Source organism: Oscillatoria sp. CS-180 (assembly GCF_028330965.1).
Taxonomy (GTDB): domain Bacteria; phylum Cyanobacteriota; class Cyanobacteriia; order Phormidesmidales; family Phormidesmidaceae; genus Halomicronema.
Genome location: NZ_JAQMUB010000081.1, coordinates 1 through 115,343, shown reverse-complemented (window position 1 = coordinate 115,343; position 115,343 = coordinate 1). Strand labels below are relative to the sequence as shown.

The window sequence follows — 115,343 nt, the reverse complement described above, 5'->3', positions numbered from 1 at the left end:
TTGAAGGGAACTGAGCAATCATGACAAAGCGAACTTTAGGCGGTACGAATCGCAAGCAAAAAAGAACTTCTGGATTCCGCGCTCGTATGAGAACTGCGACAGGTCGTCGCGTTATTCGTGCGCGCCGCAAAAGAGGGCGTACTCGCTTGGCCGTGTAGTCTGAGGTGCTTTTGCAGCTTGCTCACACCTGTACGGCCTGTCTTTGAAGGGCGTGTATTACGCGCCGCCATCGTTCGACAGCTTAGCCGTAGCTGCGTATGCCAGCGATAAATGGATAGAAAGTAAGTGGCATTACCTAAGCGCTACCGTCTGACACGCTCTAGAGAGTTTTCTAAGGTGTATCAGAAGGGTCGGCAAGCTTCAGGATGTTGCTTAGTCGTTAAAGCATTGAGAGTCTCGGAGCAGTCAGCTGACGGCTGCTCCCGTTTTGGCATCACGATTAGCCAGAAGGTTAGCAAGCGTGCAGTTGTGCGTAATCGGCTGAAGCGGCAGGTTAGAGCTGCTTTACAAGAACTCCTTCCGAATTTCAGGGCCGGGTTATGGATAGTGGTTGTACTGAGAACCTCCTCTGTTCAGTGCGACTACTGGCAATTTCTGCAAGAATTAGAAAAGTTATTTTTAGAGCTTGAGGTATTCGATGGGCATTAAAGAGGAGGTTTATTACGAAGGTGGACCCCACGTTGGTGATCTCATCATCAACGTGCTGTTAGCCTTTACGTTGGTTTGTATTCCCCTCACCGTAGGGGCGATCGTCCGTGCCCTGTGGTTGCGCTACCGAATCACGAGTCGCCGCATTTCCATCACAGGAGGCTGGATGGGACGCACTCGTTCGGATATTATCTACTCGGAAATTAGTAAGGTTGTGACCGTACCTCGTGGCTTGGGGCTTTGGGGAGATATGGTCGTAACGCTAAAGGATGGCAGCAAGCTGGAGTTACGAGCCGTCCCTAACTTTAGGGATGTCTATGATTACATCAGTGAAAAGCTATCTTCTAAGGCAAAAGCTGTTAGTGGTGCCGTAGGGAGTTAACCTCACCTCGACTCGGTAGGTATCCGTAAGTCAGCCCGTCTAAGCGGGCGTTGGCTGGGTGCTAAGGTGCGTATGGGGTTTCGAAGATGCTCCGTAGAGCGCTACGCTTATTAAAGATGGATTCGAATCCTGAACAGATAGTTACTGCAAGCCCATCGAGGTAAAGCGCGAATGGATTTTGGTATCGGTTTTCTTTCAAACAACATAATGTTGCCAATCCTGGATTTTTTCTACGGGGTTGTGCCCAGTTACGGTCTGGCGATCGTGGCATTAACGTTGGTCATTCGATTCGCGCTCTATCCTCTAAATGCTGGCTCGATCCGTAACATGCGTCGCATGAAAGTGGCTCAGCCTGCGATGCAGAAGCGTGTTAAAGAGATCCAGGAGCGCTATAAAGACGAGCCGTCTAAGCTTCAGGAGGAAATGAGCAAGGTCTACAAAGAGTTTGGTAATCCTTTGGCCGGCTGTTTCCCAGTGCTCTTGCAGATGCCTATTCTGTTTGCCTTGTTTGCGACCTTACGGGGATCGCCATTTGCAGATGTGGCTTATCCGGTCAATTTGCAGGTTCTTCCTACTGAAAAGATCGAACAAATTCAGCCTCAGGCGTTCTCGACATCTCCCAAGAGCATTTATGTGACAGACGGTGTGCACTTTCCTATGTCTGTTGTGGTTCCTGGGGGGAATCGGTTAGCTGTTGGGGAAAAGACCGACTTCCGCTTGCAGACGGAGAATGGTGAGACGCTGAACCAAATTGTTAATGAATATGACGAAGCTCTTCCATTGGAGCCTTATGTTGAGGTCACTAAGGGTAAAGAGCTTGTCAACATTGACGAAAATGGCAACATTGAAGCGATCGCACCAGGCGATGTCACTCTGCAAGTTAAGGTCCCAGGCTTAGCCTCTAATAAAGGATTTCTCTTCATCGAAGCGCTCGGTAGGGTTGGCGTGATGGGAGATAATGGCGAGATCCACTGGGATATCTTGCTGATGGTGCTGACTTTTGGGGTGAGTCTTTACGTAAACCAGTTGCTTTCTGGTCAAGGTGGGTCGGCGAATAGCGACAATCCGCAGCAGGCAGCCATTAATAAGTTCACACCCATTATCTTCTCTGGTATGTTTCTGTTTTTCCCGTTGCCTGCCGGAGTGCTAATGTATATGGTGATTGCCAACATCTTTCAGACTCTGCAGAGTTTTATCCTGTCCAAGGAGCCTCTGCCTGAGAATCTACAGAAGATTGTGGATGCTGAGGCGGCAGCAGCAGGCAGTGATGATAATCGCCAGACTCTACCCTTTGAACCTAGTCGTTCAAAGAAGAAAAAGAAGGCAACGTAAGCGGCTATGGAAAATTCTGAACAGACCGGTATCGAGTGGCTATTATCTCTGCTGAAGTGTCAAGGTGTTGAAACCTCTGTTAGCGCCTCCATGGTGGAGGATGAGTTTGGTGCAAGCTGCTGGCTTACCATCGACGACTCCGAGATACCTCCTGAGCAAGTGGAGTCACTGATTGGCGAAAAGGGGCATTCTCTAGATGCCGTTCAGTACTTAGCTAACACAGTCTTGAACCTGGGGCGATCGCCGGAAGAGCAGCAGCCCTACACCATTGAATTGGCAGGCCATCGGGCTAAGCGTAAGGCTGAGCTGATTGCTTTAGCCGCCGAAGCGGCTGAGACAGCGAAGGAAACGGGTGAAGAATTTGAAATGGTCGCCCTATCCTCGGCAGAGCGGCGGCAGGTGCATCATTACCTTAAGTCTCACGATGGCTTAGAGACCTTCAGCCGAGGACGAGAGCCTGATCGTAGACTGGTGGTTCGACAGCTACAGTAGGCTATTCAGGGTTCGAGCTGCAATCAGCAATAACACGCGACAGGGGAGTGATCATATGCAGGCCATTTATATTCCACACCTGCTGAACGCTGTTGACCGGACCCGATCCCTCATCTTTGAGACTACTTTTCGAAATCTAGCAACGCTAACACCCGTCCGAGCCGAAGTTTCTGTACGGCATGGTACGACCTTTTTGGATGTTCAGGGATCTGCACAGACAATCGTGACGCTGACCTGCGATCGCTGTCTGTGTCAGTACAATCACCGGGTCGCTTTTGATGCCAAGGAAATTATTTGGTTAGATGAGTCTGTGGCTTCCCAACAGGATATTCCTCTAGAGCAAGAGGTCAATCCTGAAGAGCTGGTTGAGAGCTTATCGCCCTATGGCTATTTTGATCCCGAAACCTGGATCTATGAGCAAGTCTGTCTGGAGCTGCCGCAGCGACAAATTTGTAATGCCAGTTGTCCAGGACTCATCGTTGAGAGCAAAGCCGCTAATAGCAGTCCACCTAAAGTGGACGATCGCTGGTCGGCTTTAGAGGTTCTGAAGCAACAGCTCGCCAAAGATGAATCCCACCGAAATTAACGACCTTCTACGTGAGGTGGTAGCTTAGTTCTAAACTCGTTTCAACAAAAAGATAATGAGCTTTAAGGACGAACTGCTACTGCTACTACGAGCCAGGTATCCCGTTATCTACGTTTCAACTTTAGAAGAGGAACGGGTTGAGCAGGTTATTGCAGCGACTGTTCAAGAGCTGGGGAATCGCAGTCTCTACATTTGGGATTTTGTCGATGGATACCAAGGAAATCCTAACGACCAGGGGATTGCCCGGCGAAATCCTTTGCAGGCCCTGGAACATATCGAAAAGTTGCCGCAGTCTGTTGCGGCGCTATTCATCCTGAGAGACTATCACCGTTTCTTAGACGATGTGGCGATCTCTCGCAAATTGAGAAACTTGGCCCGTCGGCTTAAATCTCAACCAAAAAATATTCTATTAGTAGCGCCCCAGATAGACGTTCCTGACGATTTAGCCGAAACCGTCACGATTGTTGAGTTTGCCTTACCTGGCGTTGATGAAATCAAAGCAGAAGTGTCTCGTCTGTTGAGCAGCTTGAATGTGTACTTGTCTCCCAAAGACTTGGATACTTTGGTCCAGTCCTGTCAGGGGTTATCCATAGAGCGAATTCGTCGAGTGTTAGCGCGGGGAATCGCTGCCAAAGGCACGTTTCAGCCTGACGACATCGACTTGGTTTTGGAAGAGAAACGGCAAACCATTCGACAAACTCAAATTCTAGATTTCTACCCGGCCAAAGAGCAAATCTCGGATATCGGTGGGCTGGATAATCTCAAAGATTGGCTCTTGCGCCGAGGTAATGCGTTTTCAGAAAAGGCTCGATCATATGGGTTGCCTCATCCTCGCGGACTTTTATTAGTCGGCATCCAAGGCACTGGAAAGTCTCTTACAGCCAAGGCGATCGCCCATCATTGGCATCTGCCTTTGTTGCGGTTAGACGTAGGACGATTATTTGCCGGATTGATCGGCGAATCCGAATCGCGGACTCGACAGATGATCCAAATTGCAGAAGCACTAGCTCCCTGTATCCTCTGGATTGATGAAATTGATAAAGCTTTTGCTGGAGTTGATGGACGAGGTGACTCGGGAACCAGCAGTCGTGTTTTCGGGACTTTTATCACCTGGATGGCAGAGAAGACTTCTCCTGTCTTCGTTGTGGCAACTGCGAACAACATTCAATCGTTACCGCCGGAACTTTTGCGACGCGGGCGCTTTGATGAGCTTTTCTTTGTTGGTTTACCGTCCCAAGATGAACGTAAGTCAATTTACGAAGTTCACCTCAATCGACTTCGCGCTCACAATCTTCAGAGCTACGATATTGAGCGTTTAGCTTACGAAACGCCTAGCTTTTCAGGCGCTGAAATTGAGCAAGCCATCGTTGAGGCCATGCATATTGGCTTTAGTCAGGATCGTGATTTTACGACAGACGATATTCTTGAAGCGGCTAGTCAAATCGTCCCCCTTGCCCGTACTGCCCAAGAACAGGTAGAGGCTTTGCAAACTTGGGCCGCCTCCGGCAAAGCGCGGCTAGCCTCCCGCACTTCCCTTGGCGATCGCCTCCGATAAAGCAGCTGTTTATATTTCCAGTCCCATGGCGTTGTCTCCAGTCGGGAACTTGAACCTTGACACACCCTGCAAGGGTGGACGTGTCAAGGTCGAACTTATGTCTGTCGCCAGACGAATTATCTCTGGTGAAGTTCTAGACTGACAGTGTAATTTGCTGTAGCAAAATTTAATTTCATTGATTCATGACTGCCAAACCGCCCTCATCCAATGATTCAAGCTCCACTGTGAACGACGCGGCTCGTATGATGCAGGCGATCGCTGAGACTTTGCAAAGCAGCGCAAATGTTGCCGGAGATGCATTCATCAATTTGGTTTATCCGATGATTGAGCAAGCTACTCGGTTGATCGGACACACCGTGGCTCCCATTGCAGACATCCCCTTCATCAAGTTCGCGACTGCAATTCCGGGAGTCAGTTGGCTGCTGGCGGCTCTAGGTCAAGTGAATGCGGAGAAAGTTGAGAAGTCTGTTGTTGAACTCCGCGAGAAATATCCTTTAGAGACTGACACCCAACTCATACAGCGAGTTATGGCAGAAACAGCGTTTCAAGCTGCCCAAGTCGGTTTGCTAACAAACTTGGTCCCCCCAATGGCCGTTTTTCTATTTGCGCTGGACATCGGTGCGATCGCCGCTTTGCAAGCAGAAATGATTTATAAAATCGCCGCCATCCATGGTTTTTCAATTAGCACTCCTGAACGCCGAGGAGAGGTTTTGGCGATCTGGGCTGTTTTCACAGGCAGTTCTGGAACGCTGAAATCAGGTCTCAGCTTCTTAGAAGTGCTTCCTGGTATAGGGACTGCGATCGGTATTACTTCTGATGCAGCCATCGTCTACAGTGTTGGCTTCTTAGCTAGCCGATATTACGAGGTCAAGCGTTCTCGGGAGGTCGTGCTTTAGGTCTCTAGCTCTGTTGTGACTTTTGAGACGATAGATCGAGTTGGCGAGGGTGCGATCGGTCAAAATTGGTTGGTTTTGACTCGCAATGAATTTAGTCAAGCTTGCTCACCATAGGGTTTCAGAATCAGTGAAATTCCAGAAAAATCGCTCTGTTTTGAAAAACTGCCCTAAAATTACGGTCAGGTAGGTAAGTTTTCTGAGTAGCGGTAGTCACTGTCCGTGTTTAGCTGTTCAGAATTTTCGCTAGTTCAGTAGGCAGTTGAAGATGAAGAGCAAAAAAACGCAGTTCTTGGCGACTTTGGTGTGGAGGGTTGCTTCTAGACTCACCCTGTCATCTGTCTTTTTAACCAGTTCTGTCATCGGAGCTGGTGCTTTTGCCGCCAGTGAGCAGCCTGAACTGAGGGAAATTGGTATCTCAAACAGTTCAAACCATTCAGAGCTAATTGCTCAAGCTGCTGCTGATGGGACGATCCTCAGCTATAGAACAAGCGGTTATTCTGTCCGTGTATTTCTGCAGAACGGACGCACGGTCATGAATGTATATGACCAGGTTGAGGATCTTTTGCGCCTAAATGCTCAACCTGCTGAATTCACAGTGCAGGGGGGACAAGGCGCCTATGTCAGCACAGGTGATTACAGTGGTCGTCAAGCCCGCTACTCATCATTTGTGACGCCTGATGGAACGGCCAGATTGCTGATTCAGGATGGCTCCGATGTTGTTATCGTCAATCAACCGTCCACAAGCGTTTCAGTTTTTGCAGTTCCTGAAAATACGTTGCAACGGGTCCGGCAGGACACAATCTTAAGCTTCAACACGGCCAGCTATGCTGTTCGAGTATTTGAAAGAGATGGCTTTAAATTCATGAACGTGTATAACAAGTTCACGGCTGAAAGTGAAGTCAACGGCAAACCCGCGAGTCTGGTTCCGGCGGTCACTCCTTACGAAAACACTGTCAGCTATGTCGCTTCCGGGACTCGTAATGGACAATCTGTTGAATACATTTCTCGAATTGATGGTACTGGTGGTACTACGCTGGAGATCTTTAACATCAATGGTCAGCGTCTCTTTGAAGAACCCGGCATTGGCGAAGTGGTGATCAACATTCCGAGTTCAGATTTGCCCGAAGGCGTTGGTGAAATTGGACGAGTGGATGACGCTTTTGTAGCGGCAGTCTTTGGTGATGAGAACACGCTGGCTCAAGTGCAACAGCTCTACCCTGAGGCTTTTCTGGAAGATGCTCGTCAAGGAAGATTTATCAATGCCGGAGCTTTCCAAAATCAGAATTCGGCTGAGGTTCGAGTGCTTGAACTGAGGAGCCGGGGCTTTGATGCTCGACTTGTTTTTCGGGACGTTCGATATCGCTAAGGGGATCTCCAGAAAAGAATTGACCGCTGGTAGGGTGTCATCAGCGCAGCGTAATGCACCACGGCCAGGTATTTCTATTTTCAGGAATCTCTAATCAGAATTGCGGCAATAGTCAGGCAGTCGTTGACGCCAAATAGCATCAGCCACTTTGCAGACTTCAATGATTTCTTTGCTATCGTGCACCCGTAAAATGTCGGCTCCACCTGCGATCGCCGCACAACAAGCCGCTGCCGTTCCCCACGCCCGTTCTTGAGGATCGGGTTGCTGTAACAGCCAGCCCAAAAAGCTCTTGCGAGAGGGGCCAATTAAGATGGGATAGTTCAGCTGACGAAAGGTCGAGACTTGCCGCAAAATCTCTAAATTTTGTGTATAGCTTTTGCCAAATCCAATCCCTGGATCAATAGCGATTTGACTGGACCTAAGTCCGGCAGCCTGTGCGGTCTTGGTCTGACGTTCCAGAAAATCATAAATTTCGCCGATTAAATCGCTGTAATTCGTGTCCTTTTGCATCATGTCAGGAGTGCCCCGAATGTGCATCAAGATGATGGGCACACCCAAATCAGCCACGGTTGCAAACATGGCCGCGTCATAAGTGCCTCCTGAAATGTCATTGATCAAATCTGCTCCTGCTTTGACTGCCAGTCGAGCTACTTCAGATTGGGTTGTATCCACCGAAATGACTGCCTGCGCAAGACCTATGTCCTGACTATGGCGAATGGCTTCCACGACGGGCACAACCCGCCGCAGTTCTTCCTCTATGGGAATCTGTCTAGCTCCAGGTCGGGTGGATTGTCCTCCAATGTCGAGCATATCGACACCTGCGGTAATCAGGTGCTGCGCTTGAACGATCGCCGTTTCTAGTGTGTTGAATTGCCCCCCATCACTGAAACTGTCGGGAGTCACGTTTAGAACTCCCATGACATAGGTGCGATCGCCCCAATTGAACGTGCGATCGCGCAAATTCCAGTCCGATGGTGATGCAATTACCATGGCAAGTTTGAAAGGGAAACACTAAAGGCTAGCTTGCCATAGGTTGTGGCTCAAGGCAGAGAAATATAGCTTTAGCCATCCAGGCTTGTGCACCGGATAGCATCTAGCTGCTTAGCAAATAGCCAGATGGCTCGCCGTCTTGCCCTAACAAAACGGGCGACGGCGATCCTTCACTCAGCTAATGTGGCGACGTGATAGGTCACGTCGCCACTGCATCTGCTAGCCACTATTGTCAGCATCCACAAAACTGTGCTGCTTCCAAACTTAGTGAATGTAATAGCGCTGGTCTAACCAAACCCTGAGTTCTTGTTCAGAGTCAAAGACATAGCGGCTTCGACTCACGGGGTCGTACACCTCGTAGTTCAAGAAATAGCCATTGCGATCGCGTTTAGCAATAATTCTTGGCTCTTGAGATCCTACGAAAAAATTCAGGAGTGCCTGACCCAGTTGACCTAGAAGATGTCTGACATCAACCCGTTTCCTCAATGGTCGAAAACGGCGGTTTTTCAGGGTTTGCTCTAGCTCGGGAGTGAGTAGCTCCAGTCGAGCATATAGATTTTTCTGCTGCACGAGACTGTCCTCCAAAATAAGGTCAGCTCGAATCGATTCGGCATAGATAAATTCTCTTCAATAAATCACTATCCGAACAGAGACAATCACGATAAATTGTTTTGGTAACAGTTCACAAAATCTGAACTGTTCTGCTGGAAATGCCAATCAACTGTATTGCTTAATTTGCTTCATTAAAACAAAAGGCGCTTTGACCGCACAGTCTGTCGCCGACTACACCCAAGGCTGACCTATGAATATTTCTCCAATTGAGCTTGAGAAAGATCAGGTTTTGTATGAGCAGGTTGCAGAACGACTGCAAGCCCTCATTACGGAAGGTACTTTGCAGCCAGGTCATCGTCTGCCATCCGTTCGCAAACTACGAGAACAGCTTTCTGTCAGTACGTCCACTGTTTTGGAAGCCTATCGCGTCTTGGAAGATCGGGGCTTGATTACGGTTCGTCCTCAATCGGGATACTACGTGCGGCAGACAGTATCTACCCTTCTCAAGGAACCGTCTCCTACCGCCCCGCCCCTGCATGTTCATGACGTTGATATCATTTTCGACTTTCAAGTGACGAGTACGCTGCAAGACGAAGACAGAATCCCTTTAGGAGCTGCCTTCCCCGTTATGGAACTGTTGCCCTTAGCTCAGCTCAACCGACTGATGGGCAAAGTATTGCGCGAAAATCCTGAGAAAGCTCATGCCTACGGCGGTCCTATAGGCTGTGAAGAATTGCGGGTTGAGTTGGCTAAGCGCATGTTGAATTGTGGATGTTCCATCACGCCGGATCAGCTCATGATTACCAACGGCGCTAACGAAGCCATGTATCTTGCTTTGCAGGCACTGACGAAACCGGGAGACGTAGTTGCTGTTGAATCGCCTACCTATTTCACGTTTCTAGAGGCGATGAAAACGTTGCAACTCAAAGCTTTGACATTGCCAACTCATCCCCGAGAGGGGGTTAGCTTGCCTCACCTAGAGGAGGCACTCAAAACAGGTCGGGTTAAAGCCGTTCTACTTGTTTCTAATTTCAGCAATCCCGTTGGCTGCTGTATGGACGATGTGAAGAAGAAAAAGTTGGTGGAACTGCTGAACCAATACGATGCAGTCTTGATTGAGGATGACGTTTACGGCGAGCTTTATTTTGAAGGTACGCGCCCAAAAGCTATCAAGGCCTTTGATACTGGCGATCGCGTCATCTACTATTCCTCTCTCAGCAAAACCCTATCGCCAGGACTCCGCATCGGTTGGTGTGCAGGTGGTCCCTATCAACCTGCAATTTCCAAATTGAAATCCGTCATCAACTTGGGAACTGCGATCGCGCCCCAGCTCACAGTATCCACATTTCTGTCTAATGGTGGCTTTGATCGTCACCTCAGGCAGCTCAGACGGGCCTATCAGTCTCAAATGGCACGTATGCAGCAAGCGATCAGCGATTATTTTCCGGCAGAGACTCGGATAACTCGACCCAGTGGCGGGCATGTTCTTTGGATCGAAATGCCTGACGGCTTCGATGTGCTGAAGCTCTATCGCGATGCTTCTCAATACCGCATCAGCATTGCTCCGGGGGTGATGTTTTCAGCTTCAGGCAAATGCTATGGCAATTGCTTTCGCATTAATACTGCTGTGCCTTGGTCAGAAACGATTGACAAGGCTGTGGAAACGCTTGGATATCTAGCAAAAAAGCAGCTAGCTGAGCAATTACTCGACGCTGCAGATAGGCATTTGTAATGGTTTTCTCTGGTCGACCTATCAGTAGACAACTGGGAATAAACCGAAGATAGGGGATCGCTAAAAAATACCTATAGCTACCTACGTATTAATCTCGTAGGTTTTGAACAATGGCATTTCGCTTGGGCAAAGATTTCTAAAACCTGCCAAGCAAGATTTCCAGACCTGTTTATGAGTTTTCCATCAAGATATTAGGTTTCTATCAAGAGACCTCACAAAACTTGCTTAAGCATTTCTTCTGAGTTCATCTTTGGGAAAAATAGGTTGGGCGAAATCCCTGAACTCGCGGATGTTAGTTATAAAGAAAGTATTCCAGTGGAGAGGTGTCTGAGTGAATGAAAACATTGGAATTGTCACGATTGGGCGCAATGAAGGCGATCGCCTCATTCGCTGCTTCGAGTCATTAAAGCAGCAGCTTGCCCCTGATATGCCTATTGTCTATGTGGATTCCGGATCGACTGACGGCAGCGTGGAAAAAGCTCAGGAGATGGGTATAGAGGTCGTTAATTTAGATATGACGCAACCCTTCACTATGGCACGTGGACGGAATGCTGGGTTTCAGTACATGCTTACTCACCATCCTGACCTGGAGTTCGTTCAATTCATTGATGGGGATTGTGAATTGTTACCGGGCTGGTTGGATACGGCACTGGAATTCATTCAAAAAGACCCCCAGATAGCGATCGTGTGTGGACGTCGCAAAGAACGATTTCCTGAGGCCTCCCCCTACAACCGCATGGCTGAGTTGGAATGGAATACGCTCGTGGGTGAAACCACTGCCTGTGGTGGAGATGCCCTCATGCGGGTAGCTGCCATTCAAGACGTTGGTGGCTATGATCCATCGCTAATTTGTGGCGAAGAGCCTGAAATGTGTATTCGTCTGCGTCGACAAGGATGGCGCATTTGGCGATTAGATGCAGATATGACCCTTCACGATGCCGCCATGTTGCGGTTTGGGCAATGGTGGAAGCGCTCCATTCGAGGTGGATGGGCTGTGGCAGAAGGCTTTGATAGATACGGCCAAGCAGACGAACAATACATGCAAAGAGAGCACAAAAGCGGTTGGCTTTGGGGTTTAGGAATTCCATTGCTTACGCTAGGGTGCATCTGGCCTACGCACGGAATTAGCTTATTGCTACTTTTCTTTTATGGGCTACTCGGATTTAAAATCTATCGCTACCGTACGAATACATACGACGACACCCCTTCAGACGCTCGTCTTTACGCTTTCTACTGTAATTTGTCTAAATTCCCTCAAATGATTGGGCAAGCTAAATACTGGCTGAATCGGCTCCGTAATAAGCCCGCCACCCTGATTGAATATAAGGAATCGCCAGCATCTCCCTCGGGCACTTAACGCATTTTTTCCAACAATCACTTAAAGCAATAAGGGTAACTGTTTATGAAGACTAGGCTAAAAGCCGCTGTTATTGGTACAGGTGCTATCTCAAAAGAACATCTGTCGTTTCTTTCAGAAACCTCTTTGGCAGATTTAGTCGGCGTCTGTGACTTGTCTGCTGCTGCAGCTAAGTACGCTAAAGAGCGCTACGACGCAAAAGGTGCTTATACAGACTATAAGGAGATGTTGGAAAAGGCTTCCCCTGACGTGGTCCACGTTCTGACGCCACCCAACACTCACAAAATGATTGCAACTGACTGTTTGCAAGCAGGCGCACACGTCCTCTGTGAAAAACCCATCACGCCGACTCTAGAGGAATTTCAGGAGTTGTGGAAGGTCGCAAAATCCTGCAATCGCCACCTCATGGAGGACCAAAACTACCTCTATAACAGTCCCATTCTCGCGATTCAAAAGATGGTGAATGAGGGGGAACTTGGAGCGATTCAAGATGTCGAGATTCGCGTGGCTCTGGATATCCGAGAAGAAGGGCGGTTCGCTGACGAGAACCTACCTAATCCCATTCACAAGATGCCGGCGGGCGTGATCCACGACATCATCACCCACATGGTCTATCTGGCTTTGCCCTATTTGCCCAGCATTGATCGAGTCAGTGCAGCCTGGAGTAATCACGGGGGCGGCGATCTCTTTAAGTATGATGACTTAGATGCAACTGTGATTGGTGGGCAGACACACGTTCGCTTCCGCTTCAGCGTTTATACCCAACCCCAGTGCTTCATGGTGTATGTGCGGGGCGATCGCGGCTATGCCGAAACAGATTTGTTCCAACCCTACTTGAGAACAGTGGTCCCTCGGTCTGGCGGACAACAGCTATCGCCTCTGGTGAACCATTTTGCAAATGGTAAAACGTTGATGGGCGCTAGCTTCCGCAACTTTTACCGCAAGATTATGCAAATCACTCCCTACGAGGGTTTGTACAAGCTGATGGACAAAACCTACTATGCTCTGGCCAATGGTCAGGATCTCCCAATCGGCTATCACCAAATGGAACGCACCCTGAGTTTGATTGAAGCCCTCCTAGCAGAAGAGAATCGAGTATGAAAGTTTTAATCACTGGCGCCTCTGGCTTTGTTGGTCAATACGTGGTGGCAGCTGCTCTGCAGGCAGGCCATCAGGTACGAGCTGTCATTCGTCCAAAATCAAACGAGACTCGACTTCCCTGGCATACTCACCCGAATGTTGAGTTTGCCCGATTTGACCTGCGCCAGCGTCGCGGGCTAGCAGACATTTTGCCTGGGGTGGATGCGGTCATTCACCTGGCGGCGACGAAAGGCGGCGATTTCTATGATCGCTTCGCAGGCACGGTCATTGGTACCGAAAACCTGTTGCTTGCTATGGAGGAAGCCTCTATCAACCATCTAGTCGTGACGAGTACATTCTCGCTCTATGACTACAAGCGTATTCCCCGTAGAACAGTGCTTGATGAGGATTCTCCTCTCATTGAGGATCCCCTTGAACGTGATGCCTATGCCCAAACGAAGCTCATCCAAGAGGAGATGATTCGCGAGTGGCAGCAGAAAACTGACGCCACGGTGACCTTCATCCGTCCGGGCATGATCTATGGTCGGGAAGCACTCTGGCATGCTCTCATTGGCGGTAGTTTGGGAGAAAGTCGCTGGCTCAAGATTGGCAGCAAAAGCACGTTGCCAATGACGTATGTGGAGAATTGCTCTGAGGCGATCGTCAAAGCACTGACCGCAGAGAAAGCTTTTGGAAAAACGATCAATATTGTGGACGACAACCTGCCAACTCAGCAGACGTATGTAGACGGTCTATTGAAACATGAGACCGAGCCGCCCAAAATGATTCCTGTGAACTGGAGTCTGATGCAGGCGATCGGCAATTTAGCCTGGTTCGTCAACAAGGGACTTTTAGGAGGACAGGCGCGTTTGCCGGGAATCTTAGTGCCTGCCCAACTGCAAGCTCGGTTCCGACCGCTACAGTATTCCAATCGTTTGGCGAAGGAACTTTTGGACTGGTCGCCACGCTATTCCTTTGAGGAAGCCCTTAGACGCTCTTATGGATCTGAGGATTTGCTTACGGTTGAACCTGAAGCAGTGCCTGCCACTTCAGCGTAATGCTGGCAGCCCCCGGTCAGTTGGCTGCTATTAAGGTTGAGGGGGCGTACAGCCCGTACGCCTTCAAAGGATTTGAGCATCAGCTTGTTCCTATACCTTGATGGTGTTTTCGAACTTCGACCGTAGGGTATGTAGTGTGCACGCCTGTGACCATCTCCCATTTCCAAACTCCCTCTAAACATATTCGCTATGAAAATTGCTTATCTGACTGGTGAGTATCCTCGTGCGACCGATACGTTTATTCAACGAGAGGTTTCCAATCTTCGAAAACACGGAATGGCGGTAGAGACCTTTTCTATTCGCAAGCCTAGTGAGGAGCATTTGGTCGGTGCGGAGCAAAAAGCAGAACGGGCTAGAACTCATTACCTGCTGCCCCTAAATCCGTTGTTTTTGATCTGGTGTCATCTAATTTGTGCACTGCGAAGCCCCCGGAATTACTGGCAGGGAATCAAGTTAGCCTGGCAAACCTCTCAGCCAGGCTTTAAAGGCGGGCTATTCCAGCTTTTCTATTTCCTGGAAGCCGTTGTTCTAGCACACAAACTCCGGCAGCAGGACATCTCTCATCTCCATAACCACATCGCGAACTCTAGCTGCACGGTTGCGATGTTGGCGGCGAAAATCGGTGGTGGCACCTTCAGCTTCACGATGCATGGACCTCATATTTTCTTTGAGCCTCATCGCTGGCGGCTAGATGAAAAAATTCGGCAGGCGTCTTTTGTTTCCTGTATTAGCCACTTTTGTCGCAGTCAGGGAATGCTGTTTGTTTCTCCAGACCACTGGTCGAAGCTGCGCATTATCCACTGTGGTGTTGAACCCGATCTGTTCCAACCCAAACAGCATGAAGGTCAAGGAAACCATCTTCTATATGTCGGTCGCTTGGCCGCAATGAAAGGCTTACCCGTTCTGTTTGAAGCGATGGACAAACTCAAAGATCAGCTGCCTGATCTCAAGTTAACCGTTGTCGGTGACGGTGGAGAGCGTTCTGACATTGAGGCGATCGCTCAAGAACTTGACCTCAGCGATCGCATCGATTTCGTTGGCTACAAGTCCCAGACGGAAGTGCGAGAGTATCTGCAAACCGCTGATATCTTCGTCCTACCCAGTTTTGCGGAGGGTGTTCCTGTCGTCCTCATGGAGGCAATGGCAGCGGGTGTCCCCGTGCTCACCACCCGCATAGCCGGAGTCCCTGAACTGGTCACTCACAATGAAAGTGGCTGGCTCGTTCCTCCTGGCGATACCGTCGCCCTAGCGGATGGCCTGAAAATGCTAGTGAATGATGCAGCACTGCGAAATCAGTTTGGCAAAGCAGGACACGACAAGGTGGTCGCCGAGTTCAACGTTGTCCAAGAATCCAAGAAGCTATCAGAGATTTTTTAGCGAACCATAATTTTTATAGCTGCCACAACGGATATTGACGTAACAACTGCAAGGATTTTCTCTCTTTGTGAATTGTGAATTGTACGTCTCCACCTAGTACCGCTACGCGAAATTCAAAATTCAAAACCAAGGCAGATAAGCTTTATCGTCTTGTGCCAATGACACAAGAGGACTGATTCCAAAACCTGTCATGATGCGAGTGCGCAGCTTTCGACATGGCTAGGAGACTTCAATGTTCGCTCTGACAAACGGCAAGCTTTACACCGGAACACAAGTGTTGCAGGACCATGCGCTGGTCATTCAGGGAGACCATATTCACGACATTTTGCCCTCTGCGGCTGTAACCCAGGATTGTCCATGCATTGACTTGCAAGGATTGAATGTTGCTCCAGGCTTTGTTGATCTGCAATTGAACGGGTGCGGTGGCGTGATGTTCAACGACGCGATCGCACCCAGTACATTGGACAGACTGCATCAAACCAACTTGAGAAGTGGGACGACGAGCTTTCTCCCGACCCTAATTACGGCACCTGACGCAGACATGCAGGCTGCGATGTCGGTCGTTCAAGCCTATCGGCAGCAATATCCCAATCGGGTTCTAGGGCTGCATCTAGAAGGCCCCTATCTCAATCCCAAGCGCAAGGGGATTCATAACGGTGACTACGTGCGATCGCCTGATGTCGCCATGATTGAGGCGATCGCTCACGCTGGCTCAGATACCGTCAAACTGATCACTCTGGCTCCCGAAAGAGTCTCTGATGAAGCGATTCAGACTCTAACGGCAGCGGGAATTGTTGTTTCGGCGGGTCATACCAACGCTAATTATGAGCAAGCGTTATCTGGGTTTGACGCGGGCGTTGGCATGGTGACGCATTTGTTTAACGCCATGTCGCCTTGGCAGAGCCGGAGTCCCGGCATGGTCGGCGCAGCTCTCCAACAGCCTAATGTCTATGCGGGCATTATCGCTGACGGCCACCATGTTCATTTTGCGTCCATTGCCCTTGCTCAACAGTTGAAAGGCGATCGCCTATTTTTGGTAACTGATGCCACCCCTCCTGCCGGAACCCAAATGGAATCCTTTGAGATTGGCGGCCAAACCGTCTACTATCAGGACGGCAAGTGTCTATCCGCCGAAGGCACACTGGGCGGATCGGCTTTGACGATGATTGAGGCGATCGCCAACTGCGTGCGTTTTGTGGGCATTGCTTTGGAAGAAGCCTTGCGGATGGCAACCCTCTACCCAGCTAAAGCCATTAGAGTAGACCACTATTTGGGACAGTTGGCTGCTCACCATATCGCTAATCTAGCTATCTTCAGCGACGATTTTGAGATTATTGGGGTCGTGGACCAAGGACAGCTCTTCACTTTCAACCCTTCATCTGATACCGAAATCCTTCTAACCCCCGGCTTCAGTTTTGTCAGGTCAGCGCTAAGGTAAAGGCAGAACGTAATCCTGTTAATCTGTTATGCGCTTATCCCACCTGACTTTTTCTGCTGGAATTGTGGGCCTTGTGGGCCTGTTATCTCCGACAACAGCCCTGGCTCAAGTTACTGAGGGAGTTACCGCGCCGCCAACCTCTGAAGCAGACTCTCCCTCAGAGGCGTTACCCATTCAGGTTGAAGAGGAAGAGTTTGAACCTTCTGCGGATAACACTCAAACTCTGAACTGCCCACCAGGACAATTTCCATCCGCTTTTTCAGATGTTCTGCCGTTTCATTGGGCCTATGAAGCGGTCAACAATCTAGCCAGTGTGCCCATGCAGTGCTTCGATTTGCCCGATAATTACCGATAAGCGAATTCTGAGGTCTCTGTGGCGGTTGCTCAATGGATTGCCCTACTCCTGTCAGGCGTTTTTGCTGGAGCACTGGCAGGGCTTTTAGGCATTGGCGGCGGGACCGTCATGGTGCCCATTTTATTAGCACTCGGTTATGAACCGATTCAGGCCGTTGCGACCAGCAGTCTGGCAATCATCATCAATTCACTATCAGGAAGTTGGCAAAACTGGCGGATGGGGTACCTCGATCCGGAGCGAGTTCTCTGGCTTGGTCTGCCCGCAGTCGTCATGGTTCAGTTGGGGGTTCTACTCGCTAGCAGCTTGTCTCCTCAGCTGTTGCTGATTGCTTTCGCGATCCTCTTGGCAGTGAATATTTTCCTGGTTGGTTTACGCAAACAATTAGCTAGCCAAGAAACCCCGACAGCCGAGAGTCAAAAGGTCAACCCCAAACTCGCAAGGGTTTTGACGGGGGCGATCGCCGGCTTCATGGCAGGACTGCTGGGGGTTGGCGGCGGCGTCATCATGGTGCCTTTGCAGATGCTACTGCTAGGAGACCCCATCAAACGCGCCATTCAAACCAGTCTGGGAGTGGTGGTGATGACGGCCATCGCCTCTACCATTGGTCACGCTACACAAGGAAACGTGATCTGGATAGCCGGTCTCATTTTGGGTGCAGGAGGGGCTTTGAGCGCCCGTCTCAGCAGTCGAACGTTACCGAAGCTGCCGGATCAGCTCGTGAGTCTATTATTTCGAGGGCTGCTTGTTGTCTTAATTCTCTACACGCTCTGGAAAGCCTTTCAGTATCAGGCAACTTGATATTGCGGATTGTGGTGATCCTACGGCCTGACTCATGTTGCTTATGGCCGTCAAGTTCTTAAGGGAACAAGGAGTCGGTGACGGGGAACAGAGTGTACTTGCTTCACGTGCACACCGCTGTATTTGGATCACGCCTGCTTATCCCTAGAAATCATCTGGGATGGCTATAGGACTAAACATCAGCACTGGATTCTTTGAAGTAGCTAGGCTTCATACGATAGAGCAGCAAAGCGATACAGGGAAGGGCCAAAACCCCGCCAATGAGGGGAGATAAACCATAGAGAATTAGGGTGGGAATGGTAGTGATGAAAAAGCTGAGTATAGCAATGAGGACAATGTTAAGGCTGGCTCGGCTATAGCCAGTCTGAGCTAAAATTCTCAGGCCAAATGTTGCCATAATGCATTCGCTGAGTAGCGTTGCGATCGCAGCCCCAACGGATGCAAATCGAGGAATTAAAACAGCATTTACAACAACATTAGAAAGTGCGGCAGCCATCAAAATCCTCGGTACTTTGCGCTCCTTACCCGTAGCCTGTAAAAACTGCTCCGAAATCGTTCCGAATACCTTGACGGCTAAGCTAGGCAGCAAGATTGAAAGCGACTGAATGGATCGCGTGAACTCGTCACTATAAAGAGCTTGTATCAGGTTGGTTTGAAAAGTGCCTGCCAAGAAAACCAGGGGGATAACTGTAAGTAATAATAGCCGAGTGGCTTTATACAGCTGCTCTGAAAGTCGTTCAGGCGCGCTGACTTGATATTTAGCTAAGCGCGTAAAAATAACGTAGAAAATAACCCTTGGCAAAGCTGAAAATATTTCTAAAACTCGATAAGAAGCACTATAAAACCCTGTTTCTGCCTTGGTTGATAATGCCTCCAACATCACAATATCAACCTGATAGTACAGAATCCACAATACACCTGAGATAGCGAAGGGATAGGCTGCCTTGATCGTTGTAATGATTTTTGCCCAACGAATTGGTGAGAAAACTCTCACTTTTCGGCTGAGATAAAACAGGAGACTAAGGCTAAAGGCGACTCTAGCGATCGCCATCGCGCTAATCACTAGAACTAAGTTTTGAGTTCTAAACAGAACCAGAGCAGCGAGTAAAAAAACAACCGTTCGTTCAATAAAAACGACGATGCTCTCGGAACGAAACCAGCCTAGCCCTTTGATCGCATTGCGCAATGTCAGAATGACGGCTCGTCCGACTTCGGCTATCAATGCCAAATAGTAGACTGCTAAAACCTTTTCTCGATAACCAAATACCAGCGCAAAGGGAAGAAATACAATCAGTACCGCTAGCGATGTCAAGCATTCGACTAACAGAAATAGAGCAATTGATCGAGTTGCGGTTTCAGGCTGAGCAGCAATCTCACGGTTCGTAAAGCGGGGTAGTCCAAACTGGATGAAGAGTGAAAGGATGCCCGCAAGAGCGATCGCGGCGGCAAAGATCCCAAACTGTTCTGGCCCTAGGATGCGAGCAATGAAGATGTAGAGAACGAAATTGAGGGCGAGAGTCGCTTCACCTAGAAATGCGTAAACATAAGATAAATCAAAGCGTGATAATAATCTCATGACAACAATTTTTCAGGCTTTATTGATAGCAAAAGGTAAAAAGACAAACACAGAAGGATGACTCAATGTCATACACAGTAGTCGCTTTAGTCTTCTTATCACCCTGTGCAGCTTGGTTAAGTCCATCTCAGTGTCTTAGGGGAGTAGGGAATAAGAATAGGAATGGCGTGTGCTTGACTCAAATGTAGGCCGCTACAACTGTTCTAAGCATAGGTCTACAGCGATGGCAACAAGTATTGTCGTGAGTAACTGCCATCAATAGCGAAAGGATCTTAGAAATTTTCGAATCTGTAGCTGGATAGCTAGGCGAAGCTGTTCGAGCAGCAGCAAAAAGGATTTCACCCCTAAGAACTTACGAGCATAGCGGACAACATAATCTTGCCAAAAGAATTTAATCCGTTCGAAGGGACCGACTTCAACTGTCTTAGATGACACGAGAGGATAACCATAGGCTTCCAGAGAATCACCTGCGATCGTTTCAAAAATGGCTATTTGCCGCTCAGAAAAAGTAGTCTTAAAAACACCGACCTTTTTTCTGGAAACAGGCTCCGTCACTGCCTGATGGTGAATTGCCATACCGTGATACTGTTCTTTCCTGTCTGTATTCTTGGCTTGCTGAAAATTGATTTCTGTTGCGTCAATGTTTAGAAAGCTAAAAATACGTTGAACTTGAGTATTAGGGTCGATGGTCAAATCCTCATATTGAATTTCTATAAAATCTTTTTCACAATGGTTCTTTTTGAACTCTCGAAATGCTGAAATATAAGCATTCCAGTATTTGGCAATTTTATAGATACTTTTAGGACCTAAGTAAACTCTGTTCAGGGATTCAGCAACGTCTCTACCGTCGCGCACCAAATGGATGATTTTTGCTTCAGGAAAAACTTTTTTGATTTCGTCCAAATTAAATGTATGCTGTGGAGTCTTATCACCCCAAAAGGACTTTTTCTCCTGTCGAGCATAGGTCTCGAATAGTGCCGTAATGGCACCTTGGACTGACGATTCAGGAACCGAATTCAGGACCTCACTAGGAGATGCTTGAATTTTCCATTCTTTGATACGTTCGTCTGTCAACAAGTCCTCAATGAGCATCTTGAGATTTTTGCTGTCTTGAAGATCGCCATAGGTTTGAAAAATATCTGAAAAGCGGGTGAAGATAAAACTCTCTGGTGGGATACAGACATGGGGATGAGAGTCTAGGAGAACCTGTAATAAGGTTGTTCCAGAACGAGGGCAACCAACGATGAAGAAAGGATTATAAGCTGAGTTCATAATGTGGCGTTTGCAGAAAACCTATCAATAAAAGTTTTTCCAAGACGCAAAATCGGCATTTATGTTTTCTGCCTTTTGCTACACACCTGTATTTAGTACTAAGTAGACTCCTATGAATTAACCAAGCATGTTTGGGACGTTTAGAGAGTTAGGCACTCCCACTTAAGGGCACCGCCTCAGACCCCTTCCTAAAAATACTCACAGCAGCCTACTTATCAATAAGTTTCCCAAAAAAATATAGGAATCGATAGTGAATGCACACAAGCATTACATTGGAGTTGCTGCTAGTTAGGGACCTGTGAAATCTGTTTTCGACTGCGGGCTTGATGCTGAAACTGTGCTTGTGCGGATAACATGGGTTCGTCTAAAGGGGGATGCTGTTTGATGTACTGACCCGTGGGGCTCAATCGCCAACTGTTTTGATTGTCTGCCAGGAGGCATTCCAGCTGTTGGTAGACGCTGACAATCAGTTCACTCTCTTTGAGAGGGACCATTACTTCGATGCGTTCATCTAATCCACGAGGGGTCCAGTCAGCCGTGCCAATCCACGCTTCAGGTTTGTTCCCATTGCAGCAATAGAGGGTGCGACTGTGCTCAACATACTGACCTAAAACGCTGACCACTTGAATGCGATCGCTCATTCCCTCCACGCCAGGACGGAGACGGCAAATACCGCGCACAATCAAGTCAATTTCTACGCCAGCCTGCGAAGCAGCGTACAGAGCTTCGATCAAATCAGGGTCAGCCAGCAAATTCAGTTTCACAATCAATCGTGCGGCTCGGCCTGCCTGAGCGTGTTGAGCTTCCCGTGCAATTAAATCCTTGAGTTGTGCTCTTAGCTTTTCAGGTGCCACCATCAGCGTTGTGTAATCAACATGGCGAGAGCATCCGGTAAGGAAATTAAAAAGATGGTTGAGATCGATGCCCACCTCAGAACGGCTGGTCAAGAGTCCTAGGTCTGCATAAGGCTCAGGCCGATCCGGTAAATAATCTCCCGTGCCGATGTAAGCGTACTGACGAATATGCTCAGCTTCTTGGCGGACAATTAGCGCGAGGTTTGTATGCGTTCTAAAACCCACAACCCCATAGACCACATGGGCACCTGCTTTTTCTAAGCTTTTGGCCCAATGAATATTAATCGCTTCATCCAAGGGCGCTGTGAGTTCAACTAAGACGACAACCTGCTTTTCTGCTTTCGCTGCCGTAATGAGTGATCGCACAATGGGGGCATCAATCGCTGTGCGATACAGCGTCATCTTGATCGCTAGGACCGAGGGGTCAACAGCTGCTTGGGCAATAAATTGTTCGACCGTCGCAGCAAAGGAGTGATATGGGAAATGCAGCAGTAGATCGCGCTTAGCAATCTGCGCAAATAGGTTTTCGGAAACGTTTGGTAGCCCTGACGTGAAGGACCGTAGTGAGGGTCTGGCAGAGGACGTCAACACCATAGGTACGACAGGTTTCCAGTTGGGAGAACGCAAGTCTGGTCGCGGCAAACGAGTCAATTCCTTCAAATCGCTGAGGCCAAGACAGCCACTGAGACTGTAGGTATCCTCCGGTATGAGATTGAGATGTGCCATGAGATGCGATCGCACCCAAGCCGGCATAGACTGTAAAACCTCTAGCCTCACGGCCTGCTGTTGTTGCTGCCGCTGTTGTAAACTCTCCTGAATCATTTCCATCAGGTTGGCTGTTTCAGAGTCGAGGGTTCCTAGGTCAGCGCTGCGAGTGACTCGAAACGGAAAGCAACCCAGAAAGGTGTAAGTCGGGAAGATTTTTGGCAAGTAAGCAGCAACAACCTGTTCTAAAGGAACGGCTACCCAACCCTCCTCTGTTGATACCTTGGGAAAGATCATGAAGCGCGATAGCACGCGGGGTAGCTTGACCCAACTCAGCTGCTTTTGTCCATGCAACTCTAGGCACACCGCCAAATTCAAGCTGAGGTTCGAAAAATCAGGTGTTACCTCTTCTGGCGATGTTGTCAAAGCCGTCAAAATAGGCGCAACTTCATCTTCAAACCGATGTTGACAATGCTTAATTTGAAAATCGCTTAACTCGCCGTAGTCCAGCAGGTGGATATCTTGCTGAGCTAGATGAGGTTTGAGGTTGGAAACAAAATGAGCTTGTTGCCGCGCCACTAATACTTTGAGATAGGCGTGAATATGCCGAAAAGGGGCGGCATCTGGAGCACCTGTCAAGGGTCCATGCAACCCCTTGAGAAACGGCACCTTGACCATGAAGTATTCATCTAAAGCTGCAGAAGCCTGAGAGAGCTTGAGCAGGCGATCCAAGATGGGCTGTGCGCTATCTGCAACCTCATAAAGCAAACGGCGATTAAATGCAATCCAGCTCAACTCTCGATCAAACAGTCGTGGTGTGTGCCCACTCGCCAAATGGCCTGATGGTGGCAACATATAGCCCCCTCAAAATACCTCATCCTCTCTACCCACCCACCACTCTCCCAAATTCATGAGGGATTGATGCAGACGTGCTAGCTCTTGCACATATACCTCAGGATCCATTTCAGATTTCTGTTCCTTCAGCTTCTGCAATCGCCATTGAATCAAAATCCAGGGTTTGGACAGACTATCGGTTTGTTCAACATAACGAGCAATATCGTCACTGTTCATGTCATTTGCCACGATCAGAATGCCTGTGAAATGAGGTGTTGTTTACTATAGCTGCCTATCCCCTGAATCACAAAATCACCTCCGCTGTCGCAACAGTGAAGGTGATTGAGATGACCCAATATCGCCAAAGGCCAATAAATGGGAGATGCAGCCTTGGCAGTTCCGTCAGGACAAGACGGCAAGCCATCGGCTATGCCCTCAGCACCCAGATGCTATTGGTGCACGAGCCTGAATGACTTAGCCACAACTTGCCTCATTGACATCAGCAACCTGGTGAACCCAGATTCAATACAACGAGTGGTAGACTCTCTCGTCAGTTTTATCGCCTTAGCGAGAAAGGGAACTGCCTTTAGGGAAACCGCCATAAAAGGTCTACTGCTTCCGTTTGAAGGCATTTAGCCATTCGCGAACTTGCTCAGAAGCAATATCGCGTCCACCGAGACCGAAGGCGATCGCGATCGCAACGGCAAAGGCACCCAGCAATAGACCAAACGCCAGATTCACAATGTCCGTCGCGACACCCATCTGTTGCAGCCCCATAGCTCCCACCAGAGTAATGATGGCAATGCGAGCCGCTTGAGCTAAGAAATTGGCCTGACCGCCCCCCATATTGCTAATCAGGCGGAAAGCCAAGTTAGCAAAGTACAAACCAATAGCGAATACAACCAAGCCACTCAAGACACGAGCAAAAATCCTGAGAATGGCTTGAACCGTTGCTGTTAGCGTTTCAAACCCGAGAATTTCAGTTGCCGTGATGGCACCAAACAGGACAATACCAACCAAAGCCACCAAACCTGCGATCTCTGATGGAGAACGGCCTGCTGGTGCAACCCGTGTGGTCGGACGCCCCTCAGCATCAATCACTGTCTGAGACGTTTGTGCAGAAAGTTCTGGTAATCCCAGAGCATTAAAGATGTTGTCGAATCCAGCGGCTCTAAGCAGGCTGGTGACTAAATCAGACACAAATTGACCAACAACATAGGCCACGGCCAACACGACACCCGCCATTATAATCTGCGGGATGGTTGCCAGAATCTGCTCCAGCATTGAAATGGCCGGACCAGAAATTGCGTCAATATCTAACTCATTAAGAGCGGCTATAACCGCAGAAATGAGAATTGAGACAAAGACGATGGTGCCGACTAGCTTGGATAGCGACAATCCACTATCGGTGTCCGTGCTAGGCGTTGTTGAGACATCAGCTGCACCAATAGTTGTGCTAGTTGTGCCCGTCGGAGCCGTTGGCCGAGTACTTGTCGAGGACAGCCCGAAGCGTTCCCCAAGCTGGTCAATCTGAGTAGCCTGCAAGAGATTGGTCACAATGTCACGGACAATCCGAGCGATGAACCAGCCAACCACTAGAATGATCGCCGCCATCAGAATCCGAGGAATAGCAGTGAGGAACTGATCGATTAAAGACTCAATTGGAGCGAGTAGACCAGGGAGGTCCAACGCGCTCAGAATAAGAGGAACAAACAGCAGGAAAATGAACCAATAGAGGATATTTCCAACTGTTTCGTTAAGCATGACAGGGCTACGCTCACCCCCCATCTGCTGTGATAGACGATCATCCAAGTTGAATCGCGCTAATCCCTGAGTAACCAAGACTTTGACGATTGTCGCGATCGCCCAGGCAACTCCCAACAAAACGAGCGCTCCGCCAATGCGAGGCAAATACTGGAAAATCTCTCGCAGAAAATCATTGAGTGGCTCAGAAACGACCTCTAAATTGAGGGCATTCAAAAAAGCTACCAGCGTGAAAACTAAGATAATCCAGTAGACAGCGGTGGCAACCCACTGTTCAACAGGCGTATCGCGATTGGTATCTCGCCCCATGATCATATTGGCGAGACGGTCATCTAAATTCGTTCTTTTAAGCAGGTTCTTGATGAGAGACGCTGCAACTGTCGCCACAACCCATCCCACGATCAAAATAATGATCGCCCATATGAGGCTAGGCAAAAACGAACCCAAGGTGCGGCTCATCTCGTCAACAAAATTCTCTAAAGGAGCCGTGTTGACTTGAGCCATCATAGAAGGTGCCTCCAAAGAGGTAGACACCCATGTAGTCACAGGTGAGTTAGGAAGACTGACCATCGTGGTTGCTAAGGTACGATTTCCCGATAATTTCTGGCAGATTCGACCGTGATTTACAGTCTGTTTGACCCACACTATCGGGTTTGCTTACGCAGCTATAGTTACGTGAAATTACCCTTAACACAACCCCAGAAGGCTTTCATTGGATAGAAAATTTTGATGGAGCGCACATTGCGATGTCGAAGTAGAGGTATCTGAAAAGGCTGAAAGTGCCTCAACGTATGGCTTTTAAGATCTACCGAAAGTTTTTTATTGTTCTTATAATGAATTCTCTAGATCACTCCACCTTAGCGAAACGAAACGATGTCCAGTCCCAAAGTGTTTGAGCAATCTATCCAAATCAGGGCCAGCGCGACGACAGTCGAAAAATGCATCGTTGATCGCACCCTCATGCACCGTTGGCTCAACCCAGCTCTCAAATGTGAACCCGTAGATGACACTTGGAATACAGACCTGGGAGGCAAAAGTCGGTTTATGGTCCAAATTCCCGTTCTGACACCCGCGTTGATGAGCACTGTGGTGGAAAGAGCGCCCGGCTTGATCGTATGGGAGTTCAAAGGATTTTTTTCAGGGCGCGATCGCTGGGAATGTCAGCCCAACCCATCCGGCACACTGCTGCTAAACCGCTTTGAATTCACGATCCCCAACCCGCTGATCTCATTCGGGTTTAATACCTTTGCAGCAGCGTGGACAAAACAAGATATGGAAGCCCAGCTCAAGCGCCTGAAACAGGTCGCCGAACGGCAATAGACATGGCACCTTGGAATCATGTCGCACCAAGGGTTGCAAATTCCGACAAGAGTGCACCGTCTTCACTGAAGCAACCATGCTCCGCTCAGCATCAGCACGAGAAGGGCGATCGCAACCCAGAGAAAGCCATTCTCACGGGTATTCATCTGACTTAGATTCTCAGGTTGAGCTTCTGGTTTGGGGGCGGGACGCGGTTTGGTAACAGAGGTCGAATATTGACCTAAAGCGCTTTCGTTCTCAGCGAGTTCGCTGAAATCAGGAATTGGGGTAAGCCAATCAGCACGACGGTTGAGCCGAGGAGCCTGTAGGATTTCCAGGACACGCCGACTCTGCTTACGAACATCTCGATCAGGATGTTTAGCCAATTTCTCACCAAGGACAACGGCATCCTGATGTCTGCCTGCTGCAGAATAGGCGTTCATTAGCCAGAGCTGGATGCTTCCCCCCAACAGCGTCGCTCCACCGGCCAGTCGATTTCCTTCTTCAAAGGCGATGACAGCATCTCGATAGTTCCCTCGTTCAAAGGCAAGCTGTCCGGCGGCAAAAAAAGCTTCTGCTTGGGCAGTTCGCTCTGAAGGCTTCGACGTCATGACTTTCAACAACTCAACTGCTAAGGCCTTTGCCAAAAAGCTTTCCACCGCTGTTGATGATGTGGGATAGGCTATATGCACCCTGATGGCAGACAGTCTGCACAACACCCAAACTTTTTGACTGAGAGACACAGAGGGGACATTACCAACGTCACGTATCGAGGGATCGTGGTCAAGACTAATGAACCTCTGAAGCTCTGACTTATTACCTTAGCGAATCTCTACAGCTCTGTTACAAAGGATGTCTTATGTATGGGTTTCCCACAAGTGATGCAATCGGGTGTATTTGCAAATGCAATATTAAGGTTCACCAGTTTGCGGAAGTGCCTTGGTAGGATCTTTGCGATAGGTTGTAGTTAGTTGAACTGAAAACGTGGTGATAGGCGTTTTCAAAGTTAGATCGCTTGATCAAATGGTTTCTAAGGATAAGGCATTCGTCTAATGGATATCAAAGCAGTTTTACTCGTATTAACAGCTGTTTTTGTCGTGGCAACTCTGTTTTTTGGCACTCGCAACGGTTTCTACGACACGGATAATTATCACGGCAATGGTTCGGCTCACTAACGAACCCGCAAGTCGACACTCAAAGGCGTGGAATTGTATAACGCGATCGCCCACCTGGGATCAGGGGCCTATTTCAGCGTCCACACTAATATCATTCTTCATTAATCCCTTCAATTGAATGAATGGGCTTTATGAACAGCCCATAGCGTACTTTTGTGTCGGACTTTTTTGATTTAAAATCATCTACCCGGCAAGTTTGAAATGGCTTGCTGCTTTGAATTATCTGGGCATCAGATAGGAGACCGGTGAGCGAACTATCTTGTTTACCCTACGGGGTCGGGCATTCTGACGAAGGAATTTGCCTTCAGACACAGATTGGCCCTTATCGAGTGATGTTGGATTGTGGTCTGGCGTCTTTGGATACATTACAGGAAGAGAATGCTGCGGATGCTCCCGTCGATTTTGTCTTTTGTACCCATGCCCATTCTGACCATGCGCGATCGCTCCTAGCGCTTCATCAGAACTGGCCCGATCTTCCGATCTATTGCAGCGAAGCAACGGCTGATTTACTGCCGCTTAACTGGCCCCAGATAGCTTTACCCAATGGTGCAGACTTTTGTCAGCGACTACCCTGGCGACATTCCATCGAGCTTGCCCAGGGGCTAACGGCAAAGCTTTGGCCGGCTGGTCATCTGCCGGGCGCCGCCTGTATTTTGTTGACCTATGACCAGCCGGAACAAAAAAGCAGTCTTTTCTACACCGGCGACTTTTTCCTATCCAACTCGCGGCTAGTGGAGGGACTCCCTCTGGATGAACTGCGCGGCTTAAAACCCGATGTTCTAGTCGTGGAAGGCAGTAATGGCACAGCACGCTATCCCCACCGCCGTCAACAAGAAAATCGACTGGCCGACCAAATCAAGCAGGCGATCGCAGCCGGACACAACATTTTGCTGCCTGTTCCCCGGATGGGATTAGGGCAAGAACTGTTGATGCTGTTGCGTAGTCACCATCATTTCACAGGTCAGGATTTAACGGTTTGGGTTGATCCTTGGGTTGCCGAGGCTTGTGACATCTATCTGGAACTCCTGCCCCATTTGCCGAGTAACGTTCAGAATTTTGCTCGTCATCAGCCTCTATTCTGGGACGATCGCATTTTGCCTCGCATCAAGCGGCTCCCGGAACAACTGCCCTCAACACCGGGCCATCCCACAATCGTTTTGGGTTACCAAGATGCTGACCTCAGCGAATTGGTGCAATGGGGGGATGTTCCCTGGCGGATTTTCTTGCCCGACGACCTGGCTAACAGAGTTGTCAACGCGGGACTGGATCAGAGCGTTCAATATTCCTCACCGACTTTGGAATGGCTACAAAGGCTAGGCCAGGAGTTTGAAGACGGGCAGGCTCACCTGGACACTTATCTCCTGAGTGCTCATAGCGACGGTGCAGGAACCACGCAATTAATTCACAATTTGCGACCTCACCATGTAGCCTTCGTCCACGGCTCACCAGGCTTTTTAGCAGACCTTGCTAGCTTAGAAGATTTGCAAAGCCGCTATAAGCTCCACCTGCCGTCTGCTCGTCAAGTGCTTGAGTTTCCGATTGGTAAAACTTTCCTACAACCCGCTGCCCCCGATACTATTTTCGAAGGTGAGGTTGTCGACACCGATGAGGGTATGGCGGTCATGCTTCCCCCAGAAATCCAAGAAGATCCCCGCTGGAATCGTCTGGCGGATACAGGTGTTGTTCAAATCCGCTGGCAGGGGAACGATTTGATTATTCGAGGGATTACTCAACAATCACTGCTGCGGCAAACAACCTCCCCAGCCATTATGAACACTGATGTTCAGTGTTGCTTCAATTGCTCTTATTGGCGTCAGCCTCGCTGCAACAATCCCATTTCGCCCATGTATGGCTTTCCGGTTGCAGCGGAGGGTTACTGCCCCGAATTTTTGTCAAAACAAGACGCCCAAGCTAGCTCTAGCTAGTCGGGAAGGGAACTAAACAGTCTATAAACTAAGCTCCAGAGTCCTGAATTAACGCTTGATCCCACCTATCGCTGTTACCAGCTCAGTTAGGACAAGGCGTCAATCTATCTGGCTATGCGCTCAGCACCTAGATGTTATTGGGTGCATAAGGCTAGACGGCTAAAGCTATAACAGTGGTCAAAAGAATGACTTGAAGCTGAGTCTGTGGTGAATCGCGACAAGGTGAGTCCTCAAAGCGTTCGATGACGAATTGAGGACTCACCTTGGAAAACGTTGCCTATACTAATCGGGATTGGATTCGTGGCTATGCGGATCGGAAACTTGTTCAGTATCGGGACAATCTTCGGCAAGGGGAAAATCAAATTCTCCCCGTGGCACCGCAGCCAAGCGCTGCATCACTGAACCGATACTCTCCAGACGAATCATTTCTTCCCAGGAGCATATTTCATCCTCTTCGTCGGTCTCATAGCGGACTGTCACCAGATCGCCCTCAATGTCTAAAATTGTGGCTCGCTCCAGCCAGCGCTGTTGATCCCGTAAGAAAATCCAGACTTCTTTACCCTCACAGCAAAGTTGATAAATCTTGCGGTGAAGCATGAAACGCTACTCCTCAATAGTGATATTAAACGAGCTAATTCTGAATCATGTCAGAATTGGCTTGAGCAAGAATGGCTTCTCAATGAATGCCACCTTCTGAGGCTACCCATTCATCTTGCAAGCGACTTCTATATAGTTGAGCTTCATCACACGGTATACGACTCCCTCCAGTCTATAAGCGGAAGCGACAATGTGGCGTAAAAACCTTATAAATATGTAGCGTCTGATATCTGGTAATCAAGACGGTTTTGGCTGGAGCCTCGTGAACTGAGTTGATCGCAAGGCCAGTGAGACGATCGCGAAATAGTCCATCACAATAGAGAAGAGCGATCGCCCGACCGGTATGACCTATCCGCATTTTCAATGGTGTTCTCCACCCCATGATATTCCGCCTGCTGCATGGCTACACAGGTTTGGGCAGTGGGCCAATGAGATTGGCATGGGAAATACATTTGCGGCTCTTGTTGGCCGTTTACTTTGGCAGCGTGGATGGCGTCACCTTGAAGCGATTCAAGGGTTTCTGGATAGCACACACTATGTGCCTGCTTCACCACTAGCGTTGGGTGATGACATGAAATGGGCGATCGCTCGCCTTGCTCAAGCCTACAAAAACGCCGAGAAAGTTGCGATTTGGGGAGACTTTGACGCCGATGGTCTCACTGCGACCGCTGTCCTTTGGGAGGGGTTAGGGCAGTTCTTTGCGCCCAACACACATCTCCGCTACTACGTCCCCAATCGATTCACGGAATCTCATGGCCTTTCTATGAGTGGACTCAAGGAACTCGCGGACTGGGGCTGCACGCTGATCGTCACCTGTGATACCGGCAGTACGGCCCATGAGGAACTGGTCTATGCTGAGACCCTTGGTATGGACGTCATCGTCACCGATCACCATACGCTGCCAGAAACACGCCCACCCCTAATTGCGCTGATTAATCCCCGTCAGCTGCCATCCGATCATCCCCTGGCTCACCTTTCGGGCGTTGCGGTTGCCTACAAGCTCTTGGAAGCCCTGTATGACCAACTGCCGGAGGTGCCTCAGCAGCCCTTAGAAACCGTACTAGACCTAGTGGCGATTGGCCTGATTGCTGATCTGGTGGCGCTACGAGGAGACTGTCGATATCTGACTCAAGTTGGCCTGAAACGGTTAGAGACTCAGGCCAAGCTCGGCGTGCGCCCCGGTATTGCTAAGCTACTGGAATTTTGTAAGCGAACGGGCGATCGCCCCTCCGATATCGCCTTTGGCATTGGTCCCCGGATTAACGCAGTCAGTCGTATTCACGGCAATGCCAGTTTTGGGGTGGAATTGCTGACGAGCCGCGATCGCCCCCAGGCCGAAAAGCTAGCTTTGGAGGCTGAACTCGCCAACACCCGTCGTAAGGACCTTCAGGCCAGTGTGATGCGACAGGCCACTGCTCAGCTAGCTGCTTTGGACCTCAGTACGACACAGGTCATTATTCTTAGCGATCCCCAGTGGTCGCCGGGTGTTTTGGGGCTTGTTGCCAGTCAAATCGCTCAGCAGCACGGACGGCCTACTATTTTATTTCAAACCGAGACGACGGCTAAGGATGGACAACCTCTCATGGCTAGAGGGTCAGCTCGTTCCGTCAATCAGATCGATCTGTACGAATTGGTCAAAACGCAGGCTCATTTACTGACCAGCTTTGGCGGACATCCCTTGGCCGCAGGAATGAGCTTACCGGTAACAAACCTGCCACTGTTTGCAGAGGGCTTGAATCGAGCTGTGCGATCGCAGTTCCCTATGGCAGATCTAACAACAGCTCCACCACTAAACATTGACTTAGAGGTCTCTGTTGCTGATCTGGGCAAAGAGCTGTTTAGAGCGCTGAAGTTTCTCGAACCATACGGTATGGGAAATCCGGTTCCTCGACTGTTGCTGAGCGACATTCAAGTCACCAACCTTTGGGAAACGACCTTGAAAGATCGGCGAGGTGGCAAACAGCGCTATTACAAGCTGGCCTTCGACATTGTTGATCCCAGGACTGAAGTTACTTTTCCAGGGCATTGGTGGGGACATCGTCGTTCTGACTTGCCGGAGGGCCGCTACAACCTGGTTATTGAACTAGATGTCAACACCTACAAGAAGCGGTACGAAGCCCGCCTCATCGACCTGCAACCCATTAAGGTTGAGGCTGGATCCTCAATGGCTTTACCCATAGCTGAGCGCGTAGAACGGCGACTCATCGATCAGCGTGATGCCGAACCTGGTGCGATCACTCCGCCTGCCATGCTGACATGTCCCACGGACTGGTCTGACTTCGCCCCTTACCGTCAACCTGCAAACACATTGACGTTAGCCTATGCCTCTCCTCAACCACTGGCACCAGAAACCCAATGGCAACAGCTGTTAGGGATTGCCAAATATTTGGCGCGAACAGGTGAAAGCCGTCCCACAGGGGTGATAGCGGAAAAAGTGGAGATCAGCGATCGTACGCTACAAATCGGCCTCAGAGTCCTTGAACAGCTAGGTTACGATGTTGACCAACAGAACGACCAGGTTAGGTTTACCCTTAGGTCAACAACCATCGCGCCGGAAAATTATGAACTCGCTGCACGGCCATTCCTCTCGGCTATCCAAGAGGAATCTTTTCGCCGTCAGTATTTTGCTGAGGTTTCCACTGACACCCTGAAGCAGGTGTTGGGGACGTTGCCCATCGCAGGAGAGCCGCATTAAGGCAGCCCCAATAGATGGATATCGCTAAAGTGACCTGAGTTCGCGATAAGGATGTAAAGGGAGTAACAGAAGAGTTTGAGAGCTAAATCTCTGTGTGAGAGGTAGAGGGCAGGGAGCCAAAGTAGTTAACCTCGGCTCAGCTGCCAGATCTAGAGTGACTCACAACCTTGAGATGGACACCGTGCAAGATGGCTAAAGCGGTAACGACTTACTCGCGATAGCGACGTTCCAGCCACTCACGAACTTCCGTTTCAGACACGCAGAGGAAACGTTGTTGAGTAAGCGGGTCAAATATGTGCCAGAAGACATGGCCTTCCAAATCGTAGAACTTGGAAATTCGGGGTTCGTTGCGATCGCGGGTCAACTCAGAAACAATAGCCGCACCAATTTGCTTAAAGAAACCGATGAACTGCTTGTGGATGGGAACAGCAGGCGACTTTTGATAAAGCGCTTCTAGATTCTGACGGACTTGAGTATCGTTTGGGCAAACCATCGAATCCTCCTTGTGGCCGCTTTAGACGGCTCTTAAGTGGTGGTTGTTCATACCTTAGCGACGACATCTCAAGCGTTCAAAGCACGCGACTGATTGTATCTATGAAAGAAATCGATATTGGGAAAAGGACGAAATCGCTCATCAAATGACCCAAGACTCTCTAAAATTGGATTGCCCTGTTTGTGAATGCTGTTACGGATAGGGGCGATCGCAACCCGGAATCTGCAATACTATGGACTGCCAAATCACTGTCTGTAGTCATGACCCAGGAGGAGCCTTGTGAATATCACAGAACTGTTTGCCCGTGGCGGTATTGCTATGTGGCCGCTGCTATTTTTGTCAGTTCTGGCATTGGGCACCATCATTGACCGTATCTGGTTTTGGTCTCGCATTTTGACTAAAGAGCGAGAAGTTTCAGGCCGCGTCTTAGAGGCTGCCCGTCGAGAATGGTCAGCTGCTAGCGAGATTGCTCAGCGCTCTAACAAGTTGCCAATGGGCCGTTTTTTATATTCCGCACTGTCCCTAGACAGACCTGATCCCGAGGTATTTCGCCTAGCCCTGGAGACCTCTGCTGACGAAGAACTCACTGTGATGCGGAAAGGAGAGAAAGTCCTTGAAGCAGTGATTGCCTTGTCTCCCATGTTAGGGCTGTTAGGAACCGTTTGGGGTCTGATCAATTCACTGGGGTCTATCAGGCTGTCTGATTTAGCAAGTGACAGCACGTCAGGCACGGTGCTGGGAATTGGTGAGGCGCTGATTAGCACTGCTGCTGGGCTGGTGCTGGCAATTGTGAGCTTAGCCTTTTATCGTCTGTTTCAAGGATTTATCTTTGGGCAAGCCAAAGTTTTTCGGCAGTCTGGCAGTGAGCTAGAGTTGTTGTATCGTCAGGCTTGGTCCGCCAGTCGGCGCAGAGCTAAAGTTCCTCCTAAGCCTCCAGTAGAGGTCCCTACAAGCAATGAAAGTTGATATTCTGGATGCTCCAGCAGAAGACGTCAGAATTGAGATTATCCCGCTCATCGACGTTATTTTCTGTATTCTGACGTTTTTTATTCTGGCGGCAGTGGGTTTAACCCGTCAGCAAGCGATCGATCTTGATTTGCCGAATGCCGACACGGGCAGTCCATTACCCCCTCAAGGCCTAGGCGCAGAAGCTATTCAACGAGAACGGTTGTATGTCAGCGTCGATGCCATCGGCCAGATTTATCTCGATCAGCAGCCCGTTAGCACCGATTTGCTCTACGACGTGCTGCTTCAGCATCGCCAAATTTCTCCTCAGGGACTAATTGTGCTTTATGCTTCGCGCGATGCCCGCTACGAAGACGTGATTCGAGTGTTGGATTTGCTGAGGTCAGTGGGAGGCGATCGCGTTGCCCTTGCCACCCTTCCTGGAGAATCCTTAGATTCTCAAATTCCAGGGCTTGAAGGTCTCCAACAGCCAGGGGCTGACGATAGCCTGCTTGACCTCACTCCCTTGCCATCAGACAACGATCCGCTGCTGGAGGGTCTCGATCAAACAGCTCCCTCCGAACCCTTACCTGCTCTACCCTCGGAAGGTGAGGAGTTGGGCGAGTAGGGCTTGAGATTACGGGCGAAGAAGGTCTCAATGCCGTCTGACTCACATAAAAGGCATTGAGCCTTCTTCTGGCGTGTTGTGCGAGGCTATCGGCGGATTAATACAACCTCGATTTCCAAATCGTTGTAGTCGTCGAGCGTGTTGAGATCTTCAAAACTGATCTCATACAAATCGCCGTTGTTGTAGGCTGTCTTTCTGACTCGCACCGCTTTAGAATGATCCCAAATTTGTGCTCCATCGGGTCGGTTGTCACCATCGAAGTAGTAGGTAAAAAACTCGTTCTCAGTGCCTAAGTAGAACCAGTCGGAAGTGCGATTGTTCTCCATTTCATAGACAATTTCTGAGACCGGAGGCAAGGTATCAGGCGAGCGGGGAGGCGCTTGTTCCTTGAAGACTCTGAGGCGCTGCTGATAGTCGGCATCTCCACCTAAAACCCGGAACCAAACTTCGTGCTGTTGGACACGACCCTCATTCCAAACCGCATAAGCAGTGGCTTCGGGGCGCTCGATATTAAAGGAATGAATGACCTGGGAGAGTGGGGGAGGGGAATTTCGATTTTGGGCATGGAGCGATCGCGGTGATATTGCAACGGTAATAATTGCGGTTGCGAACACCAATCTCCAAGCTTTGCCCATCTGCCAACGACCCATCTCCCTCACCTCAAGCGACGTATTTCCGTACTAAACAAAATAGCTTGCTTAGACTCTTTTGACGCACGAAGTCCTGCAAAAACGACTGAAGTTGACCAAAAATTGATAGAACATCCATCAAAGCTGTTCACCAATGAGGGGACAAGTCTATGGCTCACCCGCTCAAACCTCGTAACGTTACCCAAGCACAGTCGCCCAACCTTCCTCTCTGGCTATTGATTGGTTTACCCGGCAGTGGAAAATCCACGTGGGCCAAACACTTCAACGAATTTGAGCGCCCCTTTCAGATCATCTCAACTGACCAAATCCGCGCCAAGTTATTTGGCGGTGAAGCTGTACAAGGTCCCTGGATGGAGGTTTGGCACTGTGTTGTCCAGCAGTTTCACCACTCGGTGTTGCAGGTTCAGCAGGGGGTTTGGGCTGGGGCCATCTACGACGCTACAAATTCGCAACGGCGGGGACGACGGAAGGTGATAGAGACAGCTCGCACCGCTGGATTTACTCGGGTCGTCGCCGTTTGGTTTGATGTGCCTATGGCGCTCTGTTTGGTGAGAAACCAGCAGCGATCGCGGCAGGTGCCCCCCGATATTATTCATGGTATGAATCGCCATCTTGTTGGTGCTCCACCTCACTGTGACGAGGGGTTTGATGCGGTTTACAGGCTTTGCTTTTAAGCGATAGGGCTGTTGTGTATGTATGGGGTGGGTGAAGCGGGCGTAGGGGAGTAAGGGGCTAGGGAGTAAGGAGTGAGGGAGTGGGGTGGACTTGTTCCGGTTGTGCCTATGGACATCCTGTGGAAAATGGGTGAGCGATTTCCTCTGACTTGCGGTTCTGGAAAACTCAAGGCAAGCTGGTAGCCATTGAGGTGGTGGAAAGGTGTGTCGTGGCTTCGGATGCATTTCGTCGTGAGCTACAGCAAGAAGCCCAGCGTTGGCGCTCTGAAGGATTGATTACCGACAAGCAGTTTCAGCAGTTGGCAGAGGACTACGACTTCGCCGATATTGAAACGGCTGCCCGCGATCGCTTCATCATGATTTTGTTAGGTCTCGGCAGCATTCTGGTTGGCATTGGTGCCATCACTTTTGTGGCGGCGAATTGGCAGGCTCTCTCACAAACTGCCAAAGCTGGAATGATGTTTTTCGCTATGGTGATTTGTAATCTGAGCGGCTTTATCCTCACGAATCGCATTTCACCCAGCGATCGCTGGCGGCGGTTAGGACAGGCCCTGCTACTGTTGGGAGCCATTCTGCTTGGGGCCAACCTGGCTCTGATGGGACAAATCGTCCATACGAGCGATACCCGCTACGAGTTGTGTGCGGCTTGGGCTATGGGTGTGCTGGTGATGGCTTACGGTGTGCGTTTGCCATTTTTGGGAATGTTTGCGCTACTGATTTTGGGCATTGGCTATTGGAGTGCCCTGTGGGACATGCTGTGGCTGCAAGATTCCCTCTTCGGCGTGTGGACATTACAGACCATGCCGTTGTTGCTAACAGCGCTCTTTTTGCCCCTGGCCTATCGCTGTCAATCGCCACTGCTGTTTGCGCTCAGCGCGATCGCCATTACCTCCTCTCTATCGGTTTTGATTTTAGACATTGGGCGATCGCTCCCCGCTTTATTTGAAGCCATCCTGATGGTCTTGCCCTTTGCTTTACTTTGGGCTTACGACGATAGCCTGTGGCTATTTCTCAAAAATGTCCTACAGCGACAGGGTGATCCCCAACCTGTCATGGCTGATGATGAAATGACTCAACCCTTTCAACCGATTGCCCGGGGCCTGATGCTATTTAGTCTTAGCTTGCTGTACTGGCTGCTTTCGTTTCTGGACATGTGGTCAGCCCCGGCTAGTCGAGGACTGTTGAATACACAACTCCTGTGGCGCAGCTCTGCCCTTGTTGTTCTGACACTGGTTGTGTTCACCATTTGGACAGTGGGTTCCTGGCTATATCTTGGCTGGCGTCAGGAACCGAAACCGTGGCGGCTCGACTCTCTTAGCGGCACTATGCTGCTGTTCCTATCCATTACAGCGGCACTCCTGTTCTGGACGTTTGTAGCTGGGCCGATCGCGACACTAGCGACGACCGTGATCAACATTTTGCTAGCGCTCCTTTCCCTTGGCATGATGAGAGAAGGGTTAGGATCAGGAGCGCGGACCCCCTTTTGGTGGGGACTCGTTTTGTTGACGGTGCAGATTCTCAGCCGAGTGCTGGAATATGAACAGGACCTACTCATCAAATCCGTTGTATTTGTTGTCTGCGGCATTGGGGTAATTTTTGTGGGCCTTTGGTTTGAACGCTATGTACGAACGTTACGGACCGATTCAGCATGACCCAGCGTGACTCTCAATCTCAATGGCAGCAGCGCGGTTTGTGGGCGATCTCGATTCCCTTGCTCATTCAGACCGCCATCATCATTGCCCTACCTTTACAGGCGGCGATCGCCACCGTCTTGGGAACCACCGTCATCCTACGCACCGTCCCCGTCAATCCTTACGATCCCCTACGCGGCTACTACACCACCCTGCAATACGATATTTCCCAGCGTGGTGTCCTCAGCACACTAGAGGGTTGGGATGAGGTTCAACCCAATTTGGAACCCGTCTCTGCTATGGAGCTACTGCGGCCTGGCAAGTCCTTCTTTGTCGTCTTGGCTCAAAGCGAGCCTGATCCACCGGTTGCCGAAGCTCTTGTCACTCCCTGGCAGCCCATCGCCATCTCCAGACAGCGACCCACAAACCTGCCCGACAATCAAATTGCTATTAAAGGGACCTATCGCAGCGATCGCGTTATTTATGGCCTTGAGCGCTATTACCTGCCCGAAGCTGAACGCATTGATTTGGAACGCCGCATCCGCGAAGCCCAGACTGGCGAAGAGCAACCCCGTTTGATGGTCGAAATCCGCATTGGTCCCTTGGGCAAAGCCGTTCCCATTGCTCTCTGGCTACAAGAGCAGCGGATTGAATTCTGATCCTGATCCCAAACCCTGCGTCCTACTTCTCAACCGCCGATGACCTCCACTCCAACCACTCAACCGCTCCGCGAAACGGAAGACTCCGTCCTTCTGCGCACCCTCATTCAGGTTCTTGTTAGCGTCGGGATCGCCTCCTTGTCGGTTGCTGCTATTGGCGTGACCCAGGCGTCTTACTTCAATTTGTTGGCCATTCCCCTGAGTGCTTTCGGCGGGTACTGGAGTTGGAAATCTCGGCATCGTCGTAACATTGCGGTCAAATTCTTCATCGCCTTTGGAATGTTGACGGCATTGGGAGTTTTCCTTGGTGGCATTATCGGGGGTGGCGATACGCGGGTGCGTTTGGCCGAGTTGCTGATTCACCTGCAAGTTCTTCACAGCTTTGACATGCCTCGACGAAAAGACTTGGGCTATTCCATTGTGATTGGCCTGATTCTGCTCGGCGTTGCGGCAACAGTCAGCCAATCCCTCACCTTCGCTCCTCTGCTCGTCTTATTTCTAGTGATCGCCCTGCCTGTCCTCACATTGGACTATCAGTCTCGGCTGGGAATTAAGGTGGCGTCCTTTCAAAAAGGCACAACAACGGCATTCAGGCCAAAGCGTTTGGCCGTGCTCGTTCTGGTCGTTTTAGGATTGGGGTTGGCTATCTTTGCGGCCCTACCTCGCCTACCCGGTTACCAAATTCGCAATTTTCCAGTCAGCGACACGATCAACTTTCAAGGGGAGTTTTCTGGCGATCGCATCGTCAACTCTGGCTATTCTGCAAACACCCAAGATGGCACGAGCTTAGGTGGTCAAGACGGTGACAGTACCCAAATTCAAGGCAATAGTCCCACCGACGGTCCAGGAGAACTGGACAGCCTGGTTTACTACGGCTTTAACCAACGCATGAACCAAAACTTGCGGGGAGTGATGGAATCGCAGGTGGTGATGCGGGTGCGATCGCAAGCACCTGGCTTCTGGCGAGTTTTAGCATTTGATCACTACACAGGGCAGGGCTGGGAGATTGGTCGGCGGGATGACATTGAGGTGATTCAGCGCTCCTCTCTAAGCTATCGCAACTATGTGCCTCCAGCTGCCTACAAAACTGGGTACCACAACACCCTGGGCCGAGAACGAGAAGTGGTGCAAACCTACACTATCGTCAATGACCTACCCAACCTGATCCCCGCGCTTTATCAGGTTGAACAGATCTATTTTCCGACTCAAGAAGTGGCGATTGATACGGAAGGCTCGCTGCGATCGCCCGTGTCTCTGGCCAAAGGGCTCACCTATTCTATTGTTTCGGATGTGCCCTATCGCGATCGCATGCAGTTACGAGCAGCTAGCACCGAGTACGATGACGAAACTCAGGAGGTGTATCTGCAAGTGCCCGAGGCCATCCGCGATCGGGTGCAACAACTCACCGAAGAACTGCTAGCAGACGCTCCCCAATCAATCACAGATCCCTACGAGCAGAGCCTCTATCTTGCTCAAACCCTCAAGCAAAACTACACATTGCAGGCAGATCTCCCCTTCTTCACCGAGGGCGAAGATTTAGTCGATGCATTTCTCTTCAAATACGAAGGGGGCTATCCCGATCACTTTTCCACTGCCCTCACCATCATGTTGCGGAGCATCGGCATTCCGGCCCGTCTCGTCACTGGGTTTGACACAGGGCGATTCAATCCCTTCACGGGGTATTACGTCGTCAACAACACCGATGCCTATGCCATCACCGAAGTATTCTTCCCGGGATATGGTTGGTTCACCTTTGACCCGATCCCTGGCCACGAACTGATCCCCCAGTCCATTAAAGATAGCCAAACTTTTACCGTGCTGCGGCAGTTCTGGAATTGGGTCGCTGGCTGGCTGCCATCCCCTGTGTCCAGCTGGCTTACTGGAGTGCTAGCATGGCTGGTCAACATTGCGGGTCGCTTACTCAACTTCTTCAGCAACGGCATCGTCGGTTTTCTCGCCGCCTTACTCACCCTCACTGGATTGGCCTTTCTACTTTGGTTAGCTTGGCAAGGATGGCGGCGATGGCGACGACACGCACGATTGCAAAAGCTCCCCGCCATAGAACGCCTCTATCAGCAAATGCTGGCTTGGCTAGCCGAGCAGGGCTATCCCAAACAGCCTACTCAAACGCCCCTGGAATACGCGATCGCCCTCCACCATCAGACTCGCTTCACCAAAGCTGAGCAGGTCATGAACATCATCCAGACCTACTTACGCTGGCGCTATGGCAACAAAAAAGAAGACGCCGAAAGTCTGAAGCAGCAAGTCCATGCCCTGAAACAGCAACCATAGCACTGACGCATAAACCCCCTTGCATTCTCTAAATTCAGCAACATCCAAAGATCAGTTCATTCTGCGGCGTTGCCTGTCTGTTTTTCTACACGGTTGCCCTAGGGGATCAAATGAATTATCATCGGCAACCATAGCTGCATCCGTGCAGCTTGCTCCCCGAACATTTGGTCGGCGGCACTGGCAAGTGATCGCAACACAAACCAGCGCCTAACCCATAGACAGATCCAGGCTGTCGTACGGGCTTTGCCTATTTTAGGTCGCCCCACCGAAGCGCTTCGTCTAAGGGCGACTGAATCTTCGGGGATTCCAACCCAATCCGATTCTTTGGAGGAATCCCCAGTGATTACCATTCAATACTTTCTGCCGTCTCATCACACTGAGGCGGCACCACCGTCGCTGCCCAGCAATCCTGCTCATCCCCAGCGACGACACAAGCGGCTGCGCCTGTATCTCGTTGGCACCGAAGCCGATACCCAAAGCGCCATTGATCTGTTCCACCTGCGGAACTGCATCGAGCGCATCGAGTGGAGTCCGAAGATCGACGTGCCGGAAAACGGCGTGCTGATCCGCCAAGACCCCGGCGATGTGTTGCGGTACTTGCAGCGCGATAGGTTGTTCGAGTAGGGAGAATTAGCCCCTCGGTTTCATTAGGAAATGCATCATTAAGTTTGAGCCTTGATGAAAAACCGAGGGGTTGAAGAGGATAGAGAAGGGTTAGGGCGATCCCTGGTACGGTCAGTTTGTCTCATCAGGCCACAGCATTCAAAAACTTCTCATATCATACCTATCTTGATACATCTGATAGATGTAGTCATCTCTGTCAATAGTCGGACACTTTCTTAGACAAGCACTAAATTCCTTCTTTTGTTGGTTAGATATTGTGAAAGAGGGCTGAAGCCCGCATTTCACTTTTGCCTATTAAAAACTGTCCGGAGTGTTGTTGTAGGATTGGGTTGATAAGGAACGGGAACTTATTTAAGTATCAACTTTGAGCTTTGGATTCGCTGAGAACTCAATCATTCAAAACTCAAAACTGAGAACTTAAAATTCATTCATTCCTAAGGTGGTGAAAATGAGTTTATCTATCATTGATCAAGTCATTAAGCAGCTGAGCAATATGCCACAATCCTTGCAGCAGCAAGTCCTCCAGTTTGCTTACACGTTGAATCAAGCTAAAAGTCAAGGCACACCTGGCTCTAAGTTGGTTAAGTTTGCGGGTTCAATCCAATCAGATGATCTAGCTCTGATGCAGGATGCTATTGATGAAGGTTGCGGACAGGTCAACTTGAGTGAGTGGTAGCTATTTACTTGATACCAATATCATTATCGGTCTATTTGCTGGACAGACATCAGTTATTAACCCTCTTCAGCGCTCTGATGAAATTTTTATTTCCAGCATTGCCCTTGGAGAGCTGTACTATGGTGCGCGAAAGTCTGGACGAGTTCAGCAAAATCTAGAACGGATTGAAGCGCTTGTTGCAGATGTCACTATTGTTGGCTGTGATGCTGCCACGGCCCGACAATATGGTGACATTAAGAATCTGTTGAGAGCACAAGGACGTCCACTACCCGAAAATGACATTTGGATTGCAGCACTGGCTCTACAGTATGACTTAATCTTAGTTACACGTGATGCACATTTTCAGCATGTGGAAGGTTTGCAAACCGTGCGGTGGTAACAACCTACATTCACTCGATTAATACTGGGTTGCGACACCAGAGCTGAGCAGAATGCAAAGCTACTGCTGCCGTCAGGCTTCATCATTAGGCCGTACATTACATCGATCGCGCTATTCCACCATCGACCCAGATGTTCTACCCGTTAATGTAGCTAGCCCCTTCAGATGCTGGAAACTTAGACATCTAAGCTTGTGCACCCAACAGCATCTAGGTGTTTAGCCCATAACCAGATGGCTCGCTGTTTTGTCCTAACGGGACCGGTGACGGCTGTGGCAACCTTGTGCCGCAAATTGATCAAAGCTGCTGGTCAATTCCTACATTTTTCAGCAACCACTGACCAGAAACATTAAGTAGATTGAATATTTCGAGCGATCGCACCGTCATGAAAGCTTTAACCTACCTAATCCCTCTGGTTCTGGTTGCCTCAATGAGGTCTGATTGGAGTTTTAATTCTCCTAGCTCCAATGATTTTGAATTTTCTGATTCTGTAAATCTTCCACTTCCTGCAGCAGCAGAACCTGTTCCAAAACTTGAGCTGCAATCCTGCATTGCGGATTTAGAGAAACCTCAAGTTTTCGTGCTGTCTTCTGAGGCCAATCGACAAAGCTATTACATGGCGTTTCCGGCAATTAATAGGACTACGCCGATTGACATGAGACAAGTCGATAGCCTACGCACGATTTTTGTTACCGATATTAGCTGCCAAGTTCTAACTCAAGCCCAAGCTCAAGCGCTTGCTGATCAGCTTTTGAATAGTCGCTATAGGGATCTCATGGTCTTATGGGAAGGAGATATCGATGCTGCGTGGGGCGACATTGTTAATCAATGGGAACGTGATCACGCTGTCTCCGGTCCAGGTGAACATCCCTTGTATTTGGATAGCGCAGATATTTGGATCGCTAAAACACTAAACTTGCATCTGCCAGACTATATTCCTGTCCACATCAATTCTCCGATAAGGCGGTAGAGAAGGTTGGAACATAGACATCGCAAGCATCGTAGCCAGCTCTTGTTTTCTGAGCAGGAACAGAATTTCACTGGTGTTTTAGGGTAGTTATTCATCAAAGGAAGCGTTCTGAACCCTCCAACTTCTTCTGAGTTTCAGACAACCGTTGACCTATAGTAGTAATTTTCTTCGTGCTCGTAGATGCAGAATGAATTATGAGTCGAATTGTTCTGACCACCTGGGGATCGTTGGGCGATCTGCATCCCATCCTGGCTTTGGGGTTAGGCTTGCGCGATCCCCGCCACACCGTCGCGATCGCCACCACCACAGACTATCAAACGACGGTTGAGTCTTTGGGGCTAGCGTTTCATCCCATTCGCCCTGACTTGCCAGACGATCCTCAGATTGTGGAACAGTCTATGGATCCGAAAACGGGACCCGAGGTGGTTTTGAAAGACTTCGTTTTAGGAAATATCCGGGACACCTATGAGGATTTGAGGGCGATCGCCCAAGACGCTGACCTGATGATCGCTCATGAGATTGTTTACGCAGCCCCTATCGTGGCTGAAACGCTCAAGCTGCCTTGGGTGAGTTGTGCGTTGGCCCCCGCTGCCTTCTTCTCGGCCTATGAACCGATTGTGACTTCAAGCTATCCAGCCCTTGCCAAATTACATGATTTTGGACCGGGTATCAATCGCTGGGCCGTTAGATTAGCAAAACTAGCAACTCGATCCTGGGGAAAGCCCCTATATGCGCTTCGTCAGGAATTAGGGTTGCCTCCTATTCAGAATCCAATTGTCGGACACGATAAATATTCTCCACGCCTCGTCTTAGCGTTGTTTTCATCTGTTTTAGGAACGCCTAAACCCGACTGGCCGCCTAACGTTGTGACGACAGGGTTCGCGTTCTACGACGGGCATCGAGAACAACCCATGACGCCAGAACTGGAAGATTTTCTAAGTTCTGGTGAACCGCCTTTAGTCTTCACGTTGGGGTCAGCGGCGGTCAAAGTGGCTGCGGATTTTTATACTGAAAGTGCACAGGCAGCGATTCAGCTGAAACGCCGCGCTGTATTACTGATGGGCAAGAATGCTCTACCCCAGCATTTGCCATCTAATATCTTTGCTTGCGAATATGCACCCTATTCAAAAATTTTTCCTCGTGCTAGTGCGATTGTTCATCAAGGTGGAGTTGGCACTACTGCTCAGGCGTTAAGGGCAGGGCGACCTACTCTGATCGTGCCGTACAGTTTCGATCAGCCCGATAATGCGGCACGGATGCAGCGTCTGGGAACCTCTCGCACCCTTCCGCGTGACTCATATTCGGCATCACGAGTTGCCCGAGAACTGAGTAACCTCATTGAGACCCCCAGCTATGCGGTCAAGGCCGCAGAAATCGGACAGGTTATTCAATCAGAAGATGGTGTCCGTGTAGCCTGTGAGGCTCTAATCGAGAACTTTCAGATCTAAGTCAGACGACTTCTCAATTGAGTATCAGTGATCCCTGTTTAACCACCATTTCTATCACTTTGAAGCAGACTGTTGCAGAATCAAAGGTCACGATTCCGTGTTTAAGCATCATTTTCTTGTTTTAAGAGAGACTGTTGCCGTTTGAACCCAAAAGCGCCCGCTTAAAGAACATGGGGCGGCATACATTTGAGTCAAGCACACCCTATTCCCTGTTTCCTATTCCCTTAAGATACTGAGGTGGATTGACTGAGGTGTACTTGACCAAGCTGCACAGGGTTACATCAAAAAGTTCAACCACATTCCCAATAGCGAAATTCCTCTACAGACCCCTTGACCTCATATAATTGGGCCAACTTCCACCCAAACGATTGTGGATTTATAACGATGAGGCCGGAACTATTAATCGCTATCGTATCAGGGTTGCTTACGCTATTGGCGTCTTCTCTCGTAGCTATCTATCAAGCACGCACCGAATTTCAAAAAATGCTTAAGCAGCTAGAGCAAAAATACACCACATCACTCTTTGAAAAACGGCTTGAAGCCTATCCTTTGCTTTATCAGTTATTGCATACCTTAAATCACGAAATTGAATACAACGTTCATAATCAAGGAGAGATTGATAGGCAAAACCTGATCGAATTTCAGCATCATTACGATCATTGGATTGCCACCTCTGCCTTTCTTCTGACGCCTACTACGGCTGAGTTAGTCTGGGGTTATCACAACTATTTGATTGATATCTTAGGGCAAACATCTGAACAGTCTTTATCAGAAAAGCAGTGGATAGAAGTGCGAAACATACAGGCCACAATTGGCAAATGTCTGAGAGCAGAATTGGGTGTCTATGATACTAGAGCAGCAGGTATATTCAAGTCTGAACCGTATGTCCACGCAATGATTGAAAGACTGAATCAAAGTTCAAGGCGTATCCGCAATAGGTTTGATTATTAAACACCCATAGCTTGCTTCAAAGCGTTTTTTTAAATCGATCGCGATACAAAAGTAATCAATCGGGACAGTGTTGCCGTCATTTGAACTCATGCCAATGTGATCTGGGCAGAACAGCTATTGATTGCAAACAATGCAATACTTTCTAGCCAGCATCCAACTCCACATCAAATGCACTTCTGCTCTGCGTCGCTAGACTTCTTCTCAATACCAATGCTTTAAGCCCTACAGTCCAGTAGTTTTCCTTTGAGCCTCGCGGAGTTTCAAGAGATCCCAAAAATCGCTTTCACTATCATCCTGATCATCCTCTTCTGGCAGATAGAAGAGCATAGCTCGACGGATAATAACAGCGGCAATTCCGATACCAATAAACTCAGGTATTGCGAGGGCAACGCGAGTAATGGTATTCACCTGTGCGACCTGCTGATTGAACAGAGGTGTACCAAAGTTAGCGAGTACAATTCGGAGATTTAGGGAAAAGTTGGCAATGCCTGTCCAAAGATGAACCATCAACACGATTATCGTTCCATTAACCAGTGAACGATAGACTTTTGTCTCTGCAAGTAATGATTTTAAGGATTTTTCTTGTTCTAGTGAAGTTGGATTTAGACCCTGCACTAGAAAGTAGTACATAATCGGTTTGCGAATGATAATTGAGATGCCAAATACAATCGCTGTAAAAATAGATCCCATACTATCTTTGAAGGCAAACTGAATACCATCGACAAACCAAAATGCCAACAGACCACGAATAATTGCAAAGGCTCCAACATAGCTGGCGATGAAATTAAATCGTTTAGTAATCAAAAACAAATCTATTAAAACCCAAGCGACTGGCACAAGGGCAGCGACAATGTAGGTTGTAACGGCCCCGAATTCCTCACTCAGATTATTCAAAATGAGGATGGGAATGACGGCTCCTATCACAATGTCGAGGACTAACTTGATTCGGCGATTCATGACTCAATAACTCTTCTACGTCTGTTGATTCTGTGTGTAAAGGGCAGATTACTGCCTGAACGATAGCAAGCCACCCTCTTCTGGACCCTTGCCTTTCGTTGGGGTTCGCGTGAAATGAAACATCTGCCAAGACACTTTAAAATCTGAACAGTGTTCATATTCATCAAAAATACGAACACTGTTCACGTTTTGTCAACCTCAATCTCATATTGATGACCCCACCGAAATCGTCTAGCTCGTCAAACCTCAGTAATATACGGCGGCAGCCTAAACAGGCTCGCAGTCGGGAACGAGTCAAGCAGATTCTGGACGTTGCCGAACAGCTCTTTTTGGACGTCGGCTATGAATCAACTACGACCCGAGCGATCGCAGCCCAGGCAAACGTTTCGGTCGGATCGCTCTATCAGTTCTTTCCTGATAAAGAAGCGATTCTTAAAGCGCTGGCAATTCGTTATCTGCACATGCAATATCACCAGTTTCTTGATCTGCATACGCCAGAGGCCATACATTTGCCGTTAGATAGCTATGTTGATCAGATGATTGACGTGTTTGATCAGTTCTACACAGACTATCCGGGTTCACGTGCCATTTTTGAACAGCTATTAGACACCATTACTTGGTCTGCGATCGAAAAAATTGACGACTTTGAATATCGGGTCACTGATGAGCTCGCTCGATTCTTCCATGCCCGCAAACCCAGTTTGTCGCTAGCCCATTGTGAGCGAATAGCAATGGTGATTACGAAGATAACCGCTGAACTTTTATGGCTGTCGCTTCGTGGCGATCACACCTTTCGCCAAGAGTTGATCGCAGAAACCAAGCTGCTCATTCGAAGTTATCTTCAACACTATTTGCCCGAGGACAATTAGGTTTGAGCGATCGCGAAGCTGTCACAACACTGAATGCCCATACTCCAGAAGAAGACGCCAAGTGGATTAGGTCATTCTCCTTCACGGGTTACAGTCGTATACCCAAGTCGGTCTTCTGCATGTAGCCAACTGGGTGATGTTGCGCGATATAGCCCCAAGCCAGACTGAACTCATACATTTCAAGAGGTTTGACTGAATGTCTGCGCTTCAATCCGGTTTAAAATTGGGTTTCAGGCTAGCCGCGAGTTTGGGAATAGCAATGGGTAGCGTACTTGCTGCCACTGTTGCTCTAGCCGCTCCGGCGCCCATTTTTGAGCCAATTCTGGATGAAATTCCAACCGATAACCCACTTATTCCACCGCTTCGCATCCCGACTGCCATCTCATCTGACATTGAGTTGTATCCATCAATCATGCCTGAAGCAGGCGTCGTTTTCCTGAATACAGAACCCGACTGTGAGGAGATCGCCTGTACTGCGCTTGTGGTTGCCGCACAGTCAGAACCGCCCCCGCTCTGGCCATTCATCGGTGCCAATCCAATGAAATCAGTTGACTTAGCGGATGGCATTAAAGCTCATTTTTGGGAACGAGGCGGAATGGCTTCGTTTCAATGGATTCAGGACGATTCGCTTTACATTTTGAGCTATAGTCAAGCAATTTTCTCTGAGGAAGCGGCGATCGCCATGGCAACCTCTATGGCTAACGAGCCACCGTTCACACCCTAGAGCAATCGCTGCCAAGAAGTCCAAACAGATTTCTACGACTCACGCAAATAGGCTGTTTGACTGCTACACCTAGCGTAGTCGGGTGGACATCCCACCCGACTTCAGTCGCCTTCAAGGTAATAGACAGTTTGCGTCAGTCCAAAACGTTAGGCCGTTGCTGGCTCTACTTCCTGCTTTGTTTTCGGGTGATCTGGAGAAGGCGTGACATCAAGACCTGAAATTGTTTGAGTAGCTCTGGCGCGTTGAGTTTTCAGCAATCCAATATTGCTGGTGAGGAGGAAGCTGGTAAAGCTCGCGATCGCAATCACTGGCAAGATTGTCGTATCTGACAACACTGTCAGAATAATGGTTGTACTGATGGGTGTTTTTGTAATAGCGACGTTAATCGCCGCCATGCAGCATAGGACCGCGATAGTGGGGTGAATTGCAGGAATGCCAAAGGCGATCGCCAATCCCAAGCTCGCACCTGTGAAAAATAGCGGAAAAATAAAGCCACCTCTGAAGCCTCCATGGATCGTCAGACAAATGGCCAGCATTTTGGCAAGGCAAATACCCAGCAGCATAATGACAGTGAATGAAGCAGATTCAGCCAATAAGCGAGTCTCAATCTGCTGCTCACTAAAGAACAGCGTTTGCGGATAGAGCACTGCGATCCAGCCGATGCCTAATCCTCCCAACAGCGCCAGTAAAATGTGGCGATGTTCAATCTTCTGAATCATCCACTTCATGACGCGGAAGATGCCAATAAAGAGAATTCCGGCTAAGGCACCGGCAACCCCCAAAGCAATCCCCTCCAACAGGTTCAGCCACGTCAGACTGGGCAAATCGCCAAAGCGTCCGAAGTTGTAAATTCCGCCTACGGCCAATCCTGTGCCCATACGGAAAATGCCGAAACTGCAAATGCCTGCCACCATCGCCGGAATAACGGCCTCGTAATATTCCAAGCCGCGTCGATGAGGAATCTCTAAGGCGAACAAAGGTCCCCCAATGGGATCCCCGAAAAAGGCTGCTAGAGCTGCTCCCATGCCACAGAAAGTCATCGTTCGCATACTTTTGATCGACAGGTTAAGCTTTTCGGCCAACCAGCTCCCCAAGCTGCCATTAATTTGAACCAGGGGTGCCTCTGGACCCAAACTACCGCCAGCTGTAATGGAAACTAGGGAGGTGGCAATCATGCCAGGTGTCTGCTTGGGGTCTAAACGGCCTGCATCATGGACGCGATCAATCACGATTGCCATTTCTCCCGGCAATCCCAAAAAGTACAGGCACAGCCCTACCCCCAGACCGCCAATCGTGGCAACCATCCAGGTGTAATGCCAATGGGGTAACCAAGCCGGGAACCAGCCTAACGCCGTTTCTCGCCCAGTTTCCCAAACAAACTCCAGCAAATTTTCTAATACAAAATAGTAAAGGGTGGCAACAATTCCTCCAGCCACGCCTACCGTTCCTGCATACAGTAATGTCCGAAGATAACTGAGTTCCTGAGAGGTCTCAGAGGTACTTTCCTCTGAGTGGGCAATACTCTCAAATTCTTCTGCAGCAATTGTCATAGAACCTTTTTCACGACTCAAAGTTTCCGCATGGTAGCGATGTAACTTTTAGAGAAAAAGTAATGGTGATTACGGAAAGCGTTTTGTGATGCCATAGGTTCATGATCACGATGCTATTTCCGCATCGCTGCGCTTCTGGACACATCTAATGAGACACAACCCTCCAATAACTCGACTCTTCTTTCCTTGGGGAGCAGGGAACGGGGAGTGGGGTGTGCTTGATTCAAATGCATGCCGCTATAGATGGCTCAAGCTGTAATTGAAATCTTCTGTGAGCTTTGAAATCAGAGCTAATCCGGTAAGTTTTAACACTTTTAAGATTGCTAACGATTCGAGTCTATTTTTTTGTCTAGAGAGGAGCTTACGGACAGCGCCTTAGGGCAAAATCCCTACTTGCCGCAGCGGAATAGCCCGACATTGACTTACTGCCGATTGACTAAGATAGACGAGTTAGGTTGATTGAGGAAATTACCGATGCCGTCGTCTGGAAGCAGCGATCGCCTCGCTCTGTCGTATTTGCTATGGGCCGGATGTTTCTTTGGGGTTTCGGGTCTTCATCGACTCTACAACGGCAAAATCGCGACGGGCATCATTTGGCTCTTTACGTTTGGCCTGTTCGGAATAGGCCAGTTCGTAGACGTTTTCTTCGTTCCCGGCATGGCTAGAGACCATCAGCTGCGGCGACTTAAAGCACACTATGGCGATGGCATCTATGATGTGGTGGGACAACCCGCTGTAGCCACTCAGACGGTACAGAAACCGACTCGTCAAGAGAAACGGATGAAGCTGCTGCAAGCGGCGAAAAATAATTCAGGTTACCTATCCGTCACTCAAGCCGTTTTGGATACTGGGCTTGATTTTGATGAGGTTGAAGTTTTACTGAGTGACATGGCGAAGTCAGGGTATGTCGGCGTTGATAATCATCCCGAGACGGGCGTTGTGATCTACCGCTTTGATGAATTGAGAAGCTAGTACAGGTAGAAATAGGCTCACCCTTCAAAACATGGGGAAAGCTTATCCAGCTTAGTTTTGTAGAGCTTTACTCTTCTCGCAGAGTATTCTGAAATTTTGCATTTTGAATTCCGCATACGGCACTAGTTCTCTCACGCCGATCAACGTTTACAGTGGCTTGAATGCTCACGTATGATTCTCTCATGAGAATTTTGCTGGTTGATGATGAAGCTGAACTCGCGGAACCCTTAAGCCGTGTGCTATCGCGGGAAGGGTATCAGGTGGATGTGGCTTTTGATGGGCAAGCCGGAAGACAGTTAGCTGCCCAAGGGGGATATGACCTCTTGATCCTAGACTGGATGCTGCCGCACTTCAGTGGGTTAGAGGTTTGCCAGCAAGTGCGATCGCGAGGCGACGCTACCCCCGTTCTATTTCTGACGGCCAAAGATACTCTAGACGACCGGGTTGAAGGGCTTGATGCCGGGGCCGATGACTACATTGTCAAACCTTTTGAATTAAGAGAGTTGCTAGCACGAGTGCGGGCTTTGTTACGGCGACCGCCTACGCTAGAGGCCCCTCAGCGGCCCGTCCGACTCCAGTACGAAGACTTGGAACTCGACGAAGCCAATCAATTAGCCTATCGACAGGAACAGATGATTGAACTGTCAGAAAAAGAGACTCGACTGCTGGGCTACCTGCTGCGTCATCCCAACCAAGTGTTGACACATACTCAGATTCATCAGGCCGTTTGGAAAGATACCGATGAACCCGCCAGTAACGTGCTTGCAGCTCAGATGCGACTACTGCGGCGAAAAATTGAGCCGAAAGGAACATTGCCCCTCATTCACACTGTGTATGGCAAAGGATATCGTCTCGGACGGTGAACCGCTTCTCGTTATACTGAAGACCTGAGTTTGTCAGTTTTCCTATGGCTTCTGAGGTCCCTACAGTTGAGTTTTTCGATGGCATTTCCGAAGAAATTAGCAATGTCAGTCTCAGACAAGATAAGGCAACAGGCGATCGCATCGTATTGCTGCTGTTTGAGCGTTTGCAAGCGATCGAAGAATTTAAAAGCTTCCGCAGTCGTTTCTCTAGAGCACTCAGGCTGACTGATAGCGAAGGGATTATTACGATTGAGCCATCCGGCGTTAAGTTTATCTTCACAGGGCCTGAGGGCGATGATCTAAAGCATGTTGAGTGCACCCTCGAGATCGACCGAGAAGACCATTGGGACAGGTTTATGCGGTTTATGCATCGCTATGCTGAAGCGAACGGCATGGCTTACGGTGAACCAGGTCAGTAAAAAACCGTTGTGAAGATATCAGTGCAAAGGAGTCAGGGTTAGTGAAAGTTGCGATTACCGGGGGCACCGGGTTTGTTGGCAGTAAGCTGGTGAAGGCGCTGCAAGCGCAGGGTCACGAACTGGTGGTATTGACCCGCGACACCGCTCGCGCTCGCCGTGTGTTTCCAGAATCCGCGTTTCCTAAAGTGACACTTGTCGCCTACACACCGCAATCCTCTGGACCTTGGCAGGCAGCGATTTCGGGTTGCGACGGAGTCGTGAATTTGGCGGGTGCACCCATTTCAGAGCGGTGGACTCCGGCCCATAAGAAAGCGATTATGGACAGTCGCAAAGTTGGGACTGAGAAAATTGTCGAAGCGATCGCCCAGGCGGAATCAAAGCCTAGTGTGCTGGTCAGTGCGTCTGCGATCGGTTACTACGGCACCAGTCCCACTAGGACTTTCGATGAGTCCGGCAGACCCGACGACAGCGATTTTTTGTCTCGGGTTTGTCAGGCCTGGGAAGCCGAAGCCTCTAAAGTTAAAGAGATTGAGGGAGTCCGTCTAGTCATTCCTCGTATCGGCATTGTTTTGGGTGAAGGAGGGGCACTGGGTCGAATGTTGACTCCCTTCCGACTGTTTGCAGGCGGTCCCATCGGCAGCGGCCAGCAATGGTTCTCTTGGATTCATATTGATGACCTGGTGGCTCTCCTGGTCAAGGCTTTAACTGATTCCCATATGTCAGGGGTCTACAACGCAACAGCGCCGAATCCGGTCCGCATGGGCGAGGCCTGTGAAGCTTTGGGACAAGCACTCAACAGACCGTCTTGGCTACCCGTACCCGATTTTGTGATTGAGGCGTTGTTAGGCGATGGGGCAGTGGTTGTTTTAGAAGGACAGCAAGTTGTGCCCAGACATCTGACGGAAGCGGGTTTCACCTATCAGTATCCCACCGTTGATCAGGCGATGAAGGCCGTCGTTGAGGCGCTTTGAGCCCCTATGTCGGCGGGACAGCGGGGTGGACTGCTATGCCCGTTGCCGGTAGGACAATAGTCCACCGCTGTGGATAGGTTGGGAGAGTCTCTACCTCGATACACTGTCAGGGTGCAGTTAATCGCTGGGACAGCGTATTGTGGGAAATCCGATTCGGGGCTGGCTGCCAAATCTTGATCGCTGCGTTTGGATACTGGCGGCTGGCCGTCTGCTGTCCCAAGTCGGCATCGGCTTTGTCTTGTTCTATGCCCCCATCTTCTTTGTTAATCAGGTAGGACTTTCGGCTACCCAAGTCGGTTTGGGGGTGGGTAGCCAATCTCTGTCGGGATTAGTAGGTCGCTTCTTGGGCGGCTCCATGACGGATTCTCCTCGCTGGGGACGTCGGAAAACGCTGCTGCTGTCGGCGCTAATTTCAGCGATCGCAGACGGCGTGTTTTTGCTCTCGAACAACTTCCCGGTGTTTGTCGCTGGCAATCTGCTAATGGGCTTTGGGGTAGGGCTGTATTGGCCTGCTACCGAAACCATTGTTGCTGATGTCACCAATGACAAGGACCACAATGAAGCGTTTGCCCTGGTGCGATTGGCCGATAGCTTGGGACTAGGCGTTGGCGTTTCGCTAGGTGGCGTTCTGATTTCGACCACGCAACAGTATCGTTTACTGTTCGCGATTGATGGTGTTTCTTTTCTGCTGTTCTTTGCCATTATCTACAGTGCGATCGCCGAAACCAGACCTGAACAGGAGGGCGATCGTGCCTTTCTGCAAGGCTGGAACGTCGCCCTTAGAGACACATTGCTGCTGATTTATGTCAGCGTCAATATTGTGTTCACAGGCTATATTGCTCAAATCCAAAGTACGCTGCCGGTCTACCTCAATACGTTTATTGCTGGGCAGGATGGCGATGGGCTATCGGAGGCAACGCTCAGTGCTTTGTTCACTGGGCATGTTGTGCTAACAGCACTGTGTCAGCTTCCCGTAGCGCGTCTGCTCAAACCGTTGGCGCAACCCAGGGCACTGATGATTTCAGCCTGTCTGTGGGGAATTGGATTTACGCTCGTATGGACAACTGGCATCAAAATTCTTAGCCAATCTGTGGTGGGAGCCGGATTAGCCTTGGCCATCATGGCGATCGCCGTTACCGCCTACACACCGATTGCCTCCTCTTTTGTCGTGATGCTGGCACCCGAAGCGCTGCGCGGCGTCTATTTATCTGTGAATTCCATGTGCTGGGCGATTGGCTATTTTATTGGCCCGCCAATTGGGGGATGGGCACTGGATCAGTCGCAGCAGGTTGCCCATAGCTTTTGGCTGATGGCGGCGATGAGTATTGTGCCCGTGCTGGCAATTCTGTACGTGTTGGAGCAGCGGATGGAATGTCGAGATTAGGTTTTGGAACAGAGTATGGATTGTTCGATAGCCTGTGTGTAGGGCGTAGCTATGCGTCTTTGGGTTGGGAGAAAGGGGATTGGTCATGGAATTGCGACAGTACAGAGCGATGTTGGGTGTTGTTGCTAGCGTGGGGCTTGGGTTCGCGATCGCGAGCTGTGATGAGGTCGTCACCAGTGACTATGAGGCAATGGCCGTCACGACTTACACGTGGCGGGCGGAATATCGTCCTCAGGGGGTGACACCAGATCGTCCCCGTGAGGGGCGTATTGAAACCTTTGAGACCAATTCGCTGGTGAACATGAATGGCGAACCGACAGTCGATCCAACGGGAGAACGCGATGAAAACGGTATCTGGTGGCCTGCAATTCCACCAAAGCCAACGGTTGATGACCTAGAAGCCAGGCTAAAAGACGGTGAGGCATTCTCAGAACCGCTGATTGATAAGTCGATAGAATACTCGCTGACATTTGATAAGGCGGGAGAAACCGTAACGCTGCCAACGGACTATTCCGTCTATCGGCAGGCGGTGAAAGCCCATGAATCGGATCAATCGCTGAAGCTTCTGCTGGGTGCTCAGGACGGCTATGTACAAAAGGCCGAAATTCAATAGACCGCTATTGCTGACAGCCAGTTTTCGGTATGGTGACAGTAGCGATAGTTATAGCTTTAGTTATCTAGGCTTGTGCACTAACAGCATTTGGGTGCTGAGCCTATAGCTGGGTGGTTTGCCGTCTTGTTCTAATGGAACTGGCGACAGCTATAACGCTACTGTTACGAGGACTGTTAGGGCTATGGACGGACGCGATCGCATTCCTAAAGGCATGACGCCGGAGAAATATCAGCGACTTTTAGCGGAGGCCAAAGCTCCCTACAAAGGTCTTCGAAAATTTGTGTATGGAACCTTTGCTGCTTCTGGCGCGATCGGAGGGTTCATCTTTCTGACACAGATTCTGGCCGGACGGGACGTGGGTTCAGCCATCCCTAATCTCTTGCTGCAAGTTGGTGTTGTAGCGCTGATGGTCTTTTTGTTTCGCCTCGAAAGTCGTCAACCCAATCGCTAGGATATTGGTATCGGGCAAGAAAATTTGGGCGGGGTTAGGGGTTTAGGCGTTCGCAAGCAGAAGCCAGCTGCCAAGAGAATCGACAGTCAGGTGACAGGCGACTGCGATTAATTTCAGACGGCTTCTGTGAGTGCTAAACCACTGTTGTAAAAGGATTTGATTCATTCTTTTGCCTTCTATCTTTAGCCTTGAGCTATAGCTCGTGTCACACGTTTGTCTGCTGGTGTCACATTCTTATAGGAGGAAAGAAACTTCTATGAATGAGATCTACAAGCAGCTTGAATTGCTCAATGAGGTCGTCAAACGCTCTTTATCACTGGAGGAGGTCAGCACTTCTAAAAATCTAATCTTTTTTATTCGGCGATCGCTCTATCAGATGGGACTTTACCCCGAATGGCACGAAAGTGAAATTCTAGTAGAGGCTTACATGCGAATTCGCCAACAAATCATGGCAGGCAAAGAGATTCAAAACCTTCCTGCCTATCTGGCTCGGGTTTCTCAATTCATTGTTCTTGAGAAAAGAAGACAGCGAAAACGCAATTATGGCATCAGACAGAAACTAACGCATCCGGATGAAGCCGCTACAGATTTACCTGATGATTCCTATACAGAAGGCATCGATCAGGAGGTGGTGCATTCACTTTGGAAGTCTTTTGATTCGTTGCCAGAACGAGATCGGCAAATTCTGACACTGCGTATTGTCAAAGGATATTCGTGGAAAGAAGTTGCTTGCTGTTTTGTGGAATCCAAGATCGAGCCGAGATTTAGCGATTCTCTGATTCCAAAATTACGGACTCAGGGAAAAAGAGCACTTGAAAAACTCAGAAAAGGCATGTTGTCTGTTAACAGCTAACAGACTTGAACCTATTTAGGCACACGCGAGCAAGGTAATTAACAAAAGGATTGGTGCAATTTTCATGCGACCAGAAGAATCCCAGGATTTCAGAACCTCGTTTAATGCTTCGAAGACGGAATGCAGAAAGGTTCTGGCTGAATATTATTATTTAGCGAGGCTGCCCAGATTATCTGAGAGGCAAGCTAGCAGGCTAGAAGACATTCTAGAAATGGCAGCCCTTGATGACACCATGAGTTTTCTAATCAACCAGATTGACGAGAAGACGTATCGAGAACTGGGTTTTTACAGTGATCGATCGCAGCTCATTTATCAAAACGAAGCATCCAAAGCTCAGGAACACATCCTTAGCGAAAATGAACGACAAATCCTAATGAGCTTTTCAACGGTTGGTCAGCACAGCTATCGGGAACTTAATCCCAATAGCCATCCTCCTAGAATGGAAATGGTTTTTGACGCCACACATTCTTGTCGAGACTCTCTTAACAAAAAGCTGCTATCGGGAGACTTTTCAGGAAATACTCAATATGCCAGCTTTCAAACAACTCGGTATGAACCTGTTAAATCTGGGTCAAGTCTGACTCAAATTGGACACTTTCTCCAAGACTTTCTAGTGGAAGAATCGGTCTCCTGGCTAATGATGCTTGCCCTTGTTGGTATGATTTTCATCCTTCTATAAATGCAAGAACCTCATACGCAATTCCTTGAGGCATTTGGCTGTACTAAGCTGAATGCCTTTTTAGTAAACTCTGTTACTCAAAATTCTGAAAAATTGATTTCTACCTTTCAAAATCGAGCCCGTCACATAATTTTTCCTGAAGACACATATGGGTAGAAGTCCAAAAAAGAGTATCTATGGCCTATACCGTTCAAGACCCCCGTCAAGACCTTCAAATCTGCCCTAAGTGCGGTAAACATGCACTTGCACAGCCTAGAGAAAATTACTACCGCTGTCTATGGTGCGGATTTGAATCTAATGTCTCAGATGAAACTTTCCAGTTTCCACACTTTGTTTTTCTGATGCTTTTAGTTGCCTGTGTTGTGGTTTTTCTTCAAAGCTAGTAAAGATGACATTTACGTCCTTAGATGGAGTAGTTGATCCAGCTTAGGAAGCATGTCAAATCAACCGCAGATCTTTAGTATCGGCATGTAAGTTTTGATTTACTGTCCTATGCAATCTAAAGAGCGGCGACCTACTCCTGATGAAATTCCGGGTCAGAAGCTGGACTATCCAGCCAAGCAGTCTGACATGACGCCAGCGCCTGACAGCGATTTGTCAAACTACAAACCCGCCAATAAGTTGGTTGGAAAAGTTGCCCTCATCACTGGAGGAGATTCCGGGATTGGTCGTGCTGTGGCGATCGCCTATGCTATGGAAGGTGCAGACGTGGCTATTCTGTATAACGAGAATGATAGCGACGCTGAAACAACTCGTGATTTGGTTGAAAAGCGCGGGCAAAAGTGCCTAATTCTTAAATATGATGTCCGCAATTTTGAGGACTGTCAGACGGCAGTTGATCAGACGGTCAACGAGTTTGGAAAGCTCAACATCCTGGTGAACAATGCTGCTTATCAAATGACCCAAAAGCAGGTCGAGGATATTTCTCTGGAGCAGTTTCGTCGCACTATGGAAACCAACGTCTTCGGCTATTTCTACATGGTCAAAGCAGCGCTGCCTCACTTGAAAGAGGGAGACGTCATTATCAACACGGGCAGTATCGTCGGCAAAATTGGCAAGGGCATGTTGGTGGACTATGCGACGAGCAAAGGTGCCGTTCATACCTTCACCAAATCCCTGGCTCTCAATTTGGTTTCACGCAATATTCGAGTCAATGCTGTGGTTCCTGGTCCTGTGTGGACACCGAACATTCCCGCGACAATGCCAAAAGAGAAAGTCGACAACTACGACACAGATGTCGCGATGGAGCGGGCAGCACAACCCGAGGAATTGGCTCCGGCCTATGTTTATATGGCCGCAGAGGATAGCAGTTTCGTCACGGGTGCCCTTCTGGATGTAGCGGGGGGACAAACCTCTAGCTAGCCAACGGTGACTGAGTTTGAGTTTGTTGGCAGGGGGCGATCGCGTTCCCGCTGTAGGGATCTTTTAGGTCGGGCCTAGAACAACGACGAAGGGTTCGGTCAGATAAGCTTGAGCCGCAGTTCGAATCTCTTCTGCGGTTACCTTCCGAATCGTCTCCTGAAAGACCTGATCAAACTCAACACCCAGCCCCAAAATCTCGTACCAGCCTAGCAGTTGTCCGGTTTGAGCATTGGTCTGTTTACCGAGCGCGTACTGTCCCAACAGTTTATTTTTGGACGCTTCTAGTTCTTCCACCGTTAGTCCAGCTTCACCAAGGCGTTCTGTTTCGTCGCGCAGTCCGGCTAGGGCGATCGCTCTATTCTCGGGTGCTGTCCCCATATGAGCTACAAACTGTGAATGGCTCAGGCGAGTTGGGTAGAAGGCCGAGACATCGTAAGCAAGACCCCGCTTCTCTCGCAGCTCTACAAATAGACGACTAGACAAGCCGTTGCCCAAATAAGTGCTAATCAACTTCAACGGCCCATAGGCTGGATCCTTAACCGTGGGAGACTGATAGCCAATAATGATGATGGCTTGATTGGTCAGTTGGGTGATCTCTTGATGTGTCGGTTGCAGGGGGAGCGTGGGATACACCAGCGGTGGCAAGGGTTGATCCGGAACCTCCCAATCGCCAAAGTTTTGTTCAGCCAGAGCAACTGCTTTATCAACCGTAATCCGGCCCGCAACAACCAGCACACAGTTGTCGGGACGATAGTAGGCTTTATGAGTCTGAAATAAATCGTCTTGGGACAACAGAGCAACGCTATCTTCGGTACCGATTCCCGGCAGACTGTAGGGATGTTCGCCATACATCGCGGCTCGCAATGCGTTGTAAGCCGTCGTAAAGGGCTGCTCCCTCATGGAGCGAATACTTTGTAATGTCAGTCGCTTCTCTAAATCAAGTTCCGCTTCAGGAAAACTTGGGTGACGAATTACCTCAGCTGCTAGCGCCAAAATCGGTTCGAAATCAGCAGAGACGGTCTTCAGACTCACGAGGCTATAGTCCGCCGATGCATCACTTCCCAAACTGGCTCCAATAGACTCAACCTGTTCAGCAATTTCCATGGACGTGAACTGCTGTGTGCCTTTGGTCAGCAGTGAAGAAATGAGGCTGAATAAACCAGCCTGCGATCGCGTTTCATGGCCTGATCCAGCTCTGACCAACATCCGAGCAGACACAATATCTGCAACTGAATTCTCAATGACCACCACCACCAGACCATTTTTCAGGACTGTGCGATGGAGCAGTGGGCGATCAACAGAAGGAGGTGAGGTCATATCTTAAGGAAACAATACTTTTAGCGTGAGTCAAGCAGACATATTTCTTATACACACTTTCTACCCAGGTTGGCTTTCAGCTGTTACAGCTTCAACAATATTGGAAGAGTGAGCTAGCTTGCAGGCAATAGCACTGTGGAAGCATACGTATTCGCCGAAAGGAACTGTTTTGCCAATGCGGATAAAGAGGCTGGTGTGTAAGCGTTAATTCGAGCGGGGTAAGTATAGCTGTCTGAGGCAGAAGCGACCACGCTGTAATAACCATACAGCCCCGCAAGCTGCCCGGGTGTTTCTGTAGAAAATGCGAAGTCGTTTACCAATAGACGTTTAGCTTTGTCTAATTCGGCGTGAGAGATGGGCTGATCTGCCAGTGTGGATAGGCGATCGCAAATGAGGGCTTCGACGGGATCAACATGATCGGGATCAAGCCAGGCTTGCAAGGTGAACAGACTACAGTCTCGCTGGAGTGAAAAGCTACTGGTGATATCGAGCACCCACTGTCGTTCCTCACGGAGTTCTCTCACCAACCGGGCACTGCGTCCTTCCGCTAGAACCGCTGAGAGAATATCCATGCCACAAGCCGCATCCAAATTATCCACTCCGGGACCCAGCCAGGCCATCATCAGGCGGGCGTGCTCTAAGCGTGGAACCCGCAGTATTTGACGTTGCACTCCCCACCACGGCTGAATCTGTCCGGTTTCCCTTGTAATCTCCAAAGGGGTTGCAAAGGCACGGAAGGCATGCCGCACCATTTCTAAGGTGGGGTCTAACGAGACGCCGCCAGCCACCACTACAGTCATATTTTGAGGTTGGTAATGAGCTTGGTGGAAGTGCCGCATTTCTTCGGGCGATCGCTGGCTCAGAATCTCTTCCGTCCCTAACACAGGTCGCCCATAGGCATGATTGGGAAATACCTGCTCAGACATAGCCTGAAAGCCAATCCAGTCGGGATCGTCCTTAGCTTGCCGAATTTCTTCCAACACGACCTGGCGTTCTCGGACAAATTCGTCTGCGGGGATCGCAGCGTGAAGCACGAGATCAGCCAGATAGGGAAGCGTATCAGGCAGCGCAGAGGCCGCCAATGCCATATAGAAGTGGGCATAGTCATGGCTGGTTGCGGCGTTGCTAAATCCACCCCGCGTTTCAATGGCATAGTCAAACATGCCCGGCAACAAACGCTCGGTGCCTTTGAAAACCATGTGCTCCAAGAAATGGGCCATGCCCGTCCACTCAACTGGTTCCAATGCAGCTCCAGCATTAACCCAAACGTCAGCGACAACGACAGGCGTTGCAGGCATGTGCTGATGCACGACTGTTAGCCCATTCTCTAGGCGATGAATCGTAGCTGGAAAGGACGGAGGGGCAGAAGTCAAAGATGTTTGTTGAGCAATCACAGTCGAGGGATTTTTCCAGAAATGTTTGACCCAATCTCAGCTAAGTAAAACCTTGCTGAGCTAGCCTGTGCAGTCGAAACCGTGCAGTAGCAAAGAATTTCAGAAACATCGAAGAGATACACCCATAAGAGCCTATGCATTTGGCCTAATGCTTCGATAGTTCTTAATCATAAATTAATTGATACCTTAGCGAATTTTAATCGCTTCCTGCATAAGAAATCTTTAGGACACGATCGCCAGCAAAACTTTGCGGCTGCGGTTGTCTTCGGTCTCCTTCGATGGTCTACGTCCTACTGTGTGAAACTCCTGGTAGGCTCACGGATACAGCTGCCAGAATGAGCTTGTTGGGTTGAATCTTACTGGAGGCATCATGACCGCAAAGAAATATGACACGCCCAGAACACATACCTCGGCCTGGATTGCACAAACATGGATTTCATTTGCGATCGCGCTCAGCGCCACAGCAACAGGCATCTTCTATTTGCCCGTCAATGGTTGGCTAAAGGGCTATCTCGGCATGGGCATGCTCTTTTCAATTGGCTCAACCATTAGCCTCTCCAAAACGGTTCGCGATATTGAAGAGTCCAAACGCATCACCAATCGCATTGATGAAGCTAAGTTGGAGCGCTTACTGGCCGACTATGATCCCTACAACAGTCTCAATAAGTAGACGGAGATCGCCCGCAGGGCTGCTGCAAAGGAACGGGAACTTATTTAAGTATCAACTTTGAGCTTTGGATTCGCCGATGACTCAATCATTCAAAACTGAGAACTTAAAATTCATTCATTCCAAACGGTTTATTTGCAGAGGTCTTACTTGTTTCGCTTACACACCGCTACGAATGCAACAACACCGCTTACGGTTAGCCTACTGATTGAATAGCTAAAAAAACAAAATCCCCCCCTGATAACCAGAAAGGGATTTCAATGATTATTCACCGCGACGCCGTCTTACCTCAGTTTCCGACCTGGAAGAACCAGGTGGGAATTCCGGCACCGATTTTAAGTTTCCGAGTACATGCTCGGTATACTGCCATCGGCACTACTCGATTCCCTTTAAGACAAAGCATAGATCGACAAACAGTATTGGCAGTCACCAACGCCGTAGTGAATCTTTCGACATAATAACCAACCCTACCCCTGAAAACGCAAGGGTGTTTCGCGAATTCTTTGACCGGAGATTACGAATTGGCGGCGGGATACCAAGTTGCTTCAATGTGTTGAGCGATCTCCCTGCCCTCCTCATTTTTCTCATAGCAGACGGTTACGTGTCCCAGCTTGCGCCCTGGGCGCGACTCTTGCTTGCCATACCAGTACACATGGGCGTTCGGAATTTGAGCCAATAGCTGTCGCTGCTTGGCATAGTCACTGTTGGCGTTCTCGAATCCTAGTAGGTTGACCATGAGAGCGCGATCGCAAGTCATTGCTGGACTGCTCAACGGCTGCCCTGACACGGCCAAAAGCTGCTGAGCAAACTGTGACGTTTCGCAAGCATTCAACGTGTAATGCCCAGAATTATGGGTCCGGGGAGCCACCTCATTAACTAAGACCTTATTGCCCGGCGCTAAGAATAGCTCAATGCCCAGCACGCCAACGAAGTCTAGCTGAGTGATGAGGGTGCGGGCGATCGCGTCTACGGTGTGCCCAACCGCTGGCGCAACCTGTGCTGGGGCAAACACCCGCCGACAAACTTGGTCAACCTGCTGGGTTTCCACTACCGGATACACGGCAATGTCGCCTGTAAGCGAGCGAGCAACCATCACCGCGAGTTCCTTTTCAAACGGAATGAAGGCTTCTAGCAAAACAGGTGGGCGATTGAGGTGGCTCCAGGTCTGCAAAAGTTCGTCAGCAGAGCGGAGTATGAATGTTCCCTGTCCGTCATAGCCCAATCGTCGTGTTTTCAGGACCAGCGGAAAACCAAGCGAACCGGCTAGCTCATGCACTACTTCGTCGGCTACGTTGGCATCTAACGTCACATAGGGTGGATTAGGTAGACCGTGAGCTGCTAGAAACTGCCGTTGAGTGTATTTGTCCAGCAGGGGTTCAAGCGCTTGTAGCCGAGGACGGAAAAGAGTTCCGGCTGTTTCAAGTCGATTGAGCGCGGAGAGATCTACAAACTCATTTTCGAACGTGATGACATCGCAGCGATCGCTCAATATCTGAGTTCCCGCTGGATCAGCAACCGGAGCTAGAACGGGATTAAGGGCGATCGTCACAGCGGGATCAGTCAACTTCGGTGTTTGCACAACCAATTCCATCCCTAGCTCCTGAGCCTCCATTGCCATCATCCAGGCTAGCTGCCCCCCACCGATCACGCCAATTCGCTGCTTTTTGGGATGAATCCCTTGATTACTCATTTACACATTTTGGAGATTGAAGTTTGAAGCCAGAAACAAAAGGTCGATAGCCACTTGAGTTCCATGACCAGACTTTATAGCAAAAGTGAAACGTGAGTGATGCTCAATAACCTGAATTTGAGAAAGGAAAATAACGCTAGTACACTGCGGCAGAAATAGGCTCACCATTCAAAACACTGAGAAAGCTTATCTGCCTTAGTTTTGTAGAGCTTTGCTCTTCTCACAGAGTATTTTGAATTTTGAATTCCGCGTAGCGGTACTAGTATTCTGAGTTATTCCAATTGCCTTTGGGTCACGCTACCACTATCAAAAGTGCATTTCCGTATTCGATCAGCGTGCAGGATTGAGCTTCGGCATTGGTGATAAACAGTGTCCAGAGAGAGTCATTGGTGTTGAGGACATCTGATATTCCTGGTAGGACCCCATAGGTAATTCTTTCGCGATCTTCATTAACATGCTTTAGCCAATGCTCAGCCGCATAACGTTCGCAATCCCGGTTTTCAGTAACTTCTCGATCCTACCCAATCGCACTTGACAGTCCGGTGCAATGAAGACCTTAGGACAAGAGGGTATCCGAAAGTAGGGCTGATACATAAAAGGTTTGAGTAAGAGAGGTTGATTGGGTCGGAGCGATCGCCTTCTCCAAAACAGAATAGCGATCGCCCCTCAATACTCCTCAATTAGGTTGCTATTCGAACAACCTGTCGCGCTGCAAGTATCGCAACACATCGCCGGGGTCTTGGCGGATCAGCACGCCGTTTTCCGGCACGTCGATCTTCGGACTCCACTCGATACGCTCGACGCAGTTCCGGAGGTGGAACAGATCAATGGCGCTTTGGGTATCGGCTTCAGTGCCCACCAAATAGAGGCGCAGGCGTTTGTGTCGTCGCTGGGGATGAGTAGGATGACTCGGCAACGACGGGGGTGCCGCCTCAGTGTGGTGAGACGGCAGAAAGTATTGAATGGTAATCACTGGGGATTCCTCCAAAGAATTGGATTGGGTTGGAATCCCCGAAGATTCAGTCGCCCTTAGACGAAGCGCTTCGGTGGGGCGACCTAAAATAGGCAAAGCCCGTACGACAGGCTAGGACTGTCTATGGGTTAGGCGCTGGTTTGTGTGCCATCACTTGCCAGTGCCGCCGACTAAACGTTCGGGGAAGCAAGCTGCACGGATGCAGCTATGGTTGGTGATAATAATTCATTTGATCTTCGAGAGCAACCGTATAGAAAGGATGTAGCTACTCAAGCAGTTTCTTGGGAACCGGCGGCCCCACTGAGATGCCGAAATCTTTTACCTATGCACTCAAACAGAACTGATTATGTGTGCCGCTGCTGCCTTACAGCATTACTGAGAGCCTTGTCGAACGGGGCTACCAGGCTGTAAAACGAGATTGTTCATGCCCTCTTTAGGCTGCGGCTTTCTTCTGAAGAATTGAACATATTCCGTTGACATCTGTGAAAAAGGCGTCCCCCATAAATTTGAGGCTGGCAATTGCGCGTTGACCTGCTTCTTCGTCGCCTGCTCCGCAAGCATCAGTCACCATAACTGATATGTAGCCCAGATCAGCCGCATGGCGAAGGGTTGGCTCGATCCCAATCTCAGTTGCTACACCCACAACAATCACAGTCTGAATACCACAATCGCGTAAGGCGATATCGAGAGGTGTTCCTTCGAATGCAGACATCGTGATTTTGTCAAAAATGGCTTCGGAAGGAAGTGGGGATATTTCAGGGATCAGTTGAAAACCCGGTGAGCTAGGCAGAAACCAAGGCTGCACATCATCAACAGAAGTAGCTCTTTGCCACGCCTTAGCCGTTTTTAGCTGAAAGACTCCTGACAGTTCCTTGGGCAGCGACATATGGCGCATGAAAAAGATCCGCAAACCGACTTTTCGTGCTGCTTCAAGTACTTTTATAACCTGTGCCTTGACTGTGTCTCCGTCACTCAACTGGCTGAAAATGCCAGCCTGCATGTCATAAACGATTAAAGCTGTACGGTTGAGTTCGCAGGCGTCCTCTAAGTTTTCAGGAATTTCTAGTCCGAATGCCTTTTCCATCTTTAGAATCCTGAACTTGATATCTAGAGAATAACAGGTTGCTCTTAATTGCTTGCTTACATCAATACACAATTGACTGTTGCAAATTCAAAAGCTTGAGGTATTTTATGGGTCCAAGTTTCAGTAACGTCTTTCAGATTTGGGAAAAGGCTACTGAGTGGGTAAGCACGCCCTAGTACATTACGGCAGAAATATGCTCACCATTCAAAATGCTGGGAAAGCCCATCTGCCTTGGTTTTGAGTTCTGAATTTTGAATTCCGCGTAGCGGTACTAGCCAGGTGGTTTTGTTTTTAGATCTCCTAAGCAGGATTTAGGATTTTCTGAATTTCAGTTAGGGACATATCCGAACGGTCAGATTTTGAATATAAGGTAATGAGTATTATCTGGGTTTCCGTTTTGAGATAGTAAATTACTCGATAACCACCGCTCTTTCCCTTCTGAATGTCGCTGTTTTTTACTCTGACTTTGAAGACTGTTTGCTGAAGATTGGGAATTTGATCGCCTGGAAGGTCTCCTAGTTCAAGTTTTTGGATAAGAACCTGGATATCAAGTTTGATGCTACGATATCGCTTTGCGAGGCGCCGAACATCTCTTTCAAATCGATTGGTGAAGCTGATTTGAATCGGTAGTTTATTCGACATCCAACCTATCCCAAAGCTCTGATACGGGATGTATTTCGCCTATGAGAGCCTGCTGCCATCCCTCTTGAATACCCTCAATTATGGTTTCGGTAGAGTCCTCTAGGCCGATATCCTCTTCTGATTCAGGAATGAGAACAATGACACGGACGCGACGATGATGAGCCACGTCAAGAGGATAATCAAGGGCCAGTTGACCTTCATTATTGATGGTTGCTGTTGCTTCGATCGCTTTCATAACTCCAGATTAATCAGGTTCTCACTGCTGTGTATATCCCTAGTCTAGAGGACACAATTGAGTGAAGATGGCAAGTTTTGGGTTTACAGCCCTGTGCAGCTTGGCTAAGTGCATCTCAGTGTCTTAAGGAGGCAGGGAATAGGAATAGGGAATGAGGTGTGCTTGATTAAATGCATGCCGCTATATGCTTTGTGTTCGGGGGTGACTAGAAGGGTCGGTAGACAGGGCTAGTACACTGCGGCAGAAATAGACTCACCATTCAAAACACTGAGAAAGCTTATCTGCCCTAGCTTTGTAGAGCTTTGCTCTTCTCTCAGAGTATTTTGAATTTTGAATTCCGCGTAGCGGTACTAGCTATCTGTGAGAGTCGAATATGAGACGAAATACAGAGATCTGATCACTAGAGCTTGGAATTATCACCTCGATTGCAAGGCTGCTATTCCATGATGGTTTTGACACTCAACATCGATATCGTTGTTGCAAATCCAAAAGCTTGAGGTATTTTATGGGTGCAGGTTTCAGTAACGTCTTTCAGATTTGGGAAAAGGCTTGCTGAGTGGGTAAGCACGCGCTAGTATGTCGCGTGATTCGGCATTTGTCAGCAACCGTTATTGACGCATTCAGATGTGCGATCGCGGTAATCCAGGAGTGTAATGTATGTCTGCTGTTCCGAAGCCTCAAGAGGTGAGACTTCCCCTCCAATCTCCTCAGCGTCGCCCTCGGCTCACGGTCGTGCCCTCGGCGTCGACGGCTGCTCCAGCGCCTTTTCCTAAGCAGACACGGGCTAATCGTCCTCTCTGGCTGAAATTGCTAGTAGGGGGGCAGTGGCTTTCTCTGGGGGTTGCTGCTCTGACAGTGGTGGGTGCGCTGTCTGCTTATGGGCTAACGGTGAATACGAATCGTCGCTTGGCAACGGCCACCACGACTCTCGAAAGTCTGCAAGAACAGCAGCAGCAGCTAACGACAGCCAACGCCGTGTTCAAAAACCATTTGGCCCAAATTGCTGTGACCTACAGCGAGAGTAGCGTCCTTCATCCTAAGGAAGTCATTTTTCTGGAAATGGCTGAACCTGCCTCCTTGCCTGAGCCGTCTCCAACGGCGGCGACTGCTGCTGAGCATACGAAAGACCAGCGCTTTCTTCCCAAAGGTTACTGAAGTTTGGATCGCGTTTGAGGTTGCTCATGGGAAGTTATCGATCCTCCGTTCGTAAGCGCTCTTTGCGATCGCCAGCTGCGAGAAAGCGAGTGGCTAAAAAGCGAGCGGCAAACGCACAAAAACCCTCTCATCGGACCAAGCGCCCATCTCCCATCGTTAGGATTGTGCTGGTTTGGCTGCTGCTGGTCGCCATTGCCTTGGGATTGGCGGGACGGCTCGCTTATCTACAACTCTTTAACGGAGACACCTTGCAGGCGATCGCTCAACAGCAACGAGCCCGTCAGATCAATGCCAATGTTGGCCGCCGCTCCATCATTGATAATCAGGGAATTCCCCTAGCCGTGGACCGTCTGGTCTATACCCTCTACGGTCATCCAGCGTTGTTTCGCCAACCCATCAGCGTTGTCGCACAAACTTTGAGTCCAGTCCTTGAAATCCCTGCGGGCACTTTGGCAGAGCAGTTCAAAGGACAGGCAACGGGGTTGCGAATTGTCGATGATCTGCCTGAGGAAACGGCTAGACGTATTCAACAGTTACGACTAGATGGATTGGAGTTGGTCCCTAGTCAGCAGCGCTTTTATCCACAGCAAGATTTGTTCTCCCAAATCGTAGGCTTTGTTAATTTGGAGGGTAAAGCGCAAACGGGATTAGAAGCGCAGTACGAGAAGCGTTTGAGCTTGCCAATGCCGCAAGCCCCTCACGTTGTTGGACCTGCGTTGCCCGTGATTAACCTGCCCACGGAAGAGACATCACAGCAGCTGCAACTCACGTTGGACAATCGCCTACAACGAATTGCTCAAGAAGCTTTACGGCAAACCTTGCGAAAGTTTGGTGCTCAACAGGGAACCGTCATGGTGATGGAAGTTCATACGGGTGAGCTGCGGGCATTTGCCGTTGAGCCGACCTTTGATCCCAATCGCTATTTTGACGCTAATCTAGGCTGGTTAAAGAATTGGGCGGTCACAGATCTTTATGAGCCCGGTTCGACGTTTAAGCCGATCAATGTCGCGATCGCTCTGGAAGCTGATGCCATTACTCCTGATGACACCATTTATGACGAGGGGCGTCTGCGGTTTGGTGAATGGACGATTCAAAATTCTGACTATGAGGCCATGGGAGGGGTCGGCATGCTGAGCATTGCGGATGTTCTCAGGAAGTCTAGCAATGTTGGTATGGTTCGTATTATGGAGCAGCTCCCGGCATCGGAGTTTTACGCTTGGTTAGAGAAGCTAGAGCTTGATCGCCCAACGAATATCAGTCTTCCTGCGGAGAATGCTCAGGCGTTGAAGGAGCGAGAGCAGTTCGTCAATAGTCGAGTTGATGCGGCCACAGCAGCCTTCGGCCAAGGAATTGCACTTACGCCAATCAAGCTGCTGCAACTGCAAGCTGCGATCGCGAATGGGGGTTATCTGGTGACCCCCAAGGTGGTTAAGGGGTTGGTGAGTGACACTGGGCAGTTGACGTGGCAGCCTGATGTGGGCGATCGTAAATCCGTCTTTTCGCAAGAAACAGCCGATGCCGTTCTCAAAATGATGGAAACCGTTGTCGAAGACGGCACCGGTGAGGCCGCTCAGATTCCGGGCTATCGCATTGCGGGTAAAACGGGAACCTCTCAAAAAGTGACTGAGGGGGGCGTCTACGGTTCTGGACGCATTACTAGCTTTGTTGGGTTACTGCCAGTCGAAGCGCCCCAATTCGTTGTGCTGGCGGTGATTGATGAACCCTTAGGCGATGATGCTTACGGTTCAACGGTTGCTGCTCCGCTAGTGAGAACGGTGATGGAATCTTTAGTCGTCTTAGAAGGCATTCCGCCGTCTTCCCCCCAAGCTCTAGGCGGTGTGATGTCTCCCTAGTACACTGCGGCAGAAACAGGCTCACCATTCAAAACATTGAGAAAGCTTAGCTGCCTTAGTTTTGAATTTTGAATTTTGAATTTTGAATTCCGCGTAGCGGTACTAGTTGTCGGAGAACCATCAAGAATTGGGGTTGAAGGAGGAATCAGTTTGAATTTGTGTCTTGACCAGCCCCTTCCTAAAGTTTGTATTCGTGGTAGTTGAGGCAAAATTCGTCCTGATGAGTGAGGAACTTACGATAGGCTTCGCGAACAACGTCAAACGCTTCGTCACAGTTGTGAACGAGGAACAGCATTTCGTAGTCTTCTGGGTTGATCAGCTGCTTTTCTAGAGGCCAATCTTTGACCCAGCGAAGGAAGTCTTTCCACATATCGCCTAGCAGGACGATGGGAATGTTTGACATATGCTCAACTTGAATCAGCTGCCACGTATACGCTAGTTCGAGCAGTGTCCCAACGCCACCTGGAGCCACAACAACGGCGTTGGCCAGGTGCATAAAGTGATCCAGTCGCTCTGAAAAGCGATCGAACTCGTGTTTGATATCAACGTGCGGATTGGGCGCTTCTTCAAAAGGGAGTTTGATGTTTAGCCCGTAGGATTTGCTGGAATCGTCCACACTGTGGGGATCTTCCCGTCCTTCACGATGGCCGAGATTAGCCGCCTCCATCAATCCTGGACCACCACCAGTCACCACATCTAAGCCTTCTCGCCCAATAAGTTTGGCTAAACGCCGTACCTGTTCATAAATAGTGTCGCCCGGTTTCAAGCGAGCAGACCCAAAAATCACTACACGAAATCGTTCTGGATCAGGCTTCATAACATTCCGAAATTGAGGTGTGTAACTGGAAGTGCGTAACGGTGTGTACCGTAAGAGACGGTTCCCCTGATGGAACTACCTTTGTAGCAGTCCAATTGTTGTCCTGTCTACAAACCAGCTCTCTCGTTATCGACTCAGGCGCTGATAGGCAAGAGCTAAAGCGTTCTCATCCCCAACATTGCCAGGAAACAGAACGACTGGCATTGCAGAAAACTGAGGATGATTGGCGGCTGTTCGAACGACGGAGCACCCCGGAAGAATTTGACCTAGCAGCCGCGTTGTTCTGAGGGCTAACCCTTTACTGAGCGTGTCGTTGGAGGTAATGCCGCCTTTGCTAATGAGATAACCCAAGTCATTAGGTAGCCCCCGCACAATATCCATCAGGAGAGCTGAAACATGTTCGCCAAAGGCCAGTCGTGTTTGTACATCGGGAAATGTGAGTTCCTCACGACTGGTATAAATAGCAGGGGTTTTTCCTTGTTCGTGAATCTGCCGCACTTGTGTCAGCGTTCCCTCTAAAAGACGAGATTTGCCTTCATCCAAGTTATCCACCATCTGAGTGACATCGACTTCAACACCGACGACATCAGGTGCTTTTAGCAAAGCTGCCAACTGTTGTGTCGTTTTTTTGACGTGGGAGCCGACTAAAACCGCGCCAGGGTGATGATCTTTGACATACTGAGCCATATCTTCTGCGGCGATGGGTTGAGGTGGTAGGGCTGCCAGGGCCGTTAATAGGCTAGCTGCACTTCGAAACAAAAACCGTTTTCCTTGAGCTGCCCCTGTCAGCACATCTTGAGCAAACTGATTGAGATCGAGTTGACTCTCGCCGTCTACCGCCACACAGACGTTATTCTCCAATGCCAACAACTCATCTAGGCAGCCCTGACGAATCCGCTCTAATGTGAAACGCTTGACTTGCTCAGCAGAAATGCGATCGCCCGTTTTTTCAGCAACATAGTCGGGTAGATAGCTGGTGCTGTAGCCAAAAACGGAATCTTTTGCGAACTCAGTTTCATGGGCAGGTATGGGCGTTTCGTCCTGAACAACATAGTGAACGCTATTGCGGGTAATGCGTCCACCTTCAAAAAAGGCCGGCACCATAAAGTGGGCATCAAAAGGACCTAGCTCAGCGGCGATCGCATCCGTTTCAATAGGATAGTGTCCCCTCAAGGTTGAGTCAGAACGGCTGACAACTAGAAACTCTTCAATGCCAGCCTGGAGAATTGCGGTTTTCAAGTTGTGGCACACTTCGGTGGTAATGGCTTTTGCCTGTGCCGGAGATAACGCTCGGGTATTCGTCAGAATAAAGACAATCGGAGAATTGTCTTGCAGCCCTAAAACCAGTGTTTCAACGTCCCACTTGAGCAACAGCAAGCAGCTATGAACTGTCTGTGACCCGGTGGGGTCATCATCTAGCACAATGATTTTCGGCGTCATGTCATCCCTCCCTGCAACAGTTCAGTTGAGGCGAGCTGCCTCAGCACGGCATCACCCTGCCCATCTGAAACTAGAGTGCCATACCGCGAGACGTCCCCTAAAAAGTAACGATAGGAAAATACACGATCCACCACGATCGCGATTCACACTCAGGAACGAGAACCTATTTAAGTATCAACTTTGAGCTTTGGATTCGCCGATAATTCAATCATTCAAAACTCAAAACTGAGAACTTAAAATTCATTCCTCAAAAAACCTAATGACCTTTAGTTGAGTGCTTCTGAGCGCTGCTTATTAATGTCAGCAATCAATTCTGCCAACTCGCTACTGTCCGCATGGTAGACCTTACCGCAGAAGTGACAGGTAGCTTCAGCCCCGTTGTCCTTTTCAATCATGTCTTGCAGTTCTTCCGTGCCCAACATTTTCAACGCACCCAGCATACGGTTGTAAGTGCATGGGCAGTAGAAGCGAATATCTGGACTCTCTGCCTCAGACAGAATTTCCAAGTCCAGATCGCCCACCAGAGACTCAAAGATATCCGGCAGAGTATGGTTGCTGCGGAGCTTGGGAGTGAAGTCTGAAAGCGTTCCTACACGGGACTCTAGTAGCGAAATGAGAGATTCATCGCGAGCGGCCTTAGGCATGACTTGCAACAGCAGACCGCCAGATGCCTCGACTCCATTCTCATCGACAAAAACGCCTAACGCTAGGGCTGATGGGGTCTGTTCAGAAGTGGCGAGATAATAGGTCAAATCTTCGCCAATTTCTCCAGAAATCAGCTCAACCGTACTGGAGTACGGTTGTCCATAGCCAACATCGCGAACAACATAAAGATAGCCGTTGCGCCCGATCGCGCCCCCTACATTTAATGTGCCGTTGGGTGAAGGCGGCAGCTCAACCGAGGGATCATCGACATAACCTCGAACAGCGCCGTCTAAACCCGCATCAACCATGACGCCACCTAAGGGGCCGTCGCCTTTAATCCGAAGATTGATTCGAGATTCGGCCCGCTTCATGCTGGAAACCAGTAACAGGCCAGCAGACATGGCTCTACCTAAAGCAGCAGTACCTACGTAAGTTAAATTGTGGCGTTTACGTGCATCTTCTACCAAATCAGTGGTGATCGTACCGACAATCCGGATGCCGCCGTTGGCTGCGGTTGCCCGAAGGAGTTGATCTGCCATTCTGGTGCCCTAGTCTTACGTCGTCATTTTTCACTAACTTCCATTGTAGAAAGTTTTTTAGGATGAATGAAATGCTTTCTGTCGGAGCCTGGCAAGCCGAATCAGCACCTTTAACCTCGTTCCGCTTTCAAGCGATCGCCAATGGCTACACCCTTACCAATATGGCTATCCAAAAAGGTGGAAAGGGCTTGGATAGCTCGGAGCGCAGTCTGAATTCGCGCACGCTTTTTGCCTGCTCCTGTTTCTAAATAGAACAGAATTAGGCGATCGAACCAAACTCGTTGCTCGGGCTGTTGTAACAGCTCACAAAATTCACGGTAGGTCATGAGACGTTTGTGGGCTGCTAGATACACATCATTGCCGATGCTGGGTTGAATGACATAGAAAACGCCTAATTCCTGTAAAAAAGCTTGACTGACCTGAAACAACAGCGTCATCAGCTCTGTATCACTACCTTTAGCAAGCCGTAAATAAGGAATATTGTCCCTGACTTGTTTGATAGCAAAAAATAGGCAGGCAGTGATGTAGCAAGTAGAGACAAGATAGCAGCCTTCACTGTTGAACCATGCGGCTTCCTGCTTGGAGACATCGCTGGGCTGCGTCACGAACAGGAGCGCAGCAGCGGATCCGTGGGTGTCAATCCCGTCGGCAATTTCGCTCAGACGAACATAAGCCTCCTCTAGCCAGAGTCGCAGAGGATTGAGGTAGATGAGATTGATTTTGTTGCGACTAGCCTCGCTCTCTTCACGCTGACTGTTGTAACGAGCAATGCGGGTTTTGAGGTAGTCTTGCAGGGATGGCAGGATGAATGCGGTGTAAATACCCGCCAGAACGGTGAACAAAAGGGTCGCAATTCCCGCAAGCATCGTCATTTCCTGTCCGCTCAACAACTTCTGCGAAAGCCATCATTTTGCCTCATTTCACCGGTCAGTGATGGTGGCCTTTAAATCGATGGATCTGCAATCTCAATATTGCCGTTAGGTAGCAGCAGAATTTGAAGGGTTTGAGGAGTATCGGTCGAAAAGACCGCAGTGCCCGGTTCAGGAATGCCGGTACGATCGCGATATTGTGCAGAGAGATCATCTGCCGGTTGGACGTCTATCAAAGTCCCATCAGCCGCTATGGTCAGCATATAGGTTAAGGTTTCGTCGGGAAAGTCTGGATGAGGCCAGCGATCGCGGATTTGCTCAATTAGGATGTCCAATGAGAAAACTGCGGGGCTAGCATCAACGCGAGCAGATGATCCTGATGAGGGCATCTCTTCGCTAGCGATCGATAACGAACTCTGAGTGTCAGTAGGCGGTGAGGGCTGTTCTGATTCCTGCTCGTCGAGACCTTCAGGACGGGCTAAAAACTGCTCGTCCCCTGTTTCTGCAGCATCCTCGGCTAGAGTTTCATCCTCAGCTAGACTCTCATCCCCCTCCGTAGCTATCTCTGGACTAGGCGCAGGAGGAAGTTGAGATGGTGCGGTTTGGGCAATCGTAGGCGTTTCTGGGGCTTCTGGTTCCGGTACGGTCTCTTGCTCCAGTTCAGCTTCCATAGGCCTATCTGCATCGGCTGCTGGGGAAGATGTATCTTGAGGAGCCGGTTTATTAGTCCTGCGTTCCTCATTGTCTGCTGGTGATTGAGTTGGGGAGGGCCTATTTTTGGGGGCGTTATCGGTGGTAGGAGCATCCGAGCGTTCAACCGGCTCGGATGCCTCTTCACTCGGTTCCGCTATTGAGCGATTCTCAATCTCATCGGATTCCACTGCTTCAGAAGCTATCTCTGGGCTGTCTGCTCGGTCATCTAGGGGCTGCGATCGCGGACGTTGTTCTTCTGCTCTATTGATTGTTTGGGGTGCCGCTTCAATGACGGCTGTCTCTGACGCAGTGTCCAGACTTGTTTGAGGAGAGCGATAGGTAGACCAGATTGCGGTTGTGATACCTACAGCGGCTACCATTCCAGCGGCAGTTGTGCCCCATGACCGCCACAATGGTCGCTGCCTTTGCGGAGCAATAGCGACGGGCAGCGGTCGAAATTGGGTCTCAAGCTGATTCAGAACATTCCCCAGATCGGATAGCTGAATTGCTCCTAAAGAAAGAGTGGTCGCACCCGTCGTCGTCCGCAGTTGCCCAAGATGCAGCGTACATTGGGTCAAACTGTTGGATTCTACATAGGGCAAGTTGGAGAGGCTACGATTCGAGTCATCAATTCCCGTCAGCTGCGATTGAATGTAGATCTGGACAGCTTCTACTAACGGTAAAAACGAGTCGCGATCGCCTTGAATTTCAACGCCTTCATTCGTCTCGTCTAGGTTACGAACCTGGAGCTGATAGCGTAAGACTTGCACCACAGGCTTATCTGACCACTGCGAAATCGCAGCTTCCCGCGCCATCACGTCTAAAGTGACAGTTGGTGTCTCGTAATGTAGGGGAATCAGCTGAGTCGTTGAGGTCATTGCTATGCAGATGCAGAGTTAGCGCGATCGCTCCAGTAGGGCTAGCCATAGCCGTCGCTCACCACCAGACTGACTGTAGAACAATAGGTCAATGAGTAGCTTCAGCGCTAAATCCCGTAGAGACTCAGGAATGGGAGCATTGTCGGAAATCATACGGTCTTCATAGAAGTTGCTAAACGCATCTAAATAATCACCGAGCAGCGCCACTCGATGGGGTGGTTTTTTCCGTGCAGTTGCCTCCTCTAAAAGCGTGACAGCCTGACGAATTTTTTGCTGATGCTGCTGGGCTAAGTAAGCGCTAACAAGCACCAAACCACGAGCTTCATCGACATCAAGTTTTTTGCGACCCTGACCCTTACGCAAAGGGCTTGCCTGTCGTAGCCGCCACAGGGTGACGCGATCGCTCATCAGCGCTTCTACCCCGGTCTGCTTAGCAACCTCCAGCATGGCCTCAGAACCAACGCCAGTAAGCGATTCCAACGCCAGCAATACCAAATCGAGCTGCGCTTTGATGCTGTCCAACTGTTCTGGTGAGGGCGTTTCCCCAAGATTGCTAACCGGATTTGACGACGACTGAAACTCCACGACTTCGCCACAACTCTAAGGTATAGAGTAGCGGTTGAGGGAGGCGTTGGGTTACGGAAATGGAAACCTGACTAAAATCGAGTGTTAGCAAAGAAAAGAAGAATGGAGAAAATCTTACAGGTACAGAGACTACCGAAGCGAATATGCGCCACTATCTCTAAAACTCAATTTGCATAGCATCTACGGCAGCCTTGAGCTGTGGCAAATAGTTCGCAACTACATTCCAGATAATTTCCAAGTCTACATCCAAGTACTGGTGGGCTAAAAAATTACGAAAGTCACTCACCTGCCGCCAGTCGACTTCAATGTGAGCTGCTTTCCAAGCATCTGGAAGTTGGCGAGTGGATTCGCACATCACCTCTAGATTTCGAATAACAGCATCTTGGGTTTTGGTATCTGCCATGAAAGCCGCCTTGCCTTCAACCGTGTAAACTTCAATTCGGTCGACACAGTCCGCGATATGGACCAGGTAGAGACGGCTATCTTTCATAAGACCTGAGCTTCTGCCAACACCTTATCGCGGATGTAATAGTGCAATGACTTTTCGGTCACGACGTCCACCTTTCGGTCCAGTAAGTCTTCCAAATCCCGGATGAGTCCGACTGGAAACCAGGGGCTAAGTTTTTCTCCCAAATCTACTAAAAAGTCAATGTCGCTATCTGCTGTTTCTTCTCCACGCACAACTGAACCAAACACTCTGACGTTGCACGCACCATGTTTCACAGCTAGCCCTAGAATCTCTCTCCGTTGGGCTTGTAGGATTGAGCGGGTTGTATTAAAAGAACTATTCATTGTTTTGGGTTCACCAACCTTTTCGTAGTATTCAAATGTCACCTTGATCTTTCTACATGGCGATGACATCAGCCTTCGCGCTTTACAAGATGGCTGCAGTTGAGGACTGTTGAAGTTGCCTTCTAGAGTCAATAAACAACAACTCGCAGGGTTACGCTTCGCTTTAGCAGGGCTCTGTCTAGAAGGTTTTACCTAGCATGCACCTATGTTTACAGGGTGTATGCAAAGTTGTTGACTAACATGCCGGGGACTAGAGTGCCGCCAAGATCACGATAACCGTAGCTGCCGACTTCGGGGATAAAGGTGAGGTCTTGGGTAAGAGCAATCAGGTTTTCACCCCAAAAGTTATAGAGGCTTTCGTCGAATCGGAGATTTTCGATGGGGGCGATGATCTTGCCATTTTCGACCCAGAAACAGGCATAGCGGGTCATCCCTGTAATGCGCCCGTTGGGCCGATCGCTCCAGTTCAAATAGTGCAGGTTCGAGACATAGAGACCGGTATCCAGGGCGCTCAAAATATCGCTGGTGGCCAGGGTACCGGGGGAGAGGACGGGCGATCGCAAATACTCACCTCCTGCTGCATAGGTTGAAGGAATGTCATATTCTTTAGCCGTTCGGGCGCTGACCAGGGTGTTGACCAGTTGCCCCGATTCAATCAGTGGCATGGTAGTCGGTGCCAGCTCACCATACTGATTGAAGCGAGGCACTTGACCTTGAGAGAAGTCCTCCGTCAGGTGAACCTGATTTGAAAGTGTCTGCTCCTGACGCCGTAAAGCTCCCAGCGCACTACCACCCCGACGAATTGCGGCCTCGCTAATGCCTCCCCATGACAGCATGCTGACTAAATCTGCTACTGCACTTGGAGCCAAATAAGTCCGATACTGCCCCCTTTCCAGCTGTCGCGGTGTCTGCGCCATCTGTTTCAGCAGGGTTTGAGACACCCCCAGAGTGTCGGCATAGCTTGTATCGTCCCACGTTCGCCCAGCGTAGGTGCCTTTGACGGCCTGGCCTGACGCGGTAAACAGAGAATAGTCCAAAGTAAAGGTCGCAGTCTCAAACCAGTGACGCTGTCCGGCAGAGTCTGCATACGCTCGAACAGAGCGTCCCCCAGCGTAGAGTCCGGCAGCGTCAATGCCAGCCATCTTAGCCATGATGGTGGGTGCGACAGCAGTGCTAGCGAGCAGGTCTCCTGAGTAAACCTCTCGGCTTTGAGCGTCCCCCTCTGGCAGCACCAGATAGGAATCTTCTGGTAAATCGGGTAATTCTTCGCGCAACGTTTGTAGGGCTGCGAGCAACAGTGGCCAATCGGTTGCTTTCTCTCCGGTGAAGGTGACCGACTCAGTTGCTGATCGCTGTTGCCCCATCAGTGTCAGAGTCAAGTCTCCGTTCTCAACACTGCCTGTTTGCCGCACCTTCGCATGATTGAAGCGAGTAAACTGGCTTTCCTCAGCGACCAAACTTAACGTCAGTGACTCGTCCTCATTCAGTTGAGGTATCAGAGCGTCGATGAGCTGATTGAACGTTGTTTCCCAAGTCTGCATCAGCTTACACCTCCAAAAACTTCAATCGTGTTGAACGCACAGACTGGAGCTCCATGGCCCACTCGAATGACTTGGTTGGGTTCCCCTTTGCCACAAAAAGGTGTACCAAACATTTGCCAAGTGCTGCGATCGCCCACTTGAGCCAAGCTGCCCCAGAATTGGGGTGTAGTCGCTCGATAGTTGGGGTTTCGCAGGGTTTCGGCAAGCTGCCCATTGCGGATACGCTTGGCATACTCACAACCAAATTGGAATTTGTATCGCTGATCGTCAATTGACCAAGAACGGTTGGCTTCCATGTATACACCGTCTTCAATAGCGCCAATGATTTGAGCAAAAGAGCGATCTCCGGGTTCCACATTAATATTTGCCATGCGATCAATCGGTGGACGATCCCAAGATGTTGCACGGGCACACGCGACTCCTGGTACGCCCAATCGCATTTGACTTTCGCGGCTTCCTAAGCCTCGCTGCAATACCCCTTCGTGAATCAAGTACTGCTTCTCTGCGACTACTCCTGTGTCATCAAAGGCATAGCTCGCAAATTCCTGCTCCACGGTTGGATCAAAGGTGACGTTGAGCAACTTTGACCCATATCGCAGGTTGCCAAAATCAGCTGGCTGAACAAAGCTACCGCCGGCATAATTGCGCTCATCCCCCAAAATGCGATCCAGTTCTAACGGATGTCCGATGCTTTCGTGAATTTGCAGCATCATTTGATCAGGAGCCAGAACCAGCGTCGTCGTCATCTCAGGACACTCGTCTGCGGTCAGCAATTCAACCGCCTGCTCGCCTGTGCGCTGAACGGCTTCCCAAACTAAGTCGCCCTGCTCAAAAAATTCCCATCCGCCTTGATAGCTGTGACCTCGACCGTTGTTAGTCCGCGTTTGAACGATCGCCCCATCTTGTGCAGTGGCCCCATAACTGGGCGTGAACAACGAAAAATGCTGGTGAATCTGAGTCCCGCTGCTGCTGACCAGCCAGGTATCGACTTCCTTGGCGCTAATGCTGGCGCTGGCTTGCACAATCTTGTCTGAAACTTTCAGCCCCTGGCAGATCCGAGATAACAGGTCGTGAGCCTCCGCTGTGCTAAGCGTGCGGAGAGGTTTTTCAACAAAGGAGTGATAAGCGCCCATGCCATCAGGACGAACGCTGGTATCGAAGGCATAAATTTGCCAAGGAAGAGCAGCTTGAGCTTGCTGGAAAGCCTGTTCTGCTGCCTGCCGTAGTCCTTCCACAGTCAATCGATTGGTAGCTGCGTAGCCAATCTGCCCCTGCACTAGCACTTCCACCATTGCCCCTTGGTCGACTGAGCGTCGATTGCTTTCAGGGTTACCGTCCCGTTGCGATCGATAGACGCTCTCCTCTCGCAGGGCACGAATGCCAATCCAATCAGCAGCGAGATCCAGAGAAGCGATCGCGTCTTTCAACAAATCAATCGGATCAGCGGTAGTGCGTAGAGGAGTTGCAGTCACAGTGATCTCCAGGTTCGTGAATCGTTTTCTATTCTAAGTAAAGAAATCGCCGTCCGTAGAGCAAAGCTGTTTGTCCTTACTTTGAGGAATCACGCTTTTAATCGCCACGCAGTCCCTGCCGAAAGGCTTTTGCCGCTGCCAACGGACTTGGATTCTGAAGGCAGCGCGTCAGCAAATCAATATCTAGATCGGGTAAAACTTCGCTTCGAGAAATCTCTTCATAGCCAGCAGTCTCAGCCAACTGTTCGGCTGCTCCTTCTCTTTGGTAGTACAAAGTGAGGTCATTATTCTGCCAAAACCAGACTTCTCGAACCCCTAAACGGCGGTACAGTTCGAGGCGATTAATGCTGCCGCTAGTCACAATGACCTCAATCGCCAGATCGGGGAAATCTTTATCCGTTTCAATGCAGTAACTTTCGTCAGGTTCTCCCCCAGCACTTTTTTCAGGTCTCCTAAGTGTTGTAGACCCCATCGGAAAATATTCAGTGTTTGTGCTCAGAAAGTAGATTAAGAGTAGATCCCCTATGCGAGTTTTCCCACTTTCATGACGGCGACTAGGAGCCACGATTTCTAATATTCCTTCCAGGTAATGTACTCGGTAGGGAGACTTCTCGCCGATATCTGCCAGGAGCGCTTCGTACTGTGACCAGCTCACCTCATTAAAGATCCGTCGCTCTTCAGGTGCTTCAACCGCCAATTTTTCGGACAAATCGTTCAGGAGAATCATGGTGTTGCCCTTGCTGCTTGCATCTAGTTTAAGACTGAATCAGGAGGAGATCGCGACGTCCAAACATCAAAGCAGAACAGGGTCAAATGTAGCTTTAGTCTAGGACTCTGACTCTTCACCTGCCCTAAGCACAATGGCTTTGACGACAATCAACGTTTTTCTTGATTAAGGGCACAATTATGGCAATATCGGTGGCATTTCTACTTTGCTGCGATTAAACTGAGGCGGCATCCTGAAGTGCACCAATCTTCTGAGTGTTACATGGCGTTTTCTGCTGCTGAGTAAAGCTTTCTATTCAACTCATTGGGGAACTTGTTAAATTTTCGCGAATTAAGTACATTTGTTTTAACTGCTATAGCCCTAGCCAGTGCACATTAAGCGCGTAGAACTGTCTCATTTCAAGTCATTCGGTGGTACGACTGCGGTACCACTGCTGCCTGGTTTTACTGTTATTTCAGGGCCTAACGGCTCTGGAAAGTCCAATATTTTGGATGCTTTGCTGTTCGCATTGGGGCTTGCAAGTTCTCGTGGGATGAGAGCGGATCGTCTTCCTGATTTGGTTAATCAAAGTCATATAGGTCGCCGTTCAACGGCTGAGGCGACTGTGACGGTCACTTTTGACATTACCGATGTGGCTTCGGAGTTGTTGATGAATGACGACTCAGGTGCAGAGGGCAATTCTGAAACGGTTGATATTGAGGTGGTCGAGAAATCGTCGAGTGAGGATGAGGTCGTTCCAGCAAGCGATGAAGCGATCGCTGATTCTGACAGCAAAGTCGTTCCCCTCCATACTTCTCCTCGCGAATGGACAGTGACTCGGCGGCTGCGGGTCACTAACCAGGGCACTTATACCTCCAACTATTACGTCAACGGTGATCCCTGTACGCTAACAGAACTGCATGAGCAGCTACAGCGATTTCACGTGTATCCGGAAGGTTACAACGTCGTTTTGCAGGGAGATGTCACTAGCATCATCTCTATGAACTCCCGTGAGCGGCGAGAGATCATTGATGAGCTGGCAGGAGTTGCCTCCTTTGACCGCAAAATTAATCAGGCGTTAGAGAAGCTAGAGATTGTCCGAGAGCGGGAGGAACGCTTTCGGGTGGTTGAGCGTGAGCTGATTGTGCAGCGCGATCGCCTGGCCCAGGATCGCATCAAAGCCGAGAAATATCAGCGACTCAAAGCGGAACTACACACTCGTATGGAATGGGAGGCCGTTCTGGGGTGGCGACAACAGCAGCAGCAAGTTGTCAGGTTGCAGCAGAATATCCAAAAAGATGGTGAAGCGATTCAACAGTTCACTACTCAAATACAGCAGTTGACAGAGACACTGCAAGCCACAACTCAAGAGCTGGATGTGTTGAATGCGCGAGTTAAGGCTCTAGGTGAAGACGAACACTTGGCGTTGCAGTCTCAGCTAGCCACTCAAGAGGCAGAGATGCGTCAACTTCAGCGCCAGCAGCAGACCTTGATCACTGAGAGTCAAACAACTGCCGCTAAACTACGGCAGGGGCAGATTTCTCTGCAGGAGCACCAGCAAACCGCAGCTCGCTTGGTTGAAGAATTGCAGGTCCTGCAGCAGGGTGAGTTGGTAGCGCTGACGCGGGAACGGGATGCAGCCCAGGTAGCCCTGGCTGATAAGCGAGAGGCTACGAGCGCGATCGCCAGTGCCTCCCAAGCATGGGTGGAAGAGCAAACCCAACGTCGTCGCCGGCTTGAAGATTTATTGGCGACACTGGAACCTCAGCGATCAGAACAAGTGCGGCTGCAGGAGCGCGTCAGCCAACTAACCCAGCAGATTGAAGAACTCACGGTCAATGTGCGTGAGTTGGCTCAGCAGATGGAGGCGCAGAGTGGTGCTGGTCCAGCTAGCGGAACTGCCCAAGATGGTGAAGCTCAAGTCCAGCAGTTGGCTCAAGCTCTAGCTGCCGCTGAGCAGGAACTGAAGGTGCAGCGAGAAACACAGCAGCGCTTACTGCAAGAGCAGCGGGATAAGCAACGCCAACTCGACAAAATCGAAGCGCAGGCACAAGCGTTGCAAGAAAGTCAGGGTACCCATGCTACTCAGATTTTGATTGATACTGGCTTACCGGGTATCTGTGGTCTGGTGGCTCAGCTGGGACGGGTCGAACCCCGGTTTCAGCTGGCCTTAGAAATTGCGGCTGGCGGACGTTTAGGATATTTAGTGGTCGAAAATGATCAAGTTGCCTCTCAGGGAATTGCGCTGCTGAAGAAACAGCGAGCAGGTCGAGCGACATTTCTGCCCTTAAATGCCATTCGCGTGCCTAAAATTACTCGCATTCCTGACTGGAAACGTCCAGATGGCTTACTAGACTACGCTGTTGACATCATTGACTGCGACGATCGCTACCGCAAAGTATTTGAATTCATTTTTGGCAGCACCGCCGTTTTCGATACGCTGCAAAGTGCACGAGCGCATTTGGGCAAGCAGCGCATGGTCACCCTGGATGGCGAACTGTTGGAAGCTAGCGGTGCGATGACGGGAGGGAGCCTGAGCAAGCAGCGGGGCCGCTTGCATTTTGGGACTGTGGAAGCTGGGGAATCTGAAGAGGCGATCGTACTCAGGAATCGCCTGTCCGAAATTGAGCAGATTCTCAGCCATTGCGAACAGCGTATTGCTGCCGGCACAGTAGCGGTCAAAGAGACGTCCGATGCTTTTGTGGAAGCGCGGCAGCAGCACCGCGAACAACAACTGCAAACGGAGCAGATGCAAAAGCAATTGCGGCAACTTCAGCAGCAGCGAGCACAGGGTGAAGCTCGTCTAGCTCAATATCAACAAGAACTGACTACCGCTCAAAGCCGACTGGTGGAGCTGGCAGAACAGCTCCCTGTGCAAGAGGCTGAGTTGCAGGCTGAACGGGACGCTCTAGCAGCTCTCGAAGATTCTCAAACTCATAGTGAATGGCAGCAAGCTCAGTCAGAAGTGCAGGCGTTAGAACAGCAGCTGAGCGATCGCCAGGCTATGCTACAGGCTGCGGAAAAGCGCCTACAGACTTTTCAGTCGCAACAAGAACGGACTCAGATTACGATTCAGCAACAGCAGGAACAGATTGCGGCTAGCCAGCAACAGCAGCTCCAGCAGGAGGAACAGCGTCAGAAACTGGAAGCTCAACAGGCTGAACTCGCAGAAGCCACGCAGCAAACTCGACAAAAGTTGAGAGCATTAGACGAGACGTTGGCGTCAGAAAAAGGGAATCGCGATCAAGTCGAAGCACAACTGCGGCAGCAGCAGACAGACAAACAGCAGATTGAATGGCAGCGTGAAAAACGAACTGAAACGCGACAAGAGCGACAGCAGCAGCTGACCATATTGGAGGCAGAACTTGCCACTCAAGCCGCAGAGTTGCCGGAAAATTTGCCGGAAATCCCAGCTGAGACTGATTTAGAAGCCGTGAAAAAGCAGATTCGATCGCTACAACGGCGCCTAGAAGCCCTGGAACCTGTCAACATGCTGGCGTTGGAGGAGTATAACCAGACTCAGACTCGTTTAGAGGATCTGTCTGACAAATTGGGGACGCTGCAAGAGGAGCGTACTGAGCTTCTGCTTCGCATCGAAAATTTCACCACCCTACGACAGCAGGCGTTTCAAGAAGCCTTTGACGCCGTCAACGAAAATTTCAGCGATATCTTTGCCAAGCTTTCTGATGGGGACGGTTACCTCCAATTGGATGATCCTCAAAACCCTTTCAATGGAGGGTTAAACCTTGTAGCTCATCCCAAAGGAAAACCCGTTCGCCGTTTGGCTTCAATGTCTGGGGGTGAGAAGTCACTGACCGCACTGAGCTTTATTTTTGCTCTGCAACGATATCGCCCCTCCCCGTTCTATGCCTTCGACGAAGTGGACATGTTCTTGGATGGTGCAAACGTAGAGCGACTGTCAAAAATGATTAAACAGCAGGCGCAGCAGGCACAATTCATTGTTGTTAGCTTGCGACGTCCTATGATCGAATCAGCTCAACGTACGATTGGTGTGACTCAAGCACGAGGCGCTTATACTCAAGTATTAGGGATCAACCTAGAGGCACAAAGTGCGTCCATGTAGATCTGTTAAGATCGAAATCCCTCGATAAAATCACGCTTTAATCGGACTGCATGCTGTCCATCGACAATTTAAGTTCCAACAGGCTCCGGCTATGACTCCATCCTATGACCAGTTTCGTCAACGCTCCGACTTTTTAGGCACACAAGTCATTACCAGAACAACAGGAAAAAGTCTGGGTTTTGTGAGTCAACTTTGGGTGGATGTTGATCGTGGCGAAGTTGTTGCGCTTGGACTGCGAGAGCAAATTTTGCCTGGGGTTATGTCAGGGACAGAGCATGTCATGCAGCTCAGCAGCATTCGTCAGGTTGGTGATGTCATTCTGGTGGACGATGATGATGTTGTTGAAGATGATCTGAACCTGGCGCCTTTCAGCACCATGATCAACTCCGAGGTGATTACAGAGTCCGGTGAAATGCTGGGGCGCTTGCGTGATCTGAAGTTTGACGTAACGACGGGAAAGCTAGAGTCTATTGTGATTGCCTCTTTCGGATTGCCGAAGATTCCGGATCAGGTGATCAGTACTTACGAGCTACCCGTAGACGAAATTGTGAGTAGTGGCCCAGATCGCCTCATTGTCTTTGAGGGAGCTGAAGAAAAGTTGGTTCAGCTCAGTGTAGGTCTGCTGGAGCGTTTGGGCATTGGCCGGGCTCCTTGGGAACGGGATGATGATAGTGAGTACATCATGCCGGTGCCTACGGCAAACCAACTGCCTTCCGGTGTACAGGCTCCAGTTGAGCCGATGCGCGATCGCGCTCCAGTTGTTGAAGAACGCTGGACCGATGATGATTGGGGAACGCCTGAACCGATTTCTGCTGAACCGATGCCTCAACCCCTTGAGGAAGTGAACTACCGAGAAGCGCCTCTCGAAGAGGACAACTGGCCGGCTCAGCCCGTCAATCCGCCTTCGATTAGATACGAAGATGATGTCAAAGAGGTGACTGAAGATATCTGGACGGATGATGAGCCAGAGCCTTACAATGCGCCTCCAGTGAATATTCCTCAGAAGAAGAAGGTAACTGAGTACGAGGAAGAGATGGACTATTAAGGCTTTAGGGGGTTGGTCTCTTCTATTAATTAAGGCTTTCCTTGATGACCGATTCTCAAGAGTTGATTGTGGTTTCCACGTTTGCCCTAAGTTTTCCACAGCTTGTGAAAAACTTAGGTGGATTGTGTGATGTAGAATTCACTGCGGCGATCGCAATCTGCGACGAGAACACCGCTATAGTTGACTGGCGGCTGTTGGTTAGTTCCACGGTGTTCTAAGCCCATGTTTGCAGGAATACATTTGCCAAACGGGAGAGTCATGGGAGAACTAGAAACGCTATCGGTCATGGGACTGCCCATTCACTGTGGTGTTTGTTACGAAGACTGGTTACTCGCACGTCATAGTCAAGGATTAGCCTCTCATGTGGTCACCTTGAATGCTGAGATGGCAATGCAGGCTGACCAAAATCCTGCGTTGAAAGAGGTACTCTGCCAGGCAGATTTAGCGATTCCTGATGGTGCTGGCATTGTGCTCTACTTTCGGATTAAGGGCAAACGTATGCGGCGCTATCCAGGGATTGAACTCGCTGAATCGCTGCTGGCGAAGTTGGATTCTACGCAATCGGTTTTCTTTTTAGGGGCGGCGCCAGAGGTTGCAGAAAAAGCTGCCCATAATTGGCAAATAAGACAGCCAGGACTTGCGATCGCAGGCGTACAGCACGGTTACTTTTCCGCTGAAGAACTGCCTGATATTGAAAAGCGCCTTGAACAGCTGCAACCCACCGTTATTTTGGTGGCCTTGGGCGTTCCCAGACAGGAATTTTGGATTAGAGAACGACGACATCTTTGTCCCCAGGCTGTTTGGGTTGGAGTCGGTGGCAGTTTTGATATTTGGGCAGGGTTAAAAGAACGGGCACCCGCTTGGTTTTGCAATAACAATTTGGAATGGCTTTATCGTCTCTATCAAGAGCCATGGCGCTGGCGGAGAATGCTAGCCTTACCTCAGTTTGCGGTTCGTGCTTTAACGTACTCAAGCGGTAGAGAAGGATAAAGGCGGAGTATGAACCCTAGCGCCAATGTTTGGATGGCATCAACTTATATTCGAGGGCGCAGGCCATAATGCCGATATTGCCAATACTCTTGCAGGATGTGGTTATGGTCAAAGCAAAGGTTATTGGGCACTTCCCAAGGATTGAAAACCGCGATCGCTTTAGCATCGTCATCGGCTACAGGAGTTCCCTCTGCAAAGGCCAAAAACACAATACTGATCGTGTGCTTTCGGGGGTCGCGCGTGGGATCGGAATAGACGTGAAACTGTTCGATTAAGGTGACTGCTAGCTGCGTTTCTTCCTGGGCTTCGCGGATGGCTGCCGCTTCGACCGCCTCGCCATAGTCTACAAAGCCACCGGGGATAGCCCAACCCAACGGTTCATTGCGCCGCTCAATCAGAACGATGGGACGATGGGGGCGATCGCGAAGCTCGATGATGATATCGACAGTTGGAGCGGGATTGCGGTATGTCACAGTTTGATTACTCAACGCAGATAAACTTGGGGCCAAAACTAAGTCAGCCTCAGGAAATAGAGCCTTAATGGCCTAAAGTGGACTCCGTTCATTTCAACTTCAAAATTTACGTGAAAACTCTACCAATTGTTAGGCAATTCTCAAGAATCCCCGTGTTAGAGTCTATGGGACGTTATGGGAGAGACGATGCCTTTCCAGAGAGCTAGCGGTATTCTCCTGCACCCAACTTCGTTTCCGGGTCCTTTCGGGATGGGTGATCTGGGTCCAACCGCCTATCAATTTGTCGATTTTCTTGCCGAGACAGGTCAGCAGATTTGGCAAGTTTTGCCGCTAGGCCCCACGGGTCATGGCAACTCCCCCTACATGTCTTACTCTGCGATGGCGGGAAATCACATGCTCATCAGCTTGGAGCAGTTGCGCGATCGCGGTCTGTTATCCCAAGACGATTTAGATAGCTTTCCTCACTTTCCCGAAGATGCTGTCGAATACAGCGATGTTCTACCAGAAAAACTCAAGCTCTTAGAAAAAGCTGCTGAAGCGTTTCACCACTCAACGGATGAGGGTACGCGAGCGGAATACGACCAATTTTGTCAGGAACGAGCTTTCTGGCTAGACGACTATGCCTTCTTTATGGCAGCAAAGCGTGCTCACGAGGGAGCTAGCTGGAATCAGTGGCATGAAGATTTAGCTCGCCGTAAGCCGCAAGCTATGGTTGATTGGCACGACAAGCTGTCGAAGGCGATCGCTTATCACAAGTATTTTCAGTTTGAATTTGACCGCCAATGGGCCAGCCTGAAACAGTACGCGAATGAGCGTCATATTCAGATCGTGGGTGATATGCCTATCTACGTCGCCCATGACAGTGTTGATGTATGGGCGTTCCCTGACAACTTCATGATTGATGAGGAAACGCTGGAGCCCTCTGAAATGGCAGGTGTGCCCCCCGATTATTTCAGTGAGACGGGACAGCTTTGGGGTAATCCAACTTACGACTGGGATGTCCTTAAAAAAAGAGGTTTTGGCTGGTGGCTACAGCGTCTCAAGTCACTGCTCAGCTATGTTGATCTGATTCGGATTGACCACTTTCGGGGATTTCAGGCCTATTGGGCGGTCAAAGAGGGCGAGACAACCGCCATCAATGGTCAGTGGATTGAGGCTCCCGGCGAGGCTTTTTTCACAACGGTCCGAGAAGAATTTGGCAGTTTGCCTATCTTGGCGGAAGATTTAGGGTTGATTACGCCAGAGGTGGAAGCACTGCGTGACAAGTTTGATTTTCCAGGAATGAAAATCTTGCAGTTTGCCTTTGGCGGCGACCATACTAATCCCTATCTGCCATTCAACTACGTGCAAAACTCTCTAGTTTATACGGGCACCCATGACAACGACACGACGGTAGGGTGGTTTGATCGAGCCTCTGAATATGAGCGCGATCGCGTCCTTCAATACATTGGTGGCATGAGTGGTGAAGGTATCCATTGGAGCATGATTCGACTAGCTCTGAGTTCTATTTCCAATCAAGCAATCATTCCACTGCAAGATGTTTTAGGACTCGGCAGCTTTGCCCGTATGAATAGTCCTGGTAAAGCAGAAGGGAATTGGGGTTGGCGCTATCGTTCGGAAATGCTGACGGGCGAACTGCGAGAGCGCTTGCGAGAACTCACGCGGCTGTATGGACGTGCTCCTGCCCATTGGAATTGAGTTCAAGATCAAGAATAGAGCCATAACCTAGACGAGGATGACTGGAAACAGGGATACTCGCTTTGGTACTGGCTGTGGTGGCTTTTGGACGAGTGGATCTCCTATTGCCAACTCGACAGATAGGACTGTAGACGCTCTAGCAGACTTCTTCAAGGATAATCAGCAGCAGCCTCGGATTTTGCCTGTGGATGTTTCGGCGTTCTCAGAGTCATAGGCCTTATCGGCAATGACTAAAAACGCTTTTTCCGAACCTGATGTTATAACAGTCACGGTTTTGGAACTAGCCGACAGCTAGTCTTGTTGGGATAGACGGTGAGTCATCTGATGGCGTACTAGGCACCCAGATACTAATGGGTGCCTAGCTTAGTGGTTTGTCGGTATTGAAATCGTGAAAACGTTGGCTTCACTGCGTTCTACGCCAACCACCTACAAACACTCCTATCTTGAATATTGGAAATGGTGGTTTGCAATAGCCTCTAGAAAACTGGGAAATCAGCTGCTACGTCGCAATCAATCAAGCCCAATGCAACTGCATATTTGTGAATAAATGCACGAACGTAAAAAGGTTCCGGTAGAGTGTCTAAATCGCCAGCCTCAATTGCTTTGAGCGCATACCGCTGGATGAAGGTTTTTTGATGGATATCCTGTAAGGAGAGACCTTGTTTCTGACGGGTTTGATAAAGATAAGCTCCGATTTTTTGAAGACTATCTTTCTGGACTGAAACTAATCTTTCTTTATCAGCATCCATGGGTCGTCTTCGAGAGAAGTCTATGCGACTGCTTCTTCGTCGAGGTGTTACCTGGGGTTGTGCCATTTGCACTTCCGGCAAAGGTTGTGCCATCTGCACTTCCGGCAAGGGTTGCGCCATTTGAATTTCGGGCAGTGGAGAAGCCGTTACTTGTTGTTTCAGTTGCCCAGAGCTGACATCGCGAGTGGACTGTTCCTCAAGTCGTGAATCTTGGGGGTGCCCTTCTTTAATCTGTTGGTCAAGGCGACGACGATTAACCAGTCCAAGCGCAACAAGAGCTGTGACCGGCAGCGAAGCAGCAGCAACTTGTTGAGCAGCCAACGAAGCAGCAGCGCTGACACCAGCTCCAAAAATCAGAGCGTACTCTGAGGCGGAAGACAACTTTGGATCGGACTTTGGTGTCTTCATAAAACTAATACGTAAAGCTATCTCCTAAGGTTTCGGTAGGCATACCTAGCTGTCCGGAGAAAGCATACAAGTTACCGAAACTTACGGATACATAAGTTGTCAATGCAACAATAAAGTTACATGCGCTCTAGCACTTGAATGCCCAGAAGTGATAACCCTAGTTTGAGCGTTCGGGCGGTCAGGTCGCACAGCATCAGGCGAGAGGTCCGTTGTGGTTCTTCAGCCTGAAGGACAGAACAGCGATCATAAAACTGGTTAAACTTTTGACTCAGTTCAAACAGATACTGACATAGGCGGTTTGGATATAAGTCTTCCGCAACAGCAGCAATCACTTCGTCAAGTTGAAGAACGTGCTTTGCTAGGGTTAGTTCACTATCGTCCTCTAGCTGTATTGGAGCATCGTCGTCCAACGTTTGAAAATCAATATTGCCTTTACGACTGATTCCCTGAACTCGAACGTAGGCGTATAGCATGTAGGGTGCAGTGTTTCCTTGAAGTGCCAGCATCTTGTCATAGCTGAAGACATAGTTGCTAGTGCGGTTTTGGCTCAAGTCGGCGTATTTCACCGCGCCAATGCCAACCGTTTGAGCCACTGATTGAATAAAGTCTTCTGTTTCATCTCGATCTTCGTCTTGGATGCGCTTTTCTAAATCAGTTCTTGCTCGGTTAATTCCCTCATCAAGCAAGTCTTTAAGCCGGACCGTCTTACCAGATCGCGTTTTGAGCCTCTTACCATCTTCACCTTGCACCAGCCCGAAGGGAATGTGCGCCATCTCTACGGTGTTGGGCACCCACCCTGCCTTCTCGGCAACTTGAAGTACCTGGTTGAAGTGGTTGGCTTGCCCTGCATCAGCAACAATGAGGATACGCTCTGCGTTGTCTTTCTGAATGCGATAGCGAATGGCGGCCAAGTCAGTTGTTGCGTAGTTGAATCCACCATCGGACTTTTGAATAATAACAGGCTGTGGATCGCCCGCTTTGTTGGTAAAGCCGTCTAGAAAAACGACTTGAGCACCCTGATCTTCTACTAGAAGTTCTTGGTCTCGCAGATCCTCAGTGACGGCAGGCAATAGAGGATTATAGAAGGACTCGCCTCGCTCAATGATGTCAATGTCAAGCAGGTCATAAATCTTCTGAAACTCCTTACGGGACTGGTTACAGAGTACTTGCCACGCTTGTCGAGCATCTTGATCGCCTGATTGCAAATCGACGACGGCTTGGCGCGATCGCTCCTTAAAATCGTCCTCGTCATCAAAGCGTTTCTTAGCCTGTTTGTAGAAGACAACTAGATCACCAATATCGACTGTGTCAGACCCTGTTAGTGCTTCTGGACAGGCATCCCGCAAATGTGTAATCAACATGCCGAACTGAGTTCCCCAGTCACCGACGTGGTTCAACCGCAGAACATCATGTCCGAGGAATTCCAGCACTCGGGCAATAGAATCGCCAATAATAGTTGACCGCAAATGTCCAACATGCATCTCTTTGGCAATGTTGGGACTGGAGAAATCAACAACGACTTTTTGCGGATGCTTGACGATCTCGACGCCAAGCCGCTCGTCTTTTCGGATTATCTGAAGCTGCGCTTCCAAATAAGCCGTCTTCAAGCGTAGGTTGATGAAGCCGGGGCCAGCAATTTCCGGCGGTTCACAGATATCAGCAACCTCTAAGTTGCTAACAATTTTTTCTGCGATCGCCCGAGGTTTGTCCTTCAATCGCTTAGCTAACGGTAGGGCGCAATTTGCTTGGTAATCACCAAACTTAGGATTACTAGCAGGGACCAACAGAGGATCAGCGCCCTCCAGCTCTGAACCAAAAGCATTCACCAGCGCTTGCTCTAGACGAGAGGTAAGCGTTGCGATCGCAGACAACATAAGCAGCCTCTAGGCGCTATCAACAAACCTTTTCAATCCTAGGGCGTGTCGTCAATTAGTGCCATATTCCTGATGGCATGAGCATGGCCACGCCCGCACTAACGACCTAAGCTAGGGGCTGAACCCCTTGCTATCAAAGCATGAGACTTTAAATGATGACAGCCCCAGAGCATTGTGGTCTACTGGCTAGGCATTTCAGCAGCTAGTTTCGAGCCAGCCATTTTTGACCGTTCAGTCGCTGTACGGTGTAGAGCACCATTAAACCGAGCGTAATTCTTCGCTCATCACCCATGAACTGCTCTACCGTACTAGAAGGGCTGTTGCCCTGAGTGTAGTAGAAGAATTTAGGACCTTTGATATCTTCCTTCGAAAAAACGATATTGAATTGCTGATCAATATCGATGGGGCGATCGCCTTGAACTTGCCAATAGTCCTCTTCGGCACTAGCGCCTTTCACTGCTAAAGGTGCCTTTTTGAACGTTAGCTCAACATATTCCCATCCCTCTTCCTTCAGCGCCTTGCTCAGCTCTGGAACAAAATGCTGTTCCATAAATTCGCCAAACGGTTTGTCTTCTATCTTGGGCGGCTTTTCTTTTTTAGCTTTAGCTTTCGGCTCCGCCTTAGCCGCCGGTTTGGTTGTCGAGCTTTCCGTCTGATCAGAGGATTGCGTAGTATTTTCTTCAGCCATAGTTCACTAGTGCCTATCGAGACCTAGATATATCTAACACGTTTATCAAAGGTGCTTGGTTTCTATAGTAAAGGAAACAGCCTCCGTGAAAAGGTTCTTTGGAGAGACACTTTCTACGGAGGCCATAGATTTCTAAGGCAATTATTCAAATGCCGTAGTTCTGTTTATGGCGTTGCTGACTGAACAGGTATGGCAGACAGTTGCCTTTGAGGTATCACCCTCAACGCATGGTGACAAATTCCTCTGCCGCGCTGGGATGAATTCCAACAGTGGCGTCAAAGTTAGCCTTAGTAGCCCCTGTCTTGAGGGCGATCGCAACACCTTGAACAATCTCGGCTGCATCATCACCAACCATATGAGCACCTAAAACGCGATCACTGTCTTGATGCACAATGAGCTTCATCAATGTTTTTTTCTGAATGTCGGGCATGGTGTAGAACATTGGGCGAAATCTAGAACGATAGATTTTAATGCCATCTTCGCCATACTGTTCAATTGCTTCAGCTTCCGTCAATCCGACGGTTGCCGCTTCTGGTGAAGTGAACACTGCTGTAGGAATGTTCTCGTAGCTAACGATGCGAGATTGTCCTCCAAACTGAGTGTCAGCAAACGCTCGCCCTTCAGAAATAGCAACAGGCGTTAGGTTAATCTTGTCTGTGACATCACCTACTGCAAAGATGTTTGATGCCGCAGTGGTGTTGTATTTGTCGACTGCGATCGCTCCCGCAGCTAGCTCAACTTGAGTATTCTCCAGACCCAAGTTGTCGATATTAGGCTTGCGACCTAAAGCAGCTAAGCTGACGACATCTGCCAGAATGTGATCTTCTTCACCATCCGCGATTAAACAAACATCAATGATGCCTGAATCAGTTTTGGTAATCTCCTTGATATTCGTTTCAGACAAAATATCAATGCCATCGGCAATCATTTTGGCCTGAATCTCAGATCGGATGTCGTCATCAAACCCACGCAAGATCTTATCGCCGCGAATGACCTGCGTCACCTTGGTTCCCAGCCCGTTCAAAATACAAGCAAACTCACAACCGATGTAGCCACCACCTAGAATGACCGCGTGGCGAGGCTGCTCTTCTAAATGAAAGATATCGTCTGAGGTGATAGCGTGCTCGATACCCGGAATAGGGGGACGAACAGGTTTGCCACCCACGGCAATTAAAATCTTATCGGCAGTCACTTTTTGCCCACCAACATCCAACGTGTGAGCATTCAAGAAACTGGCATGATGCGGAAAGACTTGAACGGCAGCCCGATCCAGCATGCTTTCATAAATGCCGTTGAGTCGTCCCAATTCCTGATTGACCGCAGTGATCAAGTGCTTCCAGTCAAATTCACTCTTGGGAGCACTCCAGCCATACCCTGTTGAGACCTCAAATTGCTCAGGAAATCGAGAAGCGTACATCATCAGCTTCTTAGGAACACAGCCTCGGTTTACACAGGTTCCTCCTAACGTCCAAGACTCAGCAATGCCGACCTTAGCGCCATACTGAGCAGCTCGTCGAGCTGAGGATATGCCACCTGAGCCACCACCAATGACGAATAAATCAAAATCGTAATCCATATATTTTCCCCTTTTGGTAACTATGAGTCGAAAGGATTGATAGAGAAAGCGGTCCACACCAACTCAACACTTTCTCAAAAGCAGACCGTCACGAAAGGCACCTAAAAAATTAGACAGTCATACAGCTGATTGCGAAGCGAACAATCTGCTTTTATCTTACTGAGCCTTGAAGAGCAGCGCAGTAGGGCTAACTAGACATAACCAGTAGTAATTGCAGCGTAAGCAGTGCCAATATCAGTCACAAGATAAACCACACACCGACTTAAAGGTCCACCTATACAAAGAGGGAAAACCGTAGCGGCCTTCCCTCCTACGCTAGCGTAATGAAATTACTGTCGCTATAACGATGCGTTACTTTGCACCTTTCAGATAAGCCAGCATCGTATCAGCGTCAGAAACCTCGAAGGGATCAGTAGGACAGTTATCGCCGAAGTCAGGCTCAACAAACATCTTCTCGATTTTGCCGTCATCAATCACGGCAGAATAGCGCCAAGACCGCATTCCAAAACCAAGGTTCGACTTGTCTACCAGCATCCCCATCTTACGAGTGAACTCACCGTTGCCATCAGGCAGCAAGAACACCTTATCTGCACCTTGAGCTTTGCCCCACTGGAACATTACGAAGGCATCGTTAACCGAGACGCAAAGGATTTCGTCTACACCCTGAGCTTTGATCTCGTCGTAAAGCTCTTCATAGCGAGGCAGGTGAGTTGAGGAGCAAGTTGGCGTGAAAGCGCCAGGTAGTGAAAAAATAACGACGCGCTTGCCACTAAAGATTTCATCACTGGTGAGATCCTGCCAGCGAAAAGGATTTGGCCCTTCTACAGACTCGTCCCGAACCCGAGTCTTGAATACTACGTTAGGCACACGCTCAAGAACAGCCATACAACCTCTTTTGTCTCAAGAACTACAAATACAAGAGTCAATCGTTTGTTAAATCAATCTTAATAACGATTTACTCTAAAATTAGAATAGTTCTAAAATAGAAAAGTGACAAGTCCTTTTGGCGATTGTTTCGTCTAGGGGATCTGTGTAGAGACTGGCATTCGGCAAAACGATTGGGCAAGATAGATCTAAAGGAAAATGGCACTGACATGAGTATTTCGTCTACTGATGCAATTGTGGACACCCTGAAAGCGCACGGGTTGCGAGTCACGCCTCAGCGGTTTGCTGTCTATGCGAATCTGCTTGAGCGCACGGATCATCCCACAGTAGAGCAGCTGTTGTCGGATCTGAATCAGGCCGGACCAGTTTCCTCTCAGGCAACTATTTATAACTCGCTACAGGCCCTGCGTGAGGTTGGATTAGTGCGGGAAGTGCTGCTTGAAGAGGGCGTTGTTCGTTATGACGCCAATGTTGAGCAGCATCATCATTTTCGGTGTCGTCAGTGTGGTCATATCGAAGATATTCCGTGGAACACATTTCACGAATTGGTGGAATCGCACCTCCGCCCGGGATTACAGCCTGAGCGTTACGAAGTCACTGTGACTGGCTGCTGCGATCGCTGCTCAGAATCTCAGTGATTGTGAGATTGCAGCAGGCCATGGGCAGCGACTTTATTGCTTTTAGCTAGATAGCTCCCTGTTTTGTCCTAAGGGCACTAGCGACGGTTATCCATCGAGTGCTTGAGGTGGTTGAGTTCACAAAAGTTCACAATTACCGTCAATTTGCACACATGTAGTAGGATTTGAGCGCATTGACCCTACATCTAGGGTTGATGTGCTTCTGATTGGATCAAATCGTAAATCGGCAGAGCATTTCCCAAGCGTTGAACTGCTTTTTTGCGATCGCACCTTTATCGATACAATGCGGTGATTCAATCGGTATTCCTTAAGCAGGGTGCTTCTAAGGCTCTGACATGGTGTGGTCATGACAAGCAGGCGAATTCAACAGACGAGGCGAGTCCGACTATGGCGCTGGTGGGTAAGCAGTGTTATTTTGGCGATTGCGATTGTGCTGTGTCATGCCGTGATTGCCAACACTCCTGTCAACGCTGCTGTTGGGCGATCTCAACTGGTGGCTCAATCGCTCGAAGAATTACAGCAGCAGAAAAAAACAGTCGACCAGCAGCGAGAATCGTTGCAGCAGCAAACCGAGCAGCTTGAGCGGCAAACTAATCAGGCGGAGCAAGATCTCGGCAGTCTACAGCAAAGCATTGCCGATACATCGCGCCAGATTGCCGACACTGAATTCCGACTGGCCAAAGCTGAGCAAGAACTGGCGCTGTTAGAAGCTGATCTACTCAAAGCTGAAGCGGCCTATGAAGAGGTGCGACGAGCCGCTGTAGGCCGCCTGCAATTCTTGCAGCGACAGCAGGGGAGTGAAGGCTGGGCTGTTCTCTTGCAGAGCGAAAATTTCAACGAGTTTCTAGAGCGTCGTTATCAGCTGCGGCGAGTGTATGCTGCTGATCGTGGAGTCCTGGCTGATCTGAAAACCAAGGCAGACGAAATCAAAGCTCAGCGAGAAATTGTTGAAGAACAAAAAACTCGTGTTGCTTTGCTTCGGCAAGAGTTGCTCGCGAAAAAACAGCAAGATGAAGCAGAGGCGACGTTGCAAAAGCAGCTAATTGACCGTTTGCAAAACGATCAAGCAGCCCTAAAAGCGGCTCAAACTCAACTGGTACGAGATTCAGAAGAGATTGCAAACTTGATTCGTCAGCGAGTTGCGGCGTCTTCTGGAGCTGTTAGAGGTACTGGGGTTTTCGTTTTTCCAGTCAATGGGCGCATCACTAGTGGGTTCGGCTATCGCCGTCATCCCATTCTAGGGACATCACGCTTACATGCTGGCGTTGATTTTGGTGCTCCTCAAGGAACGACTATCTATGCAGCAGATTCCGGGCGAGTGATTTATGCGGGTTGGCGTGGTGGTTATGGCCGCACTGTCATCGTTGATCACGGGGGTGGAATAACGACTTTGTATGCCCATTCCAGTCGGCTGTTTGTCAGCGTTGGGCAATCGGTTAGTCAAGGCCAGGCGATCGCTGCCGTTGGTTCGACAGGACTCTCGACTGGCCCCCACTTGCACTTTGAGGTGCGTCAAAATGGCACCCCAGTCAACCCAATGGGTTATCTTTGACCCTTACTACGCTGAAGGTGCTCCATAATGCGAGCTTTACGGGCATCTTCAGATTTTTTGTCAGGAGCATTGTTGCTGAGTTTGATGTTGGAGCTTAAAGACAGATGCTTTTGAATTTGTTCTTTGCTAGCCATAGGAACCTAGTTTGATCAGACGGCAAAAAAAGCCAGGACAGGTCACTTGGTTTTAAAGGACTATCCTGGCAATCATCACTATGAAGAGCCTTCTCCAGCGGCAGTGGAGAGGGACCTTTATAGTTCTTAATATACTCTGGTGAGGACAGAATTCGACGGCGGCGCTAGAAAATCTAGCCAAAGAATGTAGGCAAGCGTGAGGCAGAAGACAGGGTTAGTTCCCCTGTCTTGATCGCTTCAGTCTCTTTGCCATAACCGTCGCAGTTCTATCAGGACGATACAGAGAGTCATTAGGCCATGGGTTCAACCTCCGGCGGCTATTGGATACGCCCCCAGATGGCTAAAGCTATCGTTCTCAGACGTTGATCAGCTCTGCAGCAACAGAATGCTTGCTAGACTTCAGAAGCTATGGCCACAGCACGAGTCATTTGCTGCCGCAGGATCTTTTCGTACAGTGCTTCGATAGCACCCAGCAGTTGTGGCTGCTGCCAGTGTTGATAGAGGTTGGCTGCGATCGCACATGCACCTGCCGCAACGCCTTCTTTGACATAGCCCGATTCATACTGGCGCAAAGGTGCATACCGAGATTCGCTGAAGGAAAGCTGTGTTGCAATTAGCGGTACATCGTCAATAAGTTCAGCCAGTTCAACAGTTTTGCAGGTTGGATCTTCAGCTACCCAGCGTGTCGTGCCTACAACGATCTTGTCACACTGCCAGGGAATCCGGCGTTGCTTGGCCAAGGCTCGTGCCAGCGCGTATACTGCCAGCATTTGGGTACCCCCCGCCAGCATGACTCCGCCATAGAAACTAGCTGTGATGGCCATTGCGGCTACCACGATCTGTGTTGGATCCCCAATGGCAGCTACTACGTCAAACAGGTCATTAGAGGGACAAGCCTTTTGACGATCTGACCATCTGCTGAGTCCCTGCTGGACGATCGCCTGCTTTTGCTCATGATTGCAGACGGCATGACTGCTGCCTACTTTTCCTTGTACCGGAAATCCTAGCCCCGTTAACAGGGCTAAAGCTGTTGTTGTTCCTCCAACAACGCATTCGCCCAGAATCACATAGTTGGAATCAGCTTCACTGCCCAAACGGTGACCCCATGCCATCCCTAGTCGAAACAGAGACGCTACCGTACTTTTATCCATCGCCTGCCCTGTACTGACACAGGCAGCAGGTGCTCCTCTGAGATCAATATGAGGAACCGTTGGCGCAATTGGCAAACCGGCATTGAAAAGCAAGAGCGGTATCCGCTGCGTTGAAGCAATAGCCCGAGAAATGATCACTGGAGAAACTCCGTTGATCAAAGGAGGTAACGGATATTTGGGTACCAGAACAGGGCCTCGATAGAGGAATTCAGCGTCTGCGATCGCGGTAGTTTGGCGATCGTGAGGTGTGGCACCTGCGGCAGAAATGCCTGGAATCAGTGCCGTTTCCGTGAATCCCAAAACACAAACCAAACGAGGTCGGTGCCCTAGATAGCGTCGTAACCATCCCTGCCCTCGGGTCGTTTGGGTGTAGACGCGGTTCATAGCAGGATACTGATCAACTCTCCAGTAATTGTTGCACCCAATTGGGAGGAGACGGAATTTTTTCTCCCAACCGTTCCAGTAATAGCCAAGATGCTAGGTGAACCGTAAATAAGTACACTAATGAACTGATCACCACGATGACCAAAGCAACGATTTGGATCAAAGACGTATTGGACTGACTCAGACTGCCCCATCCAACCAAGCCCAGGTTTACTAAGCGTGCCAACATCCAGTTAATGATCTGAGTTGCCTGGTTGATCAGATAAACCCACATATCTTCTCCCAACATTAGGGAGAGAAGCCATAGGCGCACGAAAAAACCGAGTGTACTTAGGAGAGTTCCCAACCCAATCGAGGCATACCACGAAGCTCCCCTACGCCATAGCCAACCCAGCTGAACGCCCAAGAGTCCATAGGGCATGACATATAACAGACTGCGAGGGGGACCCATGAGGACCGCAAGCAGCAACCCTGAAACCAAGGCTCCCATCCAAGCGGCCCGACTTCCCCAGCGAAGATAGACTAGGGCGATCGGCAATGGAAAAACGATGCGCAGTAAGGGCCCCGGTGGAAAATAAGCATTAACCAGCCACATCAAACTCGCTGCGCTGGCTAAAAAAGCCGTTTCCACCATCGCAGCAGGACCTACTTGAGGCCGACGAGCCGTTGATGCTGTAGCACCTGAGGAGTCTGCTGGGCGGTACTCTAAGTAGGTTTCCACCTCAGCCAGTTCGTCAGGATCAGCTATCGGCATGTCTGTGCCCCAAGCGTCAGTAGGGTTATCGCTCAATCCCTTTGAATGAGGCTGTTCCATGCCCAACTAAACCAAAAGTTTTTCAAGCTCTGCGACGTCTGGAATATACATAACATCGCGATCGCGCTCGACCAGTCCCTTCTTTTCTAGCTTATTCAGGACCCTAGTCACCGTTTCACGCGCCAGACCACTTAGGCTACTGAGTTCTCTATGAGGTAGATTAGGAATCTCTAACCCTGTCCTGGCAGGCTTTCCTTGTCCATCCGCCAAGAACAACAAAATGTCAGTAACTCGTGACGTACTGTCGGATTCTCGTAAGCGAAGTCGTCGATTAACCTGACGGAGCCGCCGCGCCATCAGCTTTGACAAGCGGATACCAGCGAGTGGTTCAACTTGAATGAAGCTGACAAAATCTTGCGCAGGCAAGTTGCCAATCATTGTCGGCACTAGCGTAATGACATCCGTGGAGCGAGGAACCTCATCCAGCGGTGCCATCTCTCCAAACAACTCTCCCTTGCCCAAAATGTTCAACGTAATTTCTTTACCATCCAAGTTGTAGGTTCGGATTTTCACCCAACCATCCAAGATGAAGTAAACAGAGCTTCCCCAATCGTTTTCAAGCAAAATGACCTGATTGGCAGGATGCCGTCGAATGACAGCCTGAGCGGTTGCCTTCTGAACAATGTCTTCAGGAAGGCCCTGAAAAAATGGAGTTTCTTGGATAGGCGGCACTCCATCCATTGGATTGTCACGAGATCCATAACGACTATCCATGAACACTCAAGATCCAGAGCTTAACAAAATTTTTCAAAACGTTCGTCGCAACGGCCAGGCTGAGAATAAATCTGCCATTCAGCAGCGCTCTTTTCCAACATCAACCTGCCGATTCAAATTCCGGAAATCCTACATAGAACCATTACGCAAAGATATAGTTGTTTACGATCAAGATTACCCACTCTGCCTTTAACTTTTTAGCATATCACTTACGCGGAACGAGTCCACCACTTAGGTTAACGTGTGAACTTCGCTGTTGGAAAGAGTAAGGCTCATCCATCAACTCGGCTAAGATGATGGCCCACCTAGATCAGTGTCAAGCGCAGTATACCCCATTCATGGCGGGCGTTTTGACGCCTCTCTTGATATCAAGGTCGACCAATGCTTTAAGCCGATTGAGTGGATATCAAATGACTTCATCGCATTTATTCTCCATGACAAATAGAAACTGTCATCAGTGATAACCACATAATGACTAATGACGAATCAGCCGCTATTTTCCTGGTCGAGTTTGTGAAGAGGTTATGGATGATTATGGGTTTCCAAACTCTTTTGGCTTAACTTGATGGACGTGTCTCAACAAAAGTAACCTTTTTTAGTCTGCTGCCTTACACTTTGAGCAAGCTAGATGCGGTTCAAACCACACTGAATGAAGTAGAAAGTATTCTTAAAGGCACATAGCTCGTCTTGCAGACTATCAACACCAAGCTATTTTGATCAGTTATAGGGCACGCTACTCTTTACGGGTTTTGATGCTGTTAGTCGGTTTCTAGGGGATTGCCGTGACTTCGCAACAAGGACAACTTCAAGCACTCATCACCGAAATTGAAGCATTGCTCGGCAGGGCTACTCCGAAGCTTCCTTGGAGTGCAGCCAATGCGGATAGTGAACAGCGTCAGCTGATGGAACTGGCGTTGGCTTATTTGAAAGAATTTCGAGAAGCAAAGACAGTGTTGCTGGATCAGGCTGCTGTCGCTAGCGATCGCACCGCCAGTTCCACTCTACAGGAAACGCCTGATCCCTACGAGAGTGCTGAAGCGACGAGTCACCAAGTCCTACAGGCTTTGCTGCAGGAAATGCAATATCTGCGGGTGCAGATGGTGCAGCCTTTGACCAATGAGGTCATGACCCTGCAGCAGCAGCGCGAAGCATTGCAAAACGAAGTGCGTGAGCTTGAGCTGAACCGTTCAAATAGAGTAGATAACCCAGATACGGATCGGTTGAATCCAGCCTGGATTAGCGAAGTTGTCGATCAGCTACGAGCTTCTCTGCTGGAGCAGCTGATACCTCAAATTAGAGCGTTGCAGGCTCAATCTAACAATCCGCCGTTACTCTATGGCACGGCTCAAGATCCGCGAGAAGCGGCTGCTGATTTGCCTCAACTCACCCCTGAGCAGCGACTGGAACAGCTGCAACAGGTTCAAGCGCAAACAGACTACATGTTGCTCAAGCTGGATGCCAACTTGCGTGCTGTGTTTGAATCGTTGGATCAGAGTATCCAGAGCTACAGCGATACTCTTAATCAAGGGTTAGACGCTATGCACGGCTTGGGGCAGCAAGGTGAATTCATTTTCCGCACTTTTGTGAATCACCTAGCGCAGCAAATGCAGCAGGAAACCGGTAGCTATCTCACCAGCAGTGAAGCAGAGGATGTTGCTCGTTTAGAAGGACGAGAGGAGAGACCTTTTGAAGATTCAGAGGCGTCCCTGTCAATCGATGACGATCAAATGGATGCAGTCGTTAGTCTGGATGAAGTTAATTTGGAAGGCATTTCCCTCGATCCAGAAATCGACGTTGATGAAGAAGTGACTTTGTTTCAGCTGGATGGAGAGTTTGTTGGGCTGCAACTAGACGACAGTGAAGACTTCGACGCGATCGCAGATGTACCAGCGCCAGATGACGACGATGAAGATAAAACCATCATTCAGACAGAGCCAATTGCTTGGAGCGCTTTAACTGGGCAATCGGAAGAGGATTCGACTCCAACAGAGCCAGCGTCAGCTCAGGAGGAAGATGCGGGTTATACAGAAGAGATTGATTCCCTTTATGTCAGTTTGTTTGGCGACACCGAAGTCGTTTCAGATGAGGTGTCCTCTTCAGATAGTGAAGACGCTTTTCTTGTCGATGAAGATTCCACTATCGAGGGCGATCTTGAGGCAGGGCTAGTGCAGTCTTTGCTGGCTGCCAATAGGTCGCCTGACGAGATGGAGCTAGCGCCAACAACTGAGTCTGAAACAGCTGATGAAGAGGTGACTGAGGTCCCTCTAGAGACCTCTCTTGAAACCTTGATAGAGCCAACTGCGCCGCTGTCAGAGGCGGAAACGACTGACGCTTCTGCGGTGTTGCCGGAAGACCCAGATGCTTCATCGTCCCTTGAAACCCTACTCGGGACTGAAATTGCGGATGAGTTGACGACGCCTGCCGAAGAAATCTCATCCCCAAGAGATACCATTGCTTCTTTAGCTGAGCTATTGCCAGATTCAGAGACAGGTGGTTTCCAAGGGGTGACTGATCCATTCGCGACGTTTGATGAATCAGAGGACACGTTCATTCCAGCTCCCCCTAATGAGGATCTATTAGAAGGCGAGGGAGAGGCTGTTGAAACAAACCTAGAGCTAACGCTGGATGACGATACCCTGGAAAAACTGACGTCTGATCTTTCAATGTTGGAAGATCAATCTTCGCCAGGATTAGGCGTGTCCTCGTCTCTGCCATTCGATACTATCGATCAGGGTGATGTCACTTCTTCAATTGTCGAAACACCTGAGTCCTCTGATCAGCCAGTGGACGAATCGTTTTCGCTGGCGCTTGATAATCTGTCGCTTGATCTAGAGCTACCTGATTTTTCTGAAGCCTCAGCTGAGAGTGAGGCCCCTTCTGAGGAAAGCCTCACGGTAGAAGACGAGGGAGAGGGGTCGCTGAATGAGGGTGCGATCGCGGATGATCTAGCTATCAACATTGGAGAAGACTCGAATTCAGTTTCTAATCCAACACCCTCTGAAGATGCCGTATTAGAGGACACTGTCCCCTCGTTTGAGGACGTTATTCATAGCGAACGTCTCGCTGAGCAGCCAGACAATATCTTTTCTCTAGGAGACCTTGACCTCGATTTATCGTTAGACGTCGAGACGGACACAGACCCTTCCCCGGCGTTAGCAGATGATTTTAGCCTTGATAGCTCTGAAGCTCCATTGCTTCAAGACGTTGAATCTGACACGCCGGAAAGCGATACTGCCTCTGATATATCAGATACAACTGGCGTAGACGATCGCTCATCATCCATAGCCGACTCCCGTTTGCCTTTGACGGGCAGTATTGCTGAAGGGTTTTCGGTTGCCTCCCCTGAAGGTAGGCTGGATCAACAGCTGGTTAATTGGAGCACAGATATTCCTGATTATGCCAGCGTTGATGATGATGCTGACTTCTTGGCCGACAGACCAGCGGAGGACACTGTCGTTGAAGCTGAATTGTTGGCATTACAGGAGACGACAGCAGCAGAAGAGGTGCGATCGCCTCAATCTGAGTTAAATCCTGCTTTCCAATTGACCGGTTCCTTGGACGACGGTTTTCAGCTGGTTTCCTCTGAGCAAAGTTCCGAAGCTGACCTCGCGGATACGCTAGATGTTCCTCCTGCGGTCTCAGCAGAAGACGATAGTTCCAGCGAATGGCAAGACGACTTTGCCAGCGACTCGCCCTATCGGCTGTATGGCCAAGGTCTTTCTTCAGACGAGGATCAGCTGATTTCAGTCACTGCGCTTTCTTTCCCGGTTGCCGAGCTATCCCTGGCAGAGATTCCTGAGTACGATCCTGATGAGCCAGTAGCTTCATCGGAGCCTGAACCATCTGCTGCTGACAATGAAGCGTTCGAGGAAATCTCGACTGCCCCAATCGATGCCGATGCTGGGCTGACGCTGACTGGATCACCCTCTGAGGGATATGCGGTTGCCTTGTTGGAACAGCCGGAGGTGGAGTCCTTCACCTCATCTCTTGATAATCTCCCCAATTACGACGAACTTGATCCGAATGCAGCACCAGCACCCGAGCGTGACGCCTCTTCCGTCTCTTTGGACGATTCGTCTGAAGCGGATGTTGCTGCAGCCAGTGGCGATATTAGTGAATCGACGCTGCAATCTTTTCAGGAGAGCGAACTGGAATTTTCAGCAGCGGAGGCGGAGGACAGTTCTCAGGAGGACGCTTTTCAGACAGATTTAGCCAATGCAGAACCTCTTGAAACCTCACTTGAAACCTCATCAGAGTCCTTTGACAGTGACTTAAGCGCTGACGACCTGTCTATCCAAGCCGATGCTGATGACCTGTTTGATTTGGCTGGGGAAGAAAGTGACTGGATAACTCTGGAATCGGGCCAGTCCGATGAGGCGGCTGTGGACATTGCGGAAGCGCAGGAAACACCGCTTGAGAATGCACCAGCGGAAGCAGCCGGTCCTCTGTCAGATGACGAATTTGCAGACTTCTTTCCTCCTCAGGTACCTGTAAGTAACGATCGCGAACAGGATACTCCCGCTAGTGAAGATGGCCTGGATTTTCTCTTTGATGATGTTGCTCCTGCTGATTCAACTGTTAATCCAGAAGCCTCAGAATCAGACGCATCGAATCTGGAAGGTCCAGAACTGGAAGTCCCAGATGTGGAACTAGAAGTCCCGGATTTGGCAAGTTCGGCGATCGCTCCGGCAGAAGAGGTGACTGACTCAACACTGGAGTTGACATCAGCAGACGTCGACTCCGAAACTGACTTCACTGAGCTGTTTCCCCCGGTTGATAGTGTTTCTTCCCTAGACGAAGTTCTAACTGAAGCACCAGGAGAGGATGCGGCGATCTCTGCATCCTCGTCAATGTCGCTTGATGCCGCGCTTAACTTAGACAGCATCGGCTTTGGCACGACAGACGATGTCGACATGGATTTGGAGGAGATAGCGGCAACGCCTTCTGAAACAGAGGACTCTGCCCAGCAACTATTTGAGGAGTCGTCTGATCGTTCCGATGAGGTGACATCACCCAACCCAACACCCGTTTCAGAAGATTGGGATCCTCTAACCCTCGATTTTGAGATTACCGATGAAATTGACAATAAGTTAGAACTATCGTCTGGACCCGACTCTGGGTCTTCTGAAGCAGCAGAAACAAGGGACCCAGAAGCCATAACCTCTGATCCTTCTTTGTTTGCAGCAGGTCTTGACTTGTCTTTTGAAGAGATGAGTGAGGCTGAGCTTGAAAATGATGATGCTTTTCGATCCGCTTTTGATGACGATTTTTCCGCCAGCGTTACTGATTCTGAGTCTGCCAGCAAGGCTGATACGGATACAGCAGCTGAGTTTTCAGTCATTTTTGATGAGGCAGACTCAACAGATGACGTCAGCGAATCAGTTTCCTTCGAAGATGCTTTGTCGTTTGAAGCCTCCCCGACGATCGCAGACGATCCTTCAATAGACAGCACGCTGACAGAAGACCTTCCGGCAACTGATGAAGAATTATCGGCAACCGATGATGTGTCGCCTGTAGTGGAAGAGGACACCATAACTGATGAAGACTTGTCGGCAACCGATGATGTGTCGCCTGCAATGGAAGAGGACACCATTGCCGATTTAAATGATCTCTTTAACCAGCAAGAAAGCACAGAAGTTGCGTCTACTGAACTGCCGTCAGTGGAGGATTTTGAAGAATCGTCGTCAGATGATGACGTTGAAGAACCGTTGATTACCGATGAGGACCTTTTCGTCACCGACGCGATCGCAGCAGTTGATCTGGATGTTCCGGTTGATCGGGAAGACGAGATTGGAACTGCCCCTGTTGAATTGCCATCTGTTGAGGAAGAGGATAGCAGCGAAGAGACCTTGGCTGATGAGGCCGTGTTTGCCTCGTCTAGTGTCTTAGCCACCATTCCAACGGAAGAGCCTGGAGATGAAGACCCAGAGTCTACAAGTGAATCCGATAGTCCTGAAGAAGAATGGTTCTTGGGCCTGGATTTTGGTAGCAACGGATTATCGGCAGTCCTGATGGAACATGTGAGCGGTTCGGCTCATCCACTCTGTTGGTTCCCTCTGTCCAATGACGACTCGACCCAACCAACCTATCGGATGCCTGCGGTTGCCTCCATGCGAACTAATCCTGAAGCCGCCACTGAGCTGCACTTGAACGCTGTGGGATTGGCAGCTCTATCTGAAACTTCCGAAAATGCCGATGTCCTGATCAACACTCTCAAACCTTTACTCAAGATCGGAATTCCGCACCAAACCACTTCGGGTCGTTGGGAACCGACTATCCAATGGACGACTGATCAGGCGGTCTCACTACAGCAGGTACTGATGAGTACGCAAGCTCTGCTGGAGTTGATTACACAGGCCCATGCAGTCTCTTTGCGCCTTGAGGCAGTGGGGTTGGAAACCAGTTTGCTATACGACGTTTTGGACAATCTTCAAGGCGTTGTTGTTGGCATTCCGAGCAATTGGCCGGATACCTACTGCATCAATCTGCGTGAGGCCGTTTTGTCAGCAGGTTTGGTGGCATCTCCAGGACAGATTTTCTTTTTGGAAGAGGCGATCGCTGCCGTTTTGTCAGGATTGCCTGATCCCCACGAACCATTGCCAGAGCAAAATCGTCAGGCTCAAACCCTGTATCAATGCAACTGGCAAGGTGGCACGGTGGTCATCAGTAGCGGTTCTATCTGTACAGAGGTCGGTACTGTTGATTTGCCTCGTCCCCTTGATGCCCTCAGCCATGAGGATTTCAAGTTGCGAAATCTTGCCTATGGTGGAGATGCGCTCGATCTGGATATCATTTGTCAGCTCTTAGTTCCGGCTGAGCGGAGGCAATCGGTTACCGCGAGCGATCGCCGGGCATCCAGAGATGGCTGGGGCTGGCAGGCTACTTCTCCAGATGTGGCCAATGCTCGCTGGGAAGAACTTCAGATCGAGGCCCTGGATTTGCCGCAGCTAGCAGAACCTGATTTAGGGGAACGCATTCGTTTGCGCCGTCACTTAGAGTCTTCAAAATTGGGCCAAAGTCTATTGGAAGCTGCCCGATATTTGAAGCTGATCCTGCAGCATCAAAACCAGTATCAGTTACAGCTGGCCGATCAGTCCTGGAAAGTCCTGCGCCGAGATTTGGAAAGTCGAGTTCTGGTGCCTTATATCCAGAGGCTTAATCAACAAGTCAATTCGCTGCTCAGCCAAACGGGTCTCTCGGCTCAGGGGATTAACCAAGTGATTTGTACAGGGGGAAATGCATCGTTTAGTACCATTGCCAAATGGCTACGACAGAAATTCCCGAATGCCACCATCATTCAAGATACGTATCCCAGCAATCGACCGCAGACCTGTAGTCGTGTTGCTTATGGTCTGGCAAATCTGTGTCGTTATCCCCAAGTACTCGATATCTCAAGACATCAATACAGCGACTATTTTTTGCTGCACGAGATTGTCCGAGTCGTGCCTGGAACACCGATGCCCTTTGAAGGCATTCTGCACCTATTGACTGAGCAAGGAATCAATACGGATGCCTGTCGCTCTCGTATTGAGGCTATTTTGGAAGGCCATTTGCCTCCTGGTTTTGTCCCGGATGCGTCCACTCAAGACTACTTTGCTGAGGCGAGTCTTATGAGTGAGTTATCTCAAGCGCTAACCTCTAGACCCTTATTAACTCAGCAGACTCGCCAGATTTACATGCTGAATGAACAACAGCGCGATCGCATCCAAAATTATCTGGCTGCTTTGATGTTGAATAAGCATCAAACGCTGACAGAACCCATGATTGCTGAACTCGTGACGCTGTGAGATGCATTGTTCTGAATAATGGCGTAGTCAAAATCACAAATTGCAATCTCCGAGTGCCTCATTTGATCCGCGCAACCTTTGCTAGTAGGATGCAATGATGCATGTCTCTGTAAACCCATTTAGCTGAACGACCGTGCGTAAGATTGTTATTGCTGGAAACTGGAAAATGCACAAAACCCAAGGAGAAGCGCTGACGTTTCTTCAGGGCTTTTTGGGGCAGCTCTCGGAGACACCGCAAGATCGAGAAGTTGTACTCTGTGTCCCCTTCACCGCTCTGAGTGCGCTTTCTAAGAATTTGCACGGTAGTCGGGTTATGTTGGGTGCTCAAAATATTCACTGGGAAGACAGTGGCGCTTATACCGGTGAAGTCTCCGGCAGTATGTTGGAAGAATTCGGCATTCGCTACGTCGTTGTTGGCCATAGTGAACGTCGTCAGCTTTTTGGTGAAACGGACCAGACCGTCAACAAGCGCCTAATGGCTGCTCAACGACATGCCCTAACGCCTATTCTGTGCGTGGGTGAAACTAAGGAACAGCGAGATCGTGGTGAAGCGGAAGACATCATCAGCAAGCAGTTGATGCAGGCTTTGGTCAATATTGATCAAAGCAACCTGGTGATTGCCTACGAACCTATCTGGGCGATCGGCACAGGGGATACCTGTGAGACAACCGAAGCCAACCGAATCATCGGAGTCATCCGTCAGCAATTAGACAATCAGAGCGTTTCCATTCAGTATGGCGGCTCGGTTAAACCCGGCAACATTGACGAAATCATGGCCCAATCTGATATTGATGGTGTGTTGGTCGGTGGAGCAAGCCTGGAACCCGATAGCTTCAGCCGAATCGCCAACTTTGTGCAGTGACCCTAACCTAAGTCGATCCGGCTTAAACCGCTCCGCATCAAAATCGAGAAGCTCTTAACTCGATAGAAAATCTATTCTTCTTCGTTCTCGCTGCTTCCGCCTGTGGCCCTATTACCCTCTCGGATCTCAAAGGAAATGGAAATTGGTTTTTGGGCTGCTGAGGTGACTAATAACGGTGGCTCTTCGCTAATAATCTGAGGTGGCTTGTCAGGCTTCTGAGATGAACGTGACGGAGGGGGGGACAGCGTCGCTTTCGGCTTTGCGGTGGGTGATAAGGTGCTGTAGTTAGACGCGATCGCCAAACCAACGCCGCCTAGCATGACCCAAGGCAATCCCAACTCATGAATTGCAAACCAGGATTGATGACTTAGCCAACCATACCCCTGCGAGACAATGAAGAGTAAAAAACAGCACAAGAACCAGAAATGCATTCGGGCAAAATGTGAAGCGACCTCTGTAGGGTAACCAATTTCTTTAGCCTGTCAAGATGAATAGATGACCAATTCATCCGTCCAGGGTTACAGTATTAAAGAGAACCGTTACAAACAGATAACAACTTGAGCACTGTGGAACAGCAAGAGGTCATTACACTCCTATCGCGCCGAGAAATAGAGAAAATGCGTCAGGCTGGACGCCTCGCCGCTCAACTACTGGACTATCTCGAACCAAGGGTACAACCCGGCATTAGTACTTTGGAGCTGAACGATGCCGCAGAGGAATGGACACAACAGCACGGTGCTAAAAGCGCACCCTTAGGTTATCCAGGTGCAGTCGATCCGTTCCCCAAATCGATTTGTACCAGTGTTAATGAAGTTGTCTGTCACGGCATTCCCAGTGCTGACCAGATTTTGAGGGATGGTGACATCATGAACATTGATGTCACGCCAATTCTGGGTGGATTTCACGGCGATACATCGCGGACCTTTTTCGTCGGGGATCCTTCTCCCTTAGCTAGGAAACTGGTCAAAGTCACTGAAGAATGTATGTGGCTGGGTATTCGTGCTGTTAAGCCCGGTGCTCGAATTGGCGATATTGGTGCTGCTATCCAAGCTTACGCAGAAGCCGAAGGGTTCTCAGTCGTCCGCGATTTCGTTGGACATGGTGTTCACCGCATCTTTCATACCGCCCCCCAGATTCCTCATTATGGAACTGCTGGCAAGGGTAAGAAATTACGAAAAGGCATGGTCTTCACAATCGAACCCATGATTAATGTGGGTTCTCATGAGGTTGAAGTTCTGGCGGATGGTTGGACTGCCTTGACAGCCGATCGCAAATTATCAGCTCAGTTTGAACACACCATTGCAGTCACAGAGGACGGAGCAGATGTTCTAACTCTGGCAGAAAGTAAGGTGCCTGCCTAAGAGAATATCTGGAGTTTCCGGGTATCTTTGACTACGGGTGAAAGATATCAATAACTTCGGCTACTGAGACACACGATCCTAAATTTCTCGCTTATCATTAGGAGAGGACTTGACATCTAAGTTTGTTTGTGCATTCGAAGGTGAGTCAAGTTTACAGCCGTCGTCAGTTTCGTTAGAACAAGGCGACGAGCCATCTGGCGCTGCTCTCAGCACTTGGATGCTATTGGGTACACAAGCCTAGATGGCTAAAGCTTTACTCAGGGACTTCTACTAGCTCTTGTGTCATCAGTAATTACCGTCAGGGACTAGGTTAGTGCTGCCTTTCGATTTTGTTATTATCGGCAAGCCTGTGCCTCACCGAGCTAAAGACAAGAAAGCCCTAAGAGCTTGGCGAGACCATGTGAGAACAACTGCCCAGTATTGCTGGGGAGATCATCCACCATTGACAGATAAACTTCACGTAAAGATAACCCATTTTTACGATGCGCTTTTGGGAAATATGGGAGAAAATTTGGACAGTGAAAGAATCATCAAACCCGTTTTGGACGAGTTGAACGGGGTGATTTACCAAGACGACTATCAGATTGCTGAACTCGACAATCGTCGTCGTAATCTCAACGGTTCTTTCCAAGTCAAAGGGATGTCTGTAGCTTTAGCAGAAGGTTTCTGCAAGGGCGAAGAGTTTTTGCATGTTAAAGTAGACATTCTGAAAAATCCTGAAAGTGTCATCTGAGGCAAATAGAGTCGTCATGAAGAGTCGACCCTTTGAAACTCCCCTTGAACGTCGTCGCTTGTCACGTCTTGCCCGTGAGTATAAACGTGCTGGCTATGATGTGATGCTTTATCCTGAGGACGAGGCTTTGCCAGACGTCCTGCAGGGCTGTTCGATCGCGTTAATTGCTCACGGTGAAAACGAGACAGTCGTTGCTGATGTGCGTTCTCGTCCCAATCTAACGTTGAATGGTTCTGCGGACTTAAGGCGTCTTGTTGAAAAAGTGGAATCTATTCCAGGATGGCAATTTAATCTAGTGGTTACTAATCCTCGACATCATCAAGCAAGCTGATTTCATCAGACTGGTTCAAACACTTCAATTAAAAATTCACTCCTTTTCCTAATAGACGCGAAGGATAGCTTTTTGAAATATGCTTTCTAGAGATATCGCTGTCTAGAAATGAAGAGGCTGTTGAGGCAATCATGACTGTGTCTTTGAGAGCATTTCGCGATCGCTGTCCTGATGCGACTCTTCAGAGTGAGATACTCATGGTCAAAGACGACCAGTTTGTGGTGAAGGTCACGATCACAACGACCTCGTCAGGGCAAGCGGCGGGGCTTGCGGCTGATTTGGTGATTGAAGCGGCTGAAGATCGGGCTCGACAGCGAGCATTGGCAGGTCTGGGATTATATGACGTCAGCGATTTGTCTCCGAAAGCGTCGCAGTCATCATCTGAGGTGGACGCAACCGATACTTTGCCCCCAGAAATTGCCTTGCCTGTTTCTACTAAGGCAACGGCTGTACCCTCGTCTGCGCTGGATTCAGATAGTGGTCCTCCGAAGTTGTTAGAAACGACTGTTTTGACCCCAGTTCGTTCCGCTACTCAAAAAATTGAGAAAGCAGAGCCACAGGTCTCTTCCACACCTCAAGCTGTGGCTAAAACGTCGGACGCACCCGTGCAGTTAAGTGAGCCAGTCAAGACAGATGAGCCAATCAAGACAGATGAGCTAGTCAAGACAGATGAGCCAGTGAAAACTGTCGTCGCAACTATCGATGCAACTATTGATTCCGAATCTGCACAACAGGACCCTGGTTCAGCTGCTCCCCTGCCTGCACCGATCAATTTATCTGATGTCATTGCTCAAACTGATATTGAACTGCGTCGCCTGGGATGGTCTGTCGAAACGGGACGCGAGTATCTAGAACGAAATTACAACAAGCGATCGCGTCACGAGCTTTCAGAAGAAGAGTTGATTCAGTTCCTCTGCTATTTAGAATCCCTTTCAGAAAGTCAGGTTTCGAATTAGCTCGAACTGGCGGCTAGGATTATTCCTGCGAGTATTAAGACCGGCATGCATTGCTCTGACATCTTGCCTCCAACCTAGTGCTCAGTCAAATAGATAATGACGGGTAGAGGAGGTAGGATTAAAGCAGTCTTCTTAATGGCATGGGTATGGTGAAAAAATACGTTGTGAGTTTAACGGCAGACGAGCGCCAGTCGCTCGAAGCGATTGTCAGCACAGGTAAACGAGCCGCCGCCACCATCAATCTGCGCGCATTCTCCTGAAAGCGGATACGGAGCACGCTCAGGGCAGTTGGTGAGGCCAGGACATCAAAGCGGCGCTGGATATGCATCAGAACGATTGAGCGGGTGCGCCAACGGTTTGTCGAAGAGGGATTAGAGGCCGCCCTCAAGCCTCGTTCTGGTCGGGGTCGCAAACGGAAGCTCGATGGTGAAGCCGAAGCTCACTTGGTGGCACTGCGCTGTAGTGAACCGCCTGAGGGTCGAGGCCGATGGACCTTACGTCTGCTGACAGAGCGGATGGTGGAACTAGAGTATCTCGATGGGTTGAGTCACGAAAGCGTACGCCAAGTGCTAAAAAAACAAACTGCAGCCTTGGCGATAATCCTGCTGGGTGATTCCACCCGCTGAGAATGCTGAGTTTGTCTGGCGCATGGAAGCGGTCTTAGATGTTTACCAAACGGCTTACAATCCCGATATCTCCGTCTATTAAATGACAGCTATTTTTAGGTGTTGCGACAACTAGAACAAATGCTCAAAGCTATATAGGAGGCTTCGATCGGTTCTACGTATAGCTGTCGCGATCGCAGTTTTTAGCTCTCGTCTAATACCCGTCATTTGCATTGATGAAGCCACCAAGCAGTTAGTGCACGAAACTCAGCCCCCCATAGCAGCCCAGCCCGAACACCCCGAACGGATTGATTACGAATATGAGCGCAACGGCACCGCCAACCTGTTTATGGTGTGTGAACCGATGGTGGGATGGCGGCGAGTTGAAGTGACTGAGCAGCGCACCGCGCTCGATTATGTCCACTTACTCAAAGCCATCGTGGATAAAGACTATCCTCAAGCCGATAAACTCATCGTCATTCAGGATAATCTCAACACCCATTCGCCCGCTTCACTTTACAAAGCATTTGCACCGAGTGAAGCGCATCGTATTTTGAGTCGCTTGGAATTTTGTCATACTCCCAAACACGTTAGTTGGTTGAATATGGCCGAAATTGAACTGAGTATTCTGGGGCGTCAGTGTCTCAACCATCGCATTCCCGATATCGACACCCTTAAGCATGAGGTCGCGGCTTGGCAGGATGAGCGCAATCATGAGGAGACCTGGATCGATTGGCGATTTACTACCGCCGATGCCAGAGTGAAACTACAGCGCCTTTACCCGTCAATAAATAATTGACTCACCACTAGTACACTGCGGCAGAAATAGGCTCACCATTCAAAACACTGAGAAAGCTTATCTGCCTTAGTTTTGAATTTTGAATTCCGGGTAGCGTTACTAGTGCTCAGTCAAATAGAGAATGACGGGTAAAGGAGGTAGAATTGAGGGCATCTCCTTCATGGCATGGGTATGGTGAAAAAGTACGTTGTGAGCTTAAGTGCAGAAGAGCGCCAGTCTCTCGAAGAGATTGTCCACACGGGCAAACGAGCCGCCGCCACGATCAATCATGCTCGCATTCTTCTGAAAGCGGATACTGAACAAGCTCAGGGGAGTTGGCGTGACCAGGATATCAAAGCAGCGCTAGATATCAGCATCAGAACAATTGAGCGGGTGCGACAACGGTTTGTCGAGGAAGGGTTAGAAGCTGTCCTGAAGCCTCGTGCGGGTCGAGGTCGCAAACGGAAACTCGATGGTGAAGCCGAAGCTCACTTGATAGCCTTGCGCTGTGGTGCCCCTCCTGAGGGTCGAGGTCGATGGACCTTACGTCTGTTGGCAGAGCGGATGGTGGAACTGGACTCTCTCGATGAGTTGAGTCACGAAAGCGTGCGGCAAGTACTCAAAAAAACAAACTACAGCCTTGGCGGCAATCCTGCTGGGTGATTCCGCCCAGCAGGATTGCCGAATTTGTCTGGCGGATGGAGACAGTTTTAGACGTTTATCAAACGGCATACAATCCAGATATCCCCGTCATTTGCATTGATGAAGCGACCAAGCAGTTAGTGAAAGAAACCCATCGGCCTATGGCTGCCCAACCCCGGCACCCGGAACGGATTGACTACGAATATGAGCGCAACGGCACCGCCAACCTGTTTATGGTGTGTGAGCCGATGATGGGGTGGCGACGAGTCGCGGTGACACAGCAGCACACAGCGCTCGATTATGCCCACTTACTCAAAACCCTCGTGAATTGTGATTATCCCCATGCCGACAAACTCATCATCATTCAGGACAATCTCAACACCCATTCGCCCGCTTCACTCTACAAAGCGTTTGTGCCGAGTGAAGCGCACCGAATTCTGAGTCGTTTGGAATTTTGCCATACCCCCAAACACGGCAGTTGGTTGAACATGGCCGAAATTGAACTCAGTATTTTGGGGCGTCAATGTCTGGACCGACGCATCGCTGATATAGACACCCTGAGGGGTGAGGTGGCTGCTTGGCAAGACAATCGTAATCACGAGGAGACCTGGATAGATTGGCGATTTACAGCCGCTGATGCCAGGGTGAAATTACAACGCCTTTACCCGTCAATAAATAATTGACTGGCCACTAGGACATCTTAACATTTTGAGGTTGAACTCGATGGGTTGCAAAAGTAGTAACCATGAGGCAAGAGATGCCTTCTGTACAATTATGTGAGCCGCAATGGCAAAAAGTCCTCTCAAACCTGCGAGCAATGCCGGAGGTTTATGTGGGAAAAGAGAGCGAGTGTCGCCGTTTTGTTGAAGCGGTCTTGTGGATCAACAAAACAGGGGCGCAGTGGCGCGAATTGCCGGCGCACTGTGGGAAGTGGAACAGCGTCTTCAAGCGGTTCAACCGTTGGAGCCAGAAAGGAGTCTGGCGGCAGCTAAGCTGGGCCGTTGCGGACCTCTTTGATTTTGAAAACCCTCTCAATTGAGAGTACTGTCATCCGCGCTCATCCGAGCGC

107 protein-coding genes, 1 other RNA gene and 1 pseudogene are annotated in these 115,343 nt (G+C 49.6%); 65 read left to right on the top strand and 44 right to left on the bottom strand.

The annotated features are described in order from the left end of the window. Positions 1-20 precede the first annotated feature (20 nt). The 9 genes from rpmH (at position 21) to PN498_RS19585 (ending at position 7,257) form a co-directional block, all read left to right on the top strand. The gene (gene rpmH / locus PN498_RS19625) at positions 21-158 is read left to right on the top strand and encodes a 50S ribosomal protein L34 (RefSeq protein WP_272064980.1); all 138 of its coding nucleotides are present in this window, start codon (positions 21-23) and stop codon (positions 156-158) included. Between the two features lie 127 nt (positions 159-285). Beyond that, complete coding sequence (gene rnpA / locus PN498_RS19620; protein ID WP_272064978.1) at positions 286-648, top strand: ribonuclease P protein component; 363 nt, start codon at positions 286-288, stop codon at positions 646-648. Then, positions 638-1,030 (top strand): PH domain-containing protein, encoded by a 393-nt coding sequence (locus PN498_RS19615; protein WP_272064977.1) that lies wholly within the window; start codon positions 638-640, stop codon positions 1,028-1,030. Before rnpA ends, PN498_RS19615 begins: the two co-directional genes overlap by 11 nt. Before the next feature lie 171 nt (positions 1,031-1,201). Then, positions 1,202-2,362, top strand: a complete 1,161-nt coding sequence (gene yidC, locus PN498_RS19610; protein ID WP_272064976.1) for a membrane protein insertase YidC — start codon at positions 1,202-1,204, stop codon at positions 2,360-2,362. 6 nt (positions 2,363-2,368) lie between these two features. Next, entirely contained in the window at positions 2,369-2,854 is a 486-nt protein-coding gene (locus PN498_RS19605) for a Jag family protein (protein WP_272064975.1), read from the top strand. Between the two features lie 55 nt (positions 2,855-2,909). Next, complete coding sequence (locus tag PN498_RS19600; protein ID WP_272064974.1) at positions 2,910-3,440, top strand: YceD family protein; 531 nt, start codon at positions 2,910-2,912, stop codon at positions 3,438-3,440. A 55-nt stretch (positions 3,441-3,495) separates the two neighbouring features. Beyond that, positions 3,496-4,995 (top strand): AAA family ATPase, encoded by a 1,500-nt coding sequence (locus tag PN498_RS19595; RefSeq protein ID WP_272064972.1) that lies wholly within the window; start codon positions 3,496-3,498, stop codon positions 4,993-4,995. Positions 4,996-5,177: 182 nt separating this feature from the next. After that, complete coding sequence (locus tag PN498_RS19590) at positions 5,178-5,891, top strand: EcsC family protein (protein WP_272064971.1); 714 nt, start codon at positions 5,178-5,180, stop codon at positions 5,889-5,891. A gap of 265 nt (positions 5,892-6,156) precedes the next feature. After that, positions 6,157-7,257 carry a hypothetical protein gene (locus PN498_RS19585; RefSeq protein ID WP_272064969.1) on the top strand — a complete coding sequence of 367 codons (1,101 nt, stop codon included), beginning with the start codon at positions 6,157-6,159 and terminating at the stop codon, positions 7,255-7,257. Positions 7,258-7,347: 90 nt separating this feature from the next. On the opposite strand, the gene folP is transcribed toward PN498_RS19585, so the two are convergent. Both folP and PN498_RS19575 read right to left on the bottom strand, forming a co-directional pair. After that, positions 7,348-8,247, bottom strand: a complete 900-nt coding sequence (gene folP, locus PN498_RS19580; protein ID WP_272064968.1) for a dihydropteroate synthase — start codon at positions 8,245-8,247, stop codon at positions 7,348-7,350. A 264-nt stretch (positions 8,248-8,511) separates the two neighbouring features. Beyond that, entirely contained in the window at positions 8,512-8,817 is a 306-nt protein-coding gene (locus PN498_RS19575) for a hypothetical protein (RefSeq protein ID WP_272064967.1), read from the bottom strand. Positions 8,818-9,049: 232 nt separating this feature from the next. On the opposite strand from PN498_RS19575, the gene PN498_RS19570 reads away from it, so the two are divergent. The 8 genes from PN498_RS19570 to PN498_RS19535 all read left to right on the top strand — a co-directional run bounded on the left by PN498_RS19570 (position 9,050) and on the right by PN498_RS19535 (position 17,994). Further along, entirely contained in the window at positions 9,050-10,531 is a 1,482-nt protein-coding gene (locus tag PN498_RS19570) for an aminotransferase-like domain-containing protein (protein WP_272064966.1), read from the top strand. Between the two features lie 331 nt (positions 10,532-10,862). Next, on the top strand, positions 10,863-11,888 hold the full coding sequence (locus tag PN498_RS19565) for a glycosyltransferase family 2 protein (RefSeq protein ID WP_272064965.1): 1,026 nt from the start codon (positions 10,863-10,865) through the stop codon (positions 11,886-11,888). Between the two features lie 45 nt (positions 11,889-11,933). Continuing rightward, positions 11,934-12,989, top strand: coding sequence for a Gfo/Idh/MocA family protein (locus tag PN498_RS19560; protein ID WP_272064963.1), 1,056 nt, complete (start codon positions 11,934-11,936; stop codon positions 12,987-12,989). Beyond that, positions 12,986-14,026 carry an NAD-dependent epimerase/dehydratase family protein gene (locus PN498_RS19555; RefSeq protein ID WP_272064962.1) on the top strand — a complete coding sequence of 347 codons (1,041 nt, stop codon included), beginning with the start codon at positions 12,986-12,988 and terminating at the stop codon, positions 14,024-14,026. Before PN498_RS19560 ends, PN498_RS19555 begins: the two co-directional genes overlap by 4 nt. 189 nt (positions 14,027-14,215) lie before the next feature. Beyond that, positions 14,216-15,403, top strand: coding sequence for a glycosyltransferase family 4 protein (locus tag PN498_RS19550; protein WP_272064960.1), 1,188 nt, complete (start codon positions 14,216-14,218; stop codon positions 15,401-15,403). A gap of 232 nt (positions 15,404-15,635) precedes the next feature. Then, entirely contained in the window at positions 15,636-16,841 is a 1,206-nt protein-coding gene (gene nagA, locus PN498_RS19545; RefSeq protein ID WP_272064958.1) for an N-acetylglucosamine-6-phosphate deacetylase, read from the top strand. Between the two features lie 28 nt (positions 16,842-16,869). After that, positions 16,870-17,196, top strand: a complete 327-nt coding sequence (locus tag PN498_RS19540; RefSeq protein ID WP_272064957.1) for a hypothetical protein — start codon at positions 16,870-16,872, stop codon at positions 17,194-17,196. Between the two features lie 18 nt (positions 17,197-17,214). Then, positions 17,215-17,994, top strand: a complete 780-nt coding sequence (locus PN498_RS19535) for a sulfite exporter TauE/SafE family protein (RefSeq protein WP_272064955.1) — start codon at positions 17,215-17,217, stop codon at positions 17,992-17,994. 172 nt (positions 17,995-18,166) lie between these two features. On the opposite strand, the gene PN498_RS19530 is transcribed toward PN498_RS19535, so the two are convergent. The 5 genes from PN498_RS19530 to PN498_RS19510 form a co-directional block, all read right to left on the bottom strand. Beyond that, on the bottom strand, positions 18,167-19,570 hold the full coding sequence (locus PN498_RS19530; protein WP_272064953.1) for a flippase: 1,404 nt from the start codon (positions 19,568-19,570) through the stop codon (positions 18,167-18,169). Positions 19,571-19,825: 255 nt separating this feature from the next. Next, the gene (locus tag PN498_RS19525) at positions 19,826-20,842 is read right to left on the bottom strand and encodes a sulfotransferase family protein (protein WP_272064951.1); all 1,017 of its coding nucleotides are present in this window, start codon (positions 20,840-20,842) and stop codon (positions 19,826-19,828) included. 284 nt (positions 20,843-21,126) lie between these two features. Further along, on the bottom strand, positions 21,127-23,256 hold the full coding sequence (gene ppk1, locus PN498_RS19520; RefSeq protein ID WP_272064950.1) for a polyphosphate kinase 1: 2,130 nt from the start codon (positions 23,254-23,256) through the stop codon (positions 21,127-21,129). Between the two features lie 9 nt (positions 23,257-23,265). Then, complete coding sequence (locus tag PN498_RS19515; RefSeq protein ID WP_334312271.1) at positions 23,266-23,484, bottom strand: hypothetical protein; 219 nt, start codon at positions 23,482-23,484, stop codon at positions 23,266-23,268. 360 nt (positions 23,485-23,844) lie between these two features. After that, positions 23,845-25,506 carry a mechanosensitive ion channel gene (locus PN498_RS19510; RefSeq protein ID WP_272064949.1) on the bottom strand — a complete coding sequence of 554 codons (1,662 nt, stop codon included), beginning with the start codon at positions 25,504-25,506 and terminating at the stop codon, positions 23,845-23,847. Positions 25,507-25,872: 366 nt separating this feature from the next. Here PN498_RS19510 and PN498_RS19505 point away from each other — a divergent pair, with 366 nt between their 5' ends. Continuing rightward, complete coding sequence (locus tag PN498_RS19505; RefSeq protein WP_272064947.1) at positions 25,873-26,319, top strand: SRPBCC family protein; 447 nt, start codon at positions 25,873-25,875, stop codon at positions 26,317-26,319. Between the two features lie 62 nt (positions 26,320-26,381). Here PN498_RS19505 and PN498_RS19500 read toward each other — a convergent pair whose 3' ends face one another. Beyond that, positions 26,382-26,909 (bottom strand): hypothetical protein, encoded by a 528-nt coding sequence (locus PN498_RS19500; RefSeq protein WP_272064946.1) that lies wholly within the window; start codon positions 26,907-26,909, stop codon positions 26,382-26,384. 441 nt (positions 26,910-27,350) lie between these two features. Between PN498_RS19500 and PN498_RS19495 the strand changes: the two genes are divergently transcribed. Further along, a complete protein-coding gene (locus PN498_RS19495; RefSeq protein WP_272064945.1) occupies positions 27,351-27,473 on the top strand; it encodes a hypothetical protein in 123 nt (40 codons plus the stop codon). Positions 27,474-27,718: 245 nt separating this feature from the next. Continuing rightward, positions 27,719-29,398, top strand: a complete 1,680-nt coding sequence (locus PN498_RS19490; RefSeq protein WP_272064944.1) for an MBL fold metallo-hydrolase — start codon at positions 27,719-27,721, stop codon at positions 29,396-29,398. A 282-nt stretch (positions 29,399-29,680) separates the two neighbouring features. On the opposite strand, the gene PN498_RS19485 is transcribed toward PN498_RS19490, so the two are convergent. Then, on the bottom strand, positions 29,681-29,995 hold the full coding sequence (locus PN498_RS19485) for a DUF6679 family protein (protein WP_272064942.1): 315 nt from the start codon (positions 29,993-29,995) through the stop codon (positions 29,681-29,683). A 343-nt stretch (positions 29,996-30,338) separates the two neighbouring features. Here PN498_RS19485 and recJ point away from each other — a divergent pair, with 343 nt between their 5' ends. Next, positions 30,339-32,690 carry a single-stranded-DNA-specific exonuclease RecJ gene (recJ, locus tag PN498_RS19480; RefSeq protein WP_272064940.1) on the top strand — a complete coding sequence of 784 codons (2,352 nt, stop codon included), beginning with the start codon at positions 30,339-30,341 and terminating at the stop codon, positions 32,688-32,690. A 208-nt stretch (positions 32,691-32,898) separates the two neighbouring features. Here the strand turns inward: recJ and PN498_RS19475 are convergent, their stop codons facing one another. Beyond that, positions 32,899-33,183 (bottom strand): hypothetical protein, encoded by a 285-nt coding sequence (locus PN498_RS19475; RefSeq protein WP_272064939.1) that lies wholly within the window; start codon positions 33,181-33,183, stop codon positions 32,899-32,901. Between the two features lie 279 nt (positions 33,184-33,462). Here PN498_RS19475 and PN498_RS19470 point away from each other — a divergent pair, with 279 nt between their 5' ends. After that, complete coding sequence (locus PN498_RS19470) at positions 33,463-34,149, top strand: MotA/TolQ/ExbB proton channel family protein (protein ID WP_272064938.1); 687 nt, start codon at positions 33,463-33,465, stop codon at positions 34,147-34,149. Next, positions 34,139-34,756 carry an ExbD/TolR family protein gene (locus PN498_RS19465; RefSeq protein WP_272064936.1) on the top strand — a complete coding sequence of 206 codons (618 nt, stop codon included), beginning with the start codon at positions 34,139-34,141 and terminating at the stop codon, positions 34,754-34,756. The genes PN498_RS19470 and PN498_RS19465 overlap by 11 nt, the downstream gene beginning before the upstream one ends. Positions 34,757-34,842: 86 nt before the next feature. Here the strand turns inward: PN498_RS19465 and PN498_RS19460 are convergent, their stop codons facing one another. Further along, positions 34,843-35,406, bottom strand: coding sequence for a hypothetical protein (locus PN498_RS19460; RefSeq protein ID WP_272064934.1), 564 nt, complete (start codon positions 35,404-35,406; stop codon positions 34,843-34,845). A 149-nt stretch (positions 35,407-35,555) separates the two neighbouring features. Here PN498_RS19460 and PN498_RS19455 point away from each other — a divergent pair, with 149 nt between their 5' ends. The 10 genes from PN498_RS19455 to PN498_RS19410 all read left to right on the top strand — a co-directional run bounded on the left by PN498_RS19455 (position 35,556) and on the right by PN498_RS19410 (position 45,708). Continuing rightward, positions 35,556-36,080: an AAA family ATPase gene (locus PN498_RS19455; RefSeq protein ID WP_272064933.1), complete on the top strand. Its 525-nt coding sequence runs from the start codon at positions 35,556-35,558 to the stop codon at positions 36,078-36,080. Between the two features lie 209 nt (positions 36,081-36,289). Next, on the top strand, positions 36,290-37,732 hold the full coding sequence (locus PN498_RS19450) for a DUF2157 domain-containing protein (protein ID WP_272064931.1): 1,443 nt from the start codon (positions 36,290-36,292) through the stop codon (positions 37,730-37,732). Continuing rightward, a complete protein-coding gene (locus PN498_RS19445) occupies positions 37,729-38,370 on the top strand; it encodes a GDYXXLXY domain-containing protein (protein ID WP_272064929.1) in 642 nt (213 codons plus the stop codon). The genes PN498_RS19450 and PN498_RS19445 overlap by 4 nt, the downstream gene beginning before the upstream one ends. Before the next feature lie 39 nt (positions 38,371-38,409). Further along, positions 38,410-40,662, top strand: coding sequence for a transglutaminase TgpA family protein (locus tag PN498_RS19440; RefSeq protein WP_272064927.1), 2,253 nt, complete (start codon positions 38,410-38,412; stop codon positions 40,660-40,662). Between the two features lie 243 nt (positions 40,663-40,905). Continuing rightward, on the top strand, positions 40,906-41,286 hold the full coding sequence (locus PN498_RS19435) for a hypothetical protein (protein WP_272064925.1): 381 nt from the start codon (positions 40,906-40,908) through the stop codon (positions 41,284-41,286). A 448-nt stretch (positions 41,287-41,734) separates the two neighbouring features. Continuing rightward, the gene (locus PN498_RS19430) at positions 41,735-41,962 is read left to right on the top strand and encodes a hypothetical protein (protein WP_272064924.1); all 228 of its coding nucleotides are present in this window, start codon (positions 41,735-41,737) and stop codon (positions 41,960-41,962) included. After that, complete coding sequence (locus tag PN498_RS19425; protein ID WP_272064923.1) at positions 41,952-42,341, top strand: type II toxin-antitoxin system VapC family toxin; 390 nt, start codon at positions 41,952-41,954, stop codon at positions 42,339-42,341. The genes PN498_RS19430 and PN498_RS19425 overlap by 11 nt, the downstream gene beginning before the upstream one ends. A gap of 383 nt (positions 42,342-42,724) precedes the next feature. Next, positions 42,725-43,309: a hypothetical protein gene (locus PN498_RS19420; protein ID WP_272064922.1), complete on the top strand. Its 585-nt coding sequence runs from the start codon at positions 42,725-42,727 to the stop codon at positions 43,307-43,309. Positions 43,310-43,503: 194 nt separating this feature from the next. Continuing rightward, a complete protein-coding gene (locus tag PN498_RS19415) occupies positions 43,504-44,757 on the top strand; it encodes a glycosyltransferase (RefSeq protein WP_272064920.1) in 1,254 nt (417 codons plus the stop codon). Between the two features lie 384 nt (positions 44,758-45,141). Continuing rightward, positions 45,142-45,708 (top strand): hypothetical protein, encoded by a 567-nt coding sequence (locus PN498_RS19410; RefSeq protein WP_272064919.1) that lies wholly within the window; start codon positions 45,142-45,144, stop codon positions 45,706-45,708. 222 nt (positions 45,709-45,930) lie between these two features. On the opposite strand, the gene PN498_RS19405 is transcribed toward PN498_RS19410, so the two are convergent. After that, positions 45,931-46,665 (bottom strand): VC0807 family protein, encoded by a 735-nt coding sequence (locus PN498_RS19405; RefSeq protein ID WP_272064917.1) that lies wholly within the window; start codon positions 46,663-46,665, stop codon positions 45,931-45,933. 212 nt (positions 46,666-46,877) lie between these two features. Between PN498_RS19405 and PN498_RS19400 the strand changes: the two genes are divergently transcribed. Then, positions 46,878-47,534 carry a TetR/AcrR family transcriptional regulator gene (locus tag PN498_RS19400; protein ID WP_272064915.1) on the top strand — a complete coding sequence of 219 codons (657 nt, stop codon included), beginning with the start codon at positions 46,878-46,880 and terminating at the stop codon, positions 47,532-47,534. Between the two features lie 196 nt (positions 47,535-47,730). Continuing rightward, positions 47,731-48,258, top strand: coding sequence for a hypothetical protein (locus PN498_RS19395; RefSeq protein ID WP_272064913.1), 528 nt, complete (start codon positions 47,731-47,733; stop codon positions 48,256-48,258). Between the two features lie 146 nt (positions 48,259-48,404). Here PN498_RS19395 and PN498_RS19390 read toward each other — a convergent pair whose 3' ends face one another. Beyond that, a complete protein-coding gene (locus tag PN498_RS19390; RefSeq protein ID WP_272064911.1) occupies positions 48,405-49,808 on the bottom strand; it encodes a chloride channel protein in 1,404 nt (467 codons plus the stop codon). A gap of 474 nt (positions 49,809-50,282) precedes the next feature. Here PN498_RS19390 and PN498_RS19385 point away from each other — a divergent pair, with 474 nt between their 5' ends. The 10 genes from PN498_RS19385 (at position 50,283) to PN498_RS19340 (ending at position 58,375) form a co-directional block, all read left to right on the top strand. Then, on the top strand, positions 50,283-50,780 hold the full coding sequence (locus PN498_RS19385) for an NINE protein (protein WP_272064910.1): 498 nt from the start codon (positions 50,283-50,285) through the stop codon (positions 50,778-50,780). A 182-nt stretch (positions 50,781-50,962) separates the two neighbouring features. After that, positions 50,963-51,643, top strand: a complete 681-nt coding sequence (gene rppA / locus PN498_RS19380) for a two-component system response regulator RppA (RefSeq protein WP_272064909.1) — start codon at positions 50,963-50,965, stop codon at positions 51,641-51,643. Between the two features lie 44 nt (positions 51,644-51,687). Beyond that, positions 51,688-52,062 carry a photosystem II reaction center protein Psb28 gene (gene psb28 / locus PN498_RS19375; protein WP_272064908.1) on the top strand — a complete coding sequence of 125 codons (375 nt, stop codon included), beginning with the start codon at positions 51,688-51,690 and terminating at the stop codon, positions 52,060-52,062. 41 nt (positions 52,063-52,103) lie between these two features. After that, positions 52,104-53,033 carry a thylakoid membrane protein ThyD gene (gene thyD, locus PN498_RS19370; protein WP_272064906.1) on the top strand — a complete coding sequence of 310 codons (930 nt, stop codon included), beginning with the start codon at positions 52,104-52,106 and terminating at the stop codon, positions 53,031-53,033. 139 nt (positions 53,034-53,172) lie between these two features. Further along, complete coding sequence (locus PN498_RS19365; protein WP_272064905.1) at positions 53,173-54,417, top strand: MFS transporter; 1,245 nt, start codon at positions 53,173-53,175, stop codon at positions 54,415-54,417. Positions 54,418-54,502: 85 nt separating this feature from the next. After that, entirely contained in the window at positions 54,503-55,030 is a 528-nt protein-coding gene (locus PN498_RS19360) for a hypothetical protein (RefSeq protein WP_272064904.1), read from the top strand. 181 nt (positions 55,031-55,211) lie between these two features. Beyond that, positions 55,212-55,481: a DUF3493 domain-containing protein gene (locus tag PN498_RS19355; protein WP_272064903.1), complete on the top strand. Its 270-nt coding sequence runs from the start codon at positions 55,212-55,214 to the stop codon at positions 55,479-55,481. Positions 55,482-55,737: 256 nt separating this feature from the next. Further along, the gene (locus PN498_RS19350) at positions 55,738-56,334 is read left to right on the top strand and encodes an RNA polymerase sigma factor (RefSeq protein ID WP_272064902.1); all 597 of its coding nucleotides are present in this window, start codon (positions 55,738-55,740) and stop codon (positions 56,332-56,334) included. Between the two features lie 232 nt (positions 56,335-56,566). Continuing rightward, complete coding sequence (locus PN498_RS19345) at positions 56,567-57,013, top strand: hypothetical protein (RefSeq protein ID WP_272064901.1); 447 nt, start codon at positions 56,567-56,569, stop codon at positions 57,011-57,013. A gap of 492 nt (positions 57,014-57,505) precedes the next feature. After that, the gene (locus PN498_RS19340) at positions 57,506-58,375 is read left to right on the top strand and encodes an SDR family oxidoreductase (protein ID WP_272064900.1); all 870 of its coding nucleotides are present in this window, start codon (positions 57,506-57,508) and stop codon (positions 58,373-58,375) included. Between the two features lie 63 nt (positions 58,376-58,438). Here the strand turns inward: PN498_RS19340 and PN498_RS19335 are convergent, their stop codons facing one another. After that, the gene (locus PN498_RS19335; RefSeq protein WP_272064898.1) at positions 58,439-59,692 is read right to left on the bottom strand and encodes a M16 family metallopeptidase; all 1,254 of its coding nucleotides are present in this window, start codon (positions 59,690-59,692) and stop codon (positions 58,439-58,441) included. A gap of 113 nt (positions 59,693-59,805) precedes the next feature. Then, a complete protein-coding gene (locus PN498_RS19330) occupies positions 59,806-61,065 on the bottom strand; it encodes a M16 family metallopeptidase (protein WP_272064897.1) in 1,260 nt (419 codons plus the stop codon). A 391-nt stretch (positions 61,066-61,456) separates the two neighbouring features. Here PN498_RS19330 and PN498_RS19325 point away from each other — a divergent pair, with 391 nt between their 5' ends. Beyond that, positions 61,457-61,756: a YiaA/YiaB family inner membrane protein gene (locus PN498_RS19325; RefSeq protein WP_272064896.1), complete on the top strand. Its 300-nt coding sequence runs from the start codon at positions 61,457-61,459 to the stop codon at positions 61,754-61,756. 261 nt (positions 61,757-62,017) lie between these two features. Here the strand turns inward: PN498_RS19325 and ssrS are convergent. The 6 genes from ssrS to PN498_RS19295 all read right to left on the bottom strand — a co-directional run bounded on the left by ssrS (position 62,018) and on the right by PN498_RS19295 (position 66,377). Next, positions 62,018-62,200, bottom strand: a non-coding RNA gene (ssrS, locus tag PN498_RS19320) — 6S RNA. A gap of 67 nt (positions 62,201-62,267) precedes the next feature. Next, positions 62,268-63,443 (bottom strand): 5-(carboxyamino)imidazole ribonucleotide synthase, encoded by a 1,176-nt coding sequence (locus tag PN498_RS19315; protein WP_272064894.1) that lies wholly within the window; start codon positions 63,441-63,443, stop codon positions 62,268-62,270. Positions 63,444-64,131: 688 nt separating this feature from the next. After that, on the bottom strand, positions 64,132-64,416 hold the full coding sequence (locus PN498_RS19310; RefSeq protein WP_272064893.1) for a hypothetical protein: 285 nt from the start codon (positions 64,414-64,416) through the stop codon (positions 64,132-64,134). 433 nt (positions 64,417-64,849) lie between these two features. Further along, positions 64,850-65,500, bottom strand: a complete 651-nt coding sequence (locus PN498_RS19305; RefSeq protein WP_272064891.1) for a cysteine hydrolase family protein — start codon at positions 65,498-65,500, stop codon at positions 64,850-64,852. A gap of 300 nt (positions 65,501-65,800) precedes the next feature. Further along, positions 65,801-66,142, bottom strand: a complete 342-nt coding sequence (locus PN498_RS19300; RefSeq protein WP_272064890.1) for a type II toxin-antitoxin system RelE family toxin — start codon at positions 66,140-66,142, stop codon at positions 65,801-65,803. Further along, positions 66,132-66,377, bottom strand: coding sequence for a type II toxin-antitoxin system RelN family antitoxin (locus PN498_RS19295; RefSeq protein WP_272064888.1), 246 nt, complete (start codon positions 66,375-66,377; stop codon positions 66,132-66,134). Before PN498_RS19295 ends, PN498_RS19300 begins: the two co-directional genes overlap by 11 nt. Positions 66,378-67,034: 657 nt before the next feature. Here PN498_RS19295 and PN498_RS19290 point away from each other — a divergent pair. Together PN498_RS19290 and PN498_RS19285 are read left to right on the top strand one after the other, a co-directional pair. Continuing rightward, positions 67,035-67,532, top strand: coding sequence for a hypothetical protein (locus PN498_RS19290; protein ID WP_272064887.1), 498 nt, complete (start codon positions 67,035-67,037; stop codon positions 67,530-67,532). 26 nt (positions 67,533-67,558) lie between these two features. Continuing rightward, positions 67,559-69,385: a peptidoglycan D,D-transpeptidase FtsI family protein gene (locus PN498_RS19285; protein WP_272064886.1), complete on the top strand. Its 1,827-nt coding sequence runs from the start codon at positions 67,559-67,561 to the stop codon at positions 69,383-69,385. Between the two features lie 178 nt (positions 69,386-69,563). Here the strand turns inward: PN498_RS19285 and PN498_RS19280 are convergent, their stop codons facing one another. From PN498_RS19280 to PN498_RS19225, 12 genes are all read right to left on the bottom strand, one after another. Continuing rightward, on the bottom strand, positions 69,564-70,202 hold the full coding sequence (locus PN498_RS19280; RefSeq protein ID WP_272064885.1) for an LOG family protein: 639 nt from the start codon (positions 70,200-70,202) through the stop codon (positions 69,564-69,566). 126 nt (positions 70,203-70,328) lie between these two features. Next, a complete protein-coding gene (locus PN498_RS19275; RefSeq protein WP_272064883.1) occupies positions 70,329-71,642 on the bottom strand; it encodes a four-carbon acid sugar kinase family protein in 1,314 nt (437 codons plus the stop codon). Next, the gene (locus PN498_RS19270; RefSeq protein WP_272064881.1) at positions 71,639-71,776 is read right to left on the bottom strand and encodes a hypothetical protein; all 138 of its coding nucleotides are present in this window, start codon (positions 71,774-71,776) and stop codon (positions 71,639-71,641) included. The genes PN498_RS19275 and PN498_RS19270 overlap by 4 nt, the downstream gene beginning before the upstream one ends. A gap of 132 nt (positions 71,777-71,908) precedes the next feature. Then, positions 71,909-72,826, bottom strand: coding sequence for an Hsp33 family molecular chaperone HslO (gene hslO / locus PN498_RS19265; RefSeq protein ID WP_272064879.1), 918 nt, complete (start codon positions 72,824-72,826; stop codon positions 71,909-71,911). A 110-nt stretch (positions 72,827-72,936) separates the two neighbouring features. Then, a complete protein-coding gene (locus PN498_RS19260; protein ID WP_272064878.1) occupies positions 72,937-73,692 on the bottom strand; it encodes a hypothetical protein in 756 nt (251 codons plus the stop codon). 77 nt (positions 73,693-73,769) lie between these two features. Next, complete coding sequence (locus tag PN498_RS19255) at positions 73,770-75,266, bottom strand: DUF4335 domain-containing protein (RefSeq protein ID WP_272064876.1); 1,497 nt, start codon at positions 75,264-75,266, stop codon at positions 73,770-73,772. Between the two features lie 18 nt (positions 75,267-75,284). Continuing rightward, positions 75,285-75,851: a DUF3038 domain-containing protein gene (locus PN498_RS19250; protein WP_272064874.1), complete on the bottom strand. Its 567-nt coding sequence runs from the start codon at positions 75,849-75,851 to the stop codon at positions 75,285-75,287. A gap of 157 nt (positions 75,852-76,008) precedes the next feature. Further along, complete coding sequence (locus PN498_RS19245; protein ID WP_272064872.1) at positions 76,009-76,341, bottom strand: HepT-like ribonuclease domain-containing protein; 333 nt, start codon at positions 76,339-76,341, stop codon at positions 76,009-76,011. Further along, positions 76,338-76,643, bottom strand: coding sequence for a nucleotidyltransferase family protein (locus tag PN498_RS19240; RefSeq protein ID WP_272064871.1), 306 nt, complete (start codon positions 76,641-76,643; stop codon positions 76,338-76,340). The genes PN498_RS19245 and PN498_RS19240 overlap by 4 nt, the downstream gene beginning before the upstream one ends. Positions 76,644-76,852: 209 nt before the next feature. After that, positions 76,853-78,184: a TldD/PmbA family protein gene (locus PN498_RS19235; RefSeq protein ID WP_272064869.1), complete on the bottom strand. Its 1,332-nt coding sequence runs from the start codon at positions 78,182-78,184 to the stop codon at positions 76,853-76,855. Further along, positions 78,184-79,656 (bottom strand): TldD/PmbA family protein, encoded by a 1,473-nt coding sequence (locus PN498_RS19230; protein WP_272064868.1) that lies wholly within the window; start codon positions 79,654-79,656, stop codon positions 78,184-78,186. Before PN498_RS19230 ends, PN498_RS19235 begins: the two co-directional genes overlap by 1 nt. Positions 79,657-79,753: 97 nt before the next feature. Then, the gene (locus tag PN498_RS19225) at positions 79,754-80,383 is read right to left on the bottom strand and encodes a Uma2 family endonuclease (RefSeq protein ID WP_272064867.1); all 630 of its coding nucleotides are present in this window, start codon (positions 80,381-80,383) and stop codon (positions 79,754-79,756) included. Between the two features lie 367 nt (positions 80,384-80,750). On the opposite strand from PN498_RS19225, the gene smc reads away from it, so the two are divergent. The 4 genes from smc (at position 80,751) to PN498_RS19205 (ending at position 86,481) form a co-directional block, all read left to right on the top strand. Then, complete coding sequence (gene smc, locus PN498_RS19220; protein WP_272064866.1) at positions 80,751-84,446, top strand: chromosome segregation protein SMC; 3,696 nt, start codon at positions 80,751-80,753, stop codon at positions 84,444-84,446. A gap of 91 nt (positions 84,447-84,537) precedes the next feature. After that, positions 84,538-85,491, top strand: coding sequence for a PRC-barrel domain-containing protein (locus PN498_RS19215; RefSeq protein WP_272064865.1), 954 nt, complete (start codon positions 84,538-84,540; stop codon positions 85,489-85,491). Between the two features lie 44 nt (positions 85,492-85,535). Continuing rightward, positions 85,536-85,709 carry a hypothetical protein gene (locus PN498_RS19210; protein ID WP_272064862.1) on the top strand — a complete coding sequence of 58 codons (174 nt, stop codon included), beginning with the start codon at positions 85,536-85,538 and terminating at the stop codon, positions 85,707-85,709. A gap of 40 nt (positions 85,710-85,749) precedes the next feature. After that, complete coding sequence (locus tag PN498_RS19205) at positions 85,750-86,481, top strand: WecB/TagA/CpsF family glycosyltransferase (protein WP_272064861.1); 732 nt, start codon at positions 85,750-85,752, stop codon at positions 86,479-86,481. A gap of 44 nt (positions 86,482-86,525) precedes the next feature. On the opposite strand, the gene PN498_RS19200 is transcribed toward PN498_RS19205, so the two are convergent. Then, positions 86,526-86,954 carry an NUDIX hydrolase gene (locus PN498_RS19200; RefSeq protein WP_272064860.1) on the bottom strand — a complete coding sequence of 143 codons (429 nt, stop codon included), beginning with the start codon at positions 86,952-86,954 and terminating at the stop codon, positions 86,526-86,528. Between the two features lie 186 nt (positions 86,955-87,140). On the opposite strand from PN498_RS19200, the gene malQ reads away from it, so the two are divergent. Both malQ and PN498_RS19190 read left to right on the top strand, forming a co-directional pair. Continuing rightward, positions 87,141-88,652 carry a 4-alpha-glucanotransferase gene (malQ, locus tag PN498_RS19195; RefSeq protein WP_272064858.1) on the top strand — a complete coding sequence of 504 codons (1,512 nt, stop codon included), beginning with the start codon at positions 87,141-87,143 and terminating at the stop codon, positions 88,650-88,652. 37 nt (positions 88,653-88,689) lie between these two features. Beyond that, positions 88,690-88,866 carry a hypothetical protein gene (locus PN498_RS19190; protein WP_272064856.1) on the top strand — a complete coding sequence of 59 codons (177 nt, stop codon included), beginning with the start codon at positions 88,690-88,692 and terminating at the stop codon, positions 88,864-88,866. 262 nt (positions 88,867-89,128) lie between these two features. Here the strand turns inward: PN498_RS19190 and PN498_RS19185 are convergent, their stop codons facing one another. The 5 genes from PN498_RS19185 to PN498_RS19165 form a co-directional block, all read right to left on the bottom strand. Beyond that, positions 89,129-89,809 (bottom strand): helix-turn-helix domain-containing protein, encoded by a 681-nt coding sequence (locus tag PN498_RS19185; RefSeq protein ID WP_272064855.1) that lies wholly within the window; start codon positions 89,807-89,809, stop codon positions 89,129-89,131. Between the two features lie 116 nt (positions 89,810-89,925). Further along, positions 89,926-91,683: an arginine--tRNA ligase gene (gene argS / locus PN498_RS19180; RefSeq protein ID WP_272064854.1), complete on the bottom strand. Its 1,758-nt coding sequence runs from the start codon at positions 91,681-91,683 to the stop codon at positions 89,926-89,928. A gap of 202 nt (positions 91,684-91,885) precedes the next feature. Beyond that, positions 91,886-92,371: a DUF2996 domain-containing protein gene (locus PN498_RS19175; protein ID WP_272064852.1), complete on the bottom strand. Its 486-nt coding sequence runs from the start codon at positions 92,369-92,371 to the stop codon at positions 91,886-91,888. A gap of 220 nt (positions 92,372-92,591) precedes the next feature. Next, on the bottom strand, positions 92,592-93,947 hold the full coding sequence (gene gor / locus PN498_RS19170) for a glutathione-disulfide reductase (RefSeq protein WP_272064850.1): 1,356 nt from the start codon (positions 93,945-93,947) through the stop codon (positions 92,592-92,594). Between the two features lie 351 nt (positions 93,948-94,298). Then, positions 94,299-94,832, bottom strand: a complete 534-nt coding sequence (locus PN498_RS19165) for a peroxiredoxin (RefSeq protein WP_272064849.1) — start codon at positions 94,830-94,832, stop codon at positions 94,299-94,301. Between the two features lie 209 nt (positions 94,833-95,041). Between PN498_RS19165 and PN498_RS19160 the strand changes: the two genes are divergently transcribed. Next, on the top strand, positions 95,042-95,470 hold the full coding sequence (locus PN498_RS19160; protein ID WP_272064847.1) for a Fur family transcriptional regulator: 429 nt from the start codon (positions 95,042-95,044) through the stop codon (positions 95,468-95,470). Positions 95,471-95,816: 346 nt separating this feature from the next. Further along, the gene (locus PN498_RS19155) at positions 95,817-97,022 is read left to right on the top strand and encodes a murein hydrolase activator EnvC family protein (RefSeq protein WP_272064846.1); all 1,206 of its coding nucleotides are present in this window, start codon (positions 95,817-95,819) and stop codon (positions 97,020-97,022) included. Here PN498_RS19155 and PN498_RS19150 read toward each other — a convergent pair. From PN498_RS19150 to PN498_RS19135, 4 genes are all read right to left on the bottom strand, one after another. Then, positions 97,013-97,156, bottom strand: coding sequence for a hypothetical protein (locus tag PN498_RS19150; RefSeq protein WP_272064845.1), 144 nt, complete (start codon positions 97,154-97,156; stop codon positions 97,013-97,015). The two genes, PN498_RS19155 and PN498_RS19150, sit on opposite strands and share 10 nt — an antisense overlap. Before the next feature lie 392 nt (positions 97,157-97,548). Then, on the bottom strand, positions 97,549-98,691 hold the full coding sequence (gene cobT / locus PN498_RS19145; protein ID WP_272064844.1) for a nicotinate mononucleotide-dependent phosphoribosyltransferase CobT: 1,143 nt from the start codon (positions 98,689-98,691) through the stop codon (positions 97,549-97,551). A gap of 13 nt (positions 98,692-98,704) precedes the next feature. Beyond that, complete coding sequence (locus tag PN498_RS19140; protein WP_272064843.1) at positions 98,705-99,505, bottom strand: DUF2232 domain-containing protein; 801 nt, start codon at positions 99,503-99,505, stop codon at positions 98,705-98,707. A gap of 6 nt (positions 99,506-99,511) precedes the next feature. Continuing rightward, positions 99,512-100,219 (bottom strand): Crp/Fnr family transcriptional regulator, encoded by a 708-nt coding sequence (locus PN498_RS19135; protein ID WP_272064841.1) that lies wholly within the window; start codon positions 100,217-100,219, stop codon positions 99,512-99,514. A gap of 782 nt (positions 100,220-101,001) precedes the next feature. Between PN498_RS19135 and PN498_RS19130 the strand changes: the two genes are divergently transcribed. Continuing rightward, positions 101,002-108,006 (top strand): hypothetical protein, encoded by a 7,005-nt coding sequence (locus tag PN498_RS19130; RefSeq protein WP_272064831.1) that lies wholly within the window; start codon positions 101,002-101,004, stop codon positions 108,004-108,006. A gap of 133 nt (positions 108,007-108,139) precedes the next feature. After that, positions 108,140-108,868: a triose-phosphate isomerase gene (tpiA, locus tag PN498_RS19125; protein WP_272064830.1), complete on the top strand. Its 729-nt coding sequence runs from the start codon at positions 108,140-108,142 to the stop codon at positions 108,866-108,868. A gap of 71 nt (positions 108,869-108,939) precedes the next feature. Here the strand turns inward: tpiA and PN498_RS19120 are convergent, their stop codons facing one another. Next, on the bottom strand, positions 108,940-109,299 hold the full coding sequence (locus tag PN498_RS19120; protein WP_272064828.1) for a hypothetical protein: 360 nt from the start codon (positions 109,297-109,299) through the stop codon (positions 108,940-108,942). Positions 109,300-109,434: 135 nt separating this feature from the next. Here PN498_RS19120 and map point away from each other — a divergent pair, with 135 nt between their 5' ends. The 7 genes and pseudogenes from map to PN498_RS19080 all read left to right on the top strand — a co-directional run bounded on the left by map (position 109,435) and on the right by PN498_RS19080 (position 115,313). Next, positions 109,435-110,229, top strand: a complete 795-nt coding sequence (gene map / locus PN498_RS19115) for a type I methionyl aminopeptidase (RefSeq protein ID WP_272064826.1) — start codon at positions 109,435-109,437, stop codon at positions 110,227-110,229. A 313-nt stretch (positions 110,230-110,542) separates the two neighbouring features. Next, a complete protein-coding gene (locus PN498_RS19110; protein WP_272064825.1) occupies positions 110,543-110,962 on the top strand; it encodes a RusA family crossover junction endodeoxyribonuclease in 420 nt (139 codons plus the stop codon). A gap of 16 nt (positions 110,963-110,978) precedes the next feature. After that, positions 110,979-111,293 (top strand): hypothetical protein, encoded by a 315-nt coding sequence (locus PN498_RS19105; protein ID WP_272064823.1) that lies wholly within the window; start codon positions 110,979-110,981, stop codon positions 111,291-111,293. 131 nt (positions 111,294-111,424) lie between these two features. Next, a complete protein-coding gene (locus tag PN498_RS19100; protein ID WP_272064821.1) occupies positions 111,425-112,249 on the top strand; it encodes a hypothetical protein in 825 nt (274 codons plus the stop codon). A gap of 146 nt (positions 112,250-112,395) precedes the next feature. Further along, positions 112,396-113,653: pseudogene (locus PN498_RS28645) on the top strand (IS630 family transposase). A gap of 171 nt (positions 113,654-113,824) precedes the next feature. Then, positions 113,825-114,957 (top strand): IS630 family transposase gene (locus tag PN498_RS19085; protein ID WP_272064819.1). Its coding sequence is split into 2 segments (ribosomal slippage): positions 113,825-114,254 and positions 114,254-114,957, totalling 1,134 coding nucleotides; the frame shifts between segments, so codons are not numbered across the junction. 74 nt (positions 114,958-115,031) lie between these two features. Then, the gene (locus PN498_RS19080) at positions 115,032-115,313 is read left to right on the top strand and encodes a transposase (protein WP_272064818.1); all 282 of its coding nucleotides are present in this window, start codon (positions 115,032-115,034) and stop codon (positions 115,311-115,313) included. Positions 115,314-115,343 lie beyond the last annotated feature (30 nt).

Excerpts from the sequence above, each read along its gene's own strand:
- rpmH (WP_272064980.1), top strand. The coding sequence starts at position 21 with ATGACAAAGCGAACTTTAGGCGGTACGAATCGCAAGCAAAAAAGAACT.
- PN498_RS19615 (WP_272064977.1), top strand. The coding sequence starts at position 638 with ATGGGCATTAAAGAGGAGGTTTATTACGAAGGTGGACCCCACGTTGGT.
- yidC (WP_272064976.1), top strand. The coding sequence starts at position 1,202 with ATGGATTTTGGTATCGGTTTTCTTTCAAACAACATAATGTTGCCAATC.
- PN498_RS19605 (WP_272064975.1), top strand. The coding sequence starts at position 2,369 with ATGGAAAATTCTGAACAGACCGGTATCGAGTGGCTATTATCTCTGCTG.
- PN498_RS19600 (WP_272064974.1), top strand. The coding sequence starts at position 2,910 with ATGCAGGCCATTTATATTCCACACCTGCTGAACGCTGTTGACCGGACC.
- PN498_RS19595 (WP_272064972.1), top strand. The coding sequence starts at position 3,496 with ATGAGCTTTAAGGACGAACTGCTACTGCTACTACGAGCCAGGTATCCC.
- PN498_RS19590 (WP_272064971.1), top strand. The coding sequence starts at position 5,178 with ATGACTGCCAAACCGCCCTCATCCAATGATTCAAGCTCCACTGTGAAC.
- PN498_RS19585 (WP_272064969.1), top strand. The coding sequence starts at position 6,157 with ATGAAGAGCAAAAAAACGCAGTTCTTGGCGACTTTGGTGTGGAGGGTT.
- folP (WP_272064968.1), bottom strand. The coding sequence starts at position 8,247 with ATGGTAATTGCATCACCATCGGACTGGAATTTGCGCGATCGCACGTTC.
- PN498_RS19570 (WP_272064966.1), top strand. The coding sequence starts at position 9,050 with ATGAATATTTCTCCAATTGAGCTTGAGAAAGATCAGGTTTTGTATGAG.
- PN498_RS19560 (WP_272064963.1), top strand. The coding sequence starts at position 11,934 with ATGAAGACTAGGCTAAAAGCCGCTGTTATTGGTACAGGTGCTATCTCA.
- PN498_RS19555 (WP_272064962.1), top strand. The coding sequence starts at position 12,986 with ATGAAAGTTTTAATCACTGGCGCCTCTGGCTTTGTTGGTCAATACGTG.
- PN498_RS19550 (WP_272064960.1), top strand. The coding sequence starts at position 14,216 with ATGAAAATTGCTTATCTGACTGGTGAGTATCCTCGTGCGACCGATACG.
- nagA (WP_272064958.1), top strand. The coding sequence starts at position 15,636 with ATGTTCGCTCTGACAAACGGCAAGCTTTACACCGGAACACAAGTGTTG.
- PN498_RS19540 (WP_272064957.1), top strand. The coding sequence starts at position 16,870 with ATGCGCTTATCCCACCTGACTTTTTCTGCTGGAATTGTGGGCCTTGTG.
- PN498_RS19530 (WP_272064953.1), bottom strand. The coding sequence starts at position 19,570 with ATGAGATTATTATCACGCTTTGATTTATCTTATGTTTACGCATTTCTA.
- PN498_RS19525 (WP_272064951.1), bottom strand. The coding sequence starts at position 20,842 with ATGAACTCAGCTTATAATCCTTTCTTCATCGTTGGTTGCCCTCGTTCT.
- ppk1 (WP_272064950.1), bottom strand. The coding sequence starts at position 23,256 with ATGTTGCCACCATCAGGCCATTTGGCGAGTGGGCACACACCACGACTG.
- PN498_RS19510 (WP_272064949.1), bottom strand. The coding sequence starts at position 25,506 with ATGATGGCTCAAGTCAACACGGCTCCTTTAGAGAATTTTGTTGACGAG.
- PN498_RS19505 (WP_272064947.1), top strand. The coding sequence starts at position 25,873 with ATGTCCAGTCCCAAAGTGTTTGAGCAATCTATCCAAATCAGGGCCAGC.
- PN498_RS19500 (WP_272064946.1), bottom strand. The coding sequence starts at position 26,909 with ATGACGTCGAAGCCTTCAGAGCGAACTGCCCAAGCAGAAGCTTTTTTT.
- PN498_RS19495 (WP_272064945.1), top strand. The coding sequence starts at position 27,351 with ATGGATATCAAAGCAGTTTTACTCGTATTAACAGCTGTTTTTGTCGTG.
- PN498_RS19485 (WP_272064942.1), bottom strand. The coding sequence starts at position 29,995 with ATGCTTCACCGCAAGATTTATCAACTTTGCTGTGAGGGTAAAGAAGTC.
- recJ (WP_272064940.1), top strand. The coding sequence starts at position 30,339 with ATGACCTATCCGCATTTTCAATGGTGTTCTCCACCCCATGATATTCCG.
- PN498_RS19475 (WP_272064939.1), bottom strand. The coding sequence starts at position 33,183 with ATGGTTTGCCCAAACGATACTCAAGTCCGTCAGAATCTAGAAGCGCTT.
- PN498_RS19465 (WP_272064936.1), top strand. The coding sequence starts at position 34,139 with ATGAAAGTTGATATTCTGGATGCTCCAGCAGAAGACGTCAGAATTGAG.
- PN498_RS19460 (WP_272064934.1), bottom strand. The coding sequence starts at position 35,406 with ATGGGTCGTTGGCAGATGGGCAAAGCTTGGAGATTGGTGTTCGCAACC.
- PN498_RS19455 (WP_272064933.1), top strand. The coding sequence starts at position 35,556 with ATGGCTCACCCGCTCAAACCTCGTAACGTTACCCAAGCACAGTCGCCC.
- PN498_RS19445 (WP_272064929.1), top strand. The coding sequence starts at position 37,729 with ATGACCCAGCGTGACTCTCAATCTCAATGGCAGCAGCGCGGTTTGTGG.
- PN498_RS19440 (WP_272064927.1), top strand. The coding sequence starts at position 38,410 with ATGACCTCCACTCCAACCACTCAACCGCTCCGCGAAACGGAAGACTCC.
- PN498_RS19430 (WP_272064924.1), top strand. The coding sequence starts at position 41,735 with ATGAGTTTATCTATCATTGATCAAGTCATTAAGCAGCTGAGCAATATG.
- PN498_RS19420 (WP_272064922.1), top strand. The coding sequence starts at position 42,725 with ATGAAAGCTTTAACCTACCTAATCCCTCTGGTTCTGGTTGCCTCAATG.
- PN498_RS19415 (WP_272064920.1), top strand. The coding sequence starts at position 43,504 with ATGAGTCGAATTGTTCTGACCACCTGGGGATCGTTGGGCGATCTGCAT.
- PN498_RS19410 (WP_272064919.1), top strand. The coding sequence starts at position 45,142 with ATGAGGCCGGAACTATTAATCGCTATCGTATCAGGGTTGCTTACGCTA.
- PN498_RS19405 (WP_272064917.1), bottom strand. The coding sequence starts at position 46,665 with ATGAATCGCCGAATCAAGTTAGTCCTCGACATTGTGATAGGAGCCGTC.
- PN498_RS19400 (WP_272064915.1), top strand. The coding sequence starts at position 46,878 with ATGACCCCACCGAAATCGTCTAGCTCGTCAAACCTCAGTAATATACGG.
- PN498_RS19395 (WP_272064913.1), top strand. The coding sequence starts at position 47,731 with ATGTCTGCGCTTCAATCCGGTTTAAAATTGGGTTTCAGGCTAGCCGCG.
- PN498_RS19390 (WP_272064911.1), bottom strand. The coding sequence starts at position 49,808 with ATGACAATTGCTGCAGAAGAATTTGAGAGTATTGCCCACTCAGAGGAA.
- PN498_RS19385 (WP_272064910.1), top strand. The coding sequence starts at position 50,283 with ATGCCGTCGTCTGGAAGCAGCGATCGCCTCGCTCTGTCGTATTTGCTA.
- rppA (WP_272064909.1), top strand. The coding sequence starts at position 50,963 with ATGAGAATTTTGCTGGTTGATGATGAAGCTGAACTCGCGGAACCCTTA.
- psb28 (WP_272064908.1), top strand. The coding sequence starts at position 51,688 with ATGGCTTCTGAGGTCCCTACAGTTGAGTTTTTCGATGGCATTTCCGAA.
- PN498_RS19360 (WP_272064904.1), top strand. The coding sequence starts at position 54,503 with ATGGAATTGCGACAGTACAGAGCGATGTTGGGTGTTGTTGCTAGCGTG.
- PN498_RS19355 (WP_272064903.1), top strand. The coding sequence starts at position 55,212 with ATGGACGGACGCGATCGCATTCCTAAAGGCATGACGCCGGAGAAATAT.
- PN498_RS19350 (WP_272064902.1), top strand. The coding sequence starts at position 55,738 with ATGAATGAGATCTACAAGCAGCTTGAATTGCTCAATGAGGTCGTCAAA.
- PN498_RS19345 (WP_272064901.1), top strand. The coding sequence starts at position 56,567 with ATGAGTTTTCTAATCAACCAGATTGACGAGAAGACGTATCGAGAACTG.
- PN498_RS19340 (WP_272064900.1), top strand. The coding sequence starts at position 57,506 with ATGCAATCTAAAGAGCGGCGACCTACTCCTGATGAAATTCCGGGTCAG.
- PN498_RS19335 (WP_272064898.1), bottom strand. The coding sequence starts at position 59,692 with ATGACCTCACCTCCTTCTGTTGATCGCCCACTGCTCCATCGCACAGTC.
- PN498_RS19325 (WP_272064896.1), top strand. The coding sequence starts at position 61,457 with ATGACCGCAAAGAAATATGACACGCCCAGAACACATACCTCGGCCTGG.
- PN498_RS19315 (WP_272064894.1), bottom strand. The coding sequence starts at position 63,443 with ATGAGTAATCAAGGGATTCATCCCAAAAAGCAGCGAATTGGCGTGATC.
- PN498_RS19305 (WP_272064891.1), bottom strand. The coding sequence starts at position 65,500 with ATGGAAAAGGCATTCGGACTAGAAATTCCTGAAAACTTAGAGGACGCC.
- PN498_RS19300 (WP_272064890.1), bottom strand. The coding sequence starts at position 66,142 with ATGTCGAATAAACTACCGATTCAAATCAGCTTCACCAATCGATTTGAA.
- PN498_RS19295 (WP_272064888.1), bottom strand. The coding sequence starts at position 66,377 with ATGAAAGCGATCGAAGCAACAGCAACCATCAATAATGAAGGTCAACTG.
- PN498_RS19290 (WP_272064887.1), top strand. The coding sequence starts at position 67,035 with ATGTCTGCTGTTCCGAAGCCTCAAGAGGTGAGACTTCCCCTCCAATCT.
- PN498_RS19285 (WP_272064886.1), top strand. The coding sequence starts at position 67,559 with ATGGGAAGTTATCGATCCTCCGTTCGTAAGCGCTCTTTGCGATCGCCA.
- PN498_RS19280 (WP_272064885.1), bottom strand. The coding sequence starts at position 70,202 with ATGAAGCCTGATCCAGAACGATTTCGTGTAGTGATTTTTGGGTCTGCT.
- PN498_RS19275 (WP_272064883.1), bottom strand. The coding sequence starts at position 71,642 with ATGACGCCGAAAATCATTGTGCTAGATGATGACCCCACCGGGTCACAG.
- hslO (WP_272064879.1), bottom strand. The coding sequence starts at position 72,826 with ATGGCAGATCAACTCCTTCGGGCAACCGCAGCCAACGGCGGCATCCGG.
- PN498_RS19260 (WP_272064878.1), bottom strand. The coding sequence starts at position 73,692 with ATGCTTGCGGGAATTGCGACCCTTTTGTTCACCGTTCTGGCGGGTATT.
- PN498_RS19255 (WP_272064876.1), bottom strand. The coding sequence starts at position 75,266 with ATGACCTCAACGACTCAGCTGATTCCCCTACATTACGAGACACCAACT.
- PN498_RS19245 (WP_272064872.1), bottom strand. The coding sequence starts at position 76,341 with ATGAAAGATAGCCGTCTCTACCTGGTCCATATCGCGGACTGTGTCGAC.
- PN498_RS19240 (WP_272064871.1), bottom strand. The coding sequence starts at position 76,643 with ATGAATAGTTCTTTTAATACAACCCGCTCAATCCTACAAGCCCAACGG.
- PN498_RS19235 (WP_272064869.1), bottom strand. The coding sequence starts at position 78,184 with ATGCAGACTTGGGAAACAACGTTCAATCAGCTCATCGACGCTCTGATA.
- PN498_RS19225 (WP_272064867.1), bottom strand. The coding sequence starts at position 80,383 with ATGATTCTCCTGAACGATTTGTCCGAAAAATTGGCGGTTGAAGCACCT.
- PN498_RS19215 (WP_272064865.1), top strand. The coding sequence starts at position 84,538 with ATGACTCCATCCTATGACCAGTTTCGTCAACGCTCCGACTTTTTAGGC.
- PN498_RS19210 (WP_272064862.1), top strand. The coding sequence starts at position 85,536 with ATGACCGATTCTCAAGAGTTGATTGTGGTTTCCACGTTTGCCCTAAGT.
- PN498_RS19205 (WP_272064861.1), top strand. The coding sequence starts at position 85,750 with ATGGGAGAACTAGAAACGCTATCGGTCATGGGACTGCCCATTCACTGT.
- malQ (WP_272064858.1), top strand. The coding sequence starts at position 87,141 with ATGCCTTTCCAGAGAGCTAGCGGTATTCTCCTGCACCCAACTTCGTTT.
- PN498_RS19190 (WP_272064856.1), top strand. The coding sequence starts at position 88,690 with ATGACTGGAAACAGGGATACTCGCTTTGGTACTGGCTGTGGTGGCTTT.
- PN498_RS19185 (WP_272064855.1), bottom strand. The coding sequence starts at position 89,809 with ATGAAGACACCAAAGTCCGATCCAAAGTTGTCTTCCGCCTCAGAGTAC.
- argS (WP_272064854.1), bottom strand. The coding sequence starts at position 91,683 with ATGTTGTCTGCGATCGCAACGCTTACCTCTCGTCTAGAGCAAGCGCTG.
- PN498_RS19175 (WP_272064852.1), bottom strand. The coding sequence starts at position 92,371 with ATGGCTGAAGAAAATACTACGCAATCCTCTGATCAGACGGAAAGCTCG.
- gor (WP_272064850.1), bottom strand. The coding sequence starts at position 93,947 with ATGGATTACGATTTTGATTTATTCGTCATTGGTGGTGGCTCAGGTGGC.
- PN498_RS19165 (WP_272064849.1), bottom strand. The coding sequence starts at position 94,832 with ATGGCTGTTCTTGAGCGTGTGCCTAACGTAGTATTCAAGACTCGGGTT.
- PN498_RS19160 (WP_272064847.1), top strand. The coding sequence starts at position 95,042 with ATGAGTATTTCGTCTACTGATGCAATTGTGGACACCCTGAAAGCGCAC.
- PN498_RS19155 (WP_272064846.1), top strand. The coding sequence starts at position 95,817 with ATGACAAGCAGGCGAATTCAACAGACGAGGCGAGTCCGACTATGGCGC.
- PN498_RS19150 (WP_272064845.1), bottom strand. The coding sequence starts at position 97,156 with ATGGCTAGCAAAGAACAAATTCAAAAGCATCTGTCTTTAAGCTCCAAC.
- cobT (WP_272064844.1), bottom strand. The coding sequence starts at position 98,691 with ATGAACCGCGTCTACACCCAAACGACCCGAGGGCAGGGATGGTTACGA.
- PN498_RS19140 (WP_272064843.1), bottom strand. The coding sequence starts at position 99,505 with ATGGAACAGCCTCATTCAAAGGGATTGAGCGATAACCCTACTGACGCT.
- PN498_RS19135 (WP_272064841.1), bottom strand. The coding sequence starts at position 100,219 with ATGGATAGTCGTTATGGATCTCGTGACAATCCAATGGATGGAGTGCCG.
- PN498_RS19120 (WP_272064828.1), bottom strand. The coding sequence starts at position 109,299 with ATGCATTTCTGGTTCTTGTGCTGTTTTTTACTCTTCATTGTCTCGCAG.
- PN498_RS19105 (WP_272064823.1), top strand. The coding sequence starts at position 110,979 with ATGAAGAGTCGACCCTTTGAAACTCCCCTTGAACGTCGTCGCTTGTCA.
- PN498_RS19100 (WP_272064821.1), top strand. The coding sequence starts at position 111,425 with ATGACTGTGTCTTTGAGAGCATTTCGCGATCGCTGTCCTGATGCGACT.
- PN498_RS19080 (WP_272064818.1), top strand. The coding sequence starts at position 115,032 with ATGCCTTCTGTACAATTATGTGAGCCGCAATGGCAAAAAGTCCTCTCA.